At 70.9% G+C, this 114,552-nt stretch carries 99 protein-coding genes, 4 tRNA genes, 1 pseudogene and 3 riboswitches (2 of these 107 running past the window's edge); of the genes and pseudogenes, 44 read left to right on the plus strand and 60 right to left on the minus strand.

Translation table 11 applies throughout. From position 1 onward, the window contains the following. The 9 genes from nuoF to BN1187_RS01805 all read right to left on the minus strand — a co-directional run. A protein-coding gene (gene nuoF, locus BN1187_RS01765; RefSeq protein ID WP_082034438.1) for an NADH-quinone oxidoreductase subunit NuoF crosses the window boundary here: on the minus strand, positions 1 to 1,363 show its 5' portion. It extends 26 nt beyond the left edge of the window; only the first 1,363 of its 1,389 coding nucleotides appear in the window; its start codon is at positions 1,361 to 1,363; its stop codon lies off the left edge, out of view. Further along, positions 1,360 to 2,136 (minus strand): NADH-quinone oxidoreductase subunit NuoE, encoded by a 777-nt coding sequence (nuoE, locus tag BN1187_RS01770; protein ID WP_052462168.1) that lies wholly within the window; start codon positions 2,134 to 2,136, stop codon positions 1,360 to 1,362. Before nuoE ends, nuoF begins: the two co-directional genes overlap by 4 nt. Further along, positions 2,133 to 3,479, minus strand: a complete 1,347-nt coding sequence (locus BN1187_RS01775; protein WP_040158212.1) for an NADH-quinone oxidoreductase subunit D — start codon at positions 3,477 to 3,479, stop codon at positions 2,133 to 2,135. Before BN1187_RS01775 ends, nuoE begins: the two co-directional genes overlap by 4 nt. Further along, the gene (locus BN1187_RS01780; protein ID WP_040159644.1) at positions 3,476 to 4,234 is read right to left on the minus strand and encodes an NADH-quinone oxidoreductase subunit C; all 759 of its coding nucleotides are present in this window, start codon (positions 4,232 to 4,234) and stop codon (positions 3,476 to 3,478) included. Before BN1187_RS01780 ends, BN1187_RS01775 begins: the two co-directional genes overlap by 4 nt. Before the next feature lie 134 nt (positions 4,235 to 4,368). Beyond that, entirely contained in the window at positions 4,369 to 4,923 is a 555-nt protein-coding gene (locus BN1187_RS01785; RefSeq protein ID WP_040158214.1) for a NuoB/complex I 20 kDa subunit family protein, read from the minus strand. Between the two features lie 17 nt (positions 4,924 to 4,940). Continuing rightward, positions 4,941 to 5,300, minus strand: coding sequence for an NADH-quinone oxidoreductase subunit A (locus tag BN1187_RS01790; protein ID WP_040159646.1), 360 nt, complete (start codon positions 5,298 to 5,300; stop codon positions 4,941 to 4,943). A 31-nt stretch (positions 5,301 to 5,331) separates the two neighbouring features. Then, a complete protein-coding gene (locus tag BN1187_RS01795; RefSeq protein WP_097677294.1) occupies positions 5,332 to 6,615 on the minus strand; it encodes a geranylgeranyl reductase family protein in 1,284 nt (427 codons plus the stop codon). A 133-nt stretch (positions 6,616 to 6,748) separates the two neighbouring features. Further along, the gene (locus tag BN1187_RS01800; protein ID WP_052462169.1) at positions 6,749 to 8,476 is read right to left on the minus strand and encodes a DUF6297 family protein; all 1,728 of its coding nucleotides are present in this window, start codon (positions 8,474 to 8,476) and stop codon (positions 6,749 to 6,751) included. Then, complete coding sequence (locus tag BN1187_RS01805) at positions 8,473 to 9,186, minus strand: ABC transporter ATP-binding protein (RefSeq protein WP_082034439.1); 714 nt, start codon at positions 9,184 to 9,186, stop codon at positions 8,473 to 8,475. The genes BN1187_RS01800 and BN1187_RS01805 overlap by 4 nt, the downstream gene beginning before the upstream one ends. Positions 9,187 to 9,303: 117 nt before the next feature. Between BN1187_RS01805 and BN1187_RS01810 the strand changes: the two genes are divergently transcribed. The 4 genes from BN1187_RS01810 to BN1187_RS14550 all read left to right on the plus strand — a co-directional run bounded on the left by BN1187_RS01810 (position 9,304) and on the right by BN1187_RS14550 (position 14,211). Continuing rightward, positions 9,304 to 10,014: a demethylmenaquinone methyltransferase gene (locus BN1187_RS01810; protein WP_040158215.1), complete on the plus strand. Its 711-nt coding sequence runs from the start codon at positions 9,304 to 9,306 to the stop codon at positions 10,012 to 10,014. A 7-nt stretch (positions 10,015 to 10,021) separates the two neighbouring features. After that, positions 10,022 to 11,728: a TM0106 family RecB-like putative nuclease gene (locus BN1187_RS01815; RefSeq protein WP_040158218.1), complete on the plus strand. Its 1,707-nt coding sequence runs from the start codon at positions 10,022 to 10,024 to the stop codon at positions 11,726 to 11,728. A 90-nt stretch (positions 11,729 to 11,818) separates the two neighbouring features. Then, positions 11,819 to 13,165, plus strand: coding sequence for an MFS transporter (locus tag BN1187_RS01820; RefSeq protein WP_040158221.1), 1,347 nt, complete (start codon positions 11,819 to 11,821; stop codon positions 13,163 to 13,165). Beyond that, entirely contained in the window at positions 13,165 to 14,211 is a 1,047-nt protein-coding gene (locus tag BN1187_RS14550) for an RraA family protein (protein WP_218184551.1), read from the plus strand. The genes BN1187_RS01820 and BN1187_RS14550 overlap by 1 nt, the downstream gene beginning before the upstream one ends. A 65-nt stretch (positions 14,212 to 14,276) precedes the next feature. Here BN1187_RS14550 and BN1187_RS01835 read toward each other — a convergent pair whose 3' ends face one another. Beyond that, entirely contained in the window at positions 14,277 to 15,158 is an 882-nt protein-coding gene (locus tag BN1187_RS01835; RefSeq protein ID WP_040158223.1) for a 1,4-dihydroxy-2-naphthoate polyprenyltransferase, read from the minus strand. A 146-nt stretch (positions 15,159 to 15,304) separates the two neighbouring features. Here BN1187_RS01835 and BN1187_RS01840 point away from each other — a divergent pair, with 146 nt between their 5' ends. Beyond that, positions 15,305 to 15,640, plus strand: coding sequence for a PLDc N-terminal domain-containing protein (locus BN1187_RS01840; RefSeq protein ID WP_052462170.1), 336 nt, complete (start codon positions 15,305 to 15,307; stop codon positions 15,638 to 15,640). A gap of 7 nt (positions 15,641 to 15,647) precedes the next feature. On the opposite strand, the gene BN1187_RS01845 is transcribed toward BN1187_RS01840, so the two are convergent. From BN1187_RS01845 to BN1187_RS01860, 4 genes are all read right to left on the minus strand, one after another. Continuing rightward, positions 15,648 to 16,316 (minus strand): response regulator, encoded by a 669-nt coding sequence (locus tag BN1187_RS01845; protein ID WP_040158227.1) that lies wholly within the window; start codon positions 16,314 to 16,316, stop codon positions 15,648 to 15,650. After that, positions 16,313 to 18,586 carry a sensor histidine kinase gene (locus BN1187_RS01850; RefSeq protein ID WP_040158230.1) on the minus strand — a complete coding sequence of 758 codons (2,274 nt, stop codon included), beginning with the start codon at positions 18,584 to 18,586 and terminating at the stop codon, positions 16,313 to 16,315. The genes BN1187_RS01845 and BN1187_RS01850 overlap by 4 nt, the downstream gene beginning before the upstream one ends. A gap of 256 nt (positions 18,587 to 18,842) precedes the next feature. Beyond that, complete coding sequence (locus tag BN1187_RS01855) at positions 18,843 to 19,856, minus strand: ABC transporter substrate-binding protein (RefSeq protein ID WP_040158232.1); 1,014 nt, start codon at positions 19,854 to 19,856, stop codon at positions 18,843 to 18,845. Between the two features lie 12 nt (positions 19,857 to 19,868). Next, the gene (locus BN1187_RS01860) at positions 19,869 to 20,711 is read right to left on the minus strand and encodes an ABC transporter permease (protein ID WP_235750546.1); all 843 of its coding nucleotides are present in this window, start codon (positions 20,709 to 20,711) and stop codon (positions 19,869 to 19,871) included. 94 nt (positions 20,712 to 20,805) lie between these two features. Then, positions 20,806 to 20,932, minus strand: a riboswitch (FMN riboswitch). Positions 20,933 to 21,050: 118 nt separating this feature from the next. On the opposite strand from BN1187_RS01860, the gene BN1187_RS01865 reads away from it, so the two are divergent. The 5 genes from BN1187_RS01865 to BN1187_RS01885 all read left to right on the plus strand — a co-directional run bounded on the left by BN1187_RS01865 (position 21,051) and on the right by BN1187_RS01885 (position 26,969). Next, entirely contained in the window at positions 21,051 to 22,730 is a 1,680-nt protein-coding gene (locus BN1187_RS01865; protein WP_235750547.1) for an ABC transporter substrate-binding protein, read from the plus strand. Between the two features lie 70 nt (positions 22,731 to 22,800). Continuing rightward, positions 22,801 to 23,823, plus strand: coding sequence for an ABC transporter permease (locus BN1187_RS01870; protein ID WP_040158236.1), 1,023 nt, complete (start codon positions 22,801 to 22,803; stop codon positions 23,821 to 23,823). Further along, a complete protein-coding gene (locus tag BN1187_RS01875) occupies positions 23,820 to 24,779 on the plus strand; it encodes an ABC transporter permease (protein ID WP_082034440.1) in 960 nt (319 codons plus the stop codon). The genes BN1187_RS01870 and BN1187_RS01875 overlap by 4 nt, the downstream gene beginning before the upstream one ends. Before the next feature lies 1 nt (position 24,780). After that, complete coding sequence (locus BN1187_RS01880; protein ID WP_052462171.1) at positions 24,781 to 25,869, plus strand: ABC transporter ATP-binding protein; 1,089 nt, start codon at positions 24,781 to 24,783, stop codon at positions 25,867 to 25,869. 29 nt (positions 25,870 to 25,898) lie between these two features. Beyond that, complete coding sequence (locus tag BN1187_RS01885; protein ID WP_052462386.1) at positions 25,899 to 26,969, plus strand: ABC transporter ATP-binding protein; 1,071 nt, start codon at positions 25,899 to 25,901, stop codon at positions 26,967 to 26,969. Here the strand turns inward: BN1187_RS01885 and BN1187_RS01890 are convergent. Further along, complete coding sequence (locus tag BN1187_RS01890) at positions 26,966 to 27,964, minus strand: LacI family DNA-binding transcriptional regulator (protein ID WP_040158243.1); 999 nt, start codon at positions 27,962 to 27,964, stop codon at positions 26,966 to 26,968. The genes BN1187_RS01885 and BN1187_RS01890 overlap by 4 nt on opposite strands. Before the next feature lie 220 nt (positions 27,965 to 28,184). On the opposite strand from BN1187_RS01890, the gene uxaC reads away from it, so the two are divergent. The 4 genes from uxaC to BN1187_RS01910 are packed head-to-tail and all read left to right on the plus strand — an operon-like array spanning position 28,185 to position 34,234. Next, positions 28,185 to 29,606 (plus strand): glucuronate isomerase, encoded by a 1,422-nt coding sequence (uxaC, locus tag BN1187_RS01895; protein ID WP_040158246.1) that lies wholly within the window; start codon positions 28,185 to 28,187, stop codon positions 29,604 to 29,606. A gap of 26 nt (positions 29,607 to 29,632) precedes the next feature. Beyond that, positions 29,633 to 31,210, plus strand: a complete 1,578-nt coding sequence (locus tag BN1187_RS01900; RefSeq protein ID WP_072041928.1) for a glycoside-pentoside-hexuronide (GPH):cation symporter — start codon at positions 29,633 to 29,635, stop codon at positions 31,208 to 31,210. An 8-nt stretch (positions 31,211 to 31,218) separates the two neighbouring features. Next, positions 31,219 to 32,751 (plus strand): UxaA family hydrolase, encoded by a 1,533-nt coding sequence (locus BN1187_RS01905; protein ID WP_040158248.1) that lies wholly within the window; start codon positions 31,219 to 31,221, stop codon positions 32,749 to 32,751. A 46-nt stretch (positions 32,752 to 32,797) separates the two neighbouring features. Next, positions 32,798 to 34,234 carry a tagaturonate reductase gene (locus BN1187_RS01910; protein WP_040158251.1) on the plus strand — a complete coding sequence of 479 codons (1,437 nt, stop codon included), beginning with the start codon at positions 32,798 to 32,800 and terminating at the stop codon, positions 34,232 to 34,234. Between the two features lie 108 nt (positions 34,235 to 34,342). Here BN1187_RS01910 and BN1187_RS01915 read toward each other — a convergent pair whose 3' ends face one another. Genes BN1187_RS01915 through BN1187_RS01925 form a run of 3 tightly spaced genes read right to left on the minus strand, consistent with a single transcriptional unit; the run spans position 34,343 to position 37,793 of the window. After that, positions 34,343 to 35,869, minus strand: coding sequence for a PTS transporter subunit EIIC (locus tag BN1187_RS01915; RefSeq protein ID WP_040158256.1), 1,527 nt, complete (start codon positions 35,867 to 35,869; stop codon positions 34,343 to 34,345). Further along, positions 35,866 to 36,837, minus strand: coding sequence for an N-acetylmuramic acid 6-phosphate etherase (murQ, locus tag BN1187_RS01920; protein WP_052462172.1), 972 nt, complete (start codon positions 36,835 to 36,837; stop codon positions 35,866 to 35,868). Before murQ ends, BN1187_RS01915 begins: the two co-directional genes overlap by 4 nt. Then, positions 36,834 to 37,793: a MurR/RpiR family transcriptional regulator gene (locus tag BN1187_RS01925; protein WP_052462173.1), complete on the minus strand. Its 960-nt coding sequence runs from the start codon at positions 37,791 to 37,793 to the stop codon at positions 36,834 to 36,836. Before BN1187_RS01925 ends, murQ begins: the two co-directional genes overlap by 4 nt. Before the next feature lie 284 nt (positions 37,794 to 38,077). On the opposite strand from BN1187_RS01925, the gene BN1187_RS01930 reads away from it, so the two are divergent. Next, the gene (locus BN1187_RS01930; protein WP_040158258.1) at positions 38,078 to 39,430 is read left to right on the plus strand and encodes a phospholipase D-like domain-containing protein; all 1,353 of its coding nucleotides are present in this window, start codon (positions 38,078 to 38,080) and stop codon (positions 39,428 to 39,430) included. A 4-nt stretch (positions 39,431 to 39,434) separates the two neighbouring features. On the opposite strand, the gene BN1187_RS01935 is transcribed toward BN1187_RS01930, so the two are convergent. Together BN1187_RS01935 and tsaA are read right to left on the minus strand one after the other, a co-directional pair. After that, positions 39,435 to 41,051: a phytoene desaturase family protein gene (locus BN1187_RS01935; RefSeq protein WP_040158261.1), complete on the minus strand. Its 1,617-nt coding sequence runs from the start codon at positions 41,049 to 41,051 to the stop codon at positions 39,435 to 39,437. A gap of 108 nt (positions 41,052 to 41,159) precedes the next feature. Continuing rightward, a complete protein-coding gene (gene tsaA, locus BN1187_RS01940) occupies positions 41,160 to 41,846 on the minus strand; it encodes a tRNA (N6-threonylcarbamoyladenosine(37)-N6)-methyltransferase TrmO (protein WP_235750548.1) in 687 nt (228 codons plus the stop codon). A 96-nt stretch (positions 41,847 to 41,942) separates the two neighbouring features. On the opposite strand from tsaA, the gene BN1187_RS01945 reads away from it, so the two are divergent. Next, positions 41,943 to 43,124, plus strand: a complete 1,182-nt coding sequence (locus BN1187_RS01945) for a nucleotide disphospho-sugar-binding domain-containing protein (RefSeq protein ID WP_082034443.1) — start codon at positions 41,943 to 41,945, stop codon at positions 43,122 to 43,124. A 97-nt stretch (positions 43,125 to 43,221) separates the two neighbouring features. Then, positions 43,222 to 44,130, plus strand: coding sequence for an SDR family oxidoreductase (locus BN1187_RS01950; RefSeq protein ID WP_040158266.1), 909 nt, complete (start codon positions 43,222 to 43,224; stop codon positions 44,128 to 44,130). Between the two features lie 111 nt (positions 44,131 to 44,241). On the opposite strand, the gene BN1187_RS01955 is transcribed toward BN1187_RS01950, so the two are convergent. Beyond that, on the minus strand, positions 44,242 to 44,802 hold the full coding sequence (locus BN1187_RS01955) for a TetR/AcrR family transcriptional regulator (RefSeq protein ID WP_052462174.1): 561 nt from the start codon (positions 44,800 to 44,802) through the stop codon (positions 44,242 to 44,244). 68 nt (positions 44,803 to 44,870) lie between these two features. Here BN1187_RS01955 and BN1187_RS01960 point away from each other — a divergent pair, with 68 nt between their 5' ends. After that, the gene (locus tag BN1187_RS01960; RefSeq protein WP_040158269.1) at positions 44,871 to 45,866 is read left to right on the plus strand and encodes an alpha/beta fold hydrolase; all 996 of its coding nucleotides are present in this window, start codon (positions 44,871 to 44,873) and stop codon (positions 45,864 to 45,866) included. Positions 45,867 to 46,024: 158 nt separating this feature from the next. Continuing rightward, complete coding sequence (locus tag BN1187_RS01965; RefSeq protein WP_040158272.1) at positions 46,025 to 48,271, plus strand: esterase-like activity of phytase family protein; 2,247 nt, start codon at positions 46,025 to 46,027, stop codon at positions 48,269 to 48,271. A 99-nt stretch (positions 48,272 to 48,370) separates the two neighbouring features. Here BN1187_RS01965 and BN1187_RS01970 read toward each other — a convergent pair whose 3' ends face one another. Both BN1187_RS01970 and BN1187_RS01975 read right to left on the minus strand, forming a co-directional pair. Beyond that, entirely contained in the window at positions 48,371 to 48,706 is a 336-nt protein-coding gene (locus BN1187_RS01970; protein WP_052462175.1) for a hypothetical protein, read from the minus strand. Then, positions 48,703 to 51,159, minus strand: a complete 2,457-nt coding sequence (locus BN1187_RS01975; RefSeq protein ID WP_157754720.1) for an AAA family ATPase — start codon at positions 51,157 to 51,159, stop codon at positions 48,703 to 48,705. The genes BN1187_RS01970 and BN1187_RS01975 overlap by 4 nt, the downstream gene beginning before the upstream one ends. A 69-nt stretch (positions 51,160 to 51,228) precedes the next feature. Here BN1187_RS01975 and BN1187_RS14155 point away from each other — a divergent pair, with 69 nt between their 5' ends. Beyond that, on the plus strand, positions 51,229 to 51,405 hold the full coding sequence (locus BN1187_RS14155) for a hypothetical protein (RefSeq protein ID WP_157754721.1): 177 nt from the start codon (positions 51,229 to 51,231) through the stop codon (positions 51,403 to 51,405). A 469-nt stretch (positions 51,406 to 51,874) separates the two neighbouring features. Next, positions 51,875 to 52,318: a hypothetical protein gene (locus BN1187_RS14160; RefSeq protein ID WP_157754722.1), complete on the plus strand. Its 444-nt coding sequence runs from the start codon at positions 51,875 to 51,877 to the stop codon at positions 52,316 to 52,318. 205 nt (positions 52,319 to 52,523) lie between these two features. On the opposite strand, the gene BN1187_RS01980 is transcribed toward BN1187_RS14160, so the two are convergent. Continuing rightward, positions 52,524 to 52,599 (minus strand) — tRNA-Lys (locus tag BN1187_RS01980). Between the two features lie 210 nt (positions 52,600 to 52,809). Here BN1187_RS01980 and BN1187_RS01985 point away from each other — a divergent pair. From BN1187_RS01985 to BN1187_RS02000, 4 genes are all read left to right on the plus strand, one after another. Then, positions 52,810 to 53,505 (plus strand): hypothetical protein, encoded by a 696-nt coding sequence (locus tag BN1187_RS01985; RefSeq protein ID WP_040158274.1) that lies wholly within the window; start codon positions 52,810 to 52,812, stop codon positions 53,503 to 53,505. A 70-nt stretch (positions 53,506 to 53,575) separates the two neighbouring features. Further along, positions 53,576 to 53,640, plus strand: a riboswitch (guanidine-III (ykkC-III) riboswitch). A gap of 13 nt (positions 53,641 to 53,653) precedes the next feature. Next, complete coding sequence (locus BN1187_RS01990) at positions 53,654 to 53,968, plus strand: DMT family transporter (protein WP_040158277.1); 315 nt, start codon at positions 53,654 to 53,656, stop codon at positions 53,966 to 53,968. A 1-nt stretch (position 53,969) separates the two neighbouring features. Further along, positions 53,970 to 54,320 (plus strand): DMT family transporter, encoded by a 351-nt coding sequence (locus BN1187_RS01995; RefSeq protein ID WP_040158280.1) that lies wholly within the window; start codon positions 53,970 to 53,972, stop codon positions 54,318 to 54,320. Positions 54,321 to 54,618: 298 nt separating this feature from the next. After that, a tRNA-Glu gene (locus tag BN1187_RS02000) sits at positions 54,619 to 54,694 on the plus strand. 217 nt (positions 54,695 to 54,911) lie between these two features. Here the strand turns inward: BN1187_RS02000 and BN1187_RS02005 are convergent. Together BN1187_RS02005 and BN1187_RS02010 are read right to left on the minus strand one after the other, a co-directional pair. Next, the gene (locus BN1187_RS02005) at positions 54,912 to 55,175 is read right to left on the minus strand and encodes a type II toxin-antitoxin system RelE family toxin (RefSeq protein ID WP_040158283.1); all 264 of its coding nucleotides are present in this window, start codon (positions 55,173 to 55,175) and stop codon (positions 54,912 to 54,914) included. Continuing rightward, a complete protein-coding gene (locus BN1187_RS02010) occupies positions 55,172 to 55,432 on the minus strand; it encodes a type II toxin-antitoxin system Phd/YefM family antitoxin (RefSeq protein ID WP_040158286.1) in 261 nt (86 codons plus the stop codon). Before BN1187_RS02010 ends, BN1187_RS02005 begins: the two co-directional genes overlap by 4 nt. Positions 55,433 to 55,658: 226 nt before the next feature. On the opposite strand from BN1187_RS02010, the gene BN1187_RS02015 reads away from it, so the two are divergent. Continuing rightward, positions 55,659 to 55,732, plus strand: a tRNA-Asp gene (locus BN1187_RS02015). 43 nt (positions 55,733 to 55,775) lie between these two features. Next, a tRNA-Phe gene (locus BN1187_RS02020) sits at positions 55,776 to 55,849 on the plus strand. 53 nt (positions 55,850 to 55,902) lie between these two features. Here the strand turns inward: BN1187_RS02020 and BN1187_RS02025 are convergent. Next, positions 55,903 to 57,105 (minus strand): protein kinase family protein, encoded by a 1,203-nt coding sequence (locus BN1187_RS02025; RefSeq protein ID WP_052462177.1) that lies wholly within the window; start codon positions 57,103 to 57,105, stop codon positions 55,903 to 55,905. A gap of 63 nt (positions 57,106 to 57,168) precedes the next feature. On the opposite strand from BN1187_RS02025, the gene BN1187_RS02030 reads away from it, so the two are divergent. Further along, entirely contained in the window at positions 57,169 to 57,924 is a 756-nt protein-coding gene (locus BN1187_RS02030; protein ID WP_040158289.1) for a fructosamine kinase family protein, read from the plus strand. On the opposite strand, the gene BN1187_RS02035 is transcribed toward BN1187_RS02030, so the two are convergent. The 7 genes from BN1187_RS02035 to BN1187_RS02065 form a co-directional block, all read right to left on the minus strand. Next, positions 57,915 to 59,018 (minus strand): alpha/beta hydrolase, encoded by a 1,104-nt coding sequence (locus tag BN1187_RS02035; protein ID WP_082034446.1) that lies wholly within the window; start codon positions 59,016 to 59,018, stop codon positions 57,915 to 57,917. The genes BN1187_RS02030 and BN1187_RS02035 overlap by 10 nt on opposite strands. Beyond that, a complete protein-coding gene (locus tag BN1187_RS02040) occupies positions 59,015 to 59,233 on the minus strand; it encodes a DUF3073 domain-containing protein (RefSeq protein ID WP_040158291.1) in 219 nt (72 codons plus the stop codon). Before BN1187_RS02040 ends, BN1187_RS02035 begins: the two co-directional genes overlap by 4 nt. 122 nt (positions 59,234 to 59,355) lie before the next feature. After that, complete coding sequence (purM, locus tag BN1187_RS02045) at positions 59,356 to 60,417, minus strand: phosphoribosylformylglycinamidine cyclo-ligase (protein WP_040158292.1); 1,062 nt, start codon at positions 60,415 to 60,417, stop codon at positions 59,356 to 59,358. Beyond that, positions 60,414 to 61,883: an amidophosphoribosyltransferase gene (gene purF, locus BN1187_RS02050; RefSeq protein WP_040158294.1), complete on the minus strand. Its 1,470-nt coding sequence runs from the start codon at positions 61,881 to 61,883 to the stop codon at positions 60,414 to 60,416. Before purF ends, purM begins: the two co-directional genes overlap by 4 nt. Before the next feature lie 74 nt (positions 61,884 to 61,957). After that, the gene (locus BN1187_RS02055; RefSeq protein ID WP_040158296.1) at positions 61,958 to 63,424 is read right to left on the minus strand and encodes an alanine/glycine:cation symporter family protein; all 1,467 of its coding nucleotides are present in this window, start codon (positions 63,422 to 63,424) and stop codon (positions 61,958 to 61,960) included. Positions 63,425 to 63,626: 202 nt separating this feature from the next. Continuing rightward, entirely contained in the window at positions 63,627 to 64,124 is a 498-nt protein-coding gene (locus BN1187_RS02060) for a DUF4870 domain-containing protein (protein WP_052462179.1), read from the minus strand. Positions 64,125 to 64,210: 86 nt separating this feature from the next. Beyond that, positions 64,211 to 65,893 (minus strand): sunset domain-containing protein, encoded by a 1,683-nt coding sequence (locus BN1187_RS02065; RefSeq protein WP_147675045.1) that lies wholly within the window; start codon positions 65,891 to 65,893, stop codon positions 64,211 to 64,213. Between the two features lie 245 nt (positions 65,894 to 66,138). Between BN1187_RS02065 and BN1187_RS02070 the strand changes: the two genes are divergently transcribed. After that, a complete protein-coding gene (locus BN1187_RS02070; protein WP_040158298.1) occupies positions 66,139 to 67,080 on the plus strand; it encodes an N-acetylglucosamine kinase in 942 nt (313 codons plus the stop codon). Between the two features lie 33 nt (positions 67,081 to 67,113). Here BN1187_RS02070 and BN1187_RS02075 read toward each other — a convergent pair. Next, a pseudogene (locus BN1187_RS02075) lies at positions 67,114 to 67,971 on the minus strand (phosphoribosylaminoimidazolesuccinocarboxamide synthase); the annotation flags it as partial. Positions 67,972 to 68,013: 42 nt separating this feature from the next. Further along, complete coding sequence (gene purB, locus BN1187_RS02080; RefSeq protein ID WP_040158302.1) at positions 68,014 to 69,447, minus strand: adenylosuccinate lyase; 1,434 nt, start codon at positions 69,445 to 69,447, stop codon at positions 68,014 to 68,016. Positions 69,448 to 69,580: 133 nt separating this feature from the next. On the opposite strand from purB, the gene BN1187_RS02085 reads away from it, so the two are divergent. Further along, positions 69,581 to 69,970: a DoxX family protein gene (locus BN1187_RS02085; RefSeq protein ID WP_040158304.1), complete on the plus strand. Its 390-nt coding sequence runs from the start codon at positions 69,581 to 69,583 to the stop codon at positions 69,968 to 69,970. A 41-nt stretch (positions 69,971 to 70,011) separates the two neighbouring features. Here BN1187_RS02085 and purD read toward each other — a convergent pair whose 3' ends face one another. Continuing rightward, positions 70,012 to 71,289 (minus strand): phosphoribosylamine--glycine ligase, encoded by a 1,278-nt coding sequence (purD, locus tag BN1187_RS02090; protein WP_235750549.1) that lies wholly within the window; start codon positions 71,287 to 71,289, stop codon positions 70,012 to 70,014. 192 nt (positions 71,290 to 71,481) lie between these two features. Between purD and BN1187_RS02095 the strand changes: the two genes are divergently transcribed. Continuing rightward, positions 71,482 to 72,231 carry a L,D-transpeptidase family protein gene (locus BN1187_RS02095; protein WP_040158306.1) on the plus strand — a complete coding sequence of 250 codons (750 nt, stop codon included), beginning with the start codon at positions 71,482 to 71,484 and terminating at the stop codon, positions 72,229 to 72,231. Between the two features lie 139 nt (positions 72,232 to 72,370). Here the strand turns inward: BN1187_RS02095 and BN1187_RS02100 are convergent, their stop codons facing one another. Further along, positions 72,371 to 73,654: an adenylosuccinate synthase gene (locus BN1187_RS02100; RefSeq protein WP_040158308.1), complete on the minus strand. Its 1,284-nt coding sequence runs from the start codon at positions 73,652 to 73,654 to the stop codon at positions 72,371 to 72,373. 222 nt (positions 73,655 to 73,876) lie between these two features. Between BN1187_RS02100 and BN1187_RS02105 the strand changes: the two genes are divergently transcribed. The 6 genes from BN1187_RS02105 to BN1187_RS02130 all read left to right on the plus strand — a co-directional run bounded on the left by BN1187_RS02105 (position 73,877) and on the right by BN1187_RS02130 (position 81,864). Continuing rightward, complete coding sequence (locus tag BN1187_RS02105; protein WP_052462181.1) at positions 73,877 to 75,118, plus strand: MFS transporter; 1,242 nt, start codon at positions 73,877 to 73,879, stop codon at positions 75,116 to 75,118. Between the two features lie 72 nt (positions 75,119 to 75,190). Further along, positions 75,191 to 75,751, plus strand: a complete 561-nt coding sequence (locus BN1187_RS02110; protein WP_052462182.1) for a TetR family transcriptional regulator — start codon at positions 75,191 to 75,193, stop codon at positions 75,749 to 75,751. Continuing rightward, positions 75,748 to 78,861, plus strand: a complete 3,114-nt coding sequence (locus tag BN1187_RS02120; protein ID WP_162182368.1) for an ATP-binding cassette domain-containing protein — start codon at positions 75,748 to 75,750, stop codon at positions 78,859 to 78,861. The genes BN1187_RS02110 and BN1187_RS02120 overlap by 4 nt, the downstream gene beginning before the upstream one ends. Before the next feature lie 114 nt (positions 78,862 to 78,975). Then, positions 78,976 to 79,935, plus strand: a complete 960-nt coding sequence (locus BN1187_RS02125) for a glutathione S-transferase C-terminal domain-containing protein (protein WP_052462183.1) — start codon at positions 78,976 to 78,978, stop codon at positions 79,933 to 79,935. A gap of 16 nt (positions 79,936 to 79,951) precedes the next feature. After that, positions 79,952 to 80,125: a hypothetical protein gene (locus BN1187_RS14165; protein ID WP_157754723.1), complete on the plus strand. Its 174-nt coding sequence runs from the start codon at positions 79,952 to 79,954 to the stop codon at positions 80,123 to 80,125. A 218-nt stretch (positions 80,126 to 80,343) separates the two neighbouring features. Further along, complete coding sequence (locus BN1187_RS02130; RefSeq protein WP_040158310.1) at positions 80,344 to 81,864, plus strand: xylulokinase; 1,521 nt, start codon at positions 80,344 to 80,346, stop codon at positions 81,862 to 81,864. A gap of 75 nt (positions 81,865 to 81,939) precedes the next feature. Here BN1187_RS02130 and BN1187_RS02135 read toward each other — a convergent pair whose 3' ends face one another. The 16 genes from BN1187_RS02135 to BN1187_RS14490 all read right to left on the minus strand — a co-directional run bounded on the left by BN1187_RS02135 (position 81,940) and on the right by BN1187_RS14490 (position 99,039). Continuing rightward, positions 81,940 to 83,298 (minus strand): sn-glycerol-1-phosphate dehydrogenase, encoded by a 1,359-nt coding sequence (locus tag BN1187_RS02135; protein WP_040158312.1) that lies wholly within the window; start codon positions 83,296 to 83,298, stop codon positions 81,940 to 81,942. Positions 83,299 to 83,486: 188 nt separating this feature from the next. Then, positions 83,487 to 84,509: a class II fructose-bisphosphate aldolase gene (gene fbaA, locus BN1187_RS02140; RefSeq protein ID WP_040158313.1), complete on the minus strand. Its 1,023-nt coding sequence runs from the start codon at positions 84,507 to 84,509 to the stop codon at positions 83,487 to 83,489. Between the two features lie 116 nt (positions 84,510 to 84,625). Next, positions 84,626 to 85,147, minus strand: a complete 522-nt coding sequence (locus tag BN1187_RS02145; protein ID WP_040158315.1) for a hypothetical protein — start codon at positions 85,145 to 85,147, stop codon at positions 84,626 to 84,628. Positions 85,148 to 85,156: 9 nt separating this feature from the next. Then, positions 85,157 to 85,819, minus strand: coding sequence for a TrmH family RNA methyltransferase (locus BN1187_RS02150; protein WP_040158317.1), 663 nt, complete (start codon positions 85,817 to 85,819; stop codon positions 85,157 to 85,159). Continuing rightward, a complete protein-coding gene (locus tag BN1187_RS02155) occupies positions 85,816 to 86,529 on the minus strand; it encodes a DedA family protein (protein ID WP_072041929.1) in 714 nt (237 codons plus the stop codon). Before BN1187_RS02155 ends, BN1187_RS02150 begins: the two co-directional genes overlap by 4 nt. Positions 86,530 to 86,675: 146 nt before the next feature. Further along, positions 86,676 to 87,485: a YwiC-like family protein gene (locus tag BN1187_RS02160; protein ID WP_147675047.1), complete on the minus strand. Its 810-nt coding sequence runs from the start codon at positions 87,483 to 87,485 to the stop codon at positions 86,676 to 86,678. A 60-nt stretch (positions 87,486 to 87,545) separates the two neighbouring features. Beyond that, entirely contained in the window at positions 87,546 to 88,556 is a 1,011-nt protein-coding gene (locus BN1187_RS02165; RefSeq protein WP_052462187.1) for a class I SAM-dependent methyltransferase, read from the minus strand. A 47-nt stretch (positions 88,557 to 88,603) separates the two neighbouring features. After that, complete coding sequence (locus tag BN1187_RS02170; protein WP_072041931.1) at positions 88,604 to 89,419, minus strand: LemA family protein; 816 nt, start codon at positions 89,417 to 89,419, stop codon at positions 88,604 to 88,606. Between the two features lie 86 nt (positions 89,420 to 89,505). Beyond that, complete coding sequence (gene pyrE, locus BN1187_RS02175; protein WP_040158319.1) at positions 89,506 to 90,045, minus strand: orotate phosphoribosyltransferase; 540 nt, start codon at positions 90,043 to 90,045, stop codon at positions 89,506 to 89,508. 23 nt (positions 90,046 to 90,068) lie between these two features. Beyond that, entirely contained in the window at positions 90,069 to 90,884 is an 816-nt protein-coding gene (locus BN1187_RS02180) for a spermidine synthase (protein WP_040158321.1), read from the minus strand. Positions 90,885 to 90,997: 113 nt separating this feature from the next. After that, positions 90,998 to 91,834, minus strand: coding sequence for an alpha/beta fold hydrolase (locus BN1187_RS02185; RefSeq protein ID WP_040158323.1), 837 nt, complete (start codon positions 91,832 to 91,834; stop codon positions 90,998 to 91,000). 69 nt (positions 91,835 to 91,903) lie between these two features. Then, a complete protein-coding gene (locus BN1187_RS02190; protein WP_072041979.1) occupies positions 91,904 to 92,551 on the minus strand; it encodes a helix-turn-helix transcriptional regulator in 648 nt (215 codons plus the stop codon). Between the two features lie 181 nt (positions 92,552 to 92,732). Continuing rightward, a complete protein-coding gene (gene thiC, locus BN1187_RS02195; RefSeq protein WP_040158325.1) occupies positions 92,733 to 94,520 on the minus strand; it encodes a phosphomethylpyrimidine synthase ThiC in 1,788 nt (595 codons plus the stop codon). A gap of 283 nt (positions 94,521 to 94,803) precedes the next feature. Continuing rightward, on the minus strand, positions 94,804 to 97,452 hold the full coding sequence (gene clpB, locus BN1187_RS02200; protein ID WP_082034450.1) for an ATP-dependent chaperone ClpB: 2,649 nt from the start codon (positions 97,450 to 97,452) through the stop codon (positions 94,804 to 94,806). 693 nt (positions 97,453 to 98,145) lie between these two features. Then, on the minus strand, positions 98,146 to 98,478 hold the full coding sequence (locus tag BN1187_RS02205) for an MGMT family protein (RefSeq protein ID WP_040158327.1): 333 nt from the start codon (positions 98,476 to 98,478) through the stop codon (positions 98,146 to 98,148). Positions 98,479 to 98,505: 27 nt separating this feature from the next. Beyond that, positions 98,506 to 99,039 carry an early set domain-containing protein gene (locus BN1187_RS14490; RefSeq protein WP_072041932.1) on the minus strand — a complete coding sequence of 178 codons (534 nt, stop codon included), beginning with the start codon at positions 99,037 to 99,039 and terminating at the stop codon, positions 98,506 to 98,508. A 265-nt stretch (positions 99,040 to 99,304) separates the two neighbouring features. On the opposite strand from BN1187_RS14490, the gene BN1187_RS02215 reads away from it, so the two are divergent. Then, complete coding sequence (locus BN1187_RS02215; RefSeq protein ID WP_040158329.1) at positions 99,305 to 101,158, plus strand: ABC transporter ATP-binding protein; 1,854 nt, start codon at positions 99,305 to 99,307, stop codon at positions 101,156 to 101,158. A gap of 7 nt (positions 101,159 to 101,165) precedes the next feature. Here the strand turns inward: BN1187_RS02215 and BN1187_RS02220 are convergent, their stop codons facing one another. After that, a complete protein-coding gene (locus tag BN1187_RS02220; RefSeq protein WP_040158331.1) occupies positions 101,166 to 102,107 on the minus strand; it encodes a carbohydrate kinase family protein in 942 nt (313 codons plus the stop codon). Position 102,108: 1 nt separating this feature from the next. Continuing rightward, positions 102,109 to 103,470 carry a sugar porter family MFS transporter gene (locus BN1187_RS02225; protein WP_040158333.1) on the minus strand — a complete coding sequence of 454 codons (1,362 nt, stop codon included), beginning with the start codon at positions 103,468 to 103,470 and terminating at the stop codon, positions 102,109 to 102,111. 161 nt (positions 103,471 to 103,631) lie between these two features. Between BN1187_RS02225 and BN1187_RS02230 the strand changes: the two genes are divergently transcribed. Both BN1187_RS02230 and BN1187_RS02235 read left to right on the plus strand, forming a co-directional pair. After that, positions 103,632 to 104,225: a hypothetical protein gene (locus BN1187_RS02230; RefSeq protein ID WP_147675048.1), complete on the plus strand. Its 594-nt coding sequence runs from the start codon at positions 103,632 to 103,634 to the stop codon at positions 104,223 to 104,225. Positions 104,226 to 104,425: 200 nt separating this feature from the next. Next, on the plus strand, positions 104,426 to 105,499 hold the full coding sequence (locus tag BN1187_RS02235) for an NAD(P)H-dependent glycerol-3-phosphate dehydrogenase (RefSeq protein WP_040158339.1): 1,074 nt from the start codon (positions 104,426 to 104,428) through the stop codon (positions 105,497 to 105,499). Between the two features lie 64 nt (positions 105,500 to 105,563). Here the strand turns inward: BN1187_RS02235 and BN1187_RS02240 are convergent, their stop codons facing one another. The 4 genes from BN1187_RS02240 to dnaK all read right to left on the minus strand — a co-directional run bounded on the left by BN1187_RS02240 (position 105,564) and on the right by dnaK (position 109,769). Further along, positions 105,564 to 106,004, minus strand: a complete 441-nt coding sequence (locus BN1187_RS02240; protein ID WP_040158343.1) for a heat shock protein transcriptional repressor HspR — start codon at positions 106,002 to 106,004, stop codon at positions 105,564 to 105,566. 5 nt (positions 106,005 to 106,009) lie between these two features. Next, the gene (dnaJ, locus tag BN1187_RS02245) at positions 106,010 to 107,182 is read right to left on the minus strand and encodes a molecular chaperone DnaJ (protein ID WP_040158346.1); all 1,173 of its coding nucleotides are present in this window, start codon (positions 107,180 to 107,182) and stop codon (positions 106,010 to 106,012) included. Positions 107,183 to 107,215: 33 nt separating this feature from the next. Beyond that, positions 107,216 to 107,815, minus strand: a complete 600-nt coding sequence (grpE, locus tag BN1187_RS02250; RefSeq protein ID WP_235750550.1) for a nucleotide exchange factor GrpE — start codon at positions 107,813 to 107,815, stop codon at positions 107,216 to 107,218. A gap of 73 nt (positions 107,816 to 107,888) precedes the next feature. After that, a complete protein-coding gene (gene dnaK / locus BN1187_RS02255; RefSeq protein WP_040158349.1) occupies positions 107,889 to 109,769 on the minus strand; it encodes a molecular chaperone DnaK in 1,881 nt (626 codons plus the stop codon). Between the two features lie 250 nt (positions 109,770 to 110,019). Here dnaK and BN1187_RS02260 point away from each other — a divergent pair, with 250 nt between their 5' ends. The 4 genes from BN1187_RS02260 to cobO all read left to right on the plus strand — a co-directional run. Next, complete coding sequence (locus tag BN1187_RS02260) at positions 110,020 to 111,462, plus strand: amidohydrolase family protein (protein ID WP_040158352.1); 1,443 nt, start codon at positions 110,020 to 110,022, stop codon at positions 111,460 to 111,462. A 122-nt stretch (positions 111,463 to 111,584) separates the two neighbouring features. Beyond that, a riboswitch (cobalamin riboswitch) is annotated at positions 111,585 to 111,645 on the plus strand. 160 nt (positions 111,646 to 111,805) lie between these two features. After that, positions 111,806 to 112,837, plus strand: coding sequence for a cobalamin biosynthesis protein (locus BN1187_RS02265; protein ID WP_072041933.1), 1,032 nt, complete (start codon positions 111,806 to 111,808; stop codon positions 112,835 to 112,837). Continuing rightward, on the plus strand, positions 112,834 to 114,420 hold the full coding sequence (locus tag BN1187_RS02270; RefSeq protein WP_082034541.1) for a cobyric acid synthase: 1,587 nt from the start codon (positions 112,834 to 112,836) through the stop codon (positions 114,418 to 114,420). The genes BN1187_RS02265 and BN1187_RS02270 overlap by 4 nt, the downstream gene beginning before the upstream one ends. Continuing rightward, positions 114,417 to 114,552: the 5' end (the start) of a cob(I)yrinic acid a,c-diamide adenosyltransferase gene (gene cobO / locus BN1187_RS02275; RefSeq protein WP_040158355.1), read on the plus strand. Its footprint extends 473 nt past the window's final position; only the first 136 of its 609 coding nucleotides appear in the window; the start codon lies at positions 114,417 to 114,419; the stop codon falls past the right edge of the window. Before BN1187_RS02270 ends, cobO begins: the two co-directional genes overlap by 4 nt.

Raw genomic sequence — 114,552 nt, forward strand, 5'->3', positions numbered from 1 at the left:
TCGTCTGCTCGAGAGCGCCCTGACCGGGGTTGGAATCGCGCTCGGGGTACTCGGCCGGAGCCGTTCGAGGGGGGAACAGCGCGCTGCGCTCGTACGGGAACAACTCCCAGGCCGGGGTGTGGTAGCCCTGCTCGAACTCCTCGCGGAAGTGCTTCACCGCGGAGGTGACGCACGCGACCGCGCCGTCGGCCAGCGCGCAGAACGAGCGGCCGCCGATGTTCTCGCAGACGTCCAGCATCGTGTCGACCGAGCCCTCCTCGGCCTCGCCCGCCTCGAACTTCTTCAGCATCTGCACCAGCCACCACGAGCCCTCGCGGCACGGGGTGCACTTGCCGCAGGACTCGTGCTTGTAGAACTCGACGAAGCGCAGCGTCGTGCGCACGATCGACGTGGTGTCGTCGAAGATCTGGAGCGCCTTGGTGCCCAGCATCGAGCCGGCCGCGGCGGCGCCCTCGTAGTCGAGCGGGATGTCGAGGTGCTCGGCGGTCAGGATCGGCGTGGACGAGCCGCCGGGCGTCCAGAACTTCAGCTGGTGACCCTCGCGGACGCCACCGGACAACTCCAGCAGCTCGCGCAGCGTGATGCCGAGCGGGGCGTCGAACTGGCCCGGCCGGGCGACGTGGCCCGACAGGGAGTAGATGGTGGAGCCCTTCGACTTCTCCGTGCCCATCGTCTGGTACCAGGCCGCGCCCTTGTCCACGATCTGTGGCACCGAGGCGATGGTCTCGACGTTGTTCACCACGGTCGGGCAGGCGTACAGGCCGGCGACGGCCGGGAACGGCGGGCGCAGGCGGGGCTGGCCGCGGCGTCCCTCGAGCGAGTCGAGCAGCGCGGTCTCCTCGCCGCAGATGTAGGCGCCGGCCCCGGCGTGCACGACGACCTCCAGGTCGTAGCCCGAGCCGAGGATGTTCTTGCCGATGTAGCCGGCCGAGTAGGCCTCCCGGACAGCCTGCTGCAGGCGCCGGATGACATGAAGCACCTCGCCGCGCACGTAGATGAAGGCGTAGCGGCAGCCGATCGCGTAGGCGGAGATGATGACGCCCTCGACCAGCGTGTGCGGGGACGCCAGCAGCAGCGGCATGTCCTTGCACGTGCCGGGCTCGGACTCGTCCGCGTTCACGATCAGGTACTTCGGGTTCGGGTTGTCCTTCGGGACGAAGCCCCACTTCATGCCCGTCGGGAAGCCGGCGCCGCCCCGTCCACGCAGCCCGGAATCCTTCACCAGGGCGGTGACGTCCGCCGGCGACTGCTGCAGCGCCTTACGCAGGCCCGCGTAGCCGCCGCGGCGCTCGTAGTTGGTGATCTTCCACGCCCGCTCGTCGGCCCAGTTGGCGCTCAGGACAGGGGTCAACACGTCGGTCACTTCTGCTCCTCGGCCTCGTCCGTGGCGGTCTTTGGCGGGACATCGGGTGCCTTCCAGCCGCGCTCGCGCGCGATGTCGAGCCCGAGCAGCGACGCCGGGCCGGCCGTCGGGCCCTCGTCGGCGCGGCCGTCGGGGAACCCGGCCAGCACGCGCTCGGCCTCGCGCCACGACGTGATCGTCGCGCCGCGGGTGGAGTGCACCTCGCGGCCGGCGACCAGGTCGTCGAGCAGCGCGTCGGCCTTTTCGGGGGTCATGTTGTCCATGAATTCCCAGTTGACCATCATCACCGGGGCGAAGTCGCAGGCCGCGTTGCACTCGATGCGTTCCAGCGAGACCGCGCCGTCGGGGGTGGTCTCGCCCTCGTGGATGCCGAGACGCTGCTCGGCCTGCTCCAGCAGGTAGTCGCCGCCCATCACCGCGCACAGGGCGGTGGTGCAGACGCCGACGTGGTGCCGGCCGGCCGGACGCCGCTTGTACATCGTGTAGAACGTCGCGACGCCCGAGACCTGCGCCGGCGTGATGCCGAGCACCTCGGCGCAGGCTTCGATGCCGGCCGGGGAGATCCGGCCGTCCACCGACTGCACGAGGTGCAGCATCGGCAGCAGCGCCGAGCGGGGCTGCGGGTAGCGCTCGGCGATCTGCCGCATCTCCTCCAGCGTCGTCTCGCCGATGTTCGTGCTCTGGTCGGAGTAGTCGACCGCGCCCGACTCCGGGAAGTGCGACTCGAACTCGTGGCCCACCGGGCCGTGCGCGCTGTTCTGGTCGACGCTCACCGGTCAACACCTCCCATGACGGGGTCGAGGGAGCCGATGGCCACCACGACGTCGGAGATCATGCCGCCCTCGCACATGATCGGGATCGACTGCAGATGGTTGAACCCTGGGTCGCGCATGTGCGAGCGGTAGGGGCGCGTGCCGCCGTCCGAGACGACATGGCAGCCCAGCTCCCCCTTCGGCGACTCGATCGGGACGTAGGCCTGTCCGACCGGGACGCGGTACCCCTCGGTCGTCACCTTGAAGTGGTGGATCAGGGCCTCCATGGACTCGCCCATGATGTGCTTGATGTGCTCGTGGCTGTTGCCCTGCCCGTCGGGGCCGACAGCCAGGTCGGCAGGCGTCCCGATCTTGGCGTCGGTGATCATCACCGGCTGGCCGACGCTCTTCTCGAGGCGCTCGGCGCACTGCTTGACGATCTTCAGCGATTCCCACATCTCCTGCAGCCGGATGCGGAAGCGTCCATAGCTGTCGCAGGTGTCCCACGTCGGGACGTCGAAGTCGTAGGTCTCGTAGCCGCAGTAGGGCTGCTGCTTGCGCAGGTCCCACGCGTAGCCGGTCGAGCGCAGGACGGGCCCGGTCATGCCGAGCGCCATGCAGGCGGACAGGCTCATGTAGCCGATGCCCTCCATGCGCATCTTGAAGATGGGGTTCTCGTTGCAGAAGCCCGCGTACTCCGGGAGGTGCTTCTCGAGCCAGTCGATGACGCCGCGCAGTTGCGTCAGCCCGGTCTCGGGCAGGTCGACCGCGACGCCGCCCGGACGGATGTACGCGTGATTCATGCGCAGCCCGGTCAGGGCCTCGAGGAAGTCGAGGATGACCTCACGCTCGCGGAAGCCGATCGTCATGACGGTCAGCGCGCCGATCTCCATGCCGCCGGTGCCGATGGCCACCAGGTGGGAGGCGATGCGGTTGAGCTCCATCACGAGCACCCGGATCTCCTGGGCGCGCTGCGGGATCTGGTCCTCGATGCCGAGCAGCCGCTCCACCGAGAAGCAGTAGGCGGCCTCGTTGAACAGCGGGGCCACGTAGTCCATGCGGGTCACGAACGCGGTGCCCTGCGACCACGTCCGGTATTCCATGTTCTTCTCGATGCCGGTGTGCAGGAAGCCGATGCCCGGACGGATCGACTTCACGGTCTCGCCCTCGCACTCGAGCATGAGGCGGAGAACGCCGTGCGTCGACGGGTGCTGCGGGCCCATGTTGATGACCAGCGTCTCGTCCTGGCGGTCGGCCTGCTCCTGCGTGATCGAGTCCCAGTCGCCACCCGTCGAGGTGTAGACCGCGCCGGTCGCCTCCTCGCCGGGGCCGGCGTAGAAGTCGTGCTCGGTGGCGTTGCTCATCGGTAGTTCCTCCGCTGATCCGGGGGCGGCACGACCGCTCCCTTGTACTCGACCGGGATGCCGCCGAGGGGGTAGTCCTTGCGCTGCGGGTGGCCGACCCAGTCGTCCGGCATCAGGATGCGGGTGAGCGCCGGGTGCCCGTCGAAGAGGACACCGAACATGTCCCAGGTCTCCCGCTCGTGCCAGTCGGCCGCCGGGTAGATGCCGACGACGCTCGGCACGTGCGGGTCGGCGTCGGGACAGGCGGTCTCCACCCGGAGCCGGCGGTTGTGCGTGTACGAGTGCAGGTGGTAGACGACGTGCAACTCGGACCCGGTCTCTTGGGGGTAGTGGACGCCCGAGACGCTGGCGCAGAACTCGAAGCGCAGCATGGCGTCGTCGCGCAGCGCCTGCATCACCTCGGCCAGCCGCTCGCGGCGTACGTAGAACGTCAGCTCGCCACGGTCGAACAGGACGTGGGCGACGCCGTCCGGCGCCACCAGCTCAAGGCGGTCGCGCACGGCCTCCTGCCACGACCCCGACGGGATCTGCTGGCCCGCGGGCAACTCGATCGTGCGCACGATCTCGCCGTAGCCCGACGTATCGGGCGAGCCATCCGACCACATGCCCCGGCGGGTGATCTCGGGGCGCTGCCACTCGGCGGCCTGGCGGCGGGCGAGCTGTTCGCCCGGCGCGTCGTCCGCCTGGGCGTCCTCACGCTCGACGCCCTCCTCGGGGGCGGAGCCGACCGCTTCGTCCTTCTTCTCCTCGCCCACGGACTCGTCGGCCGGACGCGGCTTCTCGTCGCCGACGAAGTCGGGCCTGGCGCCGGGCTCGCCCGGCCGGCTCTGGGCCTCGCGCTCGGCGGCCTTGGGATCGCCCCCGGCCATGGGCTTTTCGGGCTTGTCGCTCATCGCATGAGCCCCTTCATCTCCAGGGTGGACGGGGCGACCAGGGCGGCCTTCTCGGCCTCCTCCTGCAGGCGTTCGCGGTGCGCGCCCATCGGGTCGTGGGCGACCATGTCGCGCAGCTTGAACATCGCGTCGATCAGCATGTCTGGACGCGGCGGGCACCCGGGGACGTAGATGTCGACGGGGACGATGTGGTCGCCGCCCTGCACGACGGCGTAGTTGTTGAACATGCCGCCGGAGCTGGCGCACACGCCCATCGCCATGACCCACTTCGGGTTCGGCATCTGGTCGTAGACCTGACGCATGACCGGCGCCATCTTCTGGCTGACGCGGCCGGAGATGATCATCAGGTCCGCCTGGCGCGGCGACGCGCGGAAGACCTCCTGGCCCCACCGGCCGGCGTCGAAGCGCGGGGCGCCGTAGGTCATCATCTCGATGGCGCAGCAGGCCAGGCCGAAGGTGGCCGGCCAGAACGACGTCTTGCGCATCCACCCGGCGATGCCTTCGACGGTCGTCAGCAGGACGCCCTCAGGAACCTTGTCTTCGAGACCCATGGTGATCCGCCTCCCTTTCAGTCCCACTCCATGCCGCCGCGCCGGTACTCGTAGAAGTACGCGATGCAGAGCAGGAGGACGAACACGATCATTGCCAAGACGACGAAGATGCTGAGCTGGTCGAAGGCCACCGCCCACGGGTAGAGGAAGGCGATCTCGATGTCGAACACCAGGAACATCATCGCGGTCAGGTAGTACTTCACCGGGAAGCGCCCGCCGCCGCGGGGCTTCGGTGTCGGGTCGATGCCGCACTCGTAGGGCATGTACTTCGTCTTGTTGTAGCGCTTCGGCCCGATGAACAGGGACGCGAGGATCATCACGCCCAAGAGCAAGGCCGAGAAGAACAAGACCCCGAGGATCGGAACATAGGGGCTCATCGCCAACCCCATCCCTTCTGGTGCGAATCGGTCATGCCGAGGGGACCACCTTGGTGGCGGCCGTGATCACCTTGTCCATCCAATCACCATCCTTGGTGTCGTACAGGTGGGCGAGGAGTTTCATCGTGAATTTCATCAGGGTAGGCCGGGGCAATCCGTACTGCACGCACACGTGCATCACCCGCGGGTCGTTGATGAGCTTGACGAAGATGGTGCCGAGGCGGAAGTAGCCGCCGAGAGACGCCTTCACCTGCGTGGCGTAGCCGCGCAGCGCCTTCTCGGCGGACGCGGTACCCACGCCGCGGTAGTGGGCCTCGGCGATCGCGTCGGCGGCGAACTCGGCCGCCTCGAGCGCGTAGGCGATGCCCTCGCCGTTGAACGGGGAGATCATGCCGGCGGCGTCCCCGACCAGCAACAGGCCGCGGCTGTACAGCGGCTGGCGGTTCAGGCACATCGGCAGCGCCGCTCCGCGGACGGGGCCCACGATGTTGCGGAAGCCCCACTCCTCGGGCGTCCCTTCGAGCCAACGCCGCAGCTGCGCGCGGTAGTCGACCTTGCCGAGGTCGGACGGCTTCGCCGCGACGGTGCCCAGGCCGACGTTCACCAGCCCGTTGCCGAGCGGGAAGGCCCAGCCGTAGCCGGGCAGCAGGTTCGACTGGCCGGGACGACCGTCCCACAGCTCCAGCCAGGAGTCCAGGTACGGCTCGTCGGAGCGCGGCGACTCGACGTAGGTGCGCACGGCGACGCCCATCGGGCGGTCCTCGCGCTTCGCCAGACCCATCGCGAGCGCCAGCCGGGAGCTGTTGCCGTCGGCCGCGACGACGAAGGGGGCGCGGAACTCGCGGCCGTCCTTGCAGCGGACGCCGACGATGCGGTCGGTGCGCGGGTCGAGGATGGGCTCGGAGACGTTCGCGTCCTCGACGAGCGTCGCTCCCCCGGCCTCCGCGTGGCGGGCCAGGATCTCGTCGAACTCGGTGCGGGCGCGGGCCAGGCCGTAGGACGGGAACTCGCTCAGTTCGGGCCACGGCAGGATCAACTCGCCGGTGCCGCCGCCGAAGACGCGGAGGCCGGTGTTGTGGTGCCAGCCGGCTTCCTCGGACGTGTCGATGCCCAGCCGGATCAACTGCTTGGTGACGCGGGGGGTCAGGCCGTCGCCGCAGATCTTGTCGCGGGGGAAGGTCGCCTTCTCGAGCAGCACCACGTCCAGACCGCGGTTCGCGAGGTGGCGGGCGGTCGCCGCGCCGCCGGGACCGGCACCCACGACGATCGCGTCGGCTTCCACGACGCGGCCAAGCGCAGCCTGGTCAACGTCCACCGATGCTTCCTTCCCTGGAATCCCTGGCCGCCTGAGGGGGCCGAACCGGGCCACAGTCTAGGCGTAACGTTTCGATAGAGCCATTCGAGCGCGCCGGGCGAGACCCGATGCCGGACGCGGCGTCGCAACGGGGTCAGCGTGTGGGCCGCTGGACCTTGATCTTCTCCTTGGACGCCGTCGCGCGCTGCGCCTCGGCGAGCTTCTGCTGCTCCTTGGCCTCGTCCTGCAGCTCCTCCATGCTCGTGCCCGAGCGGAGCAGCATGTAGACCACCAGCGCGATCGCCGGGGAGACCCAGATCGGAGCGCCGAGCAGCAGCGGCGCCGTGACGACCACGACCACGTCGATGCCGCGGAACAGGTTGAAGATCAGGGACGGCTGGATGCCGCCGGCGTTGGTCGCCATCATGGGGCGGCTGTAGTCGACCTGCTTGGCGGTCTGCCAGCGCACGGCACCCAGCAGGCCGGCCGCGGCGATCGACACGGTGACGATCAGCGCGTCCAGGGGGGTGCGGCTCGTGCCGCCGGCGATGCCGAGCACGGCCGGGTAGACCGCGACCGACCACAGCAGCGCGAGCACCGCGGGCACCACCATCGTCGCGTTACGGATCTCCGCGGTGGAGAACGGCATCGTCCGGGCCAGGCCGCCGGTGCGGCTCAGCACGCGCATGCTGCCCAGGAACGGGACCATGGCGGCCAACAGCGCCAGCCCGGTGACGAACGGCATGAAAGAGCCCAGGCCCAGCGCGTCCGCGGCGTACGGCACGAGCGCCGCCGCGACGAGGCCGAGCAGCGGCTTGGGGAAACGCGCGATGCGCTGCAGGTCGCGCCAGATCAGGGCTTGGACGCCGAGGCCGCGGCCGGGCGTCGGCTTCACGTGGCCGCGCGCGACGGCGTCCCGCTCGACGAGGATGTCGCGAGCCAGGCCGAGGTCGAGCGCGAAGGCCGCGCCCTGCATGCCGCTGACCAGCGAGCCGCCGCTCAGCAGGCGGGCGCGGCGGATCTGGGAGAGCCGGCGGTACGCCAGGACGCCGCAGACGACGGCGACGACGCCGGCGACGATCGCCAGCACCCACGGCGCCTCCGCCATCCAGGCGGGGGTGAGCAGGGGCACGATCGACGCGGCGACCAGGACCATCCAGACGACGACCGCCGCGGCCACGACCGAGAAGAGCGCCTGCAACACCCGCAGGACGGCCGTCCGCTCATAGGTCTGCTCCAGCGCCGCCAGCGCGATCATGGCGACGGCGGTGAGCGCGATGGCCAGCGTCCAGGCGCCCCCCAGCAGGAGCGTCATGCCCGAGAGTGCAGCGACCAGCGCCGCGACCACCGCGGCGAGACCGAACGCCAGGCCCAGCGCGGAGCGGAGGCGTCCGCCGAGCAGGCGGGTGCGGGAGACGGGGGCGTCCATCAGCCAGAAGCCTTCGGCCGCCGAGGCCAGGACCGGGCCGAAGATGCGCGCGGCGGCCAACGTCAGGGCGGCGGTGCCGGCCAGCAGCACCCAGGGCAGCAGCGTCCGGCCGGACTGGCACGCGGTGGTGTTGCAGCCCGCGGCGCCGTGTTGGCTGTTGAGCAGCAGGTTGATCACCATCGCGCCGATGAGCACGAGGCTGAAGATCATGAAGTAGGCGTCCCCGAGCACCTGGCCGAGCGTCCGGGAGGCGCGGCCGTGCCGCCACTGCTGCATCAACGTGTGCAGGGCCTTCTCGTCCACGGGTTCGGGCTCGACGTCGCCGAGGAACGTGAACGTCCAGGTGCGTTCCTCCCCCGCGTCGACCTCGGACGCGGCCGTCGCCCCGGTTGCCACGTCCTCGGGCGTGGCGTTGGCCTGGGCGCGGATCAGCTTCTTGGACTTCTTGCTCACCGGGCGTCCTCGGTCTCGTCGGCGGCCGTGTCCGCGTCGGCGACGTCGGCGTCCTCGTCGTCGAGCTGTCGTTTGGGGCCCATCAGCCGAACGGTGCGGGTGGCGACGGTGTCGACCAAGTGGGGCTCGTGGCTGGCCATGATGATCGCCAGCCCCCGCTGACGCTCCTCCTTCAGCCGGGCGGCCAGCCACGCGACGCCCTCGACGTCGAGGCGCTGCTCCGGCTCGTCCAGCACCAGCAACTTGCGGGGGCGGACGAACGCGGTCGCCAGGGCGAGGCGGCGGCGCTGACCGGACGAGAGCGTGCCGGGCAGCTGCCCCGACTGCGGGACCAACTGCACCTCCTCGAGGATGTCGTCGACGATCGCCTCCGGGTCGGGGACGCCGTGCGCGCGGGCGAGCAGGTCGAGGTGCTCGACGACGCTGAGGTCGGGGAAGAAGTCGAGGTCGTCGATGACCGTGGCCATGCCGCGGCGGATCTCCGGCTTCGTCTCCGACATCCGCAGGCCCTCGAACTCGATGCGGCCCTCGTCGGGACGGTCGGCGCCGATGAGGAGCCGCAGGATGGTCGACTTGCCGGCACCGTTGCGTCCGGTGAGCGCGATCGCCTCCCCCGGGTAGACCTCGAGGTTGAAGTTGTCGACGATCGTGACGGGCCCGAAGGACTTCGTGATCCCGGACGCGGTGAGCAGCGGCGTGCGTTTGGCCATGGGGCGATTCTCCCCCACATCGCAACCCGGTTCCGAATCACCGGCGCGTCCCGGGACGCCCGCGGCCGCGGCGGGTCGCGACAGCCCGACGGGAAACTGTCGGACTTAAGTGGGAGGATGGCCGCCGTGACGAAGAAGGATGCCCGTGCCACGCTCGCCAAGCGACGCGCCGACGTCGCCGCCATGTTCGACGGCGTCGCCTCGCGCTACGACCTGATGAACGACGTGATGACCGCCGGCCATCACCGCCGCTGGCGCGGCGAGGTGGTGCGCGCGGTGGCGCCCCGCCCTGGCGAGCGCATCCTCGACCTGGCCGCCGGCACCGGCGGATCCAGCAAACCGTTCGCCGACGCCGGCGCCGTCGTGGTCCCCACCGACCTGTCCTACGCGATGCTCGCCGAGGGCAAGCGTCGGCACCCCGAGCTGGGCTTCGTCAACGCGGACGCCCTCGCGCTCCCGTTCGCCGACGACACGTTCGACGCCGTGACCGTCAGCTACGGGATGCGCAACTTCGAGCACACCTCCGACGCGCTGGAGGAGATCCGCCGGGTGACGAAGCCGGGCGGGCGCCTGGTGAGCCTGGAGTTCTCGACGCCGACGTGGGCGCCGTTCCGCACTGTGTACCGGCAGTACCTGCTGGGCGCGATCCCGGCGGTGGCTAAGCTGGCGTCCTCGAACCCGGCCGCCTACAGCTACCTGGCCGAATCGATCCTGGCCTGGCCCGACCAGTCGACGTTCGCGGCGACCATGGCCGAGGCCGGCTGGCGCGACGTCGAATGGAAGAACATGGCCGGCGGCATCGTCGCACTGCATCGCGGGGTGGCCTGAGCGCTCCATGCCGCACCCCTTCACCCTGGACGCCTACGCAGCCCGCAGCTGCAGCCTCAAGACGGTCAACGCCTTCACCCCCGGCCTGACGCCGCCCTCGTCGGCGGACGTCCCCACGCCGATGTTCTTCCACGACGCCGACGGCATCGAGGCCGAGGTGTTCGGCAGGCTGCTCGCCGGCGTCGATGGTGCCGTCGACCTGCGCGACCTCGCCGACTCCGAGACGCGGGAGGCCGCCACCGCGGCCGCGATCGCTGCGCGCGCCCCCCTCATCGTGGGCGGCCTCCTCCCCCGCGACTGGGAGCGCCACCGCAGTGGCCGGCCGTCCGCGCTGCTGCTCGACCCCGATCGTTCCGGCTACCGGCCCGTGCAGGTGAAGTTCCACCGCGTCCTGGAGTCGCGGCCGACCGACGAGGTCCGCCTCGAGTACTCCACCTTGGACGCCCCGCGCGACGTCCGCACGCACGACGGCCGACGGTTCCGCTGGGCGCAGCGGCTCCGGGCGGCGCTGCAGCTCGCCCACTACCGCCGCATGCTCGAGGCGATGGGGGCGGCGTCCGATCGGGCCATCGGCGGCGTCGTCGGCCTGGAGCGGGTCGTCGTGCCCGGCGGGGATCCCTCGAACCCCCTGCCGGTGATCACCTGGCTCGACCTGGACGAACCGGTCGTCCCGCCGAACCCCGAGACCGTCCCCGTCCCGGAGGACGCCGAGCCCCTCAGCACGCTCCAGCGTTACGACGCGGAGCACGCCCGCCGCGTCGAGTTGGCCACGTCGGCGATGGAGGGCACGCCGCCCGCCGCGACGCTGCTGCCCGTCATCCACCGCGAGTGCGCGTTCTGCCCGTGGCTGGCGCATTGCACCGAGCGTCTCGACGCCGACGACCTCAGTGTTCGGCTCACCAAGATTCCGCTGGACGTCCACGAGGTGCGCACGCTGCGCTCCCTCGGCCTGGCGACGGTCGACGACCTCGCGACAGCCGACCTGGACGCCCTCGAACCTGACTACCTGCCACGCGTCAGTCACCGCGTCGGCGGCGCGGAGCGTCTGCGGCTCGTCCAGCGGCGAGCCCGGCTCATCGCGGCCGGCGTCGAGCTGGAGCGCCAGACGACGGGGCCGCTCGACCTGGCGGGGCACGACCTCGAGATCGACCTCGACGTGGAGACCTCCGCCGACGATCGGGTCTATCTGTGGGGCTTCCTCGTCGACGACCGTCGCACCGGCGAGCGCTACTACCACCACGTGAGCGCGTTCGCCCCGCTCGACCGCACCCAGGAGCGCGACCTCGCCTTCGCCGCGATGTCGTGGCTGCGCGCGCTGGTCGACGGCCGGGACGCCGCCGTCTATCACTACTCCGACTACGAGGTCGTCCGGCTCAAGCGGCTCCTGTCAGCCATGCGTGGCGATCAACTCGACCTGGCCGAGTGGGCACGCGGGTTCGCGGCCGACGCCTTCGTCGACCTGTTCACCACCGTCCGCACCAACTTCTTCGGCGCGAACGGGCTCGGCCTCAAGGTCGTCGCCCCCGCGACGACGCCCTTCCGCTGGCGCGACGAGGACCCGTCCGGCCTCAATTCCCAGAGCTGGTTCGACGAGGCCGCCCACGATCCCGATCCGCTGGTGCGGGAGACCTCGCGGCGACGGGTGCTCGACTACAACGAGGACGACGTGCGAGCGACGTGGCACCTGCGCGCCTGGTTGCGCACCCTCAAGTAGCCGCTCAGACTCAAACAGTCCGTTTCACTTAGCGCATCCCGTTGGGTGAGGGCGATGCAAAGATGACGCGACCGCGTGAAAGGAAGCCCCGTGTCGCATTCGTCCGCCTCCTCAGCCCTGCCTCAGCAGCACCACGTCTCACCGGAGCAGATGCGCAAGATCGCTGTGGCCTCCGTGATCGGCACCACCGTCGAGTGGTACGACCTGTTCCTGTTCGCCACCGCGTCCGCGCTGGTGTTCAACAAGGCCTTCTTCCCGAACTTCGACCCGCTCGTCGGCACGATGCTGGCGTTCGGCACCTTCGCGGCCGCCTACGTCGCCCGCATCGTCGGCGCGATCCTGTTCGGACATTTCGGCGACCGGTTGGGCCGCAAGTCCATGCTGCTGATCTCGCTCATCGGCATGGGCGCGGCGACCTTCTGTATCGGTCTGCTGCCCGGCTACGACGCCTGGGGCGCCGCCGCGCCGTTCCTGCTCCTGACGCTGCGCATCATCCAGGGCCTGGCACTGGGCGGCGAGTGGGGCGGCGCGGTGCTGATGACCGTCGAGCACGCCCCGGCCGACCGCCGCGGCTTCTTCGGCTCGCTGGTGCAACTGGGCGTTCCCGTCGGCACGTTGATCGCCAACCTGGTCTTCCTCGCCATGGCGGCCAACCTCAGCGAGGACGCCCTCGTCGCCTGGGGCTGGCGCGTGCCGTTCCTCGCCTCGATCATCCTGATCGCCATCGGTTTCTACATCCGCCTGCGGCTGGAGGAGACCCCGGCTTTCCAGCGTGTTCGCGAGGAAGGCGCCGAGGCCAAGATCCCGTTCGCCACGCTCATGCAGAGGTACTGGAAGCAGGTTGTCCTGGGCGGTTTCGCGACGCTGTCGACGGGCTCGTCCTTCAACATCCTCGTGGGATCCGGCCTCAACTACGGCAAGCAACAGGGCTTGACCAACACCCAGATGCTGATCGCCGTGATGGTCGCCTGCTTCGTCGGAGCCTTGCTGTTGCCCCTGTTCGGAGCCTGGTCCGACCGCATCGGCCGGAGGCCCATCATCCTGGCCGGCATCGTCGCCGAGATGGTCGCCGGCTTCGCGCTGATCTGGTTGATGGACCACGGGTCGATGGCCCTGACGATCCTCGGCTACGTGATCATGATCGTGGCCTTCGCCGCCAACTACGGACCGATCGCGACGTTCCTGGCCGAGCAGTTCGGCGCCAAGGTGCGCTACTCGGGGCTCTCGGTGGCCTACATGCTCTCGGGCCTCCTCGGCTCCGCCACCACCGCTCCCGTGACCACCTGGTTGCTCGGCGTCACTCACTCTGGCTACGCGTTCTCGTGGTTCATGCTGGGCACGGCGGCGCTGTCGTTGATCGCGCTGCTGATGCTGTCCGAGACCAGCAGGTCCGACATCAACGCCGTCCATGAAGCTCCCGCCGAGGGGACTGACTGATGACCGGCGCGCTGCGACGGGTGCGGTCCGCGCCGGGGCACCTCGCCCCGGTCGGGCCGTACTCGCAGGCTGTTGTGATCGACGGACTCGTCTACACCGCCGGCCAGGTGCCCCAGGACGCCTCCGGGGCGCAGCCGGACGCCTTCGCCGACCAGGTGCGGCAGGCGATCGAGAACCTGGCCGCGGCCCTCGCCGAGGCCGGCTCGTCGCTGCGGCACGTCGTGAAGGTCAACACGTTCCTCACCAGCCTCGACCAGCTGGCGCCGTACAACGAGGTGTACGCCGAGTACTTCGCCGACGCCCTGCCGGCCCGCACGAGCGTGTGCGTCGACCTGTGGGGGGTCAGCCTCGAGATCGAGTGCGTCGCCACCGTGCCCGGAGATCTCCCGTCCGACCCGCTGCCCCCGGAACTCGCCGTCGGCCTGCCGGCCGGGCTGGCGGACAAGCTCACAGCCGTGGAAGTGCCCACGCTCGGACACTTCCTCGAGGACGGCTTCCTCGCCCCGGCCGTCGGCCTGCTCACGGGTCCCCGGCGGGTGATCGGGCGGGCCGCGACGTGCCGCGTCGGGGAGGCCGACGCGTTCGCGGTCAACCGTGCGATCGCCGCCCTGCGGCCGGGCGAGATCCTTGTCGTCGACATGACCGGGGACCACCGACACGCCTGCATCGGCGCGGTGACCGCAACCGCGGCGCGCGCCCGAGGCTGCGCCGCGATCGTCGTCGACGGCCTCGTCACCGACCTGGACGCCTTGGGCCGCATCGGCGTCCCGGTCGCCGCCCGCGGCACGACGGCCCTGACGACGAAGCGCAGGGCATCGGCTGTCAGCGCCATCGGAGTCCCGGTGGACGTCGGCGGCGTCCGGATCGAGCCGGGAGACCCGGTGCTGCTGGACCGCAACGGCGTCTGGGCCGGTCGACCCGAGGCTCTCGACGGGGTGATCGACGAGGCGTGCGCCTCGGACGCGGCCGAGCCCGGGTTGCTGGCCCGCCTGGACGCTGGGGAATCCGTGGCCACGGTGCTCGCGCTCGGGCCTGATCAGGGATGAAGCCGACCCCAACCGTGGGTCGGCCGCCCCACGCCAGTACGAGGAGAAGAGAAGGGGGGTGCGGCTCAGGCGATCGCCAGGCCGACGAGCAGGCCCGCGGAGCAGACGAGTTCGGCGATGCCGACGAGCTTCAGCACGTGGATGAGGAGGAGGCCGCTCGCGCCGTCCAGCATCAGCCGCACGGGACCGATCAGGAAGACCGCGCCCACGAGGCCGAGCAACGCCCACCAGCTCGTCGCCGCGGCCACCTGGACGACGCCGAACAACGTCGCGGCGATCAGCACGACGAAGAACCAGCGCGTGTTCCGGTCGCCGAGCCGCACCGCAAGCGTCCTCTTGCCGACCTGCGCGTCGCCCGCGATGTCGCGCAGGTTGTTGCAGACCAAGATCGCGCAGGCCAGCGACCCGACGGCCAGCGCCGCCCACCAGGACGCCTCCGGCACCCGGCCCAGCTGGACGAACGTGGTGCCGGCCACCGCGACGAGGCCGAAGAACACGAAGACGAACACCTCCCCCAGGCCCGCGTAGCCGTACGGGTGCTTGCCGCCCGTGTAGAACCAGGCGGCCACGATGGCGGCCGCCCCGACGGCCAGCAGCCACCACGCCTGCGTCATCAGCGTCAGCGCGAGGCCAGCCGCGGCCGCGATCGCGAAGCACCCGAACGCAGCCCGCTTCACCACCGCCGGGCTGGCCACCCCCGAGCCGACGAGCCGCTGCGGACCCGACCGGAGCTCGGCGGAGTCCGTCCCCCGCACCCCGTCGGAGTAGTCGTTGGCGAAGTTCACCCCCACCTGCAGCGCGAGGGCGACGACGAGCGCCAGCAACGCCCGCTCCCAGCGGAACCCGTCGTAGAAAACCGCCACCGCGGTGCCGGCGAGGACAGGCGAGAACGCCGCCGGAAGCGTCCGCAGGCGAGCCCCTTCGATCCAGTCGGCCACCGTCGCCACGCGTACTCCCGTCTCACGCTCGTGCAAATCGCCCCATTCTCCCATCGGCGCCCGCCCCATTCCGGATCAACCCGCCGTGGCGGGACGCCCGTCGGGGTCTGCCGGTTCACCCCTGCGCGCGCCTGACCGGCGGGTAATGTGAGTCCATGGCCCGCGTGGTGTTGATCGTCCTCGTCGTCGCTCTGGTGATCTACGCCCTCGTCGATCTGCACCAGGCCGAACGCGACACCACGCGCCTCATGCCGTGGTGGTTGTGGCTCGCCGCCGTGCTGTGCCTGCCCGGCGTGGGGGCGCTCGGCTGGCTTGTGCTCGGACGCCCGACGCCGCCGGTGAGCTCGGGCGGCCGCCCGCCCAAGCCCGGCGTGGGGGCGCTCGGCTGGCTTGTGCTCGGACGCCCGACGCCGCCGGTGAGCTCGGGCGGCCGCCCGCCCAAGCCGCCGCGCGCACCGGACGACGACCCCGACTTCCTGCGGGGGCTGTGAGCGGACGCTACTGTCGCGGCTCCACTGGCGGAACGATGCCGTCCTCGATGGCCCGCCGGAACAGCTCGAGCTTGGACGCCGCCGGCCGGTCGACCTGCGTGTACTTCGCGCGGATGCGCTTGAGGTACTCCTTGACCGAGTTCTCGGTGATGTAGAGCGTCCGCGCCACCTCAGGGATCTCCAGGCCGGCAGCGTACAGGCTGAGCACCTGCCGCTCGCGGGCGCCGAGGTTGGCCGCGACGTAGTCCTTGTCGCCCTCGATCGCCGCGAGGATCTCCTGACTGATGACGTGCTGGCCCTGGGCGACGGCGACGATGGCCTCGATCGTCTGCTGGATGGGCTCGGCCTTGCGACACACGCCTTCGGCCCCGCCGGCGAGCGCGCGGCGCAGCAGCCTGATATTGTCGGCGATGGAGTAGACGACGACCTTGTAGCCCTCCGAACGCAGCGCCTCGGCGTTGTCCTTGGGATCGGAGCCGTCGGCCAGCTGCAGGTCGAGCAGGACGACGTCGGCGTCGCCGGCCCCGGAGAGGAAGTCGACGACCGTGCTGTTGGAGCCGACCAACTGGACGCGGTCGTCCCCGCTTTGGGCAAGCCCGGCGGCCATGCCGAACCTGATGGCTTCGTGATCGTCGATGATGGCGGTGCGGATGGGTGCGTGGAGGTTCTCTGTCATGGGGTGCTCGTCGCGATCATTCCGTTGTTGTCGATGGTGGTCAGTTGGGTCTGTCCCGCTGGATCCACCCGCAGAATAGTAACAACGTCCTTATATCCTTCCGGGGCGGTTCTTGCCACGATTCTGCCCCCTTGGGCACCGCGAACCAGCCATTCGAGGTGCTCCAGCGTGTTCCGCTTCACAGCGGGCGGCAGCCGTCCACCCCGATTGTCGACCAGCGTGATGTCGACGCCGCGCAGCCGGGCCTGGGCGATCGCCGCCGACAGGGCCGGAGACTTCAGGTTCGACGCACGGATGTTGTCGCGCAGGGTGCCCTCCATCAGCAGGCACTGGCTGCGCTCCTCGGCCGTGAGCATGTACTCCGGGTCGGCGATCTTGCCGAGCATGGCTCCGACGAGCGCCTGCAGGTCGCTCAGCCACACCTCGCGCAGCACCAGGTTGCTGAACATCGCCGCGTTGGCCTCCACCGCCTCCTTCGAGGCGAACTGCGCGCTCTCCAGCTCGGCCGCGATCGAGTCGAACCACCACAGAAGGAACGCCAGGATGGCCAGCCAGGCGGGGGGCATGATCGTGACGAGGATCAGGTCGCCGAGGGCCGGGCGCTGCAGGATCCCGGCGATGCACACGATGACTGCGTAGTCGCCCGCGCCTGTCCAGGCCTGCACGGGCTTGTCGCGCACCATCAGCATGATCAGGATCAGCATGACCGCGTTGGCGAACCATGAGGTGTGACCCGGCCACCCGCCGGGCGGCATGGCCAGGAGATTCATCGCCGTGATCGCCAACGTGACCGCCACGATCGTCCACGCGACCCAGTCGGGCATCTGCCAGGTCTCCGATCCCCAGAGACACAGCCCCACGGCGATGACGGTCAGCACCAGGGTGACCGCACCCAGCACCGGGAGGGCGAGCAGCGGGAGCGACATCGCGCCCACGAGCAGGTAGATGACCAGCAGCGCGGCCGCGACCAGGCCGAACGGACGCAGCGCCATCCGCGACAGCAGCGGGTGCAGGTCGGGGCTCGCCAGGGCCTTCATGCGCGGGGTCGGCGCGGGCTGGCTCCGCTCGCCGGCCCAGTCGAGCCGGACCGCGGTGCCCTGCCCGAGGGCCGATCTCACGTTCGCGTTGCCGCCGATCGACTTCATGCGCTCGTGCAGCGAGACCCGGATGCCCAGCCGCTCACCGGGCACCTCGTCGGGATCGAAGCCGACGCCGTCGTCGATCACGTCGATCTGCAGGAAGATGCGCCGCCCGACGGCCTCGATGGAGACCTCCACCTCCACGTCGGTGGCCTGGGCGTGTTTCTCCGCGTTCAGCGCCGCCTCGCGCGCCGCCTGGGCGAGGACGCGCACCGAGGGCTGCGGGAGCGTCACAGGGAGGTCGGGCACCTCGCCGTGCACCTGCGCCTTGGGGCAGACGCTCGAGACGACGTTCGTGACCAACGCGACCACCTGGGCGGCGGGCACCTCGGCGGTGGAGTCGGCCCCCAGCCCGGACGCGGCGATACGTTCCAGCGTGAGGGACGCCTGCTCGGCGAGCGTGTCGTCGCGCTCCGTGGTGCGGGCGGCGGCGACCAGGGTCGTCATCACCTCGTCGTGCACCAGGGCGTCGAGCCGGGTGCGCTCGTCGATCAGGGCCTGGTTGACGGCCGTTTCCATGCGCTGGTTCTGCGTCTGCACGAGCGAGTCGTCGAGCTCGCGGGTGGCCTGTCGCAACAACGCCAGCACGAACAGCAGGGTCGCGGGTTGGACGACGAGGAGCAGAGCGTCCTGCAGCGCGATGCTCCAGTCGACCTGGCCGCCGCTCGGCGTCAGGCGTACGGCGAACAGCACGACGCTGAGGACGGCGGCGTAGAAGACGCCCGCCCGGATCGTGAAGGCCAGCGCCGCGCAGACCGTGCCCAGGCCCAGGCACATCCACAGCCACGGGGTGCCGACGAGCTCGGCACCCGGGCGCCATGCGAGCGGCCACGTGACCAGGCCGACCAGGACGAAGGCGGCGTACAGCGCGGCGAGCGCGCCGATGCCGCGACGGGACCAGGCATACAGCGGCATGAGGAAGCTGACGGCGAGCAGACCCCCGCCGATGACGGCCAGCCAGACGCTGTGCAGGGAGCCGAGCTGGTCGCTGGCGAACGCGATCGCCGGCAGCAGCGTGACGATGCAGAAGACCGCGACGGAGCAGTCGATCCAGCGCCCGAAGCCAGCGGTCGTGAGGTCGACGGCGGGGAGGGCTTCCGGACGTTCCGGGACAGCGTCAGCAGCGATCATGGCGTCGCCTGGTCGCTCGGCAGTCACCGGTCTCCTCCGAAGGCCCGTCGGCCCATCCCCCAGGTCGGCACAGGCGACTCTCACCGGGCTTGCCGGCGCGGGGCCGGCGTCGACCTACTCACGTCCGGTCAGTGTAGGTCGGACGGGTGGGTGCTGACTCCCCTTTCATGGCAGAAGTTTGGCGAACTCTTGGCTACGCTCCCCGACCGGACACCCCCACGTGAACCCGGTCCGTGGCGCACGCCGCCGCCGCGCGTCAGCCGAGGACGTCCGGGGCGACCGCGGCGGAGGCGTCCACGGGCTTGGTGAGCAGGCCCCGGTCGGCCATGAAGCTGGCCATCGCGGACCACCGGGAGGCATCGAGCCGGCCGTCGATCGTGCCGTCGCCGCGCCACAGCGGCAACGTCGCGTCCAAGGAGGCGCGCGCGTGCTGCTGGGCGGTCTTGTCGGTCTCGATGGCGGGCACGAACGACGTCGAGTCGGTGATCGCGGCGGCGGGGTCGTCCACCGTCGCCTTGACGCCGGCGACCATGCCCTCGGCGACGGCCTTGACCAGCGCGGGGTCGGAATCGAGCGTGGCCCGGTTGGTGATGAGGCAGATGCTGACCAGCGGGACGTCCCCGCCGGTCAGCGCCACCTCGCGGATGGCGACGCCCGCCGCGTCGAATTGCACGGCGTCGTTGTTGGTGAAGCCGACGATGGCGTCCACCTTGCCGGTGGTGAGCGCGGCCTGCTGCGTGTAACCGATCTCCTGGATCTTGACATCGGACTCGGACAGCCCCGCGCTCTTCAGGGCGACCTGCAGCCCGAACCAGGTCTCGCCGAACCGGCCCGGGACGCCGACGGTGCGGCCCTTGAGGTCCGCGGCGGTGTGGATCGGCGAGGACGCCGGGACGATGAGCGTCACCGGGTAGGTCTGGTAGTACTGCGCGACCGCGACGAGGTCCATGCCGCCGGCGCGGGCCTGCAGCATCTCGTCGCCGCCCGCGATGACGAACTGCTCCTGTCCGGCGGCGAGCGCGGTGAACAGTCCCTCGTTGGCCCCGTGGTGCCGCAGCGTCACGTCGGCGCCGGTGAACAGGCCGCGCTTGCTGGCCACGTAGAACGGGGCGAACTGGACGTTGGGGATGTACGTCAGCCCGACCGTCGCGCTCCTGGGGCCGGACGCCGCTGGCGCGCCCGACGTGGCCGTCCCGCTCGAGCAGCCCGTGACGAGGAGGGCGAGAAGCGTGAACAGTGTGGCCAGGTGAGGCAGGGGCGCGGAGCGCATGGGGTTCCTTTCCTAGCGGCCGGAGGTCGGCCGGAGCGATTCCATGACACGCGAGCGACGTTCGATCACGTGGATGAGCGTGTAGAGCAGGGACGCGAGCGTGCCCAGGATGGCGATCGTGGCGAACATCCCGGTGGTGTCGAGCGCGTCACGCTGCACCGTCAGCAGTTGGCCGAGGCCGCGTCCGCCCATCACCATCTCGCCGACCACCGCGCCCGTCACCGACAGGGCGAACCCGTTGCGCAGGCCGCCGAGCACGTTCGGCAGTGCGAGCGGGAGCTCGATCTCGGTCAGCAGCCGGAGGCCGTCCGCGCCGTCCATGCGGGCGGCATCGACCACGAAGGCGTCCACGTGGCGCAGCCCGACGACGGAGGCGACAAGGATCGGGAAGAACACCATCAGCGCGCACAGCAGGACGATCGCGACGAAGCCGTAGCCCACCCACAGCACCAGCAGGGGCGCCAGAGCGATGGCGGGGATGGCCTGGGTGGCGCCGAGGAACGGGGTGACGGCGGCGTTCACCCACCGGGAGCGATGGATCCAGATCGCGAGCGGCAGCGCCACCACCGTGCCGAGCAGGCACCCGCCCAGCGACTCGATCACCGTCGTGGTCAGGTAGGGCCACACACTGCCCAGCAGCAGATCGGCGAGCCGCGCGGCCACCGCGCCCGGCGCCGGCAGGACGTAGGCGGGCGGGTCCGCCAGCCAGATCGTCAGCTGCCAGCCCAGGACGAGGACGGCCGCCAGCGCCCAGGGCGCCAAGCGCGTCGCCCCCGCCCCCGGCCGGCGCCGGGCGGGCGCGGCGGCGAGGTCGCCGACGTCCCGCTCGGGGCGGGTGCGCTGCACTGTCGTCACGTTCAGCCTCCGGTCGAGTGAACCGGGGCCGTGACGAGGGGGACGCTTGAGGGCGCGCGGACCGCGCGCTCGCCGGACGGCACAGTCGCCCGGCCACGTGCGCCTCCCCTCCGGACTTTCACCGTCGGTCCCGGAATTCCACCGGATCAGCCAGGGGCCGAAGCCTCTGGGTCGCGGACTCTCACCGCCGGTTCGGACTTGCACCGACCCCGGAGCACGTTGCTTGCAGCGGCTATGCTAGCGCGCCGACGGAGCGGCGTCGCGCGCAAGGGGTCCCCGCTGCCCCCCGATGTGGGCTAATGTCCCGCCATCGTCCTGACACAGAGCGAAGGAGCCCCCGTGAAACCCCTGCACCGCAAGCCGCTGGCCGCCGTGGCGGCCGTGGCCCTCGCGTTCGGCATGTCCGCCTGCGCCCAGAGCCAGCGCCCCGCGTCCGACTCCAGCGCCAGCACCGGCGCCGCGGCCGACACGTTCGTCTTCGCCGGATCGTCCGACCCGGTGATGCTCGATCCCGCCATGGCGTCCGACGGCGAGAGCTTCCGCGTCGCGCGCCAGATCTTCGAGGGCCTCGTCACGGTCAAGCCCCACAGCACCGAGCTGGAGCCGCTCCTCGCCACGTCGTGGGAGAGCTCCGCGGACGGCAAGACCCACTCGTTCACGCTGCGCCAAGGCGTCAAGTTCCAGGACGGCACGGACTTCAACGGCGAGGCGGTCTGCAAGAACTTCGAGCGGTGGGCCAACTGGAAGGGCCTCAACCAGAACGAGAACATCACCTACTACTACGGCAAGCTCTTCGAGGGCTACCGCAACCCGGAGAAGGGCGGCAGCAAGGGCATCTACGACAGTTGCTCGGCACCGTCCGCGGACAAGGCCGTCGTGAAGCTCAACAAGCCGTTCGCGTCCTTCGTGGACGCCATGACGCTGCCCGCGTTCTCGATGCAATCGCCCGCCGCCATGGAGAAGTACAACGCGGACGACACCAAGGGCACCGAGTCCGACCCGCGGTTCTCCGAGTACGCCACCGCGCACCCGACCGGCACCGGCCCGTTCACGTTCGAGAAGTGGGACCGCGGCCAGCAGGTCGTCCTGAATCGGAACGACAACTACTGGGGCGACAAGGCCAAGGTCAGCAAGGCGATCGTGCGCATCATCTCGGACGCCAAGGCGCGCACCCAGGAACTCGAGGCCGGCAACATCGACGGCTACGACCTCGTCGCGCCCGCCGACGTCCAGGCGCTGAAGGACAAGGGCCTGCAGGTGATGAACCGGCCCGCGTTCAACATCCTCTACCTCGGTTTCAACCAGAAGAATCCGGCGCTGAAGGACGTCCGGGTGCGCCAGGCGATCAACTACGCCATCGACAAGGACGCCGTCATCAGCCAGTCCCTGCCCGAGGGCACGAAGCCGGCCATCGAGTTCATGCCCGACACGGTCAGCGGCTACAACCCGGACGTGACGCAGTACAAGTACGACCCGAACAAGGCGAAGGCGCTGCTGAAGCAGGCCGGCCAGGAGAACCTCACGCTGAAGTTCGCCTACCCGACAGGCGTCTCGCGTCCCTACATGCCGTCGCCCGAGGACACGTTCGTCGCCATCAAGGCCCAGCTCGAGGCCGTCGGGATCAAGGTCACGCCGGTGACCGCCAAGTGGAGCCCGGACTACCTCGACATGGCCCAGGGTCCCGACGGGGTCGACAAGCGAGACATCCACATGCTCGGCTGGACGGGCGACTACAACGATCCCGACAACTTCATCGGGGTGTTCTTCGGCAAGAAGTCCAACGAGTGGGGCTTCGACAACCAGGCGCTGTTCAAGGCCCTCCAGGACGCCCGCGCGGTGCCCACGAAGGACAAGCAGGCCGCTGTCTACACAAAGATCAGCGAGCAGATCGCCCAGTACGCCCCGGGCGTCCCGATCGCCCACCCGGCGCCGTCGCTGGCGTTCGGCAAGGGCGTGAAGGGCTACGAGCCCAGCCCCGTCCAGGACGAGGTCTGGAACACCGTCAGCATCGATCGCTGAGCCGCCGTCCGGGCGGGGCCCGACCCCAGGCCCCGCCCGGATCGCCTTCCACCAATTCGAGAGGAACCGGATGCTCCGCTTCGTCGTGCGCCGGCTGTTGCTGCTGGTGCCGGTCCTGGTCGGCCTGAGCGTGCTGCTGTTCGCCTGGCTGCGCGCCCTGCCGGGCGACCCGGCCCGGGCGCTGCTCGGCGACAAGGCCACCCCCGAGGCCATCGCCCGCCTCAACGCGCAGTACGGCTTCGACCAGCCACTGATCGTCCAGTTCTTCACCTATGTCGGCCAGCTGGCCCAGGGCAACTTCGGGGCGTCCGCACGCACCGGCGAGCCCGTGCTGCAAACGTTCCTGGACCGCTTCCCCGCCACCGTCGAGCTCGCGCTCGTGGCGCTGCTGTTCGCGATCGTGGTGGGCGTCCCGCTGGGCTACTTCGCGGCGAAGCGCGCCGGGGGCGTCCTCGACCTGTTCGCGGTGGGCAGCTCGCTGCTGGGGGTCGTCATCCCGGTCTTCGTGCTCGCCTACCTGCTCAAGATCGTCTTCGCGATCGGGCTGCCGGGGCTGGAGTTCCTGGCCATCCTCCCCTCGTCCGGACGCCAGGACGTGCGGATGTTCGCGACCCACATCACCGACTTCTACATCCTCGATGGCCTGATGACGCGGGAGTTCGACGCCGCCTGGGACGCCTTCAAACACCTGATCCTGCCGGGGCTGGCGCTGGGCTCGATCCCGCTGGCGTCGATCACGCGCATGACGCGGGCGTCCGTGCTCGAGGTGCTGAATGAGGACTACATCCGCACCGCGAACGCGAAGGGCCTCTCCCAGACGCTCATCACGTGGCGCCACGTCATGAAGAACGCGATGCTGCCGGTCATCACCACCATCGGCCTGCTCACCGGACAGCTGCTGTCCGGCGCGGTGCTCACCGAGAGCGTGTTCGCGTTCAACGGCATCGGCTCCTATCTGTTCGAGGCCATCTCCACCCTGGACTACGCCGTCCTGCAGGGGTTCATCCTGTTCATCGCGATCGTCTTCGCGCTGGTGAACCTGATCGTCGACCTGCTCTACGGCGTCTTCGACCCGAGGATGCGTGTGCAATGACCCAGCTGCCACAAGACGCCGCCGGCGTCACCCCCACCGAGCGTCCGCCTGCGCTGGCCGCCGCCATGGCCGGGGGGGTCGAGACCGACGAGGGCGGCACGAGCCTGTGGACGGCGGCGCTCAAGCGCCTGGTCCGCAACCCCTCGGCCATCGTCGGCGCGGTCATCGTCGCGGCGTTCCTGATCGTCGCCCTGCTCGCCCCCGTCCTGGCGCCGTACCGGCCCAGCACGACGGAGTGGGCCAACCAGGTCACCCCGTCGCGGCTCCCGGCATTCTCGCCGCAGCACCCGCTGGGACTCGACCCGTTCGGCTCCGACCTGTTGACCCAGCTCATCTACGGCGCGCGCCAGTCGCTGATCATCGGCGTGGTCTCCACCGTGCTGGGCCTGCTCGGCGGCGCGCTGCTCGGCATCCTCGCCGGCGCGTTCGGCGGCTGGGTCGACACCCTGGTGATGCGGCTGGTCGACATCTTGCTCTCGATCCCGTCGCTGCTGCTCGCCGTGAGCGTCGCCGCGATCGTGGGGCGGCGTCCCGAGTCACTGATGATCGCCATCGCGGCCGCCCAGGTGCCGGTCTTCGCACGGTTGCTGCGCGGCTCGATGCTCAAGCAGCGCGGGCAGGACTACGTGCTCGCGGCCACGTCGCTCGGCCTGCGCCGGCGTTCGGTGGTGATGGGGCACGTGTTCCCGAACTCGCTCGGCCCCGTCATCGTGCAGGCGACGCTGATCCTCGCGACCGCGATCATCGAGGTCGCGGCCCTGTCGTACCTCGGCATGGGCTCGCCCGACCCGACGGTCGCCGAGTGGGGCCGCATGCTCGTCAAGGCCCAGGAGCGGCTCGAGAGCTACCCGCACCTGACGATCCTGCCCGGCCTCTGCATCGCGGTGACCGCGCTCGGTTTCACGTTGCTGGGCGAGGCTCTGCGCGAGGCCCTCGACCCGAAGACGAGGAAGTGACATGACCACCACGTATCCCGGCGTCGACGAGGCGTCCCCCGGCTCCCGCACGCCGCTGCTGTCCGTGCGCGACCTGCGGGTCACGTTCGGACGCCGCGGCCAGACCGGCTTCCGGGCCGTTGATGGCGTGAGCTTCGACATCAGTCCCGGCGAGGTCATCGGCCTGGTCGGCGAGTCCGGCTCGGGCAAGTCGGTGACGTCCATGGCGATCATGGGCCTGCTGCCCACCCGCGGCGTCCGGGTCGAGGGCGAGGCGCTCTATGACGGGCGCAACCTGCTGGACCTGTCCCAGCGCGAGCTGTGCCGCGTCCGGGGCTCGCAGCTGGCGATGGTGTTCCAGGATCCGATGTCGTCGCTCAACCCGGTCGTCACCGTCGGCACCCAGGTCACCGAGGTGCTGCACGCCCACCAGAAGCTGTCCCGCGCGGACGCCAAGGCAGAGGCGATCGACCTGCTCCGCCGCTGCGGCATCCCCGACCCGGGCCGCCGGTTCGGCGAGTACCCGCACCAGCTCTCGGGCGGCATGCGGCAGCGGGCGCTCATCGCGACGGCGCTGGCGTGCAAGCCGAAGCTGCTGATCTGCGACGAGCCGACCACCGCCCTGGACGTGACGATCCAGGCCCAGGTGTTGGAGTTGCTGGCCGAGCTCGTCTCCAGCCTAGGCACCGCGATGGTGATGATCACCCACGACCTCGGCGTCGTCGCGGGGCTCTGCGACCGCGTCAACGTCATGTACGCCGGACGCATCGTCGAGCAGGCGCCGCGCCGCGAGCTGTTCGCGCACCCGCGGCATCGCTACACCGAGGGGCTGTTGAACTCGATCCCCCGCCTCGACGGCGACCGCGACGAGCCGCTGCACCCCATCCCGGGGACGCCGCGCGACACGATCGGCTGGGAGAAGGCGTGCGCGTTCGCGCCCCGCTGCCGGCACGCCACCGACGAGTGCTTGCGACCCGATCTCGAACTGCGCCAGCTAGCCCCCCACCACGACGTCCGCTGCGTCCACCCGGCGGGGGCGGCGTCCTCAGGAGCCACCGGCGGGGCGTCGGCCGCTGGGCGCTCCCCCGAACCTCCGAAGGAGCGCTCGTGACCGACAACCTGCTCGAGGCCGCGGGCCTGATGGTGCACTACCCGATCCGCTCGGGGATGGTCGTCAACCGGACGATCGGGCACGTGAAAGCCGTGGACGGCGTCGACCTCGCGGTGCCGCGGGGCAGCACGTACGGGCTCGTCGGCGAGTCGGGCTGCGGGAAGTCGACGCTGGGCCGGGCGCTGCTGCGGCTGGAGGACATCACAGCGGGCACCGTCACGTTCCAGGGTCGCGACATCACGAAGCTGCGCGGCGAAGAGTTGCGCAAGCTGCGTCGCCACGCCCAGATGGTGTTCCAGGACCCGATGGCCAGCCTCGACCCGCGCCAGTCGGTGCAGTCGATGCTGACCGAGCCGCTGCGCGTCCACGGGCTGGCGGAGAGCGACCGGGCGGAGTTCGGCAAGAACTCTGCGAAGGCCCACGCCGCGAAGGCCGCCTCGATGCTGGAACTCGTGGGTCTCCCCCGCTCAGCGCTGGGCAAGTACCCGCACGAGTTCTCCGGGGGTCAGCGCCAGCGCATCGGCATCGCCCGCGCGATGATCCTCAACCCCGAGCTGGTCATCGCGGACGAGCCCGTCTCGGCCCTGGACGTGTCGGTGCAGGCGCAGGTGCTGAACCTGCTGTCCGACCTGCAGGACCGCTTCGGGCTGACCTACGTGGTCGTCGCGCACGACCTGGCTGTCGTCCGGCACATCAGCGACACCATCGGCGTGATGTACCTGGGCCGCATGGTCGAGGAGGCACCGGCGGACGACCTCTACCGCGAGCCGCTGCACCCGTACACCACGTCGCTGCTGTCGGCGATCCCCGTGCCCGACCCCGTCGTCGAGGACGCCCGCGAGCGCGTCCTGCTCGACGGCGACCTGCCCAGCCCCGCGAACCCGCCCTCGGGCTGCCGGTTCCACACCCGCTGCCCCTGGCGCCGCGACGAACTCTGCGCGACCGAGGACCCGCCCCTGCGCGAGATCGCGCCAGGACGGCGCGTCGCCTGCCACTGGGCCGAAACCATCGCCGCCGGGCGCATCGAGCCGCACGCCGCGGCGGTCGTCCCGGCCAAGGACGCCGAGGGAGCCGGCGGGAGCGCCACCGCCGCCGACTAGTCCCTCGGGACGAAGGCCACCGTCGACTGGCGGGCCACCAGGCGCGGGCTCAGCACCGCCTCGGCGGGCTGCGAGTCCGAGCCCTGCTCGGTGAGCAGTTGGTGCAGGTGCTGCGCCGCCAGCCGTCCGGCCTCGTACTTCGGCAGATCGACGGTGGTCAGCGCGGGCGTCACCATGGACGCGACCGGGATGTTGTCGAAGCTCACCACCGACAACCGCTCCGGCAGCGCCACGCCGTGGCTGAGGAGGCGGTTGAGGAGCCCGATCGCCATGAGGTCGTTGTAGACGACGACCGCGGTGATCCCGGCTCCCAGAGTCGCGTCGGTCGCCTGTCGGCCGCCGTCGAAGGTGGGCTCGTAGTCCCCCAGCATCACGCCGCGGACGCCCGCGGCCTGCGCGACGGCCTGATGAAAGCCGTCGACACGCTGCCGCGCCGAGCGGCTCTGCAGCTTGCCGCCGACGTACCCGATCGCCCGGTGGCCGAGCCCGGCGAGGTGGCCGACCGCCTGCCTCATGCCCTCGTGGTTGTCGAAGCTGACGTGGCCGACGCCCTCGACCGCGCGGTTGACGAGCACCAGCGGGCGACGCCCGGCCAGCGCGACGATCTCCGCGTCCTCCAGGCGCGAGGCGCACAGGACGAGGCCGTCCACGCGGCCCGAGAGCGCCTCGATCGCGCGGCGCTCGGCGTCCGCGTTCTCGCCGGTGTCGGCGATGAGGGTCTGGTAGCCGAGGCCGTCCCCCGTCTGCTCGATGCCCTTGAGGATGGCGGCGAAGAAGGGGTTCTCCAGATCCGACAGCACGACCCCCAGGCAGCCGGTGCGGCCGGTGTTGAGCATCTGCGCGGCCTTGTTGGGCCGGTAGTGGAGCCGTTCGGCGGCGTCCATGATGCGCCGCCTCGTGACCTGGTCGACCACGTCGGGACGGCTGAACGCCCGCGACACGGTGGACGGGGAAACGCCCACCGCGGCGGCCACATCCTTGATCGTGACTGACACGCTTCCCTCTCCGTCGACCGGGCCCGGGCGCTGACCGCCCGGGAGCGTGGTCAGGCTAACACGCCGCTCTCGATGCATCCGTGTGCAGTAACCCGCCTCAATTGAGCGCATGGTCCGCCCCATCACGCTTGACAAAGCCCTTGCAACCGTGTGCATTCCGTGCTTCACTGGTTCTCACCGCGGCGCATAAGCCGGGTATTCGTTCAATGAAGAAGGATTCATGCCAACACAGAAGTTGACACTGCACCCGGATCGCGCCCTGCCGGTCGATCCCGAGCAGCGGAGGATCGCCCGCGAGATCTACGCCGAGACGGCCGCCCTCCCGCTCATCTCGATGCACGGTCACGTCGACGCGGCCGTCTTCGCCGACAACCAGCCCTTCGCCGACCCGGCCCAGCTGCTGATCGTCCCCGACCACTACGTGTGCCGCATGCTCTACTCGCAGGGCTTCACGCCCGAGCAACTCGGCGTCCCGCGCGTCGACGGCGGCGCCACCGAAGGCGACTCGCGCACCATCTGGCGACGGTTCGCGAGCAACTGGAAGCTGTTCCGCGGGACTCCCTCGCGGTACTGGCTCGAGCACGAACTCGTCACCGTCTTCAGCGTCGAGGACGAGCCCAGCGAGGAGACCGCCGACGCGATCTACGACCAGATCGCCGGTGTCATCGCGTCCGACGATTTCCGCCCCCAGCAACTGCTCGACCGCTTCAACATCGAACTCATCTCGACGACCGATCCGGCCCAAAGCGACCTGTCCCAGCAACAGAAGCTGGCCGAGCAGGGGCTCGGCGAGCGCGTCCTGCCGACGTTCCGCCCCGACTCTGTGGTCTACCTCGACCGGGACGACTTCGATGCCAGCATCGCGACCCTGGGCGAGGTCTCCGGGAGCGACGTCGCGAGCTACCAGGGCTACCTCAAGGCCTTGCGGGAGCGGCGCCGCGCGTTCGTGGCGATGGGCGCCAAGGCGACCGACCACGGGCACTTCACCGCCGACACCACCCCGCTTCCCGAGGCGACCGCCGCCGAGATCTACGAGCGCCGGCTTTCCGGCGGGCAGCTCAGCGTCGACGAGGTCAACGCCTTCGCCGCGCACATGCTGTTCCAGATGGCGGCCATGTCGTGCGAGGACGGCCTGGTGATGCAGATCCACCCCGGCGTGCTGCGCGACCACCACAGCGCCACGTACCGCGCGCACGGCCAGGACAAGGGCTACGACATCCCGGTCGCCGCGGAGTACACCCGCGGCCTGCGGCCCCTGCTGGACGCCTTCGGCACCGATCCGAGGTTCGGCTGCATCGTCTACACGCTCGACGAGGACGTCTACACCCGCGAGCTCGCGCCGATGGCCGGCGTCTACTCGTCCATGCGCGTCGGCGCCCCCTGGTGGTTCATCGACTCGCCCGAGGGGATGCTGCGCTTCTTCGAGAGCGCCACCGAGACCGCCGGCTTCTACAACATGTCCGGCTTCGTCGACGACACCCGCGCCTACTGCTCCATCCCCGCGCGGCACGACCTCTACCGCCGCATCAGCGCGCACTACCTGTCCCGGCTCGTGGGCGAGCACCGCCTGCGCCAGGACGAGGCCGTCTCCGTGGCCACCGATCTGGCCTACCACCTCCCCAAGCTCGCCTTCCGGGTCTGACCCCGGTCCCACCGACAGGAACTCCGATGACCACTGCTCCACAGGCCAGCGCCGGCCTGGCAGACGACCTCACCCGCGCCGGCATGCGCAAGCTCTCCCTGAAGGAGAAGATCTCCTACGGGCTGGGCGACTTCGGCAACGGCTTCATGTTCGACCTCGGGCAGGCCTACCTGCTGTACTTCTACACCGAGATGGCCGGCATCACGCCGATCGCGGCGGCGGGCGTCTTCGCCTTCACGAAGATCTTCGACGCCTTCATGGACCCGGTAGCCGGCACCTTCGTCGACGGACGCCGCAACGTCGGCAAGAACGGGCGCTTCCGTCCGGTGATGATGTACTCCTCCATCGCGCTCGCCGTGCTGACCGTCGCCACCTTCGTCACGCCGAACGCCGGCCACGACGTCAACCTCGTCTACGCCTACGTCTCCTACGCCGCCTGGGGCCTGCTCTACAGCTTCACGAACGTCCCCTACGGCTCGCTGGCCTCGGTGATGACGCAGGACTCCCAGCAGCGCGCCCAGCTGGCCGCGTTCCGGCAGGCCGGTTCGGTCGGCGCCCTGCTCATCACGGGCGTCGCGTTCATGCCGATCGTCGTCGCCGTCAGCGGCGGGGCGGCCCACCTGACCCAGGCCGGCTACATCGCCGCCGCGGTCGCGATGGCCGTCGTCGGCGTGCTGGGTTTCTTCGCCTGCTACCGCGGGACGACGGAGGCCGTCACGGTCGTCCGTGACCCGTCCGAGAAGATCACCCCGGCGACCTTCGTCCGCACCGTCTTCACGAACCGGGCGCTGCTCACCCTCATTCTGATGACGGTGTTCTCGATCTCCGCCTACAACATCATGCCCGCGATGATGGCGTACTTCAGCAAGTACAACCTGCACAGCATCGAGCTGCTGAGCGTGATCAACTTCTTCGGGATCGGCTCGTCGATCATCGCGATCCTGGCGATCCCGGCACTCGTCAAGCGGTTGGGCAAGCGGAACACCGCGCTCCTGGGCTTCGGCATCGCCTCGGTGGCCGCGCTCCTCAACTTCCTGATTCCGACGAACCCCTACATCTTCACGGCGCTCTACGCGCTCACGTTCATCGGGGTGGCCCTGCCGAACGGCGTGACCTGGGCCATGGTCTCCGACGTCATCGACTACGGCCACTGGCGCACCGGGGTGCGGCGCGAGGGGATCACCTACTCGATGTTCAACTTCTCCCGCAAGATCGCGCAGGCGTTGGCCGCGGGCATGGCCGGTCTCGGCCTCAACATCATCGGCTACCGCAACAACTTCACGGACGGCTCGATGCCGCCCGAGCAGGTGAACGGCGTGCTGAACGGCATCAAGGGGTTGCAGACGCTGTACCCCGCGATCGCGCTGGCGCTGGCCGCGCTGACCCTGCTGCTGTTCTACCCGCTGACGGAGCAGAAGCTGCTGCAGGTGCTGGCGGAGATCCACCAGCGCGACGCCGACGAGATCGCCCGCGGTGAGGTCACGATCTCGGAGCTGGACGGTCAGGCTCCCGCGACCGTGACCGAGGCCGTCACCGGTGACCGTCCCGCCGACAGCACCCGTCCCACCGACCCGGACGCCGGCGACGACCGGCGACGCCCCTGAGGAGCACCATGACCAACGAGCATCCCAGCCCCCTGCTGGTGCTGGCCCCCGCAGACGACGTGGCCGTGGCGATGGCCACCCTGCCGGCCGGCAGCGAGGTCACCACCCCCGCCGGCCAGGTGCTGACGATCGGACGCGAGATCCCCCGCGCGCACAAGGTCGCCCTGCACGACATCGCCGTCGGCGAGCACGTGCACAAGTACGGGCAGTCGATCGGCGTCGCGACCACCGCCATCGCCGCCGGCGACCACGTCCACTCGCACAACCTGGGCTACACCGAGGACGAGAACAGCTACGAGTTCGCCACCAGCCACACCGACCTGCCGGACGACTTCGCCGGCCGGACGTTCGAGGGGTACCGCCGCGCCGACGGCCGCGTCGGGACGCGCAACTACGTGGCCATCCTCGCGTCGGTGAACTGCTCGGCGTCCACGGCGAAGATGATCGCCGAGCAGACGCGCCCCTACCTGGCCGAGTTCCCCGGCGTCGACGGCGTCATCGCGCTCACCCACGGCTCCGGCTGCGGCATGATCCCCTCGTCGCCGGGCGGCTCCACCCTGCAGCGGACGCTCGCGGGCTACGCGTCCCACCCGAACGTCGGCGGTGTGCTGCTGCTGGGGCTCGGCTGCGAGATGATCCAGGTGGCCTCCATCACGGCGAACGCGCCCATCCCGTCCGACACCCTCGTGCAGGAGCTGAAGATCCAGGACGAAGGTGGCATCCGCGCCACGGTGCGGGCGGGCGTCGAGGCGATCCGCTCGATGCTGCCCGAGCTCAACGAGCGGCGCCGGCAGCCCGCCCCGATCTCCGAACTCGTCCTCGGGCTCAACTGCGGCGGCTCGGACGGCTACTCCGGCATCACCGCCAACCCGGCGCTGGGCCACGCGTCCGACCTCCTCGTCGGCGCGGGCGGCACGTCCGTGCTGGCGGAGGTGCCCGAGGTCTTCGGCGCCGAGGCGTTGCTGACGCGGCGGGCCGTCTCCGAGGACGTCGGGCGCAAGCTGCTCGACCGCCTCGCGTGGTGGCGCGACTACGCCGAGAAGGGCGGCGGCAGCCTCGACAACAACCCCTCGCCCGGCAACAAGGCGGGCGGGCTCACGACGATCCTCGAGAAGTCGCTCGGCGCCGTCGCGAAGGCGGGGCACGCCGACCTGACCGACGTGATCGGCTACGCCGAGCCCATCGCGGGCCCCGGGCTGCTGCTCATGGACACCCCCGGCTACGATCCGGTGTCCGTCACCGGCCTGGTGGGCGGCGGCGCGACCGTGGTCGTCTTCACGACCGGCCGCGGCTCGGTCATCGGCGCCCGTCCGACCCCGATCCTCAAGGTAGCCACCAACACCGAGATGTACGAACGCATGAGCGAGGACATGGACGTCAACGCCGGCCGCATCGCCGACGGCGACGCCTCCGTCGACACGCTGGGCGTCGAGCTGCTCGAGGACATCATCGCCGTCGCCTCGGGCCGCCACACGGTCAGCGAAGAGATGGGGCTGGGCCAGGAAGAGTTCGTCCCCTGGCAGCTCGGCGCCGTCACCTAGGCCGTCCCGGCCCCTCCACCTGTCTGACCCACGAAGGGAACCGACCATGCAGCAACTCAGCCGCTCCGTGTCTGGGGCGCCGCCGCGTCCCAGCACCATCCTCCAGTTCGGATCGGGCAACTTCCTGCGCGCCTTCGTCGACTGGATGATCCAACAGTCCAATGACGCCGGGCTGACCGAGCACGGCGTCGCCGTCGCCTACGCCACGAACAAGCCGTCCCGCCACGACCCGCTCGCCGACCAGGACGGGCTCTACCACGTGCTCCTCGAAGGGGTGCGCGACGGCCAGGCCGAGCGCCGCCTCGACCGCATCGACGTCGTCCAAGAGATCGTCGACCCCTTCGCCGACTACGACGCCTACCACGCGATCGCGGTCAGCCCCGAGCTGAAGATCGTCGTCTCCAACACGACGGAGGCGGGCATCGTCTGGCGCGACGACGATCTGACCGCGCGGCCGCCCGTCAGCTTCCCGGCCCAGGTGGCCCAGGTGCTGCACGAGCGGTACCTCGCGTTCGACGGCACGGACGACGCCGGGCTGGCCATCGTGCCCTGCGAGCTCATCGAGGACAACGGCCGCACCCTGCGCAGCCTCGTCGTCCGCCACGCCGAGGCCGCCGGCTGGGACCGAGACTTCCTCGCCTGGCTGGACCGCGCGAACACGTTCTACGACACCCTCGTCGACCGCATCGTCTCCGGGTTCCCCGAGGCCGAGGCGGATGAGGTCGCCCGCGAGCTCGGCGTCGAGGATCGTGCCCTGGTGAAAGGTGAGTTGTTCAGTCTCTGGGTGATCGGCGGCCCCGCGGAGCCGCTGCGGACCCTGCTGCCGCTGGACCGCCTCGACGTCGGCGTCTCGTTCGTCGACGCGGACGAGGTGGGCCCGTTCCGCAGCAAGAAGGTGCGCGTCCTCAACGGGGCGCACACCGCGCTGGCGCTCCTCGGCCTGCAGCTGGGGGCCGAAACCGTCGACCAGGCCTACGGCGACCCCGACCTGCGGCGCTTCATCGACGAGCTCATCAGCGAGGAGGTCCTGCCGACCATCGACGCCGACCGCGCCGAGCTGGACGCGTTCGCGGCCTCGATCCTCGAGCGCTTCGACAACGCCTCCCTCCACCATCGCTTGGCCGACATCAGCCTGAACTCGGGCGCCAAGTGGTCCGCGCGCAACCTGCCGGTGCTGCTGGACCGGTGGCGGGTGGGACGCGAGGCGCCCCGGGTGACCCTGACGTTGGCCGCGCTGTTGGTGCTCTACTCCGGACACTCGGCGGCGGACGGCTTCGTTCCGCACGACGACGCGGAGCTCGTCCGGGCGATCGCCGACGGCTTCGACGCGGACGAGCCCCGGGCGTGGGTCGAGCGCTCCCTCACCGCCCTGGGCCTGGGCGACCTCGACGACCTCGACCGCCTCACCGCGGATGTGACGTCCGATGTCACGACGCTCCTGACGACCGGGGTGCGGGCCGCCTTCCGGGCGGCGAGCGCCTAGGCCGGGCCCGCACCCCGGCGACACGCTCCCCGCACCCGACGCGACGAACCCGCCCCGACCTTTCGGTCTGGGCGGGTTCGCGTCAGGTGGGGGTGGGTAGTGGGAGTGTCAGCCGCGGTCGGCGACCTCCTTAATCTCGCCGCGGGCCGAGGAGGCCCGGGTGCCCTCGCCGGCGTCCGGCGCCGCGGCCAGGTGGGTCTCCCGGGTGACCTTGTCGTCGTTGTCGGCGATCTCGGCCATCACCGCCGGCGGCAGTCCCAGGAAGTAGGTAGCGAGGAAACCGGCCACGTATCCGACCAGCAGCCCGCCTGCGTAGACCCCGACGGCCGGGCCGATGCCCTGGCTGCCGTTGACCAGCGGGAACAGCGCCCAGCCGCTCGGGCCGATCGCGGTCGAGCCGACGGTGGTGCCGAGCTGGCTGAACAGGCCGATGAAGCCGCCGCCGAACGCGCCGCCCACGCAGGCCGTGATGAACGGACGCCCCAGCGGCAGCGTCACGCCGTAGATCAGGGGCTCGCCGACGCCGAGCAGGCCGGCCGGGAGCGCGGACGAGATCGCCTTGCGCATGGACGGGCTGCGCCGCGCCTTCACCAGGATCGCGATGGCCGCGCCGACCTGGCCCGCGCCGGCCATGGCCAGCACCGGCAGCAGGATCGTGTAGCCGGTCTGCTGGATGAGCGTGGTGTGGATCGGGATGAGCGCCTGGTGCAGGCCCATCATCACCAGCGGCAGGAACAGGCCCGCCAGCACGAAGCCGGCCAGCGCGCCGCCGGTGCCGAGCAGCCAGTTCGCCGCCACGCCGATCGCGGTCGACACGGCGCCGGCGACGGTCATGATCGGGAACAGCGTCAGTCCGCCGGCGACGAGCACCGTCACGGTCGGGACGATCAGCATGCTCAGCGACTGCGGGGCCCACCGACGGGTCCAGCGCTCGACGTAGGCGGCGATGACCGCGGCGAGCAGCGCGCCGATGACGCCGCCCTGCCCGGGCGCGAGCGTGTTGCCCAGGATGGACACCTTCGCCACCCCGGCGAACGGGATGATCGCGGCCACCGCGCCGCCGAGCACCGGGGTGCCGCCGAACTCCTTGGCGGTATTCATGCCGACGAACACGGAGATCAGCGACATGAAGCCGCTGGCGATGGCGGCCAGGGCCGGCGTCCAGGCGGCGGCCCACGGAGCGGTGCCGTTGGTGGCCAGGTTCACGAAGATGCCGTTGATGCCGGCGATGATGCCGCAGGCGATCAGGGCGGGGATCAGCGGCAGGAAGATGTTCGCGATGCGGCGCAGGAAGATCTTCAGCGGCGTCTGGTTGCGGGCCTTGTTCTCGGCCCGGATGCCCTCGCCGCGCTGCGAGAGGTCCTCGGCCGCGCTGTGGGAGACGGTCGCGACGCCGGCCGCGCTCATCAGGCGGGCGACGTCGTCCACCTTGCCCGGCCCGAGCACCACCTGCATGGTGTCGTCCGCGACGACGCCCAGCACGTCGTCGATGGCCTTGAGTCCGTCGACGTCCACCGCGTCGAGGTCGCGCACCCCGATGCGCAGCCGGGTGATGCAGTTCTCGACGTCGAGCACGTTGTCCGAGCCACCCAGCCGTTGGGTGATCTGCTCGGCGAGTTCCTTCGATTGGGTCATGGGCGCGTAACTCCTTCGTCAGCGTGGTGGTCGGTTTGCGGATCGGTGTCGGGCAGGGTGGACGCCGCGGCCAGGGCGGCGCGGAGGCGTCCGCCGTGGGCGTCCAGCAGGGTGTCGGCCTCGGCGACGTCGATGCCGGCGGTGAGCATGAGGATCGCGACCTTGGCGCGCCCCGCGCTCGCGGACAGTGCGCGAGAGACCTCGTCGTCGGCTGCCCCGGTCGCCGCGGCCACCATGCCGTGGGCGCGGGCGCGGAGCTTCTCGTTGGTCGCGCGGACGTCGACCATGAGGCTGCCGTACGTCTTGCCGAGGCGCACCATCGTCAGCGTCGAGAGCATGTTCAGCACCAGCTTCTGCGCGGTGCCGGCCTTCAGGCGAGTCGAGCCCGTGACGATCTCGGGGCCGGTGACCACCTCGATGGCGACCTCGGCGGCGTCCCCGAGGCTCGAGCTGCCGTTGCACGACAGCCCGACGGTGAACGCGCCGCGGCGGCGGGCCTCCTCGACGGCGGCGATCGCGTACGGCGTCCGGCCCGACGCGGAGATGCCGACCAACGAGTCGTCCGGGCCGACCTCGAGGCGGGCCACGTCGGCGACGGCGAGGTCGCGGTCGTCCTCGGCGCCCTCGATGGCGGTGGTCAGCGCGGTCGGGCCGCCGGCGATGATGCCGACGACCTGGGTCGGGTCGGTGCTGAAGGTGGGCGGGCACTCGGAGGCGTCCAGCACGCCGAGGCGGCCGGCGGTGCCGGCACCGGCGTACAGCAGGCGGCCGCCGCGTCCCATGCGCTCGGCGATGGCGTCGACGGCGGCGGCGATCTCGTCGAGCTTCTCGGCGACCGCGGCGGGGACGCCGGCGTCCTCGCTGTTCATCAGGGCGGCGGCCTCGCGGGTGGTCAGCCGGTCGAGCTCCCCGAAGCGCGGATCGGACCGCTCCGTGGTGAGCCCGGACAGGTCGGGCAGGGTTGTCATCGGTCTTCCTTCTGGGGATCGTCCCCGTCGGTGGTGGCGTCCTCGTCGTGGGCTCGCCGGGACGGGACCGTGTGCCGCCCCACGAGCGCCTCGTAGGAGTCGTGGATGGCGCGGCTGGCCGTGTCGAAGCAGTGCTGCGCGACAACGGTGAACAGGGCGTCCACCACGAAAAGCTGGCCCGTGCGCGACGCCATCGCCGCGGGGCGGAGGCTGGTCTCGTGGCTGGCGACGCTCAGCAGGACGTCGTCGGCGTCCGCGATGCGGCTGCCCGGGCGGCTGGTGATGGCGATCGTGTGCGCGCCACGGGACTGCGCGACCTCCATGGGCTCTATCACGTCGGCGGTCGTCCCGCTGGCGGAGATGCCGATCATGACGTCGCCGGGACCCAGGAGGACGGCCAGGGTGAGCGCCTGGTGGGCGTCGAGGGCGGCGTCCGCGATGAGGCCGATGCGCTCGAGCTTGCGGTCGAGGTCGAGGGCGACCAGCCCGGACGCCCCGACGCCGACGAGCACGGTGCGGCGCGCCCCCACGATCCGGCGGGCGATCGCCGTCAGCCCGGCGGGGTCGAGGCAGGCCGCCGTCTCGGCGATCGCCGCCTGCTCCTCGGAGGCCAGCTTCGCGATCACGTCCTCCGCGGGGTCGTCGCGGCGGATGTCCGGGGTGACCCGCGCGTGCCCGTTGGCGACGGTGGCCGCGTCCGCCGCCGCGAGCTGCAGCCGAAGCTCCTTGTAGCCGGAGCAACCGACCTGGTTGGCCAGCCGGATGATCGTCGCGTCGCTGGTGGACGTCGCCGACGCCAGCTGCGCGATCGTGAGCCGGGACGCGGCGCCCGGGTCGGCCAAGATGTAGGACGCCACCCGGCGCGGGCCCGCGGACAAGGTCGGCTCGAGGGCACGCATGCGAGGCAGAAGCGACTCGAACGAGACGTCGGAGGATTTCTCCGGCTTGGCTGGCATGGCGTGGAGTTTTACACCACTTGGGGTCGCTGTCAACGACGCGCGCCGCCCGATTTCCTGGTGGCGTCCCAGCGGCCGCGTCGAGCGGACGTAGGGTCGACAGCATGCACGCGCGACCCGCCCCCGAGCCCCGCCGACCCGGGCGTCCGCCCGCGCGGCGTCGGGGCCGCTCCGCGTCACGCACGCGGCCCCGCAGGCCGTTCACCCGGCCGGGCCTCGCCATCCTGTGCGGGCTGTGCTATCTCGTCGGGGCCGCGGTCCTCCCCTTCGCGCACCAGCCGGGCATGGACGACGCAGACCGCGCGGCGCTGCCGTCCGTCGGGACCTATCGGGCCAAGGACGGCTCGACGGACCGGGCCACCATCGTCGAGACGAACATCGACGCGCTGATCACCCGGCTGCACATGATCCGCTCGGCGCAGCGCGAGGTGCTGGTCACCACCTTCGACATCCGCGCCGACAACAGCGGCACCGATGTCATCGCCGCCCTCTTTGCCGCGGCCGACCGCGGGGTGCGCGTCCGGCTCCTGACCGACGGACAGGCCGAGCTGTTGCGGATGCGCAGCACCCCGGAGTTCCACGCGCTCGCCCAGCACCCGAACGTCGAGATCAAGGCGTACAGCCCGCCGTCCGGCATCGCGCCCTGGACGATCTTCGGCCGCTACCACGACAAGATCGTCGTCGTCGACGACAGGCTGCTGCTGCTCGGTGGTCGCAACACCTACGACTTCTTCTTGGGCGGCTACCCCACCGACCACCCCAGCGGCGACCGCGAGACCCTCGTCTACGCCCCCGACGGCACCGGCACCATCGGCGGTCCGCGAACCTCGGTGATCCCCGAGGTTCGGCGCTACGCCGACGCGGTCTGGTACGGCCCGGACGCGCCGACCGTGCTGACGCACCTGACCTGGGGCATGTCCCAGCGCGAGGTGGACGTGGCGGCCGCCGGGCTGCGCAGCCACGCCGCCGCGCAGGAAGCCAACGATCCGACCGTTCTCGACGACGCGTTCTGGCGCGGAAAGACCATGGCGGTCGACCGGGTCACGCTGCTGGGCAACCCCTCGCATCCCGGGACGAAGAAGCCCGTCGTGTGGACGCAGCTGATGGCGTTGGCCGACACCGCGCGCACCGACGTCGTGCTGCAGACCCCCTATTACGTCGCCAACCGGGCGATGACCGCGGACGTGGCGCGCCTCACCCAGCGACCCGGACGCCGCGTGCGGCTGATCCTGAACTCGGCGGTGACCGGCGACAACGTGGTGGCGTCCGGCGACTACCGCTACGCCCGGCCCGACGTGCTCGCGACCGGCGCCGAGGTGTGGGAGTTCTTCGGTCCGGACTCCTCCCACGCCAAGTCGACGGCCATCGACGACGACCTGTCGGTCATCGGCTCGTTCAACCTCGATCAGCTGTCGGCCTACGGCAACACCGAGAGCGTGCTGGTCATCGCCGGGAAGGACTTCAACGCAGCGTTGCGCGGGCACATGGACGCGGCGTTCGCCGAGGCCGCCCGGGTGAAGCCCGACGGCACCTACGACACCCCCTCCGGCGAGGCCCCGCGCCCGCTGCCCGCCCGGCGGGCCGTGATGCTGCGCATCCTGGGCGTCGTGACCTGGCCGTTCCGCTTCCTCCTGTGACGCCTCAGTACGCGGGCGGACGCCGATAGAGCCCGCGCAGCGCGGCGGTGGCGAGCCGCCGCCGGGGCCCGCCGAGCCAGCCGGCGTCCGCCAGCGCGGCCCGGGCGGCCAGCAGGCCCGCCGCCCCGTGCACTCCCCCGCCGGGATGGATCGCCGCGCTGCCCAGGAACAGCCCCTCGACGAACGTCCGGGGGCCGCCCAGCCCGGTGACGGGCCGCCAGAACGCCTGCTGGAAGAGCTGGTTCGTGCCGCCGGCGAGGGCGCCGTCCCCGAGGTTCGCGTCGGCGGCGTGCAGGTCGTCGGGGGTCTGCGCCCACCGGTCGAGCACCGCGTCCCGCCAGCCGGGCGCGAGGCGGTCGAGCATCTCCTCGCAGCGCCGCACCGCCTCCTCCGACGCCCCCGAACCGGCCCCGCGCGGCAGGCGGGTGTAGAGCCACAGCGACTCGGTCCCCGCGGGCGAGCGGCTGGGATCGGCGGTCGTCATCTGCCCCACGAGGGCGAACGGGCGCCCCGGCGACCTTCCGGTCGCAACGTCGTCCGACCAGCGAGCCAGGCTGTCGGCGTCCAGGCCGGCGTGGACGACGGGAGCCGTCCGGGCGCCGGCGGCCGTCCAGGGCAAAGGGGCCGCCAGCCGCCAGTTGAGTTTGAGCGTCGGCGGGTCCCAGCGGAAGCGGTCGAGCCGCGCGCGTAGCCCGGCCGGAACGACGCCGGGCGCGAGCAGCCGGTCGTAGAGGTCGGGGGCGCTGGTGTCGCAGATGACGGCCCGTCGCGCGCGCAGCGTCCCGCCGCCGCGCAGCCGGACGCCGATCGCCCGGCCGCCGCGGACGTCCACCCGCTCCACCGGCGACGACAGCCGCACCCGCGCCCCGGACGCCTCCGCGCGGCGCACCAGCGCCCGCGCGAGCTCTCCCGCGCCGCCGACGGGCGCGGGGAAGCCGTAGGTCTGGGCGAGCATCGCCATGAGCCAGCCGAACAGCCCGCTGCCCGGGGACGTGAGCGGGATGTCGGCGTGCAGGGCGTTGCCGGCGAGCAGGTCGGCGGCGCGGCGTCCGCCGAAACGCTCGCGGGTGAACGCCTCGAGCGGCAGGGCGAGCATCCGGGCGAAGTCGGGCGCGTCGCGCAGCCCGACCCGGCGCAGCAGGGCCAGCGCGGACGTCGTCGGGGGCCACTGGGTGAGCAGGGCGGCGAGCAGGGGCTCGCGGACGCGCTCGAACCCGGCCACCAGGCCGAGCCACGCGTCGCCGTCGCCGGGGTGGTCCGCCTCCAGGGTGGCGGCCGTCCGCGCCGGATCGCGCCACAGCACCGTCCCGACGCCGTCATCACTGGCGGCGACGTGGGCGACGACGGCGTCCCGTTCGGCCCAGCGCAGCCCGTGCGAGGTCAGGTCGAGCGAGGCCAGCGCCGGGGACGCCTTCGCCAGCGGGTAGAACGCGCTGTACTCGTCGAGCACCCAGCCGTCGACGCGGCGGGACGCGACCGCGCCGCCCGCCTTGTCCCGGGCCTCGCAGACCACGACGTCCCACCCCGCATCGGCGAGCAGCGTCGCCGCGACCAGCCCGTGGTGGCCCCCGCCGACGACGACGGCGTCGACGGTCTCAGCACGTCCGGGCGCGGTGGTCATGCCCCCATGCAACCACGCTGGACGAGCCCGGCGTCCCCCTGCCTTCGCCCGGCCCGCGGGCGCCCCACCCGTCCCGGTCCCCGTCAGGCGTCGACGCCGCCCTCACGCTCAGCCGAGCGGGACCGCGTCCACCAGGGTCAGCACGCCGTTGGCGACGGTGAACTTCCAGTCCCAGCCGGCGAAGGACAGCCCGTACACCCGCTCGGGATCGTGGTGGTACTGCGGCCGCGGATCCTGGGCCAGGACGCCGCGCAGCGCCTCGGCGCGCTCCCCACCGAGGTTGCCCAGCAGGCCCGTGGGGTCGGCGACGTCGAGCCGTTCCCCGGCGCGCTCGGCGGTGAACCCGAGAGTGGCGTCGGCGTGGATGTCCCCGGCGACGTAGGGCTTGATGTCGAGGATGGGCGTGCCGTCCATGAGGTCGGCGCCCCGCACCCACAGCACCGGGCCGGGCCCTCCGTCCAGATCGACGCGCTCCAGGTGCACCGAGGAGAGCCCGATCGGGTTGGGCCGGTTCGGAGACCGCGTCGCGAACACCCCCATCCGCCGGTTCCCGCGCAGCCGCGGCGGGCGGACGGTCGGCGACCAGGCGTCCCGGCGCGACGCGGAGAACACCCAGAGCAGCCACAGGTGTGAGAAGCCGTCCAGGCCGCGGACGGCGTCCGGGTCGCGGAACTCCGGCTCGAACACCACGCGCGCCTCCAGCTGCGGCACCAGACCGCTCTGGCGGGGGATGCCGAACTTCGCGGGGAAGTCCGTGCGGATGTGAGCGATCGCGCGCAGGGTCAGGGAGTCCACGCAGCGAGGGTAACCACCGTTCTGCACAGCGGACGGCGGGGCTAGGCTGGCGCCGGTTGTGTTCTGGCCGCGGTCGAGTCAAGGAGCCCCGCACCGATGTCCCGATTTCTCATGGCGACCGTCCCCGCCTACGGCGTTGCGAACCCGTCCTTCCCGTTCACCCGCGCGCTGACTGCCGCCGGTCACGAGGTCGACTACCTGCTCACCGAAGGCTTCCGCGGCAAGGTGGAACAGTGCGGCGCGCGGCTGATCCCCTACGGCGCGCCGCTCGGCGACAAGGTGATCAGCACCCCGAAGATGCTGCCCGCCTTCCGGCACCTCTTCGCCGGCATGAACGACGGCATCCGCCGCTTCGGCAACCGCTACGACGCCGTCATCGCCGGCTTCAACCCGTCGTTCAAGCAGGTGCAGCGCGAGCTCGACGTCCCGATGATCCTGCTCTCCCCGGTGTTCCTGCAGAACGAGCGGGTGCTCGACCATCTGTTGTCGATCTGCACCGAGATCCCCGGACCGATGCGCAGCCTCATGGGACGCCGATGGCTCCGCCGGGCGCTGATGTCGGTCATCGGGCCGCTGGTGATGGACGCCCGCCCCGAGGACTTCTTCGACCTCGTCGGGGCGGTCTCGGACACGCTCAACATCACCCCGGCCAGCCGCTCCTACCAGCCCTTCCCCGACGACTTCGACCCGGCGACCACCGTGTTCGCCGGCCCGACCACGACCATCTCGGCGCCCGACGACACCTTCCCGCTCGACCGCGTCGCCTCGCACGACGGCCCGGTCGTCTACGCGACGCTGGGCACGGTGTTCAACGGCTGGCTGCCGTACTTCCGCATCATCGCGGACGCCTTCGCCGGCACCGACGCCCTCGTCGTCCTGACCACCGGCAGCCGCGAGCACCTCGCGGAACTGGAGGCCGGCGGCGGGTTCCCCGACAACGTCATCGCCCGTTCGTTCGTCCCGCAGTCAGAGATCCTCGCCCACGCGGACGTCTGCTTCACCCACGGAGGCTTCGGCAGCGCGACGGACGCCGTGGCAGCCACGATTCCGATCCTGACCCCGATGGGCGCCGACCAGTTCTTCAACGCCTACCGCATCCAAGAGCTGGGCGCCGGGCGCGTCCTGGCGAAGAAGGACTTCTCCGTGCCGACCGTGCGGGCCGCGTTCGACAAGGCGATGACCGAGGGGCCGTCCACGGGGCTGCTCGAGCTGCGGCACTCCTTCCGGACGGCCCCCGGCCCCGACGGCGCAGTGCGCGCCATCGAGGCCGTCCTGTAGCCGCGCCGGGCGGACGTCCGCATCTCTATAGAGTCGTGATGCCGCGCGCACCCCGCGAGGTGTGTCGGACCGGGGCGTCCGTTGGAAGAGTGGGGGCATGAACGATCTCAACGATGTGTCCAAGAACGCCGAGAAGCTCGTCAACTCCGACGAGGGTGGTTTCGTGGCCCAGACGCAGGACCCGCCCGGCTGGACCGGGCAGATGAACCCTGTGCCCGATCACGGGGAGGAGACGTACGTCGGCTCCGGCAAGCTCGCCGGGCTCAAGGCTCTGATCACGGGCGGCGACTCGGGCATCGGCCGCGCGGTCGCGATCGCGTACGCGCGCGAGGGCGCCGACGTCGCGCTGTCCTACCTGGACGAGGAGTCCGCCGACGCCGAGGACACCAAGGCGTGGGTCGAGAAGGCCGGGCGCGCGTGCGTCCTGGTGCCCGGCGACCTCCGCGACGAGGACGTCGCCCGCGGCGTCGTCCGGGACGCGGTCGAGAAGCTCGGCGGCCTCGACATCGTCGTGAACAACGCCGGCGCGCAGTGGGCCCGTCGCCCCAACGGCCTGGCCGACCTGAAGACCGACGAGATGGACCGCATCTTCAAGACCAACCTCTACGCCCTGTTCTGGGTGACCCAGGAGGCCATCCCCCATCTGAAGGAGGGCTCCTCGATCATCAACGTGAGCTCGATCCAGGCCTACGACCCCTCGGAGGCGCTGGTGGACTACGCCGCCACGAAGGCCGCCATCAACAACTTCACGGTGAACATGGCCCAGCAGGTCGGCGAGAAGGGCATCCGTGTCAACGCGGTCGCTCCCGGGCCGATCTGGACGCCGCTGCAGCCCGCCACCAAGGAGGGCGAGGCGATGGAGTCGTTCGGCGCCGACGCCCCGCTGGGGCGTCCGGGTCAGCCGTCCGAGCTGGCCGGCGCGTTCGTGTTCCTGGCCTCGCCGCGGGACGCGTCCTACGTCTCCGGCACTGTGATCGGTGTCACCGGGGGCAAGCCCGTCTTCTGATCACCCCCTCGCGCGACCTCCGGCGCGACCGGGGGTGAGAGAGGCCAGGGCCCCGGCGTCTTCGGACGCCGGGGCCTCGTCATGCCCGGGGACGATCGCGCCGGCGGAGCGTCACGGCACGAGGCGGTCGAGCGTTCGCTCGAGGCACGACGCCCCTGCTTCGGGGGTTATCGCCCCCACCAAGACGTTCTGGGTCGCGCCGTCGGACAGGCAGAGCAGCGTCTGGGCCTCGGCGTCCGGGTCGGGCAGGCCGGGGGCGACCTCGCCGAGCAGCCGGGTGATCTCGCGGAGGGCGCCGGCCTTGGTCTCGGCGAGGAGGTCGCCGATCACGGGGTCGCCGATCCCGGCGGTGACGAACGCGTAGAACACCCCGACCCCCTCTCGCGACGTCCCGGCCTGCCGGATCGGCTGGCACAGCAGGTCGAGCAGCTTCGCGCGCGCGTCCGCGGACCCGGCCGCCGCGACGTGGACGCGCTCGGCGACGTCGATGAGGTGGGCGGCGGCCGCGCGGACCAGGTCTGTCTTGGTGGCGAAGTAGTGCTGGACGCGGCCGGCGGACACGCCCGCCTCCGCGGCGACGACCCGCACGCTCACCGCGGCCATCCCCTGCACCGCGATGACGCGCAGCACCGCGTCCAGGATCTCGGCCCGCTTGGCCCCCCGCTCGTCCATGCTCACGGTTGACACCTTAGCAATACAGTCGTATCGTCCAGATCGATACGACTGTATTGGAGGGTGTGATGAGCACACCGAAGGCATCCAGGCCGCGTCGGCTCCGCGCCGTCGTAGGAGTCCTCGCGCTGGCACTGTTGTCCGCGCTGCTGGCCGAGAAGGTGGCCGTCATCCTCAACCCGGAACCAGCGGTCGGGCACTGGAAATCCGACGAGGGCCAGCGCCGCTACACCCGCGCGTACGACGAACTGATGGGCACGCTCCCCGCGCCCAGCGCGACCCGGGACGTGACGACGTCGTGGGGCACGATCCACGTCCTCCGCTGGGACGGCTCGGCATCCGGCCCACCCGTGGTGCTCCTACCCGGGCACAGTTCCGGGGCGCCGATGTGGGCTGAGAACCTGCCCGGCTGGATCGGCCAGCGCACCGTCTATGCGCTCGACCCCCTGGGCGACGCCGGCCTCAACAGCCAGCGGCTGCCGCTGCGCAGCGTGGACGACCAGGCCTCCTGGATCGACGAGACGCTCCGCGAGCTCGGCGTGAGCAGGGCCCACGTCGTGGGGCACAGCTTCGGCGGCGCCACCGCGGCGATCCTCGCGCTGCGGCGTCCAGACCGCGTCGCGACGCTGACGCTGCTCGAGCCCGTGTTCGCGATCCGGCCGGTGCCGGCGTCCACCTTCTTCTGGCTGACGCTGACGCAGTTGCCCGTCCCGCGCAGTTGGAAGGACAGGGCATTCGCGGAGGTCGGCGGCACCACGGTCGCCGAGGTACAGCAACGGACCCCGATGACGGAGATGATCGACGCCGCTGCCGCGCACTACGCGACCGCGCTGCCACTGCCCCGCACCCTGAGCGACGACGAGTGGCGCAGCCTGCGCATGCCGGTGCGCGTCGACCTCGGCGGGAAGGCGTCGCTCAGCGGGGACGGCGCCGCGGACCGCATCCGCGCCCTCCTGCCCGGGGCGTCCGTCGTCGTCTGGCCGGACGCGACACACTCACTACCCATGCAGGAGAAGGACCGGCTCGACCTCGAGCTGCTGGCCTTTTGGGCCGCCCATTCCTGACAGCCTTCCCCACGGCGGCGACGTACGGCCGGGCTGACCGGAGGCTTAACCGCCCGTTCACCTCTCCGCCTCCTGGATGAACGACGCACCGGCGAAGCTGACGGGGCATCCCTACCCCGAACCGATGCATCCCTATCCGGACCAATGGAGGATCTGACGTGTTCCACGAGACCACCGGCCCCACTCGGGCCAAGCGCTGGACCGCCGCGCTGCTGACCGCCGGCGTGGTTGCCGTGCCCAGCATCGGGCTGTCGACGACGACCGCGGACGCCCACGGGCGCGACCACGGCCGGCACCACAGGCAGGAGCGCGTCTTCAACCGCGTCTCCACCTTCGGCGCCTACAGCAATGCTGCCGACCCGACGAAGGAGGCGGTCTCGGAGATCTCGACCGTCACGAAGGACGGCCGCACCGCGATCTACACCGACGCCGCCGGCAAGCGCATCGGCTTCGTCGACATCAGCGACCCGAACCACCCGCGCGGCACCGGCACCGTCGCGGTGGACGGCGAGCCCACGTCCGTCTACGCGACCGCGCGCCACCTGATCGTCTGCGTCGACACCACGACGGACTTCACCAAGCCCAGCGGCAAGATGATGGTCTTCGACCCGCGGACGCGCGTCCTGCTGCGCACCATCGACCTGGGCGGCCAGCCCGACTCGATCGACGTGACCCCCAACGGCGACACCGCCGTCATCGCCATCGAGAACCAGCGCGACGAGGACGCGACCCCTGCGGGCGGCAAGAAGGGCGACCTGCCGCAACTGCCCGGCGGCGAGCTCGCCGTCGTCTCCCTGCGGGGGCCGGTGTCGGGCTGGTCCGTCGAGCACGTCAACCTCGCGAACCTGCCGGGCATGGTCGCTCCGACCGATCCGGAGCCCGAGTACGTCAAGGTGTCCCCCGACGGACGCCGCGTCGCGGTGACCCTGCAGGAGAACAACCACGTCGCGATCGTCGACATCCGCTCCCGCAAGGTCGTCTCGTCGTTCTCCGCGGGCACGAACACGGTCACCGGCATCGACACGAAGAAGGACGGGGTCATCGACCCGACGGGCTCGATCACGGACGTCCCCCGCGAGCCCGACTCCATCGGCTGGATCGACAACACCCACGTCGCCACCGCCAACGAGGGCGACTGGAAGGGCGGCACACGCGGCTGGACGATCTTCGACTCCCGCAGCGGCAAGATCACCTGGGACGCCGGGAACTCCTTCGAGCGGTCCGCGATCGCCAACGGCCAGTGGAACGAAGACCGCGCCGCCAAGAAGGGCACCGAGCCCGAGGGCCTGGCCGTCGCCACCTACAAGGGCACCCGGTACGCGTTCGTCGGCTCCGAGCGGTCGAACTTCGTCAACGTCTACAACGTCGAGAACCCGGCCAGGCCGCGGTTCGTGCAGATGCTGCCGTCCCTGCCCGGCCCCGAGGGCCTGCTGCCGATCCCGACGCGAGGGCTGTTCCTGGTGTCGTCCGAGACCGACGACCCGGAGACCGGCATCCGCGCGGGGATCCAGCTCTACCGGCTGGAGCGCGGCCCGGCCGACTACCCGCAGCTCACGTCGTCCAAGGGCATCGGCTGGGGCGCCCTGGGCGCGCTGTCGGCGTCCGGACGCCCCGGCGTCCTCTACACGACGACCGACTCGGCGTACAAGAACACCCGCATCCTGACCGTGGACGCCCGCCGTGCCCCGGCCGACATCGTCGCCCAACTGCCCGTCACCAAGGACGGCAAGCAGGCCAGCTACGACGCGGAGGGCATCTGGCACAACCCCCGCGGCGGCTTCTGGCTCGGCGTCGAGGGCGCAACCGGCCCCGAGAACAAGCTGGTGCAGCTCGACGAGAAGGGCGCCGTGCTGAAGGAGGTCGCGCTGCCGGCGTCCTACACGGACAAGCTCAGCAAGCAAGGCATCGAGGGCATCACCGGCACCCCGGACGGCAAGACGCTCTACATCGCGATGCAGCGCGAGGCCAAGGGCGAAAAGGTGACCCGCATCGGCGCCTACGACGTCGCGTCGGGCGCGTTCACGTGGTGGGGCTACCCGCTGGAGGCCCCCTCGGCGAAGGGCGACTGGATCGGCCTGTCCGAGATCACGTGGGTCGGCAAGAACAAGCTGGCCGTCATCGAGCGCGACAAGCTGAGCGGGCCGGCCGCGAAGGTGAAGCGCCTCTACACCGTCACGCTCGACCAGCCGGGGGTGGCCGACGGCCAGCCGCTGCCGGTGCTGACGAAGAAGCTTGCCCACGACGTGCTGCCCGACCTGGCCAAGCCGAAGGGCTGGGTGCAGGAGAAGCTCGAGGGCATGACCGTCGACGAGCGCGGCGACGTCTATGTCATCACCGACAACGACGCCCTGCAGGACAACACCGGTGAGACGGTGTTCCTCAAGCTCGGACGCGTCTTCCGCTGACCGATGCCGGACGGCCCGGGTTCACCTCCGCGTGGGCCCGGGCCGTTCCGCTGTCCGGAACCGCCACGTCCCGCGGCGGCGCGGGAGGCCAAGGGTGCATCAGGTCTCGTCGGCGGCGATGAGCGACTCCACCTCGGCGAGCAGAGCGTTCAACTCCGTTCCCGTGGGTGCCAGGTCGTACGCGTGCTGGTGGCAGGCCTCGCTGAGTCGGTGCCAGGCGTAGGTCGCTCGGCCGGCCGTCTCGAGGGAAACGGTCTGGCTGAGGCAGAGCAGTTGAGAACGCATGGTCGCGTCAGGGAGGCGCTTGTCGAGACGCTGCGATTGCTCGCGCACCCAGCCCTCGAGCTCCATCCGCAGCACGAACGCACAGCCGCGCGGCCAGCCGCGGACGCCGTCGGCGAGGATCAGCCGCGCCGTCTCGATCCCGTCGCTCACTCCGCCCCCCACTGGTCGAGTTTCTTGATAAGGCCTCGGGTGCCGGACCTGAGTTCGTCGAGGAGGCGCCGGTCGGCGCCCCGATGCGCGGCGGAGTTCAGCTCGCGAAACGTGTCTGCCGCCCAGCGCCCCCAGCCGTTGAGCCGGTTCAGCACGTCGCCAGTCCTGCTCGCGTCGTCGAACAGGGCGAGTGCCATCAACGGATAAAGCATCTTGTGCTGCCGCAACAGTTCCTCGACGGCCGCGTGCGAGCATCCAGGCCGGCTGAGCCGCGCCTGCCTGATCTTCTGCTGGCAAGCCGCCTCTAGCGCCAACCGCAGAACCCCAGGTACTACCCGCTGCGCTACCGCATCGCTCACGTTGTCATCGCGCAACAGCGCGTCCGCGTCAGACCAGTAGCGTCGGGGCGGGGTCAGGACCGTCTCGACTTCCACCACGGACTTCAAGCCGCGGGCGACCGACAGAATCGTGCTGTCGAGCTGTAGCCGGCGCAGCGCCTCGGGTAGCCGGTCGTCGTGGGTGAAGACGATGACCTGCCGGGTCTCAGCCGCGGCGTGCAGCACGCGGGCTAGTCCATCGACCTTGCTCGGATCCATCGCCTGCACCGGATCGTCGATCACCAGGAAGCGAAACGGGCTCTGCGGAACGGTCGCCCGCGGCAGGAAGATGCTCAGTGCGAGCGCGTTCAGCTCGCCTTGACTCATCACAGCGAGCGCGGACGAGCCGCTGCCGTCTATGCGGACGTCCAGGTCAACGCGACGGCGGGTCTTCGCCCCCTCCAGCTTGATGCCCGCAAATTCGACGTTGCTCTCCTGGCGCAGCATCGACCAGATCTGTGCGGCCTGTGTGGCTAGCGGCCGCAGCCGCGCGTTCCGAATCCCGTCCTCGGTCTCTTTGAGCCACTTCTGGGCTGCCAGCGTACGCTCGCGCCTGGGCGCGTCGTCCTCAACGACCTGTGCGAGGGCCACCCACTCCAACAAGCGCGCAGCGATGGGAAGCCAGATACCCTCGCGACGACGGAGCTCGGCGTCTGCCTCAGCGGTGCAGTCATCCAACTGGTGGCGCACCTCCTGCATCCATAGCGCGATATGCTCGGGCAGCGCGGACACGCCATCTGGCAACGCCGCCAACCCCATCCAGGCGTCCAACAGAGATTGGGCCGACGCAACCGGGACGTCCGCGAGCCATTCAGGGACGGGCGGTATGAGATCACGGCAGGCACGCTCTGCCACGGTGACCCGGCGCCTCACCCCTTGGGCAGTGTTGGACGCCTCGGTGAGCCGCCCCAACTTCGCCTGGGCGTCCTCAACCCAGGACCCCGTCAGTACACCCTGCTCGCACACGGGACAGACGGGGTCCTCACCCGCATGGCTCTGCCATGCCAGTGCGCGTTGGAGTAGCTCGGCAACCTCCTCGTCCGGCCCGGAAGCCAGCGTCTGCGCCAACACGCCGGCAAGCGCATCGGTGAGTTCGCTGCAGACAGCATCCACCCGATCCGGGGAGGGGAGTTGGATGAGCGCCACGCGGTCCAGCAGTCTTACCTCGCTTTCCGAGCCCACCGCCCTCGCCCCTCCGGAGGCGATGTCGCGCACGGCATCGAGGTCCCAGGTGCGACTCCGCAGCAGGGCCGCCACCCGACTAGCCCGCTCGTCTTCGACACCAGTCAGTTCCTCCGCCAGCTCCTTGGCGTCTGTTTTGGCCCGCATCAAGGGCTCCCGCAGAGCCTTCGACGCCTCTGCCAGTCGCTCGAGGGCGTCAGTGACCGCGCCGAGGCCGAGGATCGCCGATAACGAGTCGAAGAGGACCTTGGGCTCTTTGACGAGCACTTGACCGAGCTCGTTGTGCGACAGGAAGGGGCGATAGGTCGTCAGCGCATCGGCCCATCCCAAAGCGGCGAGTGCTTCTGCCCGGCCTCGCCCTCTCTGCAGGACGACGGTAGCTTCCTCGACCAACGTAGCTTCCTTAGCCCAGGTGCACCGCACAGTGGCCACGGCATCCGCGCCGCCTTCAATCACCAACCCGACGTCGACGCAAGCCGTGTCGTGGTGCAAGTTGCGCCAGCCTCGACTCCACTCCGCGGGGCGGTCCGCGGCCCGTGAGTAGCGGCCGGTCAGAGCGATCTCGACTGCCTCCGCGAAGCTGGACTTCCCCGAACCGTTTCGTCCGGTCACCACCGTCAGCCCGGGGCCCGGCGCCAATGGCAGCTTGGCGTGCGGGCCGACCCCACGGAACCCTTCGACGCCTATCCGCGTCAGATACGCACCCGCCGGATCCTCCACGGCCTCCGTCAGAGCGTCGTCGGGCTTAGCCGGCAAGGCCCCGCCGCCCAGGTAACTGTCAAAGGCCTGTTGGCCCTCGACCGCGGCAGCCACGAGGTACTTCACCTCCTCGTCGAGGTCTGAGCTATCGAGCGCCTTCCATACTGTGTCTGCCAGGCGCTGAGCCTCACCCATGTGGCCCTCCCTAATCACATTAGATGCACAGCCTCGCATGGCGAGAGGCCAGCCGAAGCGCCTCACTGCATGCCCCAGAACCCCGTGATTCCTGCAGCTCGCGCGATGCCTGCGGCCCGAGAAGCGGCGACGCTGACCAGTTCGACACCAGACCACGGGCCGGTCTTCGTCGACGTCACCAACTACGAGGACTTCGAGGTGCAACTCACAACCAAGCCGACCTGGCGAAGGCCGTCGTACCGCTGACCAGCGAGGCCGCTTCCTCCCCCGCGGCCAAGCCCGAGGCCGCGCCAGGCAGCGCCGCCGCAAAGACATGGGCGACGACAGCAGAACGCGTCCCCTCGACTCGACGTGCCCTGCGATCAAAGCACAGATCCGAGCAGATGCCCCCTCGACGCGTGGCCCCAGACGAGTGGGTGTCCCTGCTGGCGTGAGGACGGACCCAACGAAAGGGGAGCCAAACGGAGGGAGGCTAGATTCACGCGTTCGTGAGCCCCAGAGGTCAGCAGACATACCCAGAGGCGGATTTCTAAGGGCAGCTCGGGCCCGCAACACAACTGCAAGCCAGTTTGGGTGATCTGTGGAGCCCAGACAGCGCCGGATTTTGTCCGCGCTGAGAGCCGACAAAGGTAAGGTGTCGAAGGTGCGACTTCGCCACGCGTTGTTACTCGTTACGTAGCCGCGACCGCGACCGGTTAGAGGTAGGAGAGCACAGATGGAGCTTTGGATTTCGCCAATCATCGGGTTCATCGGTGTGATCGTCGGTTTTTGGCTCAACTCCGCCCGTGCCCGCGATGACACTCGATTTGATGCGAAACGTGACGCTTGCGTAACGTTTCTGAGCACCGCTGATGATCTCATTCGTCGGGCGCCAGATGGCACACTCAACAAATCGAAGATCCCGGTCAATCCAACCCTCAGCCCCCGTGGCAACGAGGTCTCGACGGATCAGCTCCCCATCACGCGCGCGTTCGCCGCAGTGGCATTGCTCTGTTCCCTTAGATGTTCTGAGGCGGCTCAAGATCTCGTGGATTCCTTGATCCTTTTAGGAAACGGTGTTGAGATTCAACAGGTACTCACCGTCCGAGCTCTCTTCGTTAATGCTGCACGTGACGAGCTGGACGGAAGACGCATGTGGCCACGTCGCTCCCAGCCATGAGAGTCAAGTGACAGGCTCGTCAGAACAGTCGGCCGCCGTTTTGAGTAGCCGCGTCTGCCAGGCGCCACCAACTCATCCGACGACCGTCCCCGCGCTAGTGGTCGGCTCAGCCCGAGAAACCAATCGGGCTCGGTGTCAAATGTCACAGGTGCACGAGTCCGGCCCTGTGCCGGAGGCCCGCACGCCCGAAAACTTGTGACCTTGCTGGTGGGCCCACTGGGAATCGAACCCAGAACCCGCGGATTAAAAGTCCGCTGCTCTGCCAATTGAGCTATAGGCCCTCGCTGATCCACCGGCAGAACTGACGTCGGCGTGCGACGTCGTACCGGCGAGCTCCGCAGCGGACACTGTAGCCGTTCGTCCGCCCGCCCCGCCGGTTCGGCGATCCACGCCGCCGAGCCGACGAGCCCGGCGATCCCCGTCCACCGCACCGCGCGCATCCGCTACGTTCGACTCGGCGGACAACGCCACCCGGGCACGCAGGAGGCAACGTGAGCCCCGAGATCATCATCATCGCGATCATCGCCGTCGGCGGCGTGGTCGTGGCCATCGGCTGGGCGCGCGACCAGTCCAGGCAGGGCAAGACGCTGCGCGACCTCACCGAGGCGCCCCCCGGGGACGTTCCGGGCTGGGACGGCAGCGACGTCCGCTACCTCCCGGAGGTCACACTCCGCGGCAACGCCGCCGAGCAGTCCGCGGCGCCGTCGAGCAGCCAGTCCGCCCTGATCGCCCGGCGCGACGAATCGCAGACGATCCCCGCGGGCGCGCCCGACCCGGAGTTCCTCAACGTCGGCTCCCTCGGACTGGCCGTGCTCGCCGACCCCCTCGTGCTGGTCTGCGAAGGCGAGGTGACCGAACTGTCGGCCACGCTGAACGTCCTCGGGATCGCCGCCAAGCAAGGCCGTCCCTTCGTCTGGGTCGCCGCCGACTTCGACGACCGCACCCTCGACACCCTCCGCGCCAACACCATCACCGGCAAGCTGCAGTGCCTGCCCATCAGCCTGCTCGACCCCGGCCACCTGCGCACGATCGCCGCCCAGACCGGCGGCCGCGTCATCGAGCCGTCGGACGCCGCCGCGGGCTACCTGCCCGACAGCGTCTGGGGCACCTGCGCCGGCTGGATCAGCGACCTGGACGACTCCTGGCTCATCACGGACGCCGGCGACCTCTCTCGCCCGCCCCGCTGACTGCCCTGCCGCGCGCGACAAGGCCCAGAAACCACGCGGGCGTCCGTCGCCCCCGGCGCTAGAGTGGACATCGGAACCCGGCGATCGGGCTCGCGGACGAGGGAGCAGTACCCGCACCACGACAAGACTGCCAGCAAGGGTTTTCATCATGGACTGGCTGGTCCTCATCGCGTCGGGGATGCTCGAGGCCGTCTGGGCTACGGCACTCTCCGCGTCCCACGGGTTCCGTCGCTGGCGGCCCACCCTCCTCTTCGTCGTCGCGGTCGTCGCGAGCATGGCCGGACTCGCCTACGCCATGCGGACGCTCCCGACGGGCACCGCCTACGCCGTCTGGGGCGGGATCGGCGCCACCCTCACCGTCGTGTGGGGGTTCGCCACCAGCCAGGAGCGCCCGACGCTCGCCCGCGTCCTTCTGCTGATCTTGCTGGTCGGCTGCGTCGTCGGACTGAAGGCGGTGAGCTGACATGGCGTGGCTCGTCCTGCTGGTCAGCGCGGTCTTCGAGGCGATCTGGGCCACCGCGTTGGGTATGTCCCACGGCCTGACCGAACCCGGCCCCACCGCGGTCTTCCTCGTCGCCAACGTGGCGAGCATGCTCGGCCTCGGGTGGGCGGCCAAGCACATCCCGATCGGGACGGCCTACGCCGTCTGGACCGGCGTCGGCGCCGCGCTCACCGTCACCTACGCGATGGCGACCGGCGAAGAGCCGATCTCGATCGCCAAGGTCGTGTTCATCGCCGGCATCATCGGCGCGGTGGCCGGGCTCAAACTCGTCCCGGCCCAGCCAGGACGCCGAGCGTCCGCCGATAACGATTGAGGGGGATCGGAAGATCCCGCCGCGACACGTTGAGACAGGTGTCGCATAGCGCCTCTCTTCCTGCCTACGCTGAGCGCGCTCGGCTCCTTCCGCATCCCCCGCGTCTTCGCCCCCGGCGCCACCGTGCCGAGCCTGGCGATGACGAAGGTGGGCAGCGACGGCTCGTGACGCTGCGCAACAACAGCAGCGGCACGATCCAGCTGATCGCCGACCTGGCGGGCTTCTACGCCTGACGGGCTGCGACAGCACGCGCGCAAGTTGGGTGAACCACCGCGATGCCCTATGATCTTGCGAGCGAGTCCCCATCGTCTAGCGGCCTAGGACTCCGCCCTTTCACGGCGGCAGCACGGGTTCGAATCCCGTTGGGGATGCCAAGACCAAGAAGCCCCTGACAAGGCATTGAGCCGGGTCAGGGGCTTCTGTCGTCTTTCCGGTGCAAAATTCGCCGTCGCGAACCCTGTGCCCACAGATCTGTTTGCTGGGCTCCTGGACATCGTTGGCCCGGATGTCACCCTGGCGGGACAGACGCTCTCGCTGACCATCGCGCCGCGCTGAGAATCGCGCGTGGAGCGCGACAATATGGGCTGCGCGTCAGCGTGTGCGGTAGATCTCTCGGCGATGCCCGACGGCCAGCACGAGGATGACCAGCACTCCGTCGTTGATCTCGTACACGATGCGGAAGTCACCCGTACGGACGCGCCACTCGCCGCCCCCGCCCACGAGCTTCTTCGCCCCTGCCGGGCGCGGTTCTTCGGCCAAGAGTTCGATGGCGGCCTGGATGCGCCGCCGCGCCACCCCGTCGAGCTTCTTGAGTTGGCGGGCGGCACCGGGGCTGATCTCGATGCTGTACGTCACGCGAGGCCCAAGTCAGCCTTCGCCACGTCCCAGGGAATCGTGCCCGCGGTCGCGACCTCCTCGCGCGCTGCGCGGGCAGCCTTGATGTCGGCCAGGTCCTCGGCTGCTTCGATGAGGCGCTCAAGGTCGTCCGCATCGATGACGGCAGCAACCCGGTGTCCGCGGCGCGTCAGGTAGATGGGGTCGTGCTTCACGCGAGCCTCATCGACCACGTCGGCGAGCCGAGCCCGCGCATCGGTCACAGTGAGTTCGGTCATGCCCACAGAGTGTCACTTAGTGACAGAAATGTACATCTCCGCGCATTCACGCAGCTGTCACCTCATCGACATGGGCGCTGCGTTGCACATCCCGTTGGGGCGCCAGGCTGTGCCCCTACGCTGGTCGCTGCCGGTTCCGGGGCCCGGGACGCGTCGATTTCGTTCCGAGGCGCCGGGTACGTTATAGTTTCACGGCTGGCCCACGCGGGTCAGCGGCCAGAAATCTGGCCCCGTAGCGCAGTTGGTTAGCGCGCCGCCCTGTCACGGCGGAGGTCGCGGGTTCGAGTCCCGTCGGGGTCGCTGCAGAGGCGAGCTTCTCGCTTTTGACTGTCCGTCAGGACACGGCCAGGTAGCTCAGCTGGTAGCAGCGTTCGCCTGAAAAGTGAAAGGTCGCCGGTTCGACCCCGGCCCTGGCCACAAGCGAAGAGGGACGCCGCGAGGCGTCCCTCTTCTTTTTCCTCGGCCTCCGCTCAGCACGATTCGGCGCGATAGAGCCAGGCCCGGCACAGGTCGAGTCGGGCCAGCGCGTGCGCGGGCGTCGTCCCCGCGACCAGGCTCAGGATGACCCCGGCGGTCCGCGCCCGGAGTGCGGCCGGGGCCACCATCTGCTCGAACGCCGCGCCCCACGACTGCGTGACCTCGACGATCCGCGGGTAGTGGCTCGGCGAGAGGTCCGGCAGCACCGCCAGGTGCCCGAGGAGGCAGGCCAGGTCGTCCTCGCGCAGGCCGGGGCCCGCGGCGTCCACGTCGATCATGCGGGTGAAGTGCCCCTTCGCGACGAAGACGTTGGCCTCGTAGAAGTCGCCGTGGGTCGGAACGACCGGGCCGGTCGGGGCGTCCGCGACGAGCCGCTGGAGGTGCTGGGTGATCGAACGGATCTCCCCCGCGTGCTGCGGCAGGGCGGCCGCCGCGGTGGCGCCGTGGAAGTCGGCGCGCTCGGCCCACGACTCGCGGCGCGGCAGCGCCAGCAGGCCGTCGGGCATGCGGTCGAGCAGGTCGGCGACCTCCTGCGGCGCCGGCAGAGCCGACGGGTTGTCGTGCCAGGCCACCAGGGCGTGCGCCAGCGAGCGACCCGGGACCTTCTCGGCGACCAGGACGCCGTCCTCGGGTTCGCCGGCGACCACCGGCCCGAGCCCGGCCGCGTCCAGCAGCCGGTAGCGCCGGGAGAGTCCCGCGGCCCGGTCGGCGCGGATCAGCTTCACGTAGTAGCGCTTCCCTCCCCCGTCGAGACGCACGACGGCCCGGCGCAGCGGCCGGTACGACAGCAGCTGACCCCGGGCGCCGCCGTCGCGGCGCTCCGAAGGCAGCCACGCGCGCAGCCGCTCCGGGTCGTCCACCGCCTGCAGCGCGGGCAGCCTCGGGTCGTCGGGGTGCTTCCAGGTGCGCAGCGTCAGCCCGTCGTACTCGAAGGACGCGACCCCCTCGGGCAGCGCCGCGGTGGTCACGATGAGCACGAGTTCGGGCTTGGCGACGGCGGGATCGGCCGACGTCAGGTTCAGCGAGTACAGGACCGTCGTGTCGACCTCCGGCCGGTGGTGTACCCGGTCGACGCCGACGAGCAGGTGCTCGGGGTCGGGCCGGCCCAGGGCAGCCAGGGCCGCGCGGACGATGCCGGCGCGCTGCGGTCCGGTGAACCAATCCAGCGCCCGCTCCTGGTCCGCCCTGTTCGCCATGCGAGCTAGTCCACCACACCGGACAAGCGAACGGAGGCGCGGTGGCGCAGCAGAATGGAGCGCATGGAGACGATCACCAAGAACCGCGCCCACGCCCCGTCCGGCTTCTTCGAGGTGGAGGCCGCCGGGCTGGAGTGGCTGGCCGAGCCGGAGGCCGTCCGGGTGGCGAAGGTCGTCGACGTGGGGCCGGACCACCTGGAGATCGAGCGGCTCGACTCGGCCTCCCCCAGCGGGAAGGCGGCGCGGACGTTCGGCGCCGGGCTGGCGCGGTTACACGACGCGGGGGCGTCCGCGTTCGGCGTCGGACCGGACGGCTGGAACAGCGATGGCTACATCGGCGAGGCGCCGCTCAGCCTCGATCCGGAGGACGCCTGGGGCCATTTCTACGCCCACCAGCGCTGCCTGCCCTACGCGGAGCAAGCTCGGGCGCAGGGTGCCCTGAGCACGGCGGAGTTCGACGTGATCGTCGCGCTCGCCGCCCGGCTCGACGACGGCGACTTCGACGACGAGGCCCCGCCGGCGCGCATCCACGGCGACCTGTGGAGCGGCAACGTGCTGTGGACGCCGACGGGAGTCGGCCTCATCGACCCGGCCGCCCACGGCGGACACCGGGTCACCGACCTGGCCATGCTCGCGCTGTTCGGGACGCCGCACCTCGGCGACATCCTGGACGGCTACGCCGCGACGTCGACGTACCTCCCGGACGACTGGCGCGAGGTGATCGACCTGCACCAGGTGCACCCGCTGCTCGTGCACGCGGTGCTGTTCGGCGGCGGGTACGGCTCGCAGGCCGCCGCGGCGGCGCGTCGCTACCTCTGACGCTCGTCGTCCTCGCCAGCGCTGTCGCGGGCGGCGTCCCGGTCGTCGTGGCGTAGATCGTCCACGGCGTCCAGGCTGACGTAGGCGCCGAGCCAGCGTGCCAGCTCCCGGAACAATCGCTGCCGGGCCGGCGGCCGGGACAGCGTGAGGTCGTGGATGCCGTCCGGGATGCGCACGAGCGTCACCAACGGACCGAGCTTCGCGGCGCGCCCCGCGATCTTGTCGACGTCGAGGACGGTGTCGGTGATTCCGGACAGCTTCTCCGTCTCCGGCGGCGTCAGCGCGCTGCGGGTCGAGCAGGCGATGAACACCGGGCAGGTGATGTCGAGCCCGGCCGCGACCTGGGCGTGTCCGCGGAACACCGCGCGCACCCAGCCGAACCGCACCGGTACGGGTGGCGACGGCATGCGCTCCATCGTGAAGTCCCACTCGCCGCCGTCCTCGTGCTGGACGTCCGTGACGTAGAGGCCGCGCATCTCGGGCAGCTTCAGCGCGGACGTCGGCCGGGCCATCGAAACACCGCGGATCACCGACTCGATGACGGTCATCAGCCCCGGCGGTCCCCACATGTCGAGCCACGGCGAGTTCAGGATCAGCGAATCGAGGCGCCGCGGGTGGGTGCTTGCATACAGCGCGCCGCTCAGGCCGCCCGTCGAGTGCCCCATCAGCGACAGCGACGCGTGGTGCTCGCCCATCACCGCGAACGCGCGGTCGAATTCCTCCGCGTAGGAGGCGAGATCGTCGATGTAGTCCGCGAGCTGGCCCGTCCGATAGCTGCGCCCATAGCGGCGCAGCTCGACGGCGTAGAACGTGATGCCCTGCCGCTCGAAGAACTCCGCCAGGTGCGCCTGGAAGAAGTAGTCGTTCCAGCCGTGGACGTACAGCACCGCGCGTTCGCGTTCGTCGCGCTCCGGGTCTGCCGCCAACGTGTGCCGCACGAGCGTCGCCACCAGCGGAACGTCGGGCTCCTCGTCCAGCGGCTCGGCCGTGAGTGGCAGATCGCGGCGCTCGAACCCGTCGAGGATGTCAGGTCGCCACTCCTCGACCACGTCCGTGCGATTCGCCCCATCGGGGATGGGAAGAGCGGTCGTCAACCGTAGCGGCGTCCGTAATCGCCGGGCTCGTCGTCCTCGCCGTCGGTGTAGCGATCCGCATACTCCGCGTAGTGATCGTCTTCCTGCGGTGGGAGGTCTTCGGGTTGGTTGCCTCGAAGTTCTCGCTCGAGCGAGGAGAAGTCCGTCTCGTAGGTCCGGTACTTCAGATCGCGAGCGACCTTAGTCTGCTTCGCTTTAGCACGGCCGCGCCCCATCCGGGTCGACCCCCTTAGCTACTCAAAGCGGTCAACGCCGCGGGTATCTGTCAATTAATCGTGAAGTCAGGGTACCCAATCCGACGCGTAATACAAAGCTCGTTCGACCGCCGTGGCGGCGCCTAGGTGCGCGGATGGGCACCGGTGAGCTCGACGGTCGCGGCGCCGGACGAGGCGACGGTCTCGCCGAGCACCCAGGCGTCCAGCCCGCGAGCCTGCGACGCGCCGAGCAGGGCGTCCACCGACTCGGGCGGGGCGACGAGCGCCATGCCGACGCCCATGTTGAGGGTCGCCTCGATGTCGGCCTGGCTGACCTCGCCGACGGCCTGGACGACCTGGAAGACCGGGCCCGGCGTCCAGCTGGGGCGCTGCAGGATCGCGGCGACACCGTCCGGGAGGACCCGCGCCAGGTTGTTGGCCAGCCCTCCCCCGGTGATGTGGCTGATCGCGTGCACCTCGGCGGCGTCGATGAGCGCGAGGATGTCGCGGGCGTAGACGCGGGTGGGCGTGAGCAGTTCCTCACCGAGCGTCCGGCCGAACTCGGGGACGTCCCGGTCGAGCCTCCAGCCCGCGCGGTTCAGCAGCACGTGCCGCACCAGCGAGTAGCCGTTGCTGTGCAGCCCCGAGGACGCCAGCCCGACGACGACGTCACCCGGCCGCACCCGGTCGGGGCCGAGGATGCGATCGGCCTCGACGACGCCCGTTGTCGCGCCGGCCATGTCGTACTCGTCCGCGCCCAGCAGGCCGGGGTGCTCGGCGGTCTCGCCGCCCAGCAGTGCCGCGCCCGCCGCCTCGCAGGCCGCGGCGATGCCCTGGACGATGGCGGCGATGCGCTCCGGGACGACGCGCCCGCAGGCGATGTAGTCGGTGACGAACAGCGGCTCCGCGCCGACGACGACGAGGTCGTCCACGAGCATGCCGATGAGGTCGAAGCCGACGGTGTCGTGGACGTCCATCGCCTGCGCGATCGCGACCTTCGTGCCGACGCCGTCGGTCGAGGTGGCCAGCACAGGGTGCGCGTAGTTCTTGAACGCCGACGCGTCGAAGAAGCCGGCGAAGCCGCCCAGGCCGCCCAGCACCTCGGGGCGGTGGGTGCGCGCGACGTGCGCCTTCATCAGCTCGACGGCGCGGTCGCCGGCCTCGATGTCGACACCGGCGGCGGCGTAGGCGGACTGCTCGGTCATCGTCGGTCTCCTGCGTTGAGGTGCATCAGTTCGGCCTGGCCGGCCGGGATCGGGATGGGGTACCGGCCGTCGAAGCAGGCTCGGCACAGCCGCCCGCCCGGGACGCCGGTCGACGCGACCAGCCCTTCGAGGCTGATGTAGCCGAGCGTGTCGGCGCCGATGGAACGGCAGATCTCCTCGGTGGAGAGGCCGGGCGCGATGAGTTCGGCGCGGCTGGCGAAGTCGATGCCGTAGAAGCAGGGCCACTCCACCGGCGGCGAGCTGATGCGCACGTGCACCTCGGCGGCGCCCGCCTCGCGCAGCATCTTCACCAGCGCGCGCTGGGTGTTGCCGCGCACGATCGAGTCGTCCACGACGACGAGGCGCTTGCCCTCGATGGCGTCCCGGATCGGGTTCAGCTTCAGCCGGATGCCCAGCTGCCGGATGGTCTGGGAGGGCTGGATGAACGTCCGTCCGACGTAGGCGTTCTTCACCAGGCCCAGCCCGTACGGGATGCCGGACGCCTCCGCGTAGCCGATGGCGGCCGGGATGCCGGACTCCGGCGTGGGGATCACGAGGTCGGCGTCCACGGGCGCCTCGGAGGCGAGGGTCTTGCCGATCTCGACGCGCACCGAGTAGACGCGACGCTGCGCGATCGTCGTGTCGGGGCGGGCCAGGTAGACGTACTCGAACAGGCAACCCTTGGGGTCGGCCTGGGCGAACCGTTCGGTGCGCAGGCCGGCCTCGTCCACGATGACGAACTCCCCGGGCTCCACCTCGCGGATGAACGCCGCGCCGACGATGTCGAGAGCGGCGGTCTCGGACGCGATGACCCAGCCGTTGTGCAGGCGTCCGAGCACCAGCGGGCGGATGCCCTGCGGGTCGCGGGCGGCATAAAGCGTCCGGCCGGTCATGAACGCCAGGCAGAACGCGCCCTGCAGCCGCGGCAGCACCGCGCGGACGCCCTCCTCCAGCGTCGGGAAGGTGGCCAGCAGCGCGGTGATCAGCGAGGTGTCGTTCGTGGAGTCCATGGCCTCCTTCGGCTTCACGTCCGCGTCCGCATCGCGTTCGTGCAGCCAGGCCACCAGGTCGTCGGTGTTCGTGAGGTTGCCGTTGTGGGCCAGCGCCAGGCCGCCGAAGCCGGTGGCGCGGTAGGTGGGCTGGGCGTTCTTCCAGACGGACGCCCCCGTCGTCGAGTATCGGGTGTGCCCCACCGCGAGGTGGCCGGTGAGAGAGTTCAACGCGTTCTCGTCGAAGACCTGGGAAACCAAGCCCATGTCTTTGAAGACCATGATGCGGTCGCCGTTGCTGACCGCGAGGCCGGCGGACTCCTGGCCGCGGTGCTGCAGCGCGAACAGCCCGTAGTAGGTGAGCTTGGCGACGTCCTCGCCGGGGGCCCAGACGCCGAAGACACCGCATTCCTCGTTGGGCTTGGGGTCGCCGCAGGGGTCCAGAGCACGGCCGGAGCGGCCGTCGGAGAACGTCACGGGGGCAGTCTATGACAGGCGTGCCGGGCCGCAGTCAGCGGCCCGGCACGTCGTCGGGGTTGGACGGCAGGCGTTCAGCGGTGACGCGCCGAGTGCTTGATGCCGTGCCAGTGGGCGTCGATGGCGCCCTCGTGGCCCGCCATGAAGGCGTCCACCTCGGCCTTGTTCGCCTTCAGCTTCGGGTCGTGGTCGAGGTAGTACTTCGTCTCTCGCGCGATGAAGCCGGACAGGATGAGCAGCCCGATGAGGTTCGGGGTGGCCATCAGGCCGTTGGCGAGGTCGGAGAACGTCCACACCAGATCCAGCGAGGCGACGCAGCCGACGAACACGGCCAGCGAGAACACGACGCGGTAGGGCATGACCCAGCGGCGTCCGAACAGCTTCTCGATGTTGCGCTCGCCGTAGTAGCACCAGCCCAGGATCGTGGAGTAGGCGAACATCACCAACGCGACCGTGACGATGTAGTGGCCCCAACTGACGCCTAGGCCGACGTCGAAGGCCTGCGAGGTGAGGACGGACGCGTTGGCGCGGCCCCCGGTCCACTGACCCGTGATGACCAGCACCAGGCCCGTCATCGTGACGACGATGATGGTGTCGATGAAGGTCTGGGTCATCGATACCAGGCCCTGGCGGGTCGGGTGGCTGGTCTGCGCGGCCGCGGCGGCGATGGCGGCCGAGCCCATGCCGGACTCGTTGGAGAAGATGCCGCGCGCCGTACCCATCTGCACCGCGATCATGATCGACGAGCCGAGGAAGCCGCCGGTGGCCGCGGTGCCGGTGAAGGCGTCCGCGAAGATCTGCGCGAAGGCGTCCGGGATCTGCCCCGCGTTCATGCCGAGCAGGACGAGGGCCGCGCCGACGTAGAGGATGATCATGATGGGCACGAAGCCGGCGGTGACCTTTCCGATGGACTTGATGCCGCCGACCAGCACGACGAGCGTGACGATGGCCATGACGACGCCGGTGATCCAGGTCGGGACGCCGAAGGAGTTGTGGATGTTGCCGGCGATCGAGTTCGCCTGCGTGCCGTTGCCGATGCCGAAGGTGGCGATGACGGCCGCGATCGAGAAGAAGACCGACAGGAACGTGCCGAGTTTCCCGCCGATGGCGTCCTTGAGGTAGTACTGCGGGCCGCCGGTGACCTCGCCGGAGACGTCGCGGTGCCGGAAGCGGACGGCCAGGAACGCCTCGGAGTACTTGCTGGCCATGCCGAGCAGGCCGGTGACCCACATCCAGAACAGAGCGCCGGGGCCGCCGACGGAGATCGCGGTCGCGACGCCGACGATGTTGCCGGTGCCGACGGTCGCGGCCAGCGCGGTCGTCAAGGCCTGGTACTGGGAGATCTCGCCGGCTCCGGCGTCGACGCCCTCGTCGTGGCGGTCGACGAGGGCAAGGCGCAGGGCGCTGCCGAGCTTGCGGAACTGCAGGCCGGTGAGGCGAATCGTGAGCCACAGTCCCGTTCCGAGCAGCAGGGGAATGAGGAAGAAGGGACCCCAGACGAAGCTGTCGAGGGCGTTGAGGAATTCGGTGAAAGCCTCCATACGGAGTCCTCTCGCAGGGGGACGGCTCAGGTCGTCCGCGGCGGGAATGGTGGCTGAACTTTTTCAGAACTCGTCACGATGTCAAGCATTTCCCACGCGATGGATCCTGATTCGCCCCCGAAATCTCCGCTCGGGACAGCGGCGGCGGCCAGTTTCCACGGTCAGCGGCCCGACCGCGGCGACGCTTTCGGCCGGCCAGGGGTCAGCGGACGAGGCGCAGCGCCACCGGGTAGCGCGCGTGCATGCCCCGGGACGCCACCGACGCGGCGTGCAGCCGCAACACGACGGACGCCGCGACCACGAGCAGCAGCAGGCTCAGCCCGAGCAGTCGCGACACCATCATCAGCACCACGCTGAGGGCCACCAGGCAGGCGACCGTGATCTCCCAGTTGAGGGATTCGGCGGCCTCGTCCCAGACGAACGCGCTGCGCTTGCCGGCGGTCAGGAGCGTGACGAGCGGGCCGACCCAGTGGGTGAGCACCCCGATCCAGTGCGCCCGCGCCATCGCGGTGCGCTCGGCCGGGTCCGGCTCGGGTTGCGGCGGCCAGGCGTGCAGGCGGTCGGGGCCGTTCTGCCAGCCGAAAGCCGCGGGCCCGTACACCGGGACCGCGTCCGGCGCCGGGGACGGCCAGACCGGCTCGGTGACCGGCGGCGCGAAGTCGGGCCTGGGGTCGTCCGGCTGACGAGGGGCGTTGCTCATGGGCCCAGGCTAGCGGTCCCGCCATCGCGGACGGAGACGGGGCCCGCGCCATGGCTGGCGCGGGCCCCGTCGGGCGATGCGTCGGGTCAGTTCTTCGGCAGGTCCCAGCGCCGGAAGCCGGCGTCCTGGGCGCGGGCCTCGTCGATGAACCAGACGTTCGCCTTGGCCTGGTCGTAGACCGGGATATCGGGCGTCAGGTACACCTTCGTGGTCTTGGCGCCCTTCACCGTCCAGCCCTCGGGGCCGGAGCCGTCGGGGCCGGCGTCCGCGGAACCGGGGCCGAAAGGCCCGTCCCAGCCGGCGGCCAGCGGCTCCTCGTCCTGGGGCTCGACCGACGGGCCGGAGGACGGCACGGCCGCGTCGAAGTCGGACGTCGGCGCCGCCTCCAGGTTGGCGGTCTCGCCTTCGGCGGTGGCCTCGATGACGGCCGGCTCCTGCTGACCCGAGCCGAGGCTCGCGGTCTCGCCGTGCTGTTCGAACTCGTCGTCGCCATCGTCGTCGTGCAGCGGATCGCCACCGACGCCGTCCTCGGTGACGAACTCGGGCGTCGCGACGTGCGCCGGGCCCTGCTCGGTGGGGACGTCGTCGCTCGGGTCGGCGTCCTCGGCCGCCTGGGGCTGATCCTGCTGGCCGAGCGCGGCGCCCACGGGAGCCGCCCCGGCGGGGCTCAGATCGTCCTCGGCCTGCGTGGCCTCGGCGCGCTGCTCGTCGGTGTGGCCGCCGGACTCGCGGTCGGCCTTCGCCGCCTCGAGGGGGACGTGATCCTCCTCGTTGGCCAGCGCATCGTAGGACTGCTCGGTGACGTCGCCCTGCTCGAAGTCGGGACGCACGGTCTCCTCGGGGGCCACCTCGGTGCCGGGCGCGGCCTGCTCGTGACCCAGGTCGCCCTGATCGTGCCCAAGGTCGGCGCGCTGGCCGATCGTGCCCGCGCCCGCGCCCGCGCCGGCGACGAAGCCGTGCCGCTGCGCCGCATCTTCTTGGGCGGCCCGTTCGTCCGCGACGCCCTTGCCGTGGACGTCAACCGGCGCGGTGTCGCCGACCTCGGCCTGGGTGGCGTCGGCGTGACGCCACGAGTCGTCGTCCGAACGGGCGAAGGGATCGTCCGTGTTGGGGCTCTCGCCCGCGAACTCGTCGCGCCGGCCCGCCTCGTCCGACTCGTCCGCCACGTCCTCGGGACGCCGGCGCAGTTCGTCGCTGAGGGTCGGGTCGTACTCGGCGCGACGCAGCTCCTCGTCGGCTTCCGACGTGTCCTTCTCGGCGCGGCGCAGGCGAGGCGAGTGGCCGCCCTCCTCGAGGGTCGCGTCAGTCACGTCGTTGTCGAACTCGTCGTCGCGCACATCCGTCTCGGCGCCTGCGTCGCTCAGACCGGAAACGGTCCGGCGCTCGGCGCTCTCGCCGTCGGGCGTCTGCTCCGTGCTCTGGCGCGCCTCGTCCGTGGAGGTGTCGCGCCACGCGCTCGAGCCGGTGCGCCGGTCGCCGCCCAGGTCGGCGTCGCTGCGCACATCGGGATCGGTGTCATCGATGGCGCGCCGCGGCCTGCCGGCGGTCTCGGCGGCGTCCGCGCTGCCCGCGTCGGTGGCCTGCGCGACGTCTTCGCGACGCTCGATGGTCTGCTGCTCGTCGCGCTCACGCTGCGCGACGGGGGAGGTCGCAGCGTCCCGGTTCGTCTCCCGCCGGTCGGCGGCGTCCACCTGGTTGGCGGAACGGCCGCGGCGCAGCACCACGATGACGACGATCAGGATCACCACGATGGCGAGCACTGCCCACATCCACGGTTCCATTGGTCGAGCCTCACTTTCTGTCCGTATCGAACCCACCCTAAAGCGCGGCCCCGACAACGTCAGCCCCGCGGCGTCCGAACGCCGATCAAGAAAGCGCATCTATCGCGCTGCGACGCCGCGGGAGGGGGGTTCCGGTCCCCTGCGGATCTGGCCCCGGGGTAGCCGCCGCGAGTACCGTGAAGCAAACGGATTCCGTCCGGCCACGCCGCCCGGCCAAGCCTATGAGGTGAGCCATGGAAAGCTTCATCGCCCTCGATGGTGGCCAGTCCACCAGCAAGATCCGTGCCGTCGGCGCGCATGGCGTGCTCGAGGCGACCTTCCCCGGCGTCCGCACGGATCGGCCGCTGCCGCCGCAATGGATCCAGATCATCGAGAGTTTCCTAGCCGACCACCCCCAGGTGCAGGCGTCGTCGCTCGCGGTCGGCTCCAGCGGGCTGGGCAGGGAGACCGCGCACGATTTGGCGCCCGCCCTGTCGAAGCTCGGCTTCACCGAGATCGCGCTCGCCCACGACTCGGTCACCTGCTACCTGGGCTCGCTGGCCCACAACGAAGGCGTGATGGTCGCCGCCGGGACGGGCACGATCTGCCTCGGCGTCGGGCCGCTCGGCTTCGCCCGGGTGGACGGCTGGGGCTGGATCATGGGCGACGCCGGCAGCGCCTACTGGATCGGGCGCACCGCGCTCGAGGCGGCCATGCGCGGCCACGATGGACGCCGCCAGCTCACCGCCCTGACCGACATGGTCGCCGACGAGTTCACCGACCTCGAGCACGCCTACCTCGAACTTCAGGCCGACCCCAACAAGGTCGCGCGCATCGCCGCCCTGGCCGGCGAGGTCAACCGCCTGGCCGACACCGACCGCGTCGCGCGCATCATCGTCGACAAGGCCGCGGCGCACCTGTCCGAGGCGGCGCTGGCCGCGATCCGGCGGGTGGGGCTGAGCGGCCCGTCGGTCCCCCGGGTCGCGGTGCTGGGACGCGTGTTCGACTCCGAGCGCATCCACCGCCAGTTCGTCGACTTCCTGCGGCTGCAGTGGCCCGACTTCGCGCTCGCGCCGTGCGTCGGCGACATCCTCGACGGCACGGCCGCGTTGCTCGGCCTCGACACGCACCACCCGCTGTTCACCCAGGTGTCGTACGCACATCGGGCATCCAAGGCGCCGAGCGCCGCGTCCTGATCAGGCGGGGACGCCCCCGGCTGCGAAGGGCGCCCCCGTGAGGCGTTCGTACGCCTCCACGTAGCGGGCGCGGGTGGCGTCGCGGACGTCGTCCGGCAGGGGCGGGCAGGGCTCGCCGGAGTCGCGGTCCCATCCGGAGTCGTGGACCAGCCAGTCACGGACGAACTGCTTGTCGAAGCTCGGAAGCGAACGTCCGGGCTGCCAGGCCGCGGCGTCCCAGAAGCGGGAGCTGTCGGGGGTGAGCACCTCGTCGGCCAGGACGATCGTGCCGTCGGGGCGGCGTCCGAACTCGAACTTCGTGTCGGCCAAGATGATGCCGCGCCCGTGCGCGATCTCTGCGGCGGCGGAGTAGATCGCCAGCGTCAGGTCGCGGAGCCCGGCCGCGATCGTCTCGCCGTGGAGTTCGACGATGCGCTCGTAGGGCACGTTCTCGTCGTGCTCACCCAGCGGCGCCTTCACCGCGGGGGTGAAGATCGGCTCGGGCAACCGGTCGCCGTCGCGCAGCCCGGGCGGCAGCGGGATGCCGCAGACGGTTCCGTCCGCCTGGTACTCCGCCCAGCCCGAGCCGGTCAGGTAGCCGCGGGCGACGCACTCCACCGGCACCATCTCGAGCTTCTCGACGATGAGTGCGCGGCCACGGACGGCGTCCGGGACGTCGGTGGAGACGACGTGGTTCTCGACCAGCGCGGCCAGCCTGTCGAACCACCAGGTCGACAACTGCGTGAGCACCGCGCCCTTGTCGGGGACCGCGGTGACCAGCACCTGGTCGAAGGCGGAGATGGCGTCCGTGGCCACCATGAGCATGCGGGGCTCGTCGCCCGGCCAGTCGTAGAGCCGGCGCACCTTGCCGGCGTGCAGCAGCGGGAGGTGGAGGCCGTCTGGATCGTTCACCCGATCAGCCTAGGCCCCCGCGCCCCGCGCAGACGCCACCGGTCAGAGGACGTCGCCGGGCGTGTAGGACGCCCCGGCCGGGTACTCCTCGGCCAGCTTCTGGACGCGCTCGGCCAAGACGTCCACCTGGTGCCGGGCCGATCCGGTGAGGTCGAGGGGCTCGGCGACGGCGGCGTCCAACTGCTCACGGGTGATGCCGAGGCGCGGGTCGGCGGCCAGCCGGTCGAACAGGTCGTTGTCACGCAGTCCCTGGCGGCGCATGTCGAGGGCGACGGCCACGGCGTGCTCCTTGATGGCCTCGTGCGCCTGCTCACGTCCCACCCCGTGCTGGACGGCCGCCATCAGCACCTTCGTCGTGGTCAGGAACGGCAGGTAGCGCTGCAACTCCGCCTCGATGACAGCCGGGAACGCGCCGAACTCGCCGAGCACGGTGAGGAACGTCTCGAAGAGGCCGTCGATCGCGTAGAACGCGTCCGGCAGCGCGACGCGCCGGACGACGGAGCACGAGACGTCCCCCTCGTTCCACTGGTCGCCGGCCAGTTCTCCGACCATGGACGTGAACCCGCGGATCACCACCGCCAGCCCGTTGACGCGCTCGCAGGAGCGGGTGTTCATCTTGTGCGGCATCGCGGACGAACCGACCTGGCCCTCCTTGAAGCCCTCGGTGACGAGCTCGGCGCCGGCCATCAGCCGGATCGAGGTGGCGACGTTGGACGGCGCGGCGGCGGTCTGGGCGAGGGCGGTGAGGGTGTCCCAGTCGAGCGAACGCGGGTAGACCTGTCCGGTCGAGGTGAGCACATGGTTGAAGCCGAGGTGCTCAGCGACCCGCCTCTCGAGCTCGGCGAGCTTGGCCGCGTCCCCGCCGAGGAGGTCGAGCATGTCCTGCGCGGTGCCGACCGGGCCCTTGATGCCGCGCGCCGGGTAACGGTCGATGAGGTCGTCCACGCGGGCGAAGGCGATGAGCAACTCGTCGGCGGCGGTGGCGAACCGCTTGCCCAGCGTCGTCATCTGCGCGGCGACGTTGTGGGACCGTCCGGCGATCGGCTGGTCGCGGTACTGCACCGCGAGTCGGGTGAGCTGCACCAGCACGGTGACGATGCGCTCGCGGACGAGCTTGAGCGCCTCGAGCGCCTGGTGCTGCTCGATGTTCTCAGTGAGGTCGCGGCTGGTCATGCCTTTGTGGACGTGCTCGTGGCCGGCCAGTGCGTTGAACTCCTCGATGCGGGCCTTGACGTCGTGGCGGGTGACCCGCTCGCGCTCGGCGATGGACGCCAGATCGACCCGGTCCACGACCGCGCGGTAATCGGCGATGACGGTGTCCGCGTCGTCCCCGCCGAAGTCGACGCCGAGGTCGCGCTGCGCCTCCAGGACGGTCAGCCACAGTCCCCGCTCGGCCACCACCTTCTGCTCGGGGCTCCAGATGGCCTGCATCGCGGCGGACGCGTAGCGGCTGGCCAGCACGTTGGGGACGGTCACGACGGAACTCCTCGGGTCGACGGCAGCGTCATTGTCGCAGACGGCACCAGGGCCCGCCCGGCGGCCCGTGCTCCGGGCACGAGTAGGCTCGACCTCTGGATCAGCCCGATCTCACGACCTGCAAAGGAGACCCATGTCGGTCATCACCGTCCTCGGCCGCGCCCTGCTCGGCGGCATCTTCGTCCACGGCGGGCTCAACCAGCTGAAGTCCCCGGGCGCCGTCGCCAAGCCCTTGGACGCCGCCCGAGACCGCTACGGCCTGGCGTACCTGCCGGTCGAGAGCGAGGACCTCGTCACGTTCAACGGCGCCGCGATGGTCGCCGGTGGGACGGCGATGGCCCTGGGCATCCTGCCGCGCGTCGCCGCCACCGGGCTGGCCCTCTCGCTGGTGCCGACCACGCTGGTCGGCCACCCCTTCTGGGACGCCGACAACGACGCCGACCGTCGCCGCCACCAGACGTCCTTCTGGTCGAACATGTCCGTCCTGGGCGGCCTGCTGATCGAGGCGTCCCGCAAGCGCTGACTCCAGCGCTGCCGCCGATCGGCGCAGCGCCTGACCGCGCGTCACAGCGTGGGCGTCGGGATCTCCCCCCGCTCGGCGCGTAGCGCGATGTCGCGGCGGCAGAAGCCCGTCGGGAAGTCGAGTTCGTCGACGGCGGCGTAGGCGTCCTCCCGCGCGCGGGCGAGGGTGGACGCCTGGGCCACGACGCCGAGGACGCGGCCGCCGGCGGCGACCAGGTGCCCGTCGCGGATGTCCGTCCCGGCGTGGACGATGTGCACGTTGTCGTCGGAGCCCGCCAGCCGCGGTCCGGTGATCGCGCCGCCGGAGACCGCCCTGCCGGGATAACCCTCGGCGGCGAGCACCACGGTGATCGCTGATCCGTCCTTCCATTCCAGCTCCCCGACGTCGACGAGCGTCCCGGTGGCGGCCGCGTAAAGCACCTGCCCCAGGGGCGACTCGAGCAGCGAGAGCACGGCCTGAGTCTCGGGGTCGCCGAAGCGGCAGTTGAACTCGATCACCTTCAGCCCGCGCGACGTCAGCGCCAGCCCCGCGTACAGCAGCCCGGCGAACGGCGTGTCGCGCCGGGCGAGTTCGTCGATCGCCGGCTGGACGACCCGGGACATGATCGCGTCCACGAGGCCGTCCGGCGCCCACGGCAGCGGGGAGTAGGCGCCCATCCCGCCCGTGTTCGGCCCGGTGTCGCCGTCGCCGACGCGCTTGAAGTCCTGTGCGGGCTGCAGCGGCACGGCGGTCGTGCCGTCGGTGATCGCGAACAGGGAGACCTCGGGGCCGTCCAGGAACTCCTCGATGACGACCGGGAGCGACGACTCCGCGTGCCGACGCGCGACCTCGCGGTCCTCGGTGACGACGACGCCCTTACCGCCGGCCAGCCCGTCCGCCTTGACGACGTAGGGCGGTCCGAAGGCGTCCAGCGCGGCGGCCACCTCGATATCGAAGGTGCAGTAGTGGGACTCCGCCGTCGGAATCCCCGCCGCGTTCATGACCTCCTTGGCGAACTGCTTCGAGCCCTCGATCAGCGCGGCGCGGGCGGACGGACCGAAACAGGCGATCCCGGCGACGCGGACGGCGTCCGCCACCCCGGCGACCAGGGGCGCCTCGGGGCCGATGACGACGAGGTTCACGCCCAGGTCCCGGGCGAGCGCGACCACCGCGTCCCCATCCGTCGCGTCCACGGCGTGGTTCTTGGCCACCGCCGCCGTCCCGGGGTTCCCGGGCGCGCAGTGCAACCCCGTCACCGCAGGGTCCTTGCTCAACGCCAGCGCGAGCGCGTGCTCGCGACCTCCGTTGCCCACCACCAACACGTTCAGCTCAGCCGTCACGCGCCTCACCCTAGCGACGGCGCTGCCCGCGCGCCGCCAGGGTGGGACGCTCCGGAGGCCCGCTGGGCGGTCTTCGGAAGGTTTCAACACTTTCTCAACCACGTTAACGCGCGGTGAACCTCGCGGGCGGGAAGGTGGCAGTCCAGGGAGGAGCACCGGACCAGCGCCTCCCCTGTCTGCAAGGGACCAACCATGCATCGAATCGCCGCCGGCGCGGGCGTCTCCGCGCTCACCCTCACCACCCTCCTCGCGATCCCGGCCACGGCCGCCCCGACCGCCAGCTCCCCCGCCCCGGTCAGCGGCGCCGCCTCCTGCAGCAGCGTCAAGGTCGGCTACGGCAGCAGCGGAACCTGCGCCAAAGAGGCCCAGGCGCTGCTGAAGAAGCGCGGCTACCTCAGCGGTGCCGTGGACGGCCGCTTCGGCACCGCGTCCGTCAACGCCACCCTCAACTACCAGCGCGCCCACGGCATCAAGGACGACGGCGTCGTCGGCGGCGCCACGTGGACGGCCCTGGCCGCGGGCAAGCCGCGCATCGCGGCGCCGCTGCCGGCGTCGTGCAAGGTCAAGGGCACCGTCCTGTGCGCCAGCAAGGCCCGGCGCACGATCTACCTGCTGAAGAACGGCGTCGTGCAGCGCGCGATCCCCGTGCGGTTCGGCGGCTTCGCCAGCAACGACAAGGGCAAACCCCCGCGCCTGTTCCCCACGGTCAACGGCACGTACCGGGTCTACGCGAAGGACGCCAAGGCGTTCTCCACGCGCTGGGACGCCCACATGCCCTACTCGGTGAAGTTCGACCCGAACATGTACGTCCACTACTCCGGTGACTTCGCGCGCAACGGCTACAACAAGTCCAGCCACGGTTGCATCAACGTCGGGACGATGTCCGAGGCGGCCTGGATCTACCGCAACACCCCGGTCGGGTCACGCGTGGTCGTCTACTGACCCGGGGCACGTCGCCCGACGTGCGCCCCTACCCCGCGATCTGGTCGGCTGAACGGGGACCCGCTGCAGGGTCAGTCGGCCAGATCGCGCAGGCTTCCTCTCCCGACAGCCAGTGCCGGCTCAGTCGATCAGGTCGTGCTCAGTCGATCAGGTCGTGCAGGGTGATCGTCTGCTCACGGGCGGGGCCCACGCCGATGCCGGAGATGCGGCAACCGATCAGTTCCTCGAGCCGGCGCACGTAGCGCTGCGTGTTCTCGGGCAGCTCCTCGAAGGTGCGGCACTCCGAGATGTCCTCGGTCCAGCCGTCGAGGAACTCGTAGATGGGCTTGGCCTTCATCAGGTCGCTCATCAGCACCGGGTAGTGCTCGACGCGCTCGCCGTCGATGTCGTAGGCCACGCACACCGGGATCTTCTCCCAGCCGGTGAGGATGTCGAGCTTGGTCAAGAAGACGTCCGTCAGCCCGTTGTAGGTCGCGGCCACCTCGACGACCAAGGCGTCGAACCAGCCGCAGCGTCGCGGGCGTCCCGTGGTGGTGCCGAACTCCCCGCCGGCCTCGCGCAGGCGGTCGCCGTCGGCGTCCAGCAGCTCGGTGGGGAACGGGCCCTCGCCGACGCGGGTCGTGTAGGCCTTCGCGATGCCGATGATCCGATCGATCCTGGTGGGGCCGACGCCGGTGCCCGTGCAGGCGCCCGCGGCGATCGGGTTGGAACTCGTGACGAACGGGTAGGTGCCGTGGTCGACGTCCAAGTGGTGCGCCTGAGCGCCCTCGAACAGGACGAGCTTGCCGTCGTCCAACGCCTCGTTGAGCTCGCGACCCACGTCGCGGACCATCGGGCGGATGCGGTCGGCGAAGCTCAGCAGGTGGTCGGCGACCTCCACGGGCTCGATCGCGCGGTGGTTGTACAGCTTCACCAGCAGCTGGTTCTTCTGCGCGACGGACGCCTCGACCTTCTCGCGCAGCAACTCCTCGTCGAAGAGGTCCTGCACGCGGATGCCGATGCGGTTGATCTTGTCGGCGTAGGTCGGGCCCACACCGCGCCCGGTCGTGCCGATCTTGCGCTTGCCCAGGAACCGCTCGGTCACCTTGTCGAGGGTGCGGTGGTAGGGCGCGATGATGTGCGCGTTCGCCGAGATGATCAGCTTGCTGACGTCGACCCCACGCGCGGTGAGGGTCTCGATCTCTTCGAACAGCACGTCGAGGTCGATGACGACGCCGTTGCCGATCACCGGAATGCCCGGGTTGAGCACGCCGGACGGCAGCAGGTGCATCGCGTATTTCTCGCCGTTGACGACGAGCGTGTGACCGGCATTGTTGCCGCCGGAATAGCGGACGGTGTAGTCAGTTCGATCGCCGAGTTGGTCGGTGCACTTGCCCTTCCCCTCGTCGCCCCACTGCGTTCCGATCACCACGATGCCCGGCATCCGTCACCTTCCGAAAAACGCGAAGCCCGGCGCGTAATCGCCCGGGCTCTTACCCGCAAATCCTACCGAACATTGATTCCCCGTCGACCCTTTTCGCACATCGGCCGCCCGCGAGCCGACCCGACGTCCCCGCGGCCACGTGCCACCGGCCCCTGCCCCCGGGAGCAGGGCGTTCCGACAGTGCCCTGCCGGCTGCGCCCTCCGGTGGCAGACTGCGGAGTCGTGACAGACCAGCCCTTCGAGGGGCACCGCCCCGCCGACCCCGCGTACCGCCGCATCACCGTCGCCCTCTTCCTCGCCGGCCTGTCGACGTTCGCCACCATCTACTGCCCACAGCCGCTGCTCGCGGTGCTGGCCCACGACTTCGGGATCGCGCCGGGCTCGGCGACCCTGGCGATCTCGGCGACGACGGTGACGTTGGCGTTCTCGCTGCTCGTCTTCGGCCCCGTCTCGGACGCCTACGGCCGCAAGCCCCTGATGATCGCGTCCCTGGTGGCCTCGGCGGCGGTGTGCCTGTCCGTCGCGTTCGTGACGAACTGGACCGTGCTGCTGCTCCTGCGCGGCCTACTCGGCTTCGTGGTCGCCGGGCTGCCGGCCGTGGCCGCGGTGTACCTGCGCGAGGAGATCCACGCCCGGCACGCCGGTGCGGCGACCGGCCTCTACATCGGCGGCACCGCGATCGGAGGGCTGGCCGGACGCCTCATCTCCGGAGTCCTGGCCGACCTGTTCGACTGGCGCGTCGCGATGGGCGGCATCGGCGTCGTCGCCGGGCTGTGCGCGCTGGTCGCGTGGTACCTGCTGCCCCGGTCGCGCCGCTTCGAGCCGACGCCGCTGCGCCCGGCCGAGCTCAATGCGACCGTGCACCGGATGTTCTTCGACCGGGGCCTGCTGCTGCTCTACAGCATCGGCTTCGCCGCGATGGGCTCCTACGTGTCGGTGTTCAACGCCACCGCGTTCCGTCTCGCGGTGCCGCCCTATCTGCTGCCCATCGGCCTGGCATCGATGGTGTACCTGACCAGCATCCTCGGGTCGTTCTCGTCCCCCATCGCCGGAAGGGTCGCCCAGCGCTACGGCTACCGCGTCATGGTGCCGGTGCTGCTGGGCATCCAGCTGGCCGGCGTGCTGATCACGCTCGCGGAGCCCCTGCCCCTCGTCGTGCTCGGGCTCGCGGTGATCAACGTCGGCTTCTTCGCCGCCCACGGCACCACGAACGCCTGGGTCACCGCGCGGGCCGCCCTGCGCGGGCGCGGGACCGGCATGGCGGGCTCGCTCTACCTGTCCGCGTACTACATGGGCTCGTCGATCTGCGGGGCGGTCGCCGGCGTCGCCTGGAGCTGGGGCCGCTGGCCGGCGGCGGCGGCGTGGGCGTCCGCGTTGATCGTGCTCGGCATCCTGGCCGCGCTGGGGATGCGTCGCGTCCCGTCGCTCGCCCCGGGCTCGCCGCAGCCGCCGACGCACCCCTGAGCGCCGGGCGGGTCCGGCGCCGTCGTCCACCCCCTCTGTTATTCACTAACTGTTAGGGAGTAACATGACGTCATGGCCAACGTGTCCACCCGCACGACCCTGCAGCGCACAGCTCTGCGCCTGTTCACCGAGCAGGGGTACGACGCCGTCCCGGTGACCGCGATCGCCAAGGCCGCGGGCGTCTCGCACATGACGTTCTTCCGGTACTTCCCCACCAAGGAATCGGTGGTGACGGACGACCTGTTCGACCCGGCCCTTGCCGCGGCGGTCGCGGCGCAGCCCGCGCGGTTGTCCCCCCTGCGCCGGGCTGTGACCGGGCTCGTCGCCGCGATGTCCGCTCCTGAGGCGATGGCAAAGCTCGCCTCGGACGAGTTCGCCCAACGGGTGGGTCTCGCCGGCGCCACGCCGTCCCTGCGCGGGGCGATCTGGGCGTCCAGCCGGGCGACCGAAGATGCCCTGAGCGCCGCGCTGGCCGCATCGGGGGCACCGGCCAGGGACGCGCGCGCCGCAGCGGGCGCCGTGATGGGCGCCGCGACGGCGGTCCTGCTCGCGTGGGCGTCCTCCGGGGCGGAAGACGATCCCGCATCCGCGCTGCGCCACGGACTCACGAGCCTCCTCGAGGACGCCTCGTGACCGCCGCGCTGGACGTCGCGGGCGTCCGCGTCCGGCTCAGGGACGCCGACGTGCTGGCGGGCCTCGGTCTCACCCTCGCGCCCGGCCAGGTGCGGGCCCTCGTTGGCCTCAACGGCGCCGGCAAGACCACAGCCCTGCGGGTCATCCTCGGGATGCTCCGCCCGGACGCCGGGCGCGTCCTGCTGCTCGGCCACGAGTTGGGCGGGGAGCCGCGCGACGTCTGGGGACGCGTCGGTCACCTCGTCGAATCGCCGTCGGCCTACCCCGAGCTGACCGCTCGGGAGAACATCGCCGCCACCACGGCCATGCACGGCGCCGACCCGCTCCGCGCAGCGCGGCGCGCGAGCGAGCTCGCCGAGACGCTGGGGCTCGGCCCGTGGCTCGACACCCGCGTGGGACGCCTCTCGCTCGGCACCCGGCAACGTCGCCGCCGGGTTCGGGCTCGGGGCCTGGCTGCCCTGGGCCGTCCCGGTGCTCTGGGCCACGCCCGGGAGCCGGGTGCCGGCGGCCCTGCTGGCTTTCCCGCTCGCGGTGGCCGCTCTCGGGGCGCTCGCCACCGCGCGCGCCTGGGGCCGTCTCCAGCTCGGCCGGGGGTGACCGGCACGCCTTCGGGCCCGTGGAAGGATGGCCGGGTGGACAACTCCATCCGGGTGCGTGGCGCCCACCTGCACAACCTCGCCGACGTGGATGTCGACCTGCCCCGCAACGCGCTGGTCGCCTTCACCGGCGTCTCGGGGTCGGGCAAGTCGTCGCTGGCGTTCGGCACCATCCAGGGCGAGGCGCAGCGCCGCTACTTCGAGTCGGTGGCACCCTTCGCGCGGCGGCTGATGCAGCAGGCGTCCAGCCCGCAGGTGCGTTCCATCGAGGGGCTGCCGCCGGCCGTCGCGCTGCAGCAGCGCCACTCCACCAACGCCCGCTCATCGGTGGGCACGATCACCCAGACCTCCAACACGCTGCGGATGCTGTGGTCCCGCTGCGGCGACTACCCCGAGGGCATGGCCCGCGTCGACTCCGACCACTTCTCTCCCAACACCGCCGTCGGCGCCTGCCCGGAGTGCTCCGGACTGGGCAGCGTCCACCGGCCGACCGAGGCGTCCATGGTGCCGGACCCCGACCTGTCCATCGCCGACGGCGCCATCGCGTCCTGGCCGGGCGCCTGGCTGGGGAAGAACTACCGCGACATCCTGCGCACGCTGGGCTACGACATCCACGTGCCGTGGCGGACGCTGCCCCAGGACCAGCGCGACTGGATCCTCTTCACCGACGAGGAGCCCATCGTCACCGTTCATCCCGAGCGGGCGGCGGGCCGCGTGCAGCGCCCCTACCAGGGCCAGTACCGCTCGGCCGCGCGGCACGTGCTGCACGTGCTCAGCGAGTCGAAGTCGGCCCCCGCCCGGGAGCGGGCGCTGCGCTTCGTCATCACCTCGCCGTGCCCGACCTGCCACGGCCGCCGCCTCAACCCGGACGCCCTGCGCGTCACCTGGTCGGGGCTGGCGATCGACGAGGCCACCGCCCTGCCCATCGACGCGTTGCTGCCGCGGCTGCGCGAGCGCCGGGTGACGCTCGGCGACCCGCGACAGCTCGGCGCGACCGCGCAGGCCGAGGCGATGTTGCTGGACGACCTCGTGTCCAGGCTCGGCGTGCTGGCCGAGCTCGGGCTGGGCCACCTGGCGCTGGGACGGGCGACCCCGACGGTGTCGGCCGGCGAGCTGCAGCGGCTCCGGCTCGCGACGCTGCTGCGCTCGGGCTTGTTCGGTGTCGTGTACGTGCTGGACGAGCCGTCCGCCGGGCTGCACCCCCGCGACGTCGAGCCGCTGATGACCGTGCTGCGCCGCCTCGTCGAGGCCGGCAACTCCGTGCTGGTGGTGGAGCACGACCTCGACATCGTCCGCGCCTGCGACTGGGTCGTCGACGTCGGGCCGGGCGCCGGCTCGCACGGCGGACACGTCCTGTACTCCGGGCCAGTGCCGGGGCTGCGCGACGTCGGGGCGTCCGTGACCCGGCGCTACCTCGACCGCACCGTTCACCCCGAGGAGATCCGCGACGACGCCGGGCGCGACCCCCGTGGCACCCTGCGCCTGTCGGGGGTGACGGTGCACAACCTGCGTCACCTGGACGTGGAGTTCGGGCTCGGCGTCGTCACCGTGGTGACGGGCGTGTCGGGCTCGGGCAAGACGTCCCTGCTCACCGCGACCGGACGCGCCGTCGGCGTCCTGCTCGGCCAGGACCCGGCCGCCCGCGACGACGGCGGCGACGCCGAGCCAGACGACCTGGACGGCGTCGGCCAGGATGAGGCGTCCTGGGGCACGGCGACGATGACCGGCCCGCGCCGGCCCGACCGGGTCGTCCAGATCACTCAGAAGCCCATCGGCCGCACCCCGCGGTCGAATCTGGCCACGTACACCGGCCTGTTCGACCGGGTCCGCAAGCTGTTCGCCGACACCCCGCGGGCCCGCGAGCTCGGGCACACGCCGAGCCGCTTCAGCTTCAACGTCGCCGAGGGTCGCTGCCCGACCTGCTCCGGCGAGGGCGTGGTCGCCGTCGAGCTGTTGTTCATGCCCGGCACCTACTCGGTGTGCCCCGACTGCGGTGGTACCCGCTACAACGACGACACGCTGCGGGTGCGCTGGCACGATCTGACGATCGCGGACGTCCTCGCCCTCACCGTCGAAGACGCCGTCCCCGTCTTCGCGGACGAACCCGTCGTCGCTCGCGCCCTCGCGGCGCTGGACGCCCTCGGCCTCGGCTACCTGACCCTCGGCCAGCCGGCGACGGAGCTCTCGGGAGGTGAGGCGCAGCGCATCAAGCTCGCCAGCGAGCTGCAACGCAAGCGGCGCGGGCACACGCTCTACCTGCTCGACGAGCCGTCCGCCGGGCTGCACCCCGCGGACGTCCACCTGCTCCTGCACCAGCTCGACGGCCTCGCCGCGGCCGGCAACACCGTCATCATGGTCGAGCACGACGCGGCGGCGATCGCCACCGCCGACGAGGTCGTCGAACTCGGACCCGGCGCGGGCGAGGCGGGCGGCCGCATCGTCGGCCGGCGCCGCAACCGAGCGGCGGACGCCGCCGGCCGTCCGCACGCCGCTGACGACGACCGGACACGCTAGCCACCGTCGTGGGCTTCGCGAGACAATGGCGACCACCGGCCGACCGCCTCCGTGGGCGTGGCGTCCCCGCGGGGGGCGTCCGCTAGGCTCGCCGGGACCCCGGAAGGACTGAACATGACTGACGCGCAGACCCCGACCGCCACGCCCCCCGCCGATTCCCCGCAGCCGGAACAGCGCAACGCCTTCACGGCGCGCTTCAGCACCGGGGAGCTCCCGGTGGCCGCCGACCGCTACCGGCTGATCGTCGCCGACATGTGCCCGATGTCCCACCACGCGCTCATCGTGCGCAATCTGCTGGGCCTCGACCAGGTCATCGGGCTGGGCAAGGTCGACTCCGTGCGTGGCGACCGCGGCTGGCAGTTCTCGGCCGACCCCGACGGCGTCGACCCGGAGCTCGGCATCCGCTTCCTCTCGGAGGCGTACTTCGCCACGTCACCCGGCTACGACGGCGCGGTCACGGTGCCGGCCCTCATCGATCTGGAGACCGGGCAGGTGGTCAACAACGACGAGGTGTACCTCGGCAACGAGTTCGAGCTGGCCTGGACGGCCTACCAGTCGCCGACCGCGCCGAACCTCTACCCCGAGCCTCTCCGCAAGGACATCGACAAGCTCAACAAGCTGCTCGTCGACGAGCTGCACGACGGGGTGTTCCGCATCCGCGGCGCCGAGTCCCAGGCGGAGTACGAGCAGTCGTTCGACCGGCTGTTCGCCCGCATGGACGACCTCGAGGAGCAGCTCGGCAACGCCCGCTACCTGATGGGCGACGAGATCACCGACCCCGACATCACCCTGTTCACCGTGCTGGTGCGGTTCGACATCGTGTACAACACCGTCTTCGCGGTGAACCGCAGCCGGCTGTCGGACTTTCCCAACCTGTGGGAGTACGCACGCGACCTGTTCCAGCAGCCGCAGTTCGGCACGACGACCGACTTCGAGTCGATCAAGCGAGGCAACGCCCTGTGGAACCCGGTGCAGAACCCGCACGGCATCATCCCGAAGGGCCCGGACGTCTCGGGCTGGTTCGTCCCGTCCCGGCGTGACGAGATCCTGCACCAGCACCACGTCGAGCGCTGACGACGGGGAGCCGCCCATGATGCGCCACCTGGTCGCCAACCCCTGCGAGGACGCCTGCGGCGAGATCACCACCGACCGCACCGTCGAGGGCGCCCCCGTCTACCGCTGCCCCGGCTGCGACTCGGAGTGGATCGAGCTGCACGAGCGCACCGCGCCGGCGGACAAGCCGGCGGCGAAGGACGCCCGCTGAGTCTCGCGTGACCGTCCCGCCGGGCTGTTCCGCCCCGGGCATCGCGTCCGTCCCGCGGGCGGTGGCGGCGCCTGCCCTGCACGGCCGGCCCGTGGCGCCTGGTCAGGTGGTCGTTTGTTCCACCTGGCCCGGCCCCGGGACGCCCCGGCGGCCGCCGTCCTAGGCTGGGCGGAGCGGGCGCCACCCGGGGCCGTCCGCCCAGCACGCAAGGAGGCGTCATGAGTTCCGATCCCCTCGTCATCGCCGTGGACTCGTCCACGACGAGCACCAAGGCCATCGTCGTGGACGCCTCCGGCGCGGTCCTCGCGTCGGGGCAGTGCGAGATCGCGATGTCCCAGCCCGGCCCCGACCGCTACGAGCACGACCCGCGCGACTGGCGGGGCTCGACGGACGCCGCCGTCCGCGAGGCCCTCGGCGCGCTCAGCGACGCCGACCGCGGCCGCATCGAGGCCTTCGCCGTCACACCGCAGCGCCAGTCCTTCGCCCTCGTCGACGACGCCGGCGAACCGATCCGGCCCGGCATCCTGTGGCTGGACGGCCGCGCGTCCGAGCAGGTGCGGGCGATCGGCTCCGAGGACGTGCACCGGTTGTCCGGCTTCCAACCCGACGTCACGCCGTCGATCTACAAGATCGCCTGGCTCGCCCAGCACGAGCCCGAGAACGTCGCCAAGGCCACGCGCGTCGCGGGCGTGCACGGCTACCTCGTCCACGCGCTGACCGGCGAGTGGGTCGACTCCCAGGGCACGGCCGACAGCCTGGGCCTGTTCGACATGGCCGCCCTCGAGTTCAGCGACCGGCTGCTCGACCTCGCCGGCCTGCGCCGCGAGCAGGTGCCCGATCTCGTCCCGTCCGGCACCGTCATCGCCGACACCACCGCCGAGGTCACGAATGCCTGGGGGCTCGCCAAGCCGATCCCCGTCGTCGCGTGCTGCGGCGACGGCCAGGCGGCCGGGCTGGGCTGCGGCGCCATCGGCCCGGACGAGGCCTATCTCAACATGGGCACCGCGCTGGTCGCGGGCGTCCACTCCCCGGTCTACGAGGCGGGCGACGTCTACCGCACGGACGCCGCCGGCCTGCCCGGCCACTACGTGTTGGAGATCGTCCAGAACTCCGGCGCCTACCTGGCGGGCTGGTTCCGCAGCGAGCTCGGCGACCCGGCGCTGCAGGGCAAGCCCGATCCGGCGCTGGACGAGGCCGCCGCCGCGGTGCCGATCGGCTCCGGCGGCCTCATGACGCTGCCCTACTTCAACGCGGTCCAGAGCCCCTACTGGAACCCGCTGGCCCGTGGCGCGATGGTCGGCTTCTCCGGCTCGGACGGTCGCCCCGAGATGTACCGCTCGATCCTGGAGGCGCTCAGCCTCGAGATGGCCCGCAACCTGCGCGGCCTGCAGGACGACACCGGCACGCCGCTGGCCAGCGTCCGGGTGATGGGCGGCGGCCAGCGCAGCCCGCTGTGGCGCCGCATCATGACCGATTGCGTCGGGCTGCCGCTGACCGCGTGTGAGCAGGAGGAGATCTCCGCGATGGGCGCGGCCGTCATGGCGATGGCCGCCACCGGCGCGCACGCCGACATTCCCACGGCGGCCAAGGCGATGACCCGGTTGGGCGACGTCAGCGAGCCCGATCCGGCCGCGCACGAGACCTACCTGGAGCTCTCCGACGTCCAGGGCCGCATCTACGCCGGTCTGACGGACGTCTTCGAGGCGCGCGACGAGTTCCTGCGCCGCCACCAGTCCTGACCCGGGATCGACGCAGGGCCCCGGACGGCGACCTGTCCGTCCGGGGCCCTGCGGGCGCTCAGCGACCCACCAGGATCACTGGGGCGTCGGGTGCTCGTGCCAGTAGCCACCGGGCTGGAACAGCGACTCGACGACATCACCGAAGATGCCGAGCTCCTGCAGGGTGTCGAACATCGTGTAGCGGCTGCGGATCGTCTGGGCCTGGAAGTAGGTCTTCTTCAGCTTGTCCTGGTCGATCCCGATCATCTCGGGGTGGTACGGGGCACCGACGCGCTTGAGCAGGGACGCCGCCTCCTCGGCGGTGATGAGCTGCTCGCGGACCCGCTGGATGATCGCCGGCCAGTGCTGCTTGATCTGCTCCACGCGCTCGCGGATCTGGCTGGGCTCCACGTACTTGCCGCGCGACTGCTGCAGCGCCGCCTCCCGGATCGCCGGGATGTCCTGCAGCGCCTCGACGCGGGCGTCGTTGGCGTCCGGGTCCGGCCAGGCCGCCACCGCGGCGTCCAGGTCGACCGAGTCGATGTCGAGCTCCAACACCTTTTCGTACAGGGCGCAGGAGGCCACCGTGCCGATGCCGACCTTGTTGCCGTGGCTCAACGGGGGCTCCCAGTCGAGCCCGTGCCCCTCCATCTCCCACTGGTGGGAGAAGTTGTGGCCGGCGCCGGACGCCGGGCGCGACGACTGATGCGCCTGCATCGCCAGGCCCGACATGAGCAGGCCCTCGGCGAGCCGGCCGATCGCTTCGGGCTCGCCGGCGGCGCAGCCCTCGGGGTCGGCGAGCGCGTCGCGCAGGCCCGGCTGGACGAGGTTCCAGACGTAGTCGTCCACGGCCTCGACGCCCAACTCGTCGGCGACCAGCCAGTCGGCACCGCCCGGGATCTTCTCGATGAGATCGCCGTAGCCGGTCGCGGTCAGCCGCTTGGGCGCCGCGCCCATCACGTCGAGGTCGGCCACCAGCGCGGCCGGCGCCGGGCAGTTGCGCGTGATCTTGAAGCCGTCGCGGGTGATGGACGCGCCGAACGCCGCGTAGCCGTCCATGGACGCCGCGGTGCACACGTTCATGTAAGGCCGGCCCAGCTCGCCGGAGGCCAGCTTGGTGAGGTCGTTCAGCGTGCCGGACGCGACGGAGCATGCGACCGCGTCGAGGGGCTTCAGGTGCTCGCGCACCGTGGTGACGTTCTCGTAGCCGGCGTACAGGGTAGGAGTCCCGGGGAAGATGAAGGGTTCCTCCTGCTCGACGCCCGCGTCGGTCAGGGACTTCTGGACGGCCTCCCCGGCGGCCGCCCACGTATTCTCGTCGGCGACGATGATCGCGCGCTTCCCGGGGAAGTTCTTCACGAAGACCTCGCCGGCACGGTCCACGACGCCGCTGCCGGTCACGATGTCCTTGGTGTCCGTCGCGGTCTGGAGCGCTTGTTCGATCAACTCTGACATACGACCCTCCTGTGGTCGGTTTCCCTCAGTCTTGCCGCGCCCGGCCGGACACACAACACGCCCCCGCCGTTCCGGGCGGCACGTCCGTCCCGCACCGCGCGCTGGACGCAGGCGTCCGTGCGGATGACGCGACGGCCCGCAGGGCTGCTGCCCTGCGGGCCGTCGTCACGCGAACGGGAGAACCCGGGTCAGCCCTCGTGGGTGCCGACCGAGCCGAGGTTCTTGCAGGCCTCGACGACGCGCGCGGTCATGCCGGCCTCAGCCGCCTTGCCCCACGAGCGGGGGTCGTACTGCTTCTTGTTGCCGACGTTGCCGTCGATCTTGAGGACGCCCTCGTAGTTGGCGAGCATCCAGCCGGCGACCGGGCGGGTGAACGCGTACTGGGTGTCGGTGTCCACGTTCATCTTGATGACGCCGTAGGACACCGCGTCCGAGATCTCCTGCTCCGAGGAGCCGGAGCCGCCGTGGAAGACCAGGTCGAACGGCTTGTCCTTGCCGTACTTCTTGCCGACCTCGTCCTGGATCTTCTTCAGCACCTCGGGACGCAGCTTGACCGCGCCCGGCTTGTAGACGCCGTGCACGTTGCCGAAGGTCAGCGCCGTGATGTAGCGGCCCTTCTCGCCCAGGCCGAGCGCCTCGGCGGTGGCCAGGCCGTCCTCGACGGTGGTGTAGAGCTTCTCGTTGATTTCGTTGGCGACACCGTCCTCCTCGCCGCCGACCACGCCGATCTCGACCTCAAGGATCTGGTGGTTCGCGGACGTCTTGGCGAGCAACTCCTCGGCGATCTGCAGGTTCTCGTCCAGCGGCACGGCCGACCCGTCCCACATGTGCGACTGGAACAGCGGGTCCTGGCCGTTGCGGACGCGCTCGGCGGAGACCTCGAGCAGCGGGCGGACGTAGGTGTCCAGCTTGTCCTTGGGGCAGTGGTCGGTGTGGATGGCGATGTTGACGGGGTACTTGGCCGCCACGACGTGCGCGAACTCGGCGAGGGCGACAGCGCCCGTGACCATGTCCTTCACGCCCTGGCCGGAGCCGTACTCGGCGCCGCCGGTGGAGAACTGGATGATGCCGTCGGAGCCCGCCTCGGCGAACCCGGCGAGAGCGGCGTTCAGGGTCTGGGAGGACGTCACGTTGATGGCCGGGTACGCGAAGCCCTTCGACTTGGCGCGGTCGATCATCTCCGCATAGGCATCGGGTGTTGCAATGGGCATTGTTCTCTCCTTAGTGGAATGACACGCGCCCGCGGGTTTCGCGGGCCTGCACCGAACGCGTCCATTGTTTCAAACTCCGCGCGAGCGCGTCGATGCTGCGGGAATCCCGCACGGACTCACAGGCCGAGCGGGCCGAAGTCCACGTGACAGCGGCCGCCGGACATCGCGCGGACGCCCCCGTCCAGCGTCGCCGGCAGGACGGTGAGGTAGTCCAGCGGTACCTCGAGCGACTGCCCCTGCCGGGGCGAGACGACGAGGCGGTTGCTGCGGCCCGAGCGGGGCTGCGCCTGGAGGCGCCCCACCTCGGTCCAGGGCAGCCAGGCGTCCTCGACCTGCAGGCCGTCGCGGGCGAGCACCAGCGCGACGCCCTCGTGGATGGCGCGCAACTCCTGGCCCGCGCGGCGCAGATTCACCAGCGCCTTGACGATGAACCCGAGCGGCACGACGAGCCCCAGCACCAGCAGCCAGACGAACCCGCCGATCTGATCGCGCAGGAACCACCACAGCACCCCCGAGATGATCACGGAGATGCCCAACGAGATGAACCGGCCGATGAGGGCGCGTTTGGCCAGTTGGCGGCGCTCCTCGGCGAGCGCGGGGTTGTAGAACACCGGATAGGCGGTGGTGGACGCGCTCATACCGCCAGCCTAGCGGCCCGGGCCGGCGGCGCCGTCGCGGCCGGGCGGCGCCCACTGCAGCCCCCACTGATACAGCGCGATGGCCGCGGCGGCGCCGGCGTTGATCGACCGGGTCGAGCCGTGCTGGCTGATCGCGACGAGCCCCTGACAGGCGGCGACGACCTCGTCGGTCAGGCCGGGACCTTCCGCGCCGAACACGAGGCAGCAGCGTTGCGGCAGCCGGGCCGTCTCGAGCGGGACCGAGCCGGGCAGATTGTCGACCCCGATGGGGACGATCGCGCGCTCGGCGAGCCACCCGGCGAACGCGGCCACGCTCTCGTGATGGTGGACGTGCAGATAGCGGTCGGTCACCATGGCCCCGCGGCGGTTCCAGCGCCGGCGTCCGAGGATGTGCACGCCCTCGACGTTGAACGCGTTGGCCGTGCGGACGATGGAGCCGATGTTGAAGTCGTGCTCCCAGTTCTGGATCGCGACGTGCAGGGGGTTCCGGCGGGAGTCCAGGTCGGCGACGATCGCCTCGACCCTCCAGTAGCGGTAGCGGTCGACGACGTTGCGCCGGTCGCCGTGCTCCAGCAGGTCGGGGTCGAGCCGAGGGTCGTCCGGCCAGGGTCGCGGGTGCGGTCCGACTCCGGGTCCCGCGGACGCGGCCTGCCGGTCGTCGTCCGCGGTCACAGCTCCTGGTCGCCGGCGGCGTGCGCCCCGCGGCCGCCGTCGTCGCGCCGGGACTCCCCGCCGGCGCCGTCCCCGTCGGCGTCGCCCTTCTTGCGACGGACGATGGCGCGGCGCACCAGCCACACGAGCAACGCGACGAGGAGCAGGATGAGGATGACGTAGACGACGTTCGAGTACTGGTTGACGACGTCGCCGACCTTGCTCCACTGGTCGCCGAGTAGGTAGCCGGCGGTGGCGAGGATCGTGTTCCACACCGCGCTGCCGAGCGCCGTGAACAGCGAGAACCGCAGCAGCGGCATGCGGTCCACGCCGGCCGGGATCGAGATCAGCGAGCGGATGCCCGGGATGAGCCGTCCGAAGAGGATGGCGGCCGGGCCGTGCCGGTGGAACCAATCGACGGACTTGGTGACATCGTTTCCGTCCACCAGCGGGATCTTGTCGGCGATGCGCCGCAGCCGGTCGGCGCCGAACGCGGCGCCCAGCCAGTAGAGCAGGTAGGCGCCCAGGAGCGAGCCCAGGGTGGCCCAGACGATGGCGATCGGCAGCGAGTAGGGCGGGTTCGGTTGTGCCGCGGTGAAGCCGGCCAGCGGGAGGATCACCTCGCTGGGGATGGGCGGGAAGACGTTCTCGAGCAGGATCGCCAGGAAGACGCCGGGCCCCCCGATCGTCTGCATCAGGTTCACGACCCACTGCACGATGTTGTCGAACATCGACCAACTCTCTTTCCGGTGAACGGCTTGCCGGAATCAGTGGCCGGCGGGAAAACCGTCGGCCACTCTATCGAGAGTCGCCATGATCGAACCGCAGGCTCGGGTGACATTCCGGGATGTCCCCGAGCGAGACCGGGTGGCCGCCCTCACCCCAGGCCGACGACCACCAGCAGCGCCAGGCAGGCGACGCCCTCGACCAGGCCCAGGCGGCGCGGACTCCATCGCGGACGCACCCGCGGCACCACGGCCGCGCGGACGGTGGCCGCGGCGAAGAACACCGCCCACCACCAGCTCGTCCCGGCGAGCCCGGCGGCCAGCGCGGCGGCGACGGTGGCGGCGGCGTGCCAACCGATGGACGCCGCGAGGTAGCCGACGCTGTCGCGCTCCCGGATGTTCGTCTTGACGTAGAGCACGGTGCCGAAGAAGTAGGCGAAGCAGAAGCACGTGGTGGCGAGGACGGCGGCACCCAGCGGCGTCCCGGACGCCGCGGCGAGGTCCGCCGGGGAGCGGTAGACGACGACGGCCGTCATCAGGCTGGCCCCGGCGGTGGTCAGCGCGCCGCCGAGCGTGGCCCGTTCGTGCCGGCGCGACGCCAGCACCATCGCCGGGACCAGCGCCACGAGGTAGGCGGGCACCCAACCGAGGATGGGCCAGCCGGCCAGGGCGAGCGTCCCGAGCCCCAACACCGCCGCCGCGGCGGCGTAGACGAGCAACGGGCGCTGCAGCGGCCCGCGACGGGAGGACGGGGCCTTGAGCCACAGCGACGCGGCGTTGAAGCAGAAATAGCCGGCCAGCCAGAAGAACAGCAGCACCCAGGCGTAGGTGGGGATCGCCGTCCCGTGCCGCACGCACAGCAGCGAGCCGGCCACGTACGGGACGAACAGCATCGCCCAGGCGCCGTGCTGCTGGGGAATCCAGCCGGCCTTCTTGGCCTGGGGACGCCGACGTGAGCTCACGCCCGGCACTTTACTCCGGTCGGCCCTGGAAAAATTGCGGTCGGCCGCGGACAGTCACGCTCACGGCCGCCGGGTGCTGCAGGTGACGGTGAACGCCCGGTCGCGCGCGACGATCTCGGTGGGGCCGACGTCGCGGCGCAGCCAGCCCAGGTAGGGCAAGTGGGAGTTGAACACCAGCCACAGCTGCCCGCCGGGGGCGAGGACGCGCGCGGCGTCCGCGATGATGCGGGCTGTGGGCGTGGAGTCCTTGGCGGCGCCCCGGTGGAACGGCGGGTTGGACGCGATGAGGTCGGCGGAGGCCTCCGGCTCGGCCTCCAGCCCGTCGGCGCGGACGGCGGCGACGTCCAGCCCATTGGCCTCGGCGGTGGCGGCGGTGGACGCGAGCGCCGCGGCGGAGACGTCGGTGGCGCGGACGCGGTACCCGCCGCGGGCGAGGGTGGCCGGGATGAGGCCCGTGCCGCCGCCGACGTCGAGCGCGCGGGCGGCGTCCGCGCTCGTGGGCGGCAGGTGCGCGAGCAGGAGCCGGGTGCCGGCGTCCAGGCCGGCCGCGCTGAAGGTGAGACCGTGGGCGACCATCGTGAGGCCGAGTTCGTCCACGCGGACGGTGCGCGGCCAGGTGCGCTCCCCCGGCGTCGGGCCCTCGGCGTGCAGCACGCGCGACTTCTGCCGCCCCAGACTGGCCCGGACGTCGGCGAAGCTGCCGGCCAGCACGTCGTTCATCGCCCGGGTCATGTGCTTGACGCGTCCGCCCGCGACGACGTGCAGCGGCCCGGACGCCCCGGCGGCCAACGCCTGCGCGTACTCCTCGAGGCCGCCGAGGGCGGTGGGCAACCGCAGCAGGACGGTCGAGACGCCGGTCAGCGCGTCGGGGCCGAGCGCGACGAGGCGCTCGGCCCCGACGGGCAGGTCCCGTTCGTCGCGCACGTCGTCGCAGTACGCCCGGACGCGGCAGCCGCGCTCGAGCAGCGCCCGGCAGAGCGCGCCGTCGCGGTCGTCCACGACGACGACGGTGCCCCCCGGCTCCGGAGCCGCCTCATCGAGCATGAGGGCGGCGACGGGGTCGAGGGGCACGGTGTCGCGGCTTGTCGGGCCGGTGGCGTCCGGACCCGTGATGCTGCTCAGTTGGCCGGGTTCGAACCGGGGCCGCCCTGCTGCGGCGGGTTCTGGTTCTGGTTCGGCTGGTAGGTCGGCTGCTGGGCGTCGCCGAAGTCGGACGCCTGCGCCGGCCGCTCGTAGGTGCGGGCGTCGTAGGCCTGCGGGTTGGGCAGGTCGTTCGGGTTGCTCGGGATCTGGCGCTGCTGCTCCCGCGGCGCCTGCTGGTTCGGCTCGTCGCCGCGGTGGCTGATCTCGCCGAAGTTCACGTCGGGCGCGCGGCGCACCTCGGGGTCGTTGACCTCGAAGTAGGTGGCCTTCTGGAAGTTGAACGAGTTGGCGATCATGTTGGTCGGCACCGACTCGATGCGGGTGTTGTAGTTGCGGACGTTCGCGTTGTAATAACGGCGCCCGGCGGCGATGCGATCCTCGGTTTCGGAGAGTTCACGCTGCAGCTCGAGGAAGTTCTGGTTGCTGCGCAGCTCGGGGTACGCCTCGACGCTCACCAGCAGGTTGCGGACGGCGCCGGAGAGCTCGGCCTCGACGTTGGCGCGCTGCTCGGTGGGCGCCTCGCCGCTGCGACCGGCCAGCGACTGCGCCTCGGTGCGCAGGCGGGTGACGTTCTCGAGCGTATTGCGCTCGTGGGCGGCGTACGCGCGGACCGTCTCGACCAGGTTCGGCAGCAGCTCGTAGCGCCGGTTGAGCTCGACGTCCACCTGACGCCAGGACTCCTGGATCATGTTGCGTTGCCGGACGAGGCCGTTGTACGCGCTGAGCGCCCACACACCGGCGGCGATCACGAGGACGACGAGGATCACGAGGATCCAGCCGAAACCAGGCATGAGTGGTCTCCTTGCAGTAGGTGTCGCGCCCCAGCCTAACGGGCGGCTCGCCCGGACAGCGAGGGCGACCCCCGCGCGGCGCCCGCTTACAGACCCAGGTCGGCCAGGCTGAACGCGGCGCGGTACGCGAGGCCCTCGGCCTCGATGCGCTCGCGGGCACCGGTGTCGCGGTCGACGATCACGGCCACCCCGACGATGTCGGCACCGGCCTCTCGGACGGCCTCGACGGCGGTCAGCACGGAGCCGCCGGTGGTCGAGGTGTCCTCGACCACCAGGACGGGGCGTCCGGCGATCTCGGTGCCCTCGATGCGGCGCTGCAGCCCATGCGCCTTCGACTCCTTGCGGACGACGAAGGCGTCCAGCCGCTGGCCGTCCGCCGCCGCGGAGTGCAGCATCGCGACCGCCACCGGGTCGGCGCCCAGCGTGAGGCCGCCCGCGGCCTCGAACGCCCAGTCGGCGGTCAGGTCGCGCATCACGCGTCCGACGAGCGGCGCGGCGGCGCCGTCCAGCGTCACGCGGCGCAGGTCGACGTAGTAGTCGGCCTCCTTGCCGGAGGCCAGGGTGACCCGGCCCCGGACGACCGCCAGGTCGACGATGTGCTGCAGGAGTTGTTCGCGCTCAGCCATGGGCGTCAGCGTAAGGGACGGACTCACTGGAACCAGAACCCGCCCTCGCGTGGGACGGGCGCGGCGGCGGCGTCCGCATCAGTGAAGGCCTGCGCTCCGCCGATCCAGCGGGTGAGTTCGCGCCCGAACAGCGAGCGCTGCGGGAAGACGGCGTGGTGGGCGCCGTCGTCGAGGTCGCCGTGCGGCAGCGGCGACGCGCTGGCCGCGACGACGAGGTTGCCGTAGCGGCGTCCCTTGAGCACGGCCGGCTCGGCGACGAGGTGCACGTGCCGCAGCCGCTCGGCCACGCCGCCGACCACCCGCTTGGCCCAGCCGAACGGCGCGCGGTCGGCCAGGTTGAAGAAGAAGACGCCGCCGGGACGCAGCCGCAGCACGACCTCGTCGAAGAACTCGTCGGTGACCAGGCTCGGCGGGACCGTGCTGCCGTCGAAGGCGTCCAGGATGATCGCGTCCGCGTAGTCGGCGGGCATCAACTCCAGTCCGGCGCGGCCGTCGGTGATGCGTACCTTGATGCCGGTGCGCCTGGGCAGCGGCAGCTTGCGGCGCACCTCCTCGATGAGGTCGCCGTCGGGTTCCAGCACGATCTGGGCGGTGTGCGGACGCCGCGCCTCGACGTAGCGCGGCAGGCTGAGCCCGCCGCCCCCGATGTGGACGACCCGCAGCCGCCGCTCGGGGTCGGCGGTGAGCACGGTGGCGTCCAGCCCGTCGGCGATGCGCTGGACGTACTCGAACTCCAGCCGCGTCGGGTCGGCCGGGTCGACCCACGACTGCGACGTGGGCCCCGTCATCACCCGGAACGCACCCGGCGTGCTCGGGTCGGGCACGAGTCGCTCGCTCATTGGGCTCCTCCTGGGACGGGCCGCCGCGGGGACGGCGCAGGGACGGCGACGCCGCCACCGGGGCGGTGACGGCGTCGACGTGCTGTCGGCTGGCGGGCCGAGGGCCCGACCGGTCAGGACAGGTTACGCAGGAAGTCGAGGAGCGCGACGTTGAACTGGTGCGCGTGCGAGACGTTGATGCCGTGCGGGCCGCCGGCGATCTCGACGACCTTGGCCTGCGGCACGAACTCGGGCACCCGCTGCCCGGACGCGGCGAACGGCACGTTCTGGTCGCTGTCGCCGTGGATGACCAACAGGGGGACGTCGCACTTCTCGAGGTCGGCGCGCAGGTCGGTGCCCCAGATGCCGATGGTCTCGACCAGCGCCGTGTCCTCGGCCTGCTCCGTGATGTCGAGGGCCAGGTCGAGCTCCTCCGCCGACACCTGCAGCCCGCCCTTCTCGGTGGAGAAGAAGGTCGTCATGAACTCCTTGAGGAACCCCTCGCGGTCGGCACGGCACTGCTCCTGCATCTCCTCGAAGCCCGACTGCGGCATCGCGCCGTCGGGGTTGGAGTCGGTCTGCGCCAGCGCGGGGGTGACCGCGGCGGCCAGGACGGCGCCGGCCAGCCGGTCGGTGCCGTGCTTGCCGATGTAGCGGGCGACCTCGCCGCCGCCCATGCTGAACCCGACGATCACGGCGTCGCGCAGGTCGAGCTGGTCGAGCAGCGCCGCGAGGTCATCGGAGAGGGTGTCGTAGTCGTTGCCGGTGCCCGGCTGGTCGGAGCGCCCGAAGCCGCGTCGGTCGTAGGTGACGACCCGATGGCCCGCGCTCTCGAGGGCATCGGTCTGGTGCGCCCAGGACTCCCCCGACAGCGGCCAGCCGTGGATGAGGACGACCGGGCGGCCGTCGCCTCCGGTGTCGGTGTAGTGCAGCTTGACCGGGCTTTCGCCGGGAACGGTGATGTCGGGCATGATGCTCCTCCATGTCGGGTTTCTCCCGACCCTAACCAGCCCGCCACCGCCCCAACAAGGCCCGGACGATCACGAACCGCGGCGCAGGACGCAGCCCCGCGGGTGCGCCATCGGCAGGAGTTCGAGGGGCTCGGACTCCCCCACCAGGGCCCGGACGACGCCCAGGTGCACGCCGCACACGAGGGACGGCTCGTGCTCCGCCACGCTCCGCAACGGGCAGGCGCGCAGGATGAGCAGCCGGTCGTCGTCGGCGTCCGGCTCGGGGTCGAAGCCGAGCCCGGTCATCGCCTCGAAGAAGTCGGACTCGCCGAGTTCGGCGGGACGCTCGGCGAGCAACTCGTCGCCCCAACGCCGCCCCGCCCGCTCGGCGATGGCGTCCGCGTCGCCTCGTTCGGCGATCTCGCGCAGCAGCGCGCCGACGAGCTGGTCGCCGGTGATGCCGGTCTCCCAGGCGCTGGCCGCCCGGAACTTCGCGGGCGGTCGGCCGCGCCCGCGGCGTTCCGACGTCTTCGTGGCGACGTGCGCCAGCCCGTCGGCGACGAGCGCCTCCAGGTGTTCGCGGACGGTGTTCGGATGGTTCCCGGTGTGGGCTGCGACGTCGGCGACCGTCCACGCCCGGTCGGAGGAGCGCAGCAGGCGCAGAATGCGCCCGCGCGCCAGCGACAGTTCGGCCCCGCTCACGGGGCGCGGACCGCCCTCACGATGAGCCGGCTCCATGGCGCCGAGCCTAGGGTCAGGCGATCCGCGCCACGGGCGAATCGCGAGATTCATCGGCGTGCCCTCGTGCACCTCGGCGGACAGCACCGTGCGGGCCGACTGATCCTCGATCGCCGTCCGCACCAGCGGGCGCAGCGGACGCGCACCACCGCGGCGCAGGGCGCGCGGCAGCGAGGACGACTCAGCCGGCCCGGGTCGGCTCCGGCAGGTAGACCGCTCCGCCGCGCTCCACGAACTCCCGCGACTTCTCCTGCATGCCGGCGATCGCGGCCTGCGCCTCGGCCGATCCATAGGTGTCCCGGATGCCCTGGCTGATGCGCATCGAGCAGAATTTGGGGCCGCACATCGAGCAGAAGTGCGCGGTCTTGGCCGGCTCGGCGGGCAGCGTCTCGTCGTGGAACGCCTCGGCGGTCTGCGGGTCGAGCGACAGGTTGAACTGGTCGCGCCAGCGGAACTCGAAACGGGCCTTGGACAGCGCGTCGTCGCGATCCTGGGCGCCGGGGTGCTCCTTCGCGACGTCGGCGGCGTGCGCGGCGATCTTGTAGGTGATGACGCCGGTCTTCACGTCGTCCCGGTTCGGAAGCCCCAGGTGCTCCTTCGGGGTGACGTAGCACAGCATCGCGGTGCCGTACCGGGCGATCTCCGTCGCGCCGATCGCCGACGTGATGTGGTCGTAGCCGGGCGCGATGTCGGTCACGAGCGGGCCGAGGGTGTAGAACGGCGCTCCGTCGCACAGCTCCTGCTGGCGCTCGACGTTCTCCCGCACCTTGTGGAGCGGGATGTGGCCCGGCCCCTCGACCATCACCTGCACGTCGAACTCCCAGGCCCGCTTGGTCAGCTCCGCGAGGGTGTCGAGCTCGGCGAACTGGGCCGCGTCGTTGGCGTCCGCGATCGAGCCGGGGCGCAGGCCGTCGCCCAGCGAGAACGCCACGTCGTACTGGGCGAAGATCTCGCACAGCTCGTCGAAGTGCGTGTAGAGGAAGTTCTCCTCGTGGTGGGCCAGGCACCAGCCGGCCATGATCGAACCGCCGCGGGAGACGATGCCGGTGACCCGGTCGGCGGTCAGCGGCACGTAGCGCAACAGGACGCCGGCGTGGATCGTCATGTAGTCCACGCCCTGCTCGCACTGCTCGATGACGGTGTCGCGGAAGATCTCCCACGTCAGCTTGTCGGCCTGCCCGTCGACCTTCTCCAGCGCCTGGTAGATCGGGACGGTGCCGATGGGCACGGGCGCGTTGCGGATGATCCACTCGCGGGTGGTGTGGATGTCGTCACCCGTGGACAGGTCCATGACCGTGTCGGCGCCCCACTGGGTGGCCCAGCGCAGCTTGCTGACCTCCTCGGCGATCGAGCTGGTGACGGCCGAGTTGCCGATGTTCGCGTTGACCTTCACCAGGAACGCGCGGCCGATGATCATGGGCTCGGACTCGGGATGGTTGACATTGTTAGGGATGATGGCGCGCCCGGCCGCGACCTCGGCGCGAACCAGCTCGGGGTCGCACTGCTCGCGCAGCGCCACGTAGCGCATCTCCGGGGTGACGATGCCCTGGCGGGCGTAGTGCATCTGCGTGACCCGGCGTCCGGCCTTGGCCCGGCGCGGAGGGCGTCGGACCCCGCGCCACTCCTCGGACGCCTCGCCCCGCCGCTGGGCGGAACGGCCGTCGTCGGCCAAGGTGCGGGCCCGGCCCTCGTAGGCCTCGGTGTCGTCGCGGTCCTCGATCCACGCGCTGCGCTGGTCGGGCAGGCCCGCCTCGGGCTCGCAGTCCGGGCCGGCGGTCCGGTAGACCTGCACCGGCTCGTGCGGCGTCCCGTCGGGGGCGGGCGCGAGCGCGATCTCGGTGACCGGCACTCTCAGCTCGCCGTCGGTGCGGGAGGCGACGGAGTACGCCTCGGGGAACGTCCACTCGGTGGTGGAGTCCTTGGTGTCGGTCGCTCGTGCGAGCGACGGGTCGTTCGTGCGCGCCATCATTGGCCCCTTCCTTCGCCGGCATGACCCGGGCAGGTTCAACGGTTGGTCGGCAGCATCAGCCTGATCTCAGCCCCTGCTGGGGCCCCCGTGGTTCTCTTGGGCACGACGTTAGCAACATCCACGGTTGTGCGCACTGCCTGTCACCATGCAGGCGACGTCCAATTCGGCGTCGAAGCCGAGCCCGGTCGTCGCCTCGAGGACGTCGGGCTCGGTGCGACAGGACACGAGACGCCGAACGGCGGCCCCGCCGAAGCGGGACCGCCGTCAGTCACCTCGTCCGTCGTCAGCGCTGGCCGTCGTCGACCGGCGGCTCGTCGACGCGGAGCCGGTCATCCGTCCCCTCGGCCTCGTGACCCGGGTCGCGGATCTCCAGTCCCTGGCCGTCCGGCGCGACATCGAAGACGACCGTGTCGCCCTCGTGCACCTCGCCGGACAGCACCTTGCGGGCCAGTTGATCCTCGATCGCGGTCTGCACCAGCCGACGCAGCGGACGCGCGCCGTACACCGGGTCGAAGCCGGTCGCGGCGAGCCACTCCTGCCCGGCGGGCGTCACCTCGATGGTGATGCGACGGTCAGCCAGCCGGTCGTCGAGCCGGCGCAGCTGGATGCCGACGATCTGCGCCAAGTCCTCTTGCGAGAGCGGGTCGAACATGACGAGGTCGTCGAGCCGGTTCAAGAACTCGGGCTTGAACGCGTTGCGCACGACGTTCATCACGGCCTCGTTCTTCGTCTCCGCGTCCAGCTTCGGGTCGGCCAGGTACTGGCTGCCCAGGTTGGACGTCAGGATGAGGATGGTGTTGCGGAAGTCGACCGTGCGGCCCTGGCCGTCGGTCAGGCGTCCGTCGTCGAGCACCTGCAGCAGGATGTTGAAGACGTCCGGGTGCGCCTTCTCGACCTCGTCCAGCAGCACCACCGAGTACGGACGCCGCCGCACAGCCTCGGTCAGCTGGCCGCCCTCCTCGTAACCGACGTAGCCCGGAGGGGCGCCGACGAGCCGGCTGACGGTGTGCTTCTCGCCGTATTCGCTCATGTCGATGCGGACCATCGCGCGCTCGTCGTCGAAGAGGAACTCCGCCAGCGCCTTGGCCAACTCGGTCTTGCCGACGCCCGTGGGGCCGAGGAACAAGAACGAGCCGGTCGGCTTGTTCGGGTCGCTGATGCCCGCACGGCTACGCCGGACGGCGTCCGAGACGGCCTTGACCGCCTCGCGCTGGCCGATGAGCCGCTCGCCGAGGTAACCCTCCATGTCGAGCAGCTTCTCCCGCTCGCCCTGAAGCATCTTGCCGACCGGGATGCCCGTCCAGTTCGACACCACCTCGGCGATGTCGTTGGCGCTCACCTCGTCGGCCACCATCGGCGTCACGTTCTTCTCGGCCGCCGAGGCCGACTCGAGCTCCTCGTTCAGCGCCGGGATCGTCCCGTAGAGGATCTCGGACGCTCGCGTCAGGTCGCCCTCGCGCTGGGCGCGGTCGGCTTCGGCGCGCAGGCCATCGATCTCCTTCTTGATGTCGCCCACGCGGTTCAGGTCGTTCTTCTCCGACTCCCAGCGGCTCTCCAGCCCGCGCAACTGCTCCTCAGCATCGGCCAGGTCGGCCTCCAAACGGCTGAGCCGCTCACGCGAGCCGGCGTCCTCCTCCTTCTCGAGGGCGAAGTGCTCCATCTTGAGCCGGTCGATCTGGCGGCGCAGCGCGTCGATCTCCTCGGGCGAGCTGTCGATCTCCATGCGCAGCCTTGAGGCCGCCTCGTCGATGAGGTCGATCGCCTTGTCGGGGAGCTGACGGTTCGTGATGTACCGGTTCGAGAGGGACGCCGCCGCGACGAGCGCGCCGTCGGTGATGCGCACCTTGTGGTGCGCCTCGTAGCGCTCGCGCAGGCCACGCAGGATCGCGACGGTGTCCTCCACCGACGGCTCGCCGACGTAGACCTGCTGGAACCGACGCTCCAGGGCCGGGTCCTTCTCGATGTGTTCGCGGTACTCGTCCAGGGTGGTCGCGCCGATCAGGCGCAGCTCGCCGCGGGCCAGCATGGGCTTGAGCATGTTGGACGCGTCCATCGCGCCCTCCGAGGCGCCCGCCCCCACGACCGTGTGCAGCTCGTCGATGAACGTGATGACCTGGCCCTCGGCCTCCTTGATCTCGTTGAGGACGGCCTTCAGCCGCTCCTCGAACTCGCCGCGGTATTTCGCGCCGGCCACCATGCTGGCCAGATCGAGGCTGACGACGCGGCGTCCCCTCAACGAATCCGGGACGTCGCCGGCGACCACGCGCTGGGCCAGGCCCTCGACGACGGCGGTCTTGCCGACGCCGGGCTCGCCGATGAGCACGGGGTTGTTCTTCGTGCGGCGGCTCAACACCTGCACCACGCGGCGGATCTCGGAATCGCGGCCGATCACCGGGTCGAGCTTGCCCTCGCGGGCCGCCTCGGTGAGGTCGACCGAGTAGTTCTCCAGCGCCGACTCGCCACCCTCGGCGGCCTCGCTGGTGACGCGCTTGCTGCCGCGGGCGTCGTTGAACGCCTTCGTCAGCGCCTGGTCGGTCGCGCCCGCCTTGGTGAGGATCGGCTTGGCGTCGCTCTCGATCGCGGCGAGCGCGATGAGCAGGTGCTCGGTAGCGACGAACGAGTCGCCCATCTGCTCGGCACGGGTCTCGGCGTCCGCGAGCACGCGGGCGAACGAGCCCGACAGCTGCGGTTGCGCGACCGACGATCCGGTCGAGCTGGGCAGCTTCTTGATGGCGGCCTGCGCCGCGGCGTCCGTCGCCTGCGGGTCGGCGCCCACGTCGGTCAGCAGCGTCCCGACGGTGTTGTCCGGCACCATGAGCAGCGCGTGCAGCAGGTGGGACGGTTCGGCATTGGGATTGCCGTTGGCCAAAGCGTGACGAAGGGCGGCCGAGACGGCGTCGCGGCTCTTCGTCGTGAGCTTCGCAGAATCCATGTGTTACCTCCTAGCTCGGCGCCCGTGCCATCGTCCTCAGCCCACGAGCCGAGCGCAGCCAAAGTTGAGTTCACTAGACTCAACTACTCTACGGCCTCGACTATTCCCTCGCCAGAGCCACACTCGGTCACGCGCGGGCGCCTGGCGCCGAGATCAAAGACCCCGACGGAACGTGACGATGACCCGCTCGCCGCAACCGCCGTGCCATCGGTTGCCATGCGGGTGCGGAGGATGTGGGATTATTAGTCATCCCGACTAATGCAGTGATCGTTGGACGGAGGGACCGGCCAACACAGCAGAAGGGACGATGACAATGTTCAACATCTTCAACGAGCGGCAGAAGGCCATGGAGCTTCAGGCCGACGCCGAAGAGCGCATCGGGCGCAGCGACATCAACTGATCTGGCGCCGTCACCGGCATCAGCACCGCACCAACCGATCAATCAACCAAGGAGCACAATGTTCAACTTCATCGATGAGTGGCAGAAGGCCATGCAGCTTCAGGCCGACGCCGAGGAACGCATCGGGCGCAGCGACATCAACTGACCGAGCGGTCCCCGGACGCCGGCAACCGGAGCAAGGCCGTAGGCCATCTGCCGAGATAATCCGAACCCCCCGCCACAGCGACGTGGCGCGGGGTTCCCGCATTCAAGCGGTTTCCCCCCACCGAGGCGCCTCCCCGCCGGATGCGTCCTCAACCCGAGAGGAACCGGCGCTGGTAGGCGTCCGCAAGCGCGTCGACATCCACCCGGCACTGCCGGATGCGGCACCCCGAGCCGTCGGCACGCACCGGCGTGCCCTCCGCGCGCCAGTGCGCCAACGCGTCCGGGAGCAAGGGCGCCGGCAGCGCCCCGGCGACGTTGACCACCCGCCACCAGGGCAGATCGTGACCGTGCCGCGCCATGATCGCCCCGACGACGCGGGGCGCCAGTCCGACGACGCGTCCGACGTCCGAATACGCAGCGACGCACCCCGCCGGGATCTCCTCGACCGCCAGCAGGACGCGTCCCACCGCAAATCCGTCCACGGGCTCACGCTAGCCCGCGGCACCGGCCTACTTGGCGGTGCTCTTCTTCGCGCGCGTGGTCTTCTTCGGCGCGACCTTCTCCTCGACCGCGTCGACGGCGTCGCCGATCACGTCGGCCACCTTCTCGGCGACCTTCTTCACGGTCGGCTTCTTCGCGGCGCGGCGCGGCTTCGGGGCCTCGTCCGCCGCGGGCGTCGCGACGTCGGCCGGCACGTCCTTGGTCTTCGTGGCGCGGGCGGACGCGGCCTTGCGGGCGGGCTTGTCCTCATCGCCACGGGCGGCGGCGGGGACGTAGACGCTGGCGCCGGCGTCGACGAACGTGGCGTCCTGCTCGTCGAACCAGTTGCCGCCCTCGCCCAGGTAGCGGAACACGGCGATGTAGTCGGCGGGCAGGACGACGGACGCGCTCTGCTTGTCGCCGCGCTTCTTGAACGGCAGCTCGCCGGGCGTCCAGTCGTTGAAGTTGCCGACGACCGAGATGGCGCCGGCCTCGTGGTTGGCGGGCAGCGTGAAGGTGAGCTTCTGGCCGCCGCTCTTGGTGTCGCGGGTTACTTTCAGCATGGATTGATACCTCGTAGATCCTCGTTGGCTGTGAGACGGGAGGGTGTCTCGAAACTGTGGGTACGGCCTGCCGGGCTGCCTCGAGGGCGGCCGTGATCGGGCCGTTATAGTTCTCCAGACTAGTGGACGGCGCGCCGCCACCCGGGCGCGTCCCGCCCTGTGTCGGTCCGGCTTCCCGGCAGAGCCCGGCGGCGGCGATAGGCCGGGGTGACCCTGGCGGACAGGCGTCCCGCCGCACGCTGCGCGCGTGACAGACTTGGGCCACGTGCGCAGTCTCGGAAGAATCGTCGCTGCGGCCCGCGAATTGTGGCCGTACTACCTCGGGATCACGCTGGCGGCGGTGGTCGTCGCCGGCACCAGCCTGCTGACCCCGTTCATCATCAGCGCCGCCACCGATGAGGTGGTCGCCCAGGCACAAGGTCACGGCCGCGGCCTGCAGACGCTGGTCTGGCTGGCGGTCGGCGTCCTGGCGGCGGAGCTGTGCAACTCCGTCTTCACCAACGTCGGCGGCTACCTCGGCGACTGCATGGCGGTGCGGCTGCGCTCGATCCTCTCGTCGCGCTACTTCGCGAAGATGCTGTCGCTGCCGCAGCGCTACTTCGACAGCCAGCTCACCGGAACGGTCATCAACCGGTTGCAGCGCTCGATCACCGAGACGACCCAGTTCCTGCAGATGTTCAGCAACGGCTTCTTCCCGATGGTGATCACCCTGGTGGCGACGCTCGTCATCACGGCGAGCTACTCGTGGGTCATCTCGCTGCTGCTCGTCATCATCTACCCGGTCTTCGCCTGGCTGACGGCGCTGACGTCGAAGCGCTGGTTGAAGCTGGAGCAGGAGAAGAACCATCAGCTCGACATCGCCGGAGGGCGGTTCGCCGAGGCGATCGGACAGATCCGCGTCGTGAAGAGCTTCGTCCAGGAGCTCCGCGAGCTGCGCGGCTTCAACGACCGCTACGTCACCACGACCCAGCTCACCTCGACGCAGTCGCGCTGGTGGCACACGATGGACGTCGCCCGTCGCGCGGCGCTCAACGTGGTCTTCTTCGGCATCTACCTGATCATCTTCCTCGACACCGCCCAGGGCCGGTACTCGATCGGCGTGATGGTGCTGCTCATCCAGCTCGTGGGTATGGCCAAGCAGCCCGTGCAGTCGATGAGCTTCTACGTGGACGCCTCCCAGCGCGCGATCGCCGGCAGCCGCTCCTACTTCGAGGCCATGGAGGAGACGCCGGAGCCTCATACCTCCATCACCATGGACGACGCCCTGAGCTTCGCACGCGATGAGCGCCGCGGCGAGGTCGCCCTCCGCGACGAGGCGAGCCGGCCCTGGCCGGTGGTGCCGGGGGCGCCCATGATCGCGCTCGACCACGTCGACTTCGGCTACGGCGACGACGAGGACGTGCTGCACGGCATCACGTTCGACGTCGCCGAGGGCGAGCACATCGCGCTCGTCGGGGAGTCGGGTGGCGGCAAGACGACGCTGGTGAACCTGCTGCTCGGCCTGTATCGGCCGCGCGGCGGCACCATCGCGATCCAGGGCACCGACATCATGACCACCCCGACGACCGCCCTGCGCCAGGAGACCGGCGTCGTCTTCCAGGACGCCGCCCTCTTCTCCGGGACCATCCGGGAGAACATCGCCTACGGACGCCCCGACGCGACCGACGAGCAGATCGAGGCGGTCGCCCGGCGCGCGAACGTCCACCAGTTCGTCGACAAGCTCGCCGACGGCTACGACACCGAGATCGGCGAGCGGGGCATCAAGCTGTCCGGCGGCCAGCGCCAGCGCATCGCGGTCGCCCGGGCCATGCTCAAGGACGCCCCGATCCTCGTCCTCGACGAGGCGACCAGCGCGCTCGATTCCCGCTCGGAGCGGCTGGTGCAGGCGGGCCTGCGGGACCTGATGAACGAGCGAACCAGCGTGATCATCGCCCACCGCCTCTCGACGATCTCCAGCGTCGACCGCATCATCACCCTGCGCGACGGACGCGTCGACGAGATCGGCTCGCCGGCCGAGCTGGCCACCAGCGGCGGCATCTACGCCGAGCTGCTCGCCCTGCAGGCGTCCGCGAGCAAGGCAGACCGCAAGCGGCTCAAGGAGTTCGAGATCCGGGGCTGAGCCGGGCTCAGGCCTGCTTCTCGGCCTGGGTCCGTCCCACCTCGTCCCGGCTCGGGCCGTAGGCGCCCGCACGCCCGACGGTGATCGCGGACGTGGCCAGCGCCCGGTCCACCGCCGGCGCCACGTCGTCCCACGTGGCGGCCTTGAGCGCCTCGCGCGCGTCCGGCCCGCCGAGCAGCCCGGCGTCCAGCAGGCCGGAGATGAGCCCCGCCATGAACGAGTCGCCGGCCCCGACCGTGTCGCGCACGGCGACGCTCGGGGCCGACAGCTCGTGCAGTTCGTCCTCGCCGGCGATCACCACCGCCGCGCCCTCGGCGCCCCGCGTGGTCAGCAGGACCCGCGGTCCGCGGGTCGCCCAGTCGCGCAGCACGTCGGCGTAGCCGCGGCCGGGGTAGAGCCAGGCGAGATCCTCGTCGCTGGCCTTGACCACGTCGGCGCGGGCGACGATCTCTTCGATGCGGCCCACCACGTCCGCGGGGCTGCCCATCAACGCCGGGCGGACGTTCGGGTCGTAGGACACCGTCGCGGACCGGGCCGCATCGAGGGCCTGGACGACCTTCGTGCCCCCTGGCTCCAGGGTCGCGCCGATGCTGCCGGTGTGAACGTGCGCGTAGCCGTCCAGGTCGGCGATCGGGGGCAGGTCCCACTCGAGGTCGAACGTGTAGGTCGCCTTGCCCTGGTCGTCGATCTGCGCGTAGGCCACGGGCGTGCGGCCGGCGCGGTCGCACCCCTCGACGATCTCGACGGCGCGCTCCCGGGCATAGTCGACGATGCGGCGACCACGGTCGTCCTGGCCGATCCAGCACCCGATCCGCGCCTCGTGGCCCAACGCGGACAGCCCGCAGGCCACGTTGAGCAGGCTGCCGCCGACGATCTCGGTGACCTCGTCGTCCTGATGCACCGCGTCGATGAGCGCCTCGCCCAATGCCAGCACCGTGCCGTCAGCCATGTCAGTCCTCCATCCCCGTGAGGCCGAGTCTGGCCTCCATCTCCTCCAGCGGGACGCCCTTCGTCTCCGGCATCACCCGCAGCACCCAGATCAACTGTCCCACCATGCACACGAAGAAGATCAGGAACGCGACGCCGCCGCCCAGGGCGCCGATGATCGGCGGGAAGGCGAACGACACGATGGCGGCGAACACCCAGTGCGTCATCGAGCCCAAGGACTGCCCGCGGCCGCGGATGCGGTTGGGGAAGATCTCCGAGATGAACACCCAGATGACCGAACCCTGGCCGAAGGCGTGCGCCGCGATGAAGGCCATGAGGCCGACGAGGACGAGCACGCTCGACGTGGCGTCGAAGTGCCCCTCGTAGGAGAACATGATCGCCGACAGGAAGCCCAGGCTGACGAGGTAGCCGATCGACCCGACGATCATCAGCGTGCGGCGTCCGATCTTGTCGATCACGGTGAGGGCGGCCATCGTCGCGACGAGGTTCATCAGGCCGACCCCGACGCTCATCAGGTAAGCGCTGTTGGCGCTGGCGCCCGCGCGCTCCATGACGACCGGCGCGTAGTACAGCACCGCGTTGATACCGGACAACTGGTTGAACATCGCGATCGCGAAGGCCAGCAAGATGACCTTCATGTTGCGGCGCACGAAGAACGGCGCCTTCTTCATGTCCGCGTCGGCGGCGATCTGGTCGCGGATCTCCTGGATCTGAGTGGCCGATTCCTCCTCGGTCTCGCACAGCCGCAGGCTGGTGGCCCTGGCCTCGTCCTCGCGTCCGACGGCCATCAGCCAGCGCGGCGTCTCGGGGACGGTGGCGAGCAGCACCAAGAAGATGACCGCCGGGACGGCCATCACGCCGAGCATCCAGCGCCAGGCCACAGCCTCGGGCACGAGCAGCCGGATGATGAAGTTCGACAGGTAGGCGACGAGGATGCCCAGGACGATGTTGAACTGCACCAGGCCCACGAGACGTCCTCGATGGGCCGGCGGGGCGACCTCGGCGGTGTAGACGGGGGCGCACACGCTCGAGGCGCCGACGCCGATGCCACCGAGCACGCGCGCGATGACGAAGACGATGTAGCTGGGGGCGAAGGCGGAGCCGAGTGCGCCGAGCACGTAGAGGATGCCGATCGCCGTCAGCACCTTCTTACGGCCGAACTGATCCATGGGCTTGCCGGCGGTGGCGGCACCGATGATCGTGCCGACGAGGGCGGTCGTCACCGTGATGCCGAGCCCGGCATCGTCGAGGGTGAACACGCGCTTGAGCGATTCGGTGGTCCCCGAGATGACAGCGGTGTCGAACCCGAAGATCAGCCCACCGAGGGAGGCGACGATGGCGCTCCGGATCACAAGTGGCTTCATGCGGAGTTACCTTAAGACGTCCGCTCCCCCGGTGGCAGGGCCGTCGCGCCGATGCGTTTGCACGTCCGTTCGTCCCGTCGCTCCGTTGGCCCGCCGGCCCCGCGTGGCAGGCCGCCCCCGCGGCCGCGGCGTGGAACAGTGGGAGGCTGAGGAGGACGACGATGAGGACACGTGCGTTGTGGGGGGCGGTCGCGCTGGCCGTCCTCGCGGGATGCTCACGCCAGCCTGCCGTCGAGACGCCGTCCCCGGCGCCGCCGGTCGCGTCACCGACCTACGTGTGCACGCCGGCGTCGGGCCAGCCGTACGCCTGCACCGGCCAGCAGTACACGGATCAGGAGAAGCAGAAGGTCCTCACCGACTCGACGCGGCAGGTGTTCGCGCGTTACTTCAACGAGGCGTCCCGGCTGTACCGCGCGGGCGGCGCCGCGCAGGCGACCGACGTGCTGAAGGCCACGACCGCGGAGAAGTATCTGCAGGCGAAGCAGGCCGAGTTCGCCCAGTTGAAGAGTTCCGGCGTCCAGGCGGTGGGCGGCAACATCCGCCTCGTGCGCACCAAGCCGGATCCCGAGGTGAAGGACAAGGGCTTCGACGCCGGCCTCGACATGTGCATCGACGCGACGTCCGTCCAGCTCAAACGCGGCGACCAGGTGGTCGACGACAAGGGCTTCGCGGTCGCCGGCAACGTCTACTTCAAGCGCGTCGGGGGCGCCCTCAAGATCGTGGACTCCGAAGAACGGCTTGTCGCGGGCTGTTGAGGGGTCAGCTCCGCCAACCCGGGTGCACGGACGTGCGCCGCCCGTGACCCGCCCTGAGGAAGGTGGCCAACCCTTCCGGGGACCCTCCCTTTTGTCTGAGCGAGGCTCTAGGTTGGACGTGGTCAGCAGTCCGGCAAGGACGCGGAAGCCATGAGCGGTCCCGGTCGTCTGACCAACCGCTTACTTCGAGAGGACGAACTATGAGCACCATCGTGGTGCTGGGCTCGGGCATCATGGCCACGGCCCTCGCAACCCCCCTGCACGACAACGGCCACCAGGTCCGCCTGGTGGGCACCCACCTCGACCGCGAGATCATCGACTCGATCAAGAGCACCGGTGTGCACCCGAACTTGAAGCTCCAGGTTCCCGAGGGCACCGAGGCCTACCAGCTCGAGGAGGCACAGGAGGCCTTCGAGGGCGCCGAGTACGTGATGAGCGGCGTGAACTCGTTCGGCGTCGACTGGGCCGGCCAGCAGTTGGCCACCCTGCTCAAGCCGGGCATGCACGTCATCGCGCTGGCCAAGGGCATGCAGGCGGACGACGAGGGCAACTTCACGATCCTCCCCCACGCCCTCGCGGCGCAGGTTCCCGAGGACGTCCGCAGCCAGGTCACCTGGTCCGCGATCGCCGGCCCGTCCATCGCGGGCGAGGTCGCCGTGCACCGGCACACCTCGGTCGTCTTCACGAACCCCGACATCGCGATCGCCGAGATGTGGAAGAAGATGTTCGAGACGGACTTCTACCACGTCTGGACGAGCACGGATTTCGTCGGCGTCGAGGTCTGCGCCTGCACCAAGAACTGCTACGCGCTGGGCGCTGGCTTCATGCAGGGCCTGCTCGACGCCATGGGCGAAGAAGCCGGCGACCTGTACGTGAACTACAACTACGGCGCCGCGCTGTTCGGCCAGGCGTCCATCGAGATGCAGCAGTTCGTCTCTTACTTCGGCGGCGACCCCCGCACGGTCATGGGCCTTCCGGGCATCGGCGACTGCTTCGTCACCTCGATGGGCGGCCGCAACGTGCGCGTCGGACGCCTCGTCGGCTCCGGCCTGACGTTCTCCGAGGCCAAGGCCAAGATGCCCGGCGTGACGCTCGAGGGTGCGGCCGCGATCGTGGTCATGGGCAAGGCGGTCGAGAGGCTGACCGAGCGCGGGGTCATCCCCCCCGAGCAGTTCCCGCTGCTGAGGCACCTCTACGAGGTCGTCGGGCTCGACCAGAAGGTCGACATGCCGTGGAAGAAGTTCTTCGGCACCAACGGGTCCGGCGTCAACTGACCGGCTCCAGACGGTCTGCCGGCGGCGTCCTGCGGCCAGGCAGGCCGCGTCGTCGACGGCGGGCTCACCGTCCCGACGGGAGGGCGGGCAGCCGCGCGGTGCGGACGGCGTGTCGCCCGAGGGCGACCTGGCCGGCGGACCCAGCGGTGAACAGTCGGCTCGGCGCGGTCGCCCGTGCCTCCTCCAGCAGCGTCACGAGCCGGGCCGCCTGCTCGTTGGCCGCCTCCAGCTGCGCCTCGAGCTCGAGGATGCGGCGGATGCCTTCGAGATTGATGCCCTCCCGCTGCGAGAGCTGCTGGATGTGCCGCAGCCGCTGGATGTCGCGCAGCGAGTACCGGCGGCCCCGGCCGGACGACCGCCGCGGCACCACCAGCCCCTGGCGGTCGTAGCCGCGCAGGGTCTGGGGGTGCATGTCGGCGAGCCGCGCCGCCACCGTCACGGTGAACATCGGCGCCTCCGCGTCGAACAGGGCGGGCAGGTTCTCGGTACGACGGGTGTCGGTCATCGCGCTCACCGGCCGAACAGCCCGGCCCGGGGGTCAGCCGGCGCCGCGGCGTCGCGGAACTCCTCGAGGCTTCCGCGCGCCTCGGGCGTGAGCGTCGTCGGAACCTGTACTTCGACGGTGACGAGCAGGTCGCCGCGGGAGCCGTCCTTCTTGCTGACGCCCTTGCCGCGCACCCGGAAGGTGCGGCCGTTCGGCGTCCCCTCGGGCAGCCGCAGCTTCACGCGCTGGCCCTGCAGGGTGGGCACCTCGATGTCGGCGCCCAGCGCGGCCTCGGTGAACAGCACCGGGGCCGTGAGCGTCAGGTTGTCGCCCTTGCGTCCGAACAGCCGGTGCGGGCGGACGTGCACGACCACGTAGAGGTCACCGGTGGCTCCGCCGTTCTCGCCGGCGCCTCCCTTGCCCTTGATGCGGATCTTCTGCCCGTCGGTGACCCCGGCGGGGATCCGCACCTGCATGGTCTTGGTCGACATCTGCCGGCCCGAACCGTGGCAGTCGGGGCACGGGTCGTCCACGATCAGGCCGCGTCCGCGGCAGTCGGGGCAGACGTCGTTGATGCCGAAGACGCCGCCGGACGTGCCGGTCACCATGCCGGACCCCTGGCAGGTCGGGCAGACCCGCGGCACCGTCCCGGCGCGCGCGCCCGTCCCGTGACAGGACGAGCAGGGCGCGTCCGAGACCGTCTGCATCGAGACCGTGGTGCCGTCGACGGACTGCTCGAAGTCGATCGTCACCTCGCCCTCGATGTCCTGACCGCGGCGCGGGCCGCGCTGGCCCGCGCCCGGTCGCCGCGTGGCGCTCTGGCCGAACAGGTTCCCGAAGAGGTCGCCGATGTTGGAGTCGCCCGTGGCGTTGCGGAACAGGTCCTCCACGGACGGGCCGCCCTGGCCGCCGCCGAACCCGCCGGGCTGGCCGCCGCGGGGGAACCGGAAGCCGCCGGCGCCGCCGAACACGCTGCGCTGCTCGTCGTACTCGGCCCGCTTCTTGGCGTCCGACAGCACGGAGTTGGCCTCGGAGATCTCCTTGAAGCGCTTCTCCGCCTCGGCATCGCCGGGGTGCTGGTCGGGGTGGTTCTCCCGGGCCAGCTTGCGGAACGCCTTCTTGATCTCCTCCGGCTTGGCGTCCTTGGAGACGCCCAGGATCTTGTAGTAATCCTTCTCCAGCCAGTCCTTGCTGCTCATCGCGTCCTCTTCTTTGCCTGTGGCACTCGTTCCTTACTGTGGATCGGCGACGCCCACCCGCGCCGGCCGGACGATCCGGTCGGCCAGGCGCACGCCCTTCTGCATGACCGCGGAGACCACCGTCACGTCGTGGTCGCCCTCGGCGGGCACCTGCATCAGCGCTTCGTGGATGGTCGGGTCGAACGGCTCGCCCACCTCGCCGTACAGCTCGAGGCCGTACTTGGCGCCGAGCCGCGACAGCTCGTCGGCGACGAGCTTGAACCCGCCGGTCAGGTCGCCCTGCTCGCGCGCCGCCTCGACGGCGTCCAGCACGGGGAGCAGGTCGGTGACGACCGACTCGATGCCGCCGGCGCGGGCCAGCGACCGGTCGCGGTCGACGCGCTTCTTGTAGTTCGCGTACTCGGCCTGCAGCCGCTGCAGGTCGGCGGTGCGCTCCGTGGCGATCTCCTCCAGCTCGCTGATCTTCGCCGCGACGACCGGGTCGGCGTCCTCGGCGGGGACGTCGTCCCTCGTGGCGACCGACTCATCCTCGGGCAGGTCAGGAGCCTGCGTGCCGTCGGCCTCGCTGAGGGGTGCCTCACCCTGGGCGATGTCGTCGTCTTCGTGGGGAGCGAACTCCTCGTTGTCCTTCACGCGTTCTCCTCCTAGGTGTGAACCAACGGCCGGTCACCGGGAGTATCCCAGTGACCGGCCGAGCGGCACCGAATTACTTGTTGTTCTGGTCGTTCTCGTCGTCGACGATTTCGGCGTCCACCACGTCGTCTGCGGACGCGTCCTGGGCGGAGGCGTCGCCGGCGTCAGCTGAACCGGCTTCGTCCGACGGGGCGGACTGCTGCTGGTTGGCCTGGGCGGCGGCGTACATCGCCTGGCCCATCGCGGACGCCTTGGTGTTCAGGTCGTCCATGGCGGCCTTGACCTCGTCGTTGTTGTCGGTGCCCTTCAGGGCCTCCTTCAGCTTGTCGAGGGACTCCTGGACGGGCGCCTTGACGTCGTCGGTGATGCTGTCGGCGTTGTCGGCGAGCAGCTTCTCGGTGCGGAACGCCAGGCCGTCGGCCTCGTTGCGCATCTCGACGCCCTCGCGGCGCTTCTTGTCCTCTTCGGCGTGCGACTCGGCGTCCTTCATCATGCGGTCGATGTCGTCCTTGCCGAGGGCCGAGCCGCCCGTCACCGTCATGGACTGCTCCTTGCCGGTGGCGTTGTCCTTCGCGGAGACGTGCACGATGCCGTTGGCGTCGATGTCGAACGTGACCTCGATCTGGGGCACGTTGCGCGGCGCCGGCATCAGGCCGGTGAGCTCGAAGTTGCCGAGGCTCTTGTTGTCCCGCGCGAACTCACGCTCGCCCTGGTACACCTGGATCATCACGGACGGCTGGTTGTCCTCGGCCGTCGTGAAGACCTCCGAACGCTTGGTCGGGATGGTGGTGTTGCGCTCGATGATCTTCGTCATCACGCCGCCCTTGGTCTCGATACCGAGGCTCAGCGGGGTGACGTCGAGCAGCAGGACGTCCTTGACCTCACCCTTCAGCACGCCGGCCTGCAGGGCGGCACCCAGGGCGACGACCTCGTCCGGGTTCACGCTCTTGTTGGCGTCCTTGCCGCCGGTGAGCTCCTTGACCAGGTCGGCCACGGCCGGCATACGGGTGGAGCCGCCGACCAGGATGACGTGATCGATCTTGTCGACGGACATGTTGGCGTCCTTGAGCACCGCGTTGAACGGGGCGCGGCAGCGGTCGAGCAGATCCTGCGTCAGGCGCTGGAACTCGGCACGCGACAGCGTGGCCTCGAGGTGGAGCGGGCCTTCGGCGCCGGCCGTGATGTACGGCAGGTTGATCTGCGTCTCCTGCGTGGCGCTCAGCTCGATCTTGGCGCGCTCGGCGGCCTCCTGCAGGCGCTGGCGGGCCATCTTGTCCTTGCTGAGGTCGATGCCGTTGGCGTTCTTGAACTGCTGCACCATCCAGTCGACGATGCGCTGGTCCCAGTCGTCGCCGCCCAAGCGGTTGTCGCCCTTGGTGGCCTTGACCTCGAAGACGCCGTCCGCGATGTCGAGCAGGGACACGTCGAAGGTGCCGCCACCGAGGTCGAAGACGAGGACCGTCTGCTCGGTCTCACCCTTGTCGAGGCCGTACGCGAGCGCCGCGGCCGTCGGCTCGTTGATGATGCGGTCGACCTTCAGGCCCGCGATCTCGCCGGCCTCCTTGGTCGCCTGGCGCTCGGCGTCCGAGAAGTACGCCGGGACCGTGATGACGGCGTCCGTGACGCTCTCGCCGAGGTAGGCCTCGGCGTCCCTCTTCAGCTTCTGCAGCACGAAGGCGCTGATCTGCTGCGGACGGTAGTCCTTGCCGTCGATGTCGACCTTCCAGTCGGTGCCCATGTGGCGCTTGACCGAACGGATGGTGCGATCGACGTTGGTGACGGCCTGGCGCTTGGCGACCTCGCCGACCAGGATCTCGCCGCCCTTGGCGAAAGCGACGACCGACGGGGTCGTGCGCGAACCCTCGGCGTTGGGAATGACGGTGGGCTCGCCGCCCTCGAGAACGGCGACGACGGAGTTGGTGGTGCCCAGGTCGATGCCGACTGCGCGTGCCATGTGATTCCTCCAAATGTCTAGCTATAAGGCCGGTGGCGAACTCGCTGGTCGCCGCCGGGTGCGATTCTTTAGTTGAGTCTACCAGACTCAAGCTTTCCGGTTGAGTCGTGCGGACTCAATCTACAAGTTGAGTACGTCTGACTCAACCACGGTGTGGTGACGAATATTCCCGCCCGACCGCCGTCCCTTCGACAGAGAAAGACCGGACACCGCCGGGCTCGGCGGCGTCGCACGGGCCTACCCTTGCAGCATGAGCGAGCACGGCTACGTCCTGCCTCCGACCCGGGCCGGGCGGTTTGTCATCAGCGACGTGGCGGTCGTCGATGTCGCCGGCGGCGCCGCGATCCCCGGCCAGGACGTCACGATCGACCACGGCGTCATCGCCTCCGTCCGGCCGCACGGCGAACCGGTCGCGACGCACCATGTGAAGGTCGACGGGCACGGGCGCTGGCTCGCGCCGGCCTACGTCGACGGGCACGCCCACGTGCTCAACTCCCCCTCGGGGGTGGAGGCGTCGCACGCGCTGATGCTCGCGTCGGGCATCTGGGGCTGGCGGCAGCTGTCGGGCGACAACCAACTGCTGGACGCCCGCCGCGCCGGACGCCTGCCCTCCTACCCCGGCTCCCCCGCGCTGCTGGCCATGCCCGGCCAGGTGCTGACACCGCTGAACGCCGGCGACGAGGCGCAGACCCGGGAGACAGTGCGGAGCCAGGCAGCCCGGGGCGCCGATTTCATCAAGGTCGCCATGACGAACCGGGAGACCTGCCTGGCCGCGATCGACGAGGCCGCGACCCTCGGCCTGCCCGTCGTGGGGCACCTGCCCGACGACCTCGACCCGCGCGAGGCGTCCGCCGCGGGGCTGCGCTGTGTGGAGCACCTCGGCCCCGGCAACGGCGTGTTCTCGGCCGTCTCGCGGCGCGGCGACGAGGCGCGGCGCCACGGGCGGCCGCGGTCGCTGCCGCCCTTCGCCGGACGGTTCGAGCCGCTCGTCCAGAAGGTGATCACGCGGGTGGTGGTGAACCCGCAAATGGCCACCAGCGCGGACGACGCCGTGGCGATGCGCATCGCCGACGACGGCTACGACCCCGCGCTGGCCGCCGAACTCGCGCAGGTCTACCGGGAGCACGAGACCTGGCAGTGCCCCACGCTGATCCGGCTGCACACGATGGAGTTCGCGGACGCCCACGAGCACACCCGGGACGCCGGGGTGCGTTACGTCGACCCGGCCGAAGTGCGGCGCTGGCGGTTGATGACGCGCCGGTTCCGCCGGCTGCCCGACGCGACCCGCCGGGCGTTCGACCGCCGCTGGCACGTCCAGGTGGACTTCCTGCGCGCGCTGGCGGACGCGGACGTGGCGATGTTCGCCGGGACGGACGCCAACGGCGCCGGCTGGGTGATCCCCGGCCTCGCCCTGCACGACGAGTTCGCCCTGCTGGCCCACGCGGGGCTCTCCGCGCTTCAGATCCTGCGGATGGCGACGGCCGCCCCCGCCCGCTTCCTCGGCATCGAGGACGCCCACGGGCAGGTCCGCGAGGGGTTCGCCGCCGACCTGGTGCTGCTGGGCGGCGACCCCACGCGCGACGTCGCTGCGCTCAGCGACCTGCACGGCGTGGTGCGCGGCGGGGGCTGGTGGGACAAGGACGACTTGGACGCCATCCTCGAGCGCGTCGCCGCGGAGCCGACCGCGCGCTGAGCCGGGCGCCCGTCCCCGTGGGGTGTCGCCGGGCCCGGATCGCCCGCAACATCCAGGGCGCAGCGGCGTCCGATGCTAGGTTGATCAGGCCGGCTTCGGCCGGCGCGTCGCTGCTCAGCGAAGCCGGTGCGAACCCGGCGCTGTCCCGCAACGGTGATGCCCCGGCGACGGGGACGAGCCCGGTCGCCTGACGCGACGCCCCGTACCCGCCTCGGGAGAAGGACGGCCGGACGTTGCCCCCGCCCTGACCCGCCACCGCGAAGGGCGTAGCCATGACGCATCACCGCACGATCCCGGCGACCTCGCCGCGTTGCCGCCGGGGAGCGGACTCCGGGGGCCGACGATGATCGCCCGCGCGCTGGGGCTGCTCGCCGGCGTCGCCGCGGACGCCGTGCTGGGCGACCCGCGGCGCGGGCATCCCGTGGCCGCGTTCGGCGCGTGGGCGTCCTGGCTTGAGGGCCGCCTCTACGCGGACTCTCGCCCGCGGGGCGCCGCGTTCACGGCCGCCGCCCTGGCGCCCGTCGCCACGCTGGGGCTGGTCGCCGAGCGCGCGACGGCCGGACGCCCGGTCGCCGCTGCGACGGTCACGGCCGCCGCCACCTGGGCCGTCCTCGGCGCCCGCAGCCTGCGCACGGAGGGCCTGGCCATGGCCGACCGGCTCGCCTCCGGCGACGTGGACGCCGCCCGAGCCCAGCTGCCCCACCTGTGCGGGCGCGACCCGCGCGCGCTCGACGCGCCCGAGCTGGCCCGCGCCACGGTCGAGTCGCTGGCGGAGAACACCGCCGACGGCGCCGTCGCCTCGCTGGCGTGGGGGGCGCTGGCCGGCGTGCCGGGGCTGCTCGTGCACCGCGGGGCGAACACGTTGGACGCCATGGTCGGGCACCGCTCGCCGCGCTACGCCCGGTTCGGGACGGCGTCCGCGCGGCTCGACGACGCCCTCGACTGGCTCCCCGCACGGATCACCGGCGCCCTGGCCTGCGCCGCCGCGCCGCTGGTCGGCGGGTCCAGCGGCCGCGCCTGGCACGTGATGCGCCGCGACGCCCGTGACCACCCGAGCCCCAACGGCGGCTGGTGCGAGGCGGCGTGGGCCGGCGCGCTGGGCGTCCGGCTGGGCGGGGCCAACGTCTACGGCGACCACGTCGAGGTGCGTGGCACCCTCGGCGATGCCGACGCGCCCCGGCCCGACGCCGCGGCCGTCAGGAAGGCGTCCCGCTTAGTCACCTGGGTGACGGCCGCCGCGACGCTGCTCGCCGGGGCGGCGGTGGCGCGGCCGGGCCGGGTCGCCCCCGATCGGCGCCGGGCTCGACCGTCCCGCCTCGGGCACTCCGGGCGTCCCGGTGGCGTGGGCGAGCGGTGCAGGCGGGCCGTCAGATGACGGGCATCCTCATCGCGGGCACCTCGTCGGACGCGGGAAAGTCCCTCGTCGTCACGGGGCTGTGCCGTGCGCTGGCCCGCCGCGGCGTCCGGGTGGCGCCCTTCAAGGCGCAGAACATGTCGAACAACTCGATGGTGTGCCCGGACGGCGCCGAGATCGGCCGTGCGCAGTACCTGCAGGCGCAGGCGGCGGGCGTGGAGCCGTCAGCGCTGCTGAACCCGGTGCTGCTCAAGCCGGGCACCGACCGGCGCGCGTTCGTCGTGCTGCGCGGGCGTCCGGACGGCGTCCTCGAGGCGGGACAGTACGCCACCGGGCGGCGGCACCTCGCGGAGTCGGCCTTCGCCGCCTACCGCGAGCTCGCCGCCGCGCACGATCTCGTCGTCGTCGAGGGAGCGGGCTCGCCCGCCGAGATCAACCTGCGCGACGGCGACTACGTGAATATGGGTCTGGCCAGGGAGTTCGGCCTCCCCGTCGTCGTCGTCGGGGACATCGACCGCGGCGGCGTCCTCGCCAGCCTCTACGGCACCTGGGCGCTGCTCGGCGACGACGACCGCGCGCTGCTGGCCGGCTACGTCATCAACAAGTTCCGCGGCGACCGGTCCGTCCTCGAACCGGGGCTCGCCGAGATCAGCCGCCGCACCGGCCTGCCCTGCCTGGGCGTGCTCCCGTGGCTCGCCGGCGTGTGGCTCGACGGCGAGGACGCCCTGCGCGTCGACCGTTGGGACGCCGCCGAGCCCGCGCCGGACGACCTGCGTGTCGCCGTGGTGCGGCTGCCCCGGATCTCGAACGCCACCGACGTGGACGCCCTCGCGCACGAGCCCGGCGTCCGCGTCGAGGTCACCGAGGACGCGTCCGTCGCCGCGTCCGCCGACCTGCTCGTGCTGCCCGGCAGCCGCGCGACCGTCGACGATCTCGCCTGGCTGCGCGAGCGCGGTCTGGCCGACGCCGTCCTGGCACGGCATGCGCGGGGCCGGCCGACGCTGGGCATCTGCGGCGGCTACGAGATGCTGGCCGAGCGCATCGTCGACGACGTCGAATCCGGCGCCGGCGCGGTGCCGGGGCTCGGGGTGCTGCCCATCGAGGTCACCTTCGCCGACAAGGTGACCACGAGGGCGTCCTATCGCTGGGAGGGCCTGGACGTGCCCGGCTACGAGATCCACCACGGACGCTGCGTGCCCCTCGCCGGCTCGGGCCGGCTCGTGCGTCCCGCCGGGCACGAGGATCCGCTCGCCCACCCCGCCGGGCACGGGGATCCAGCGCCCTTCCTCGACGGCTGGCGGGTCGGCCCCACGTTCGGGACCATGCTGCACGGGAGCCTCGAGGACGATGCGTTCCGCCGCGCGTTCCTCACCCGGCTCGCGCACGACGCCGGCCACCCGTGGCGTCCCCGGCCGGCACCGGGGTATGGCGCGGCCCGCGAGGCCATGATCGAGACGCTCGCCGACGCCGTCGAGGAACACGTCGACCTCGACGCGGTCCTGAGGCTGGCCGCCGGAGCCGGCCGCAGGACGCCCGGCCGCCCGGCAGCGCCCGGAGAGCGAACGAGGCGTCCCGCCCGACCAGACCAGAAGGAGGACCGATGAGCCACGGCGTCCCGCCGGCGGGTCGTGCCGGACAGAGCGGACGCGAGCTGCGCCTGGCGCCGCGGCTGATCGTCCACACCGGCGACGGCAAGGGCAAATCCACCGCCGCGTTCGGGATGGCGCTGCGCGGCT

The organism is Nigerium massiliense, from assembly GCF_000826085.1.
Lineage (GTDB): Bacteria > Actinomycetota > Actinomycetes > Propionibacteriales > Propionibacteriaceae > Propioniciclava > Propioniciclava massiliense.

Coding starts and splice junctions, on each gene's coding strand:
- BN1187_RS01775 (WP_040158212.1), bottom strand. CDS start 3,479: ATGAGCAACGCCACCGAGCACGACTTCTACGCCGGCCCCGGCGAGGAG.
- BN1187_RS01785 (WP_040158214.1), bottom strand. CDS start 4,923: ATGGGTCTCGAAGACAAGGTTCCTGAGGGCGTCCTGCTGACGACCGTC.
- BN1187_RS01790 (WP_040159646.1), bottom strand. CDS start 5,300: ATGAGCCCCTATGTTCCGATCCTCGGGGTCTTGTTCTTCTCGGCCTTG.
- BN1187_RS01805 (WP_082034439.1), bottom strand. CDS start 9,186: ATGGCCAAACGCACGCCGCTGCTCACCGCGTCCGGGATCACGAAGTCC.
- BN1187_RS01810 (WP_040158215.1), top strand. CDS start 9,304: ATGGCCGCCGTGACGAAGAAGGATGCCCGTGCCACGCTCGCCAAGCGA.
- BN1187_RS01815 (WP_040158218.1), top strand. CDS start 10,022: ATGCCGCACCCCTTCACCCTGGACGCCTACGCAGCCCGCAGCTGCAGC.
- BN1187_RS14550 (WP_218184551.1), top strand. CDS start 13,165: ATGACCGGCGCGCTGCGACGGGTGCGGTCCGCGCCGGGGCACCTCGCC.
- BN1187_RS01840 (WP_052462170.1), top strand. CDS start 15,305: ATGGCCCGCGTGGTGTTGATCGTCCTCGTCGTCGCTCTGGTGATCTAC.
- BN1187_RS01845 (WP_040158227.1), bottom strand. CDS start 16,316: ATGACAGAGAACCTCCACGCACCCATCCGCACCGCCATCATCGACGAT.
- BN1187_RS01850 (WP_040158230.1), bottom strand. CDS start 18,586: ATGATCGCTGCTGACGCTGTCCCGGAACGTCCGGAAGCCCTCCCCGCC.
- BN1187_RS01855 (WP_040158232.1), bottom strand. CDS start 19,856: ATGCGCTCCGCGCCCCTGCCTCACCTGGCCACACTGTTCACGCTTCTC.
- BN1187_RS01870 (WP_040158236.1), top strand. CDS start 22,801: ATGCTCCGCTTCGTCGTGCGCCGGCTGTTGCTGCTGGTGCCGGTCCTG.
- BN1187_RS01875 (WP_082034440.1), top strand. CDS start 23,820: ATGACCCAGCTGCCACAAGACGCCGCCGGCGTCACCCCCACCGAGCGT.
- BN1187_RS01880 (WP_052462171.1), top strand. CDS start 24,781: ATGACCACCACGTATCCCGGCGTCGACGAGGCGTCCCCCGGCTCCCGC.
- BN1187_RS01885 (WP_052462386.1), top strand. CDS start 25,899: ATGGTGCACTACCCGATCCGCTCGGGGATGGTCGTCAACCGGACGATC.
- uxaC (WP_040158246.1), top strand. CDS start 28,185: ATGCCAACACAGAAGTTGACACTGCACCCGGATCGCGCCCTGCCGGTC.
- BN1187_RS01900 (WP_072041928.1), top strand. CDS start 29,633: ATGACCACTGCTCCACAGGCCAGCGCCGGCCTGGCAGACGACCTCACC.
- BN1187_RS01905 (WP_040158248.1), top strand. CDS start 31,219: ATGACCAACGAGCATCCCAGCCCCCTGCTGGTGCTGGCCCCCGCAGAC.
- BN1187_RS01910 (WP_040158251.1), top strand. CDS start 32,798: ATGCAGCAACTCAGCCGCTCCGTGTCTGGGGCGCCGCCGCGTCCCAGC.
- BN1187_RS01915 (WP_040158256.1), bottom strand. CDS start 35,869: ATGACCCAATCGAAGGAACTCGCCGAGCAGATCACCCAACGGCTGGGT.
- murQ (WP_052462172.1), bottom strand. CDS start 36,837: ATGACAACCCTGCCCGACCTGTCCGGGCTCACCACGGAGCGGTCCGAT.
- BN1187_RS01925 (WP_052462173.1), bottom strand. CDS start 37,793: ATGCCAGCCAAGCCGGAGAAATCCTCCGACGTCTCGTTCGAGTCGCTT.
- BN1187_RS01930 (WP_040158258.1), top strand. CDS start 38,078: ATGGACGACGCAGACCGCGCGGCGCTGCCGTCCGTCGGGACCTATCGG.
- BN1187_RS01935 (WP_040158261.1), bottom strand. CDS start 41,051: ATGACCACCGCGCCCGGACGTGCTGAGACCGTCGACGCCGTCGTCGTC.
- BN1187_RS01945 (WP_082034443.1), top strand. CDS start 41,943: ATGTCCCGATTTCTCATGGCGACCGTCCCCGCCTACGGCGTTGCGAAC.
- BN1187_RS01950 (WP_040158266.1), top strand. CDS start 43,222: ATGAACGATCTCAACGATGTGTCCAAGAACGCCGAGAAGCTCGTCAAC.
- BN1187_RS01955 (WP_052462174.1), bottom strand. CDS start 44,802: ATGGACGAGCGGGGGGCCAAGCGGGCCGAGATCCTGGACGCGGTGCTG.
- BN1187_RS01960 (WP_040158269.1), top strand. CDS start 44,871: ATGAGCACACCGAAGGCATCCAGGCCGCGTCGGCTCCGCGCCGTCGTA.
- BN1187_RS01975 (WP_157754720.1), bottom strand. CDS start 51,159: ATGGGTGAGGCTCAGCGCCTGGCAGACACAGTATGGAAGGCGCTCGAT.
- BN1187_RS14155 (WP_157754721.1), top strand. CDS start 51,229: ATGCCCCAGAACCCCGTGATTCCTGCAGCTCGCGCGATGCCTGCGGCC.
- BN1187_RS14160 (WP_157754722.1), top strand. CDS start 51,875: ATGGAGCTTTGGATTTCGCCAATCATCGGGTTCATCGGTGTGATCGTC.
- BN1187_RS01990 (WP_040158277.1), top strand. CDS start 53,654: ATGGACTGGCTGGTCCTCATCGCGTCGGGGATGCTCGAGGCCGTCTGG.
- BN1187_RS01995 (WP_040158280.1), top strand. CDS start 53,970: ATGGCGTGGCTCGTCCTGCTGGTCAGCGCGGTCTTCGAGGCGATCTGG.
- BN1187_RS02010 (WP_040158286.1), bottom strand. CDS start 55,432: ATGACCGAACTCACTGTGACCGATGCGCGGGCTCGGCTCGCCGACGTG.
- BN1187_RS02025 (WP_052462177.1), bottom strand. CDS start 57,105: ATGGCGAACAGGGCGGACCAGGAGCGGGCGCTGGATTGGTTCACCGGA.
- BN1187_RS02030 (WP_040158289.1), top strand. CDS start 57,169: ATGGAGACGATCACCAAGAACCGCGCCCACGCCCCGTCCGGCTTCTTC.
- BN1187_RS02040 (WP_040158291.1), bottom strand. CDS start 59,233: ATGGGGCGCGGCCGTGCTAAAGCGAAGCAGACTAAGGTCGCTCGCGAT.
- purM (WP_040158292.1), bottom strand. CDS start 60,417: ATGACCGAGCAGTCCGCCTACGCCGCCGCCGGTGTCGACATCGAGGCC.
- BN1187_RS02055 (WP_040158296.1), bottom strand. CDS start 63,424: ATGGAGGCTTTCACCGAATTCCTCAACGCCCTCGACAGCTTCGTCTGG.
- BN1187_RS02060 (WP_052462179.1), bottom strand. CDS start 64,124: ATGAGCAACGCCCCTCGTCAGCCGGACGACCCCAGGCCCGACTTCGCG.
- BN1187_RS02065 (WP_147675045.1), bottom strand. CDS start 65,893: ATGTGGGCAGTGCTCGCCATCGTGGTGATCCTGATCGTCGTCATCGTG.
- BN1187_RS02070 (WP_040158298.1), top strand. CDS start 66,139: ATGGAAAGCTTCATCGCCCTCGATGGTGGCCAGTCCACCAGCAAGATC.
- BN1187_RS02085 (WP_040158304.1), top strand. CDS start 69,581: ATGTCGGTCATCACCGTCCTCGGCCGCGCCCTGCTCGGCGGCATCTTC.
- BN1187_RS02095 (WP_040158306.1), top strand. CDS start 71,482: ATGCATCGAATCGCCGCCGGCGCGGGCGTCTCCGCGCTCACCCTCACC.
- BN1187_RS02100 (WP_040158308.1), bottom strand. CDS start 73,654: ATGCCGGGCATCGTGGTGATCGGAACGCAGTGGGGCGACGAGGGGAAG.
- BN1187_RS02110 (WP_052462182.1), top strand. CDS start 75,191: ATGGCCAACGTGTCCACCCGCACGACCCTGCAGCGCACAGCTCTGCGC.
- BN1187_RS02125 (WP_052462183.1), top strand. CDS start 78,976: ATGACTGACGCGCAGACCCCGACCGCCACGCCCCCCGCCGATTCCCCG.
- BN1187_RS14165 (WP_157754723.1), top strand. CDS start 79,952: ATGATGCGCCACCTGGTCGCCAACCCCTGCGAGGACGCCTGCGGCGAG.
- BN1187_RS02130 (WP_040158310.1), top strand. CDS start 80,344: ATGAGTTCCGATCCCCTCGTCATCGCCGTGGACTCGTCCACGACGAGC.
- BN1187_RS02135 (WP_040158312.1), bottom strand. CDS start 83,298: ATGTCAGAGTTGATCGAACAAGCGCTCCAGACCGCGACGGACACCAAG.
- fbaA (WP_040158313.1), bottom strand. CDS start 84,509: ATGCCCATTGCAACACCCGATGCCTATGCGGAGATGATCGACCGCGCC.
- BN1187_RS02145 (WP_040158315.1), bottom strand. CDS start 85,147: ATGAGCGCGTCCACCACCGCCTATCCGGTGTTCTACAACCCCGCGCTC.
- BN1187_RS02155 (WP_072041929.1), bottom strand. CDS start 86,529: ATGTTCGACAACATCGTGCAGTGGGTCGTGAACCTGATGCAGACGATC.
- BN1187_RS02170 (WP_072041931.1), bottom strand. CDS start 89,419: ATGCCTGGTTTCGGCTGGATCCTCGTGATCCTCGTCGTCCTCGTGATC.
- pyrE (WP_040158319.1), bottom strand. CDS start 90,045: ATGGCTGAGCGCGAACAACTCCTGCAGCACATCGTCGACCTGGCGGTC.
- BN1187_RS02180 (WP_040158321.1), bottom strand. CDS start 90,884: ATGAGCGAGCGACTCGTGCCCGACCCGAGCACGCCGGGTGCGTTCCGG.
- BN1187_RS02185 (WP_040158323.1), bottom strand. CDS start 91,834: ATGCCCGACATCACCGTTCCCGGCGAAAGCCCGGTCAAGCTGCACTAC.
- BN1187_RS02190 (WP_072041979.1), bottom strand. CDS start 92,551: ATGGAGCCGGCTCATCGTGAGGGCGGTCCGCGCCCCGTGAGCGGGGCC.
- thiC (WP_040158325.1), bottom strand. CDS start 94,520: ATGATGGCGCGCACGAACGACCCGTCGCTCGCACGAGCGACCGACACC.
- clpB (WP_082034450.1), bottom strand. CDS start 97,452: ATGGATTCTGCGAAGCTCACGACGAAGAGCCGCGACGCCGTCTCGGCC.
- BN1187_RS14490 (WP_072041932.1), bottom strand. CDS start 99,039: ATGCTGAAAGTAACCCGCGACACCAAGAGCGGCGGCCAGAAGCTCACC.
- BN1187_RS02220 (WP_040158331.1), bottom strand. CDS start 102,107: ATGGCTGACGGCACGGTGCTGGCATTGGGCGAGGCGCTCATCGACGCG.
- BN1187_RS02225 (WP_040158333.1), bottom strand. CDS start 103,470: ATGAAGCCACTTGTGATCCGGAGCGCCATCGTCGCCTCCCTCGGTGGG.
- BN1187_RS02230 (WP_147675048.1), top strand. CDS start 103,632: ATGAGGACACGTGCGTTGTGGGGGGCGGTCGCGCTGGCCGTCCTCGCG.
- BN1187_RS02235 (WP_040158339.1), top strand. CDS start 104,426: ATGAGCACCATCGTGGTGCTGGGCTCGGGCATCATGGCCACGGCCCTC.
- BN1187_RS02240 (WP_040158343.1), bottom strand. CDS start 106,004: ATGACCGACACCCGTCGTACCGAGAACCTGCCCGCCCTGTTCGACGCG.
- dnaJ (WP_040158346.1), bottom strand. CDS start 107,182: ATGAGCAGCAAGGACTGGCTGGAGAAGGATTACTACAAGATCCTGGGC.
- dnaK (WP_040158349.1), bottom strand. CDS start 109,769: ATGGCACGCGCAGTCGGCATCGACCTGGGCACCACCAACTCCGTCGTC.
- BN1187_RS02260 (WP_040158352.1), top strand. CDS start 110,020: ATGAGCGAGCACGGCTACGTCCTGCCTCCGACCCGGGCCGGGCGGTTT.
- BN1187_RS02265 (WP_072041933.1), top strand. CDS start 111,806: ATGATCGCCCGCGCGCTGGGGCTGCTCGCCGGCGTCGCCGCGGACGCC.
- BN1187_RS02270 (WP_082034541.1), top strand. CDS start 112,834: ATGACGGGCATCCTCATCGCGGGCACCTCGTCGGACGCGGGAAAGTCC.